Source organism: Kitasatospora sp. NPDC088391, from assembly GCF_044753345.1.
Classification (GTDB): Bacteria; Actinomycetota; Actinomycetes; order Streptomycetales; family Streptomycetaceae; genus Kitasatospora.
Map to the genome: position 1 here is coordinate 1 of NZ_JBIVNB010000011.1, position 111331 is coordinate 111331.

102 protein-coding genes, 1 pseudogene and 1 riboswitch are annotated in these 111331 nt (G+C 74.0%); of the genes and pseudogenes, 46 read left to right on the forward strand and 57 right to left on the reverse strand.

Annotated elements, in window-relative coordinates:
* Positions 1-407 precede the first annotated feature (407 nt).
* Positions 408-1673, reverse strand: a complete 1266-nt coding sequence (gene tyrS, locus ACIQBJ_RS27775; protein ID WP_400715855.1) for a tyrosine--tRNA ligase — start codon at positions 1671-1673, stop codon at positions 408-410.
* 217 nt (positions 1674-1890) lie between these two features.
* Between tyrS and ACIQBJ_RS27780 the strand changes: the two genes are divergently transcribed.
* Positions 1891-2400, forward strand: coding sequence for an HNH endonuclease (locus ACIQBJ_RS27780; RefSeq protein ID WP_400715857.1), 510 nt, complete (start codon positions 1891-1893; stop codon positions 2398-2400).
* Between the two features lie 54 nt (positions 2401-2454).
* Here ACIQBJ_RS27780 and ACIQBJ_RS27785 read toward each other — a convergent pair whose 3' ends face one another.
* The 6 genes from ACIQBJ_RS27785 to ACIQBJ_RS27810 form a co-directional block, all read right to left on the reverse strand.
* Positions 2455-4503, reverse strand: coding sequence for a PQQ-binding-like beta-propeller repeat protein (locus tag ACIQBJ_RS27785; RefSeq protein WP_400715859.1), 2049 nt, complete (start codon positions 4501-4503; stop codon positions 2455-2457).
* Positions 4504-4602: 99 nt separating this feature from the next.
* Entirely contained in the window at positions 4603-4899 is a 297-nt protein-coding gene (locus ACIQBJ_RS27790; protein ID WP_400715861.1) for a 4a-hydroxytetrahydrobiopterin dehydratase, read from the reverse strand.
* Positions 4900-4988: 89 nt separating this feature from the next.
* Entirely contained in the window at positions 4989-5756 is a 768-nt protein-coding gene (locus tag ACIQBJ_RS27795; RefSeq protein ID WP_400715863.1) for a sulfite exporter TauE/SafE family protein, read from the reverse strand.
* Between the two features lie 165 nt (positions 5757-5921).
* Entirely contained in the window at positions 5922-6950 is a 1029-nt protein-coding gene (locus ACIQBJ_RS27800; RefSeq protein ID WP_400715865.1) for an SPFH domain-containing protein, read from the reverse strand.
* Between the two features lie 10 nt (positions 6951-6960).
* Positions 6961-7395 (reverse strand): NfeD family protein, encoded by a 435-nt coding sequence (locus tag ACIQBJ_RS27805; RefSeq protein ID WP_400715867.1) that lies wholly within the window; start codon positions 7393-7395, stop codon positions 6961-6963.
* Positions 7396-7493: 98 nt separating this feature from the next.
* A complete protein-coding gene (locus ACIQBJ_RS27810) occupies positions 7494-8288 on the reverse strand; it encodes an ABC transporter ATP-binding protein (protein WP_400715869.1) in 795 nt (264 codons plus the stop codon).
* Positions 8289-8421: 133 nt separating this feature from the next.
* On the opposite strand from ACIQBJ_RS27810, the gene ACIQBJ_RS27815 reads away from it, so the two are divergent.
* Positions 8422-9219, forward strand: a complete 798-nt coding sequence (locus ACIQBJ_RS27815) for a hypothetical protein (protein WP_400715871.1) — start codon at positions 8422-8424, stop codon at positions 9217-9219.
* A gap of 16 nt (positions 9220-9235) precedes the next feature.
* Here the strand turns inward: ACIQBJ_RS27815 and ACIQBJ_RS27820 are convergent, their stop codons facing one another.
* From ACIQBJ_RS27820 to ACIQBJ_RS27830, 3 genes are all read right to left on the reverse strand, one after another.
* Positions 9236-9880: a response regulator gene (locus tag ACIQBJ_RS27820; protein WP_400715873.1), complete on the reverse strand. Its 645-nt coding sequence runs from the start codon at positions 9878-9880 to the stop codon at positions 9236-9238.
* A complete protein-coding gene (locus ACIQBJ_RS27825; protein ID WP_400715875.1) occupies positions 9873-11015 on the reverse strand; it encodes a GAF domain-containing sensor histidine kinase in 1143 nt (380 codons plus the stop codon). The genes ACIQBJ_RS27820 and ACIQBJ_RS27825 overlap by 8 nt, the downstream gene beginning before the upstream one ends.
* A gap of 117 nt (positions 11016-11132) precedes the next feature.
* Positions 11133-13859: an FHA domain-containing protein gene (locus ACIQBJ_RS27830; protein ID WP_400715877.1), complete on the reverse strand. Its 2727-nt coding sequence runs from the start codon at positions 13857-13859 to the stop codon at positions 11133-11135.
* A gap of 167 nt (positions 13860-14026) precedes the next feature.
* On the opposite strand from ACIQBJ_RS27830, the gene serB reads away from it, so the two are divergent.
* Positions 14027-15289 carry a phosphoserine phosphatase SerB gene (gene serB / locus ACIQBJ_RS27835; RefSeq protein WP_400715879.1) on the forward strand — a complete coding sequence of 421 codons (1263 nt, stop codon included), beginning with the start codon at positions 14027-14029 and terminating at the stop codon, positions 15287-15289.
* Positions 15290-15373: 84 nt separating this feature from the next.
* Here serB and ACIQBJ_RS27840 read toward each other — a convergent pair whose 3' ends face one another.
* From ACIQBJ_RS27840 to ACIQBJ_RS27850, 3 genes are all read right to left on the reverse strand, one after another.
* The gene (locus ACIQBJ_RS27840; protein ID WP_400715881.1) at positions 15374-15901 is read right to left on the reverse strand and encodes a SixA phosphatase family protein; all 528 of its coding nucleotides are present in this window, start codon (positions 15899-15901) and stop codon (positions 15374-15376) included.
* A gap of 103 nt (positions 15902-16004) precedes the next feature.
* Positions 16005-16127 (reverse strand): SGM_5486 family transporter-associated protein, encoded by a 123-nt coding sequence (locus tag ACIQBJ_RS27845; RefSeq protein ID WP_400715883.1) that lies wholly within the window; start codon positions 16125-16127, stop codon positions 16005-16007.
* A gap of 10 nt (positions 16128-16137) precedes the next feature.
* Complete coding sequence (locus ACIQBJ_RS27850) at positions 16138-17439, reverse strand: CynX/NimT family MFS transporter (protein ID WP_400715885.1); 1302 nt, start codon at positions 17437-17439, stop codon at positions 16138-16140.
* 77 nt (positions 17440-17516) lie between these two features.
* Here ACIQBJ_RS27850 and ACIQBJ_RS27855 point away from each other — a divergent pair, with 77 nt between their 5' ends.
* A complete protein-coding gene (locus ACIQBJ_RS27855; protein WP_400715887.1) occupies positions 17517-18191 on the forward strand; it encodes a FadR/GntR family transcriptional regulator in 675 nt (224 codons plus the stop codon).
* A 70-nt stretch (positions 18192-18261) separates the two neighbouring features.
* Here ACIQBJ_RS27855 and fabI read toward each other — a convergent pair whose 3' ends face one another.
* Together fabI and fabG are read right to left on the reverse strand one after the other, a co-directional pair.
* Positions 18262-19029 (reverse strand): enoyl-ACP reductase FabI, encoded by a 768-nt coding sequence (fabI, locus tag ACIQBJ_RS27860; protein WP_400715889.1) that lies wholly within the window; start codon positions 19027-19029, stop codon positions 18262-18264.
* 2 nt (positions 19030-19031) lie between these two features.
* The gene (gene fabG / locus ACIQBJ_RS27865) at positions 19032-19751 is read right to left on the reverse strand and encodes a 3-oxoacyl-[acyl-carrier-protein] reductase (RefSeq protein WP_400715891.1); all 720 of its coding nucleotides are present in this window, start codon (positions 19749-19751) and stop codon (positions 19032-19034) included.
* Positions 19752-20017: 266 nt separating this feature from the next.
* On the opposite strand from fabG, the gene ACIQBJ_RS27870 reads away from it, so the two are divergent.
* The 6 genes from ACIQBJ_RS27870 to ACIQBJ_RS27895 all read left to right on the forward strand — a co-directional run bounded on the left by ACIQBJ_RS27870 (position 20018) and on the right by ACIQBJ_RS27895 (position 25736).
* Positions 20018-21148 (forward strand): MBL fold metallo-hydrolase, encoded by a 1131-nt coding sequence (locus ACIQBJ_RS27870; protein WP_400715893.1) that lies wholly within the window; start codon positions 20018-20020, stop codon positions 21146-21148.
* Positions 21149-21308: 160 nt separating this feature from the next.
* Complete coding sequence (locus ACIQBJ_RS27875; RefSeq protein WP_400715895.1) at positions 21309-22835, forward strand: TldD/PmbA family protein; 1527 nt, start codon at positions 21309-21311, stop codon at positions 22833-22835.
* Positions 22835-24229, forward strand: coding sequence for a metallopeptidase TldD-related protein (locus ACIQBJ_RS27880; RefSeq protein WP_400715897.1), 1395 nt, complete (start codon positions 22835-22837; stop codon positions 24227-24229). Before ACIQBJ_RS27875 ends, ACIQBJ_RS27880 begins: the two co-directional genes overlap by 1 nt.
* A 29-nt stretch (positions 24230-24258) precedes the next feature.
* Positions 24259-24807: an RNA 2'-phosphotransferase gene (locus ACIQBJ_RS27885; protein ID WP_400715899.1), complete on the forward strand. Its 549-nt coding sequence runs from the start codon at positions 24259-24261 to the stop codon at positions 24805-24807.
* Positions 24808-24901: 94 nt separating this feature from the next.
* Entirely contained in the window at positions 24902-25249 is a 348-nt protein-coding gene (locus tag ACIQBJ_RS27890) for a DUF3099 domain-containing protein (protein WP_400715901.1), read from the forward strand.
* Positions 25250-25472: 223 nt separating this feature from the next.
* Positions 25473-25736 carry a hypothetical protein gene (locus ACIQBJ_RS27895; protein WP_400715903.1) on the forward strand — a complete coding sequence of 88 codons (264 nt, stop codon included), beginning with the start codon at positions 25473-25475 and terminating at the stop codon, positions 25734-25736.
* Between the two features lie 7 nt (positions 25737-25743).
* On the opposite strand, the gene moaA is transcribed toward ACIQBJ_RS27895, so the two are convergent.
* From moaA to ACIQBJ_RS27915, 4 genes are all read right to left on the reverse strand, one after another.
* On the reverse strand, positions 25744-26733 hold the full coding sequence (gene moaA, locus ACIQBJ_RS27900) for a GTP 3',8-cyclase MoaA (RefSeq protein WP_400715905.1): 990 nt from the start codon (positions 26731-26733) through the stop codon (positions 25744-25746).
* A 95-nt stretch (positions 26734-26828) separates the two neighbouring features.
* Complete coding sequence (locus ACIQBJ_RS27905) at positions 26829-28445, reverse strand: cation acetate symporter (protein ID WP_400715907.1); 1617 nt, start codon at positions 28443-28445, stop codon at positions 26829-26831.
* Positions 28442-28819, reverse strand: coding sequence for a DUF485 domain-containing protein (locus ACIQBJ_RS27910; RefSeq protein ID WP_400715909.1), 378 nt, complete (start codon positions 28817-28819; stop codon positions 28442-28444). Before ACIQBJ_RS27910 ends, ACIQBJ_RS27905 begins: the two co-directional genes overlap by 4 nt.
* A 211-nt stretch (positions 28820-29030) precedes the next feature.
* Positions 29031-30074 (reverse strand): zinc-dependent alcohol dehydrogenase family protein, encoded by a 1044-nt coding sequence (locus ACIQBJ_RS27915; RefSeq protein ID WP_400715911.1) that lies wholly within the window; start codon positions 30072-30074, stop codon positions 29031-29033.
* 123 nt (positions 30075-30197) lie between these two features.
* On the opposite strand from ACIQBJ_RS27915, the gene ACIQBJ_RS27920 reads away from it, so the two are divergent.
* Positions 30198-31196, forward strand: a complete 999-nt coding sequence (locus tag ACIQBJ_RS27920) for a DEDDh family exonuclease (protein ID WP_400715913.1) — start codon at positions 30198-30200, stop codon at positions 31194-31196.
* Positions 31197-31227: 31 nt separating this feature from the next.
* Complete coding sequence (locus ACIQBJ_RS27925; protein WP_400715915.1) at positions 31228-32037, forward strand: SURF1 family protein; 810 nt, start codon at positions 31228-31230, stop codon at positions 32035-32037.
* 25 nt (positions 32038-32062) lie between these two features.
* On the opposite strand, the gene ACIQBJ_RS27930 is transcribed toward ACIQBJ_RS27925, so the two are convergent.
* Positions 32063-34354 carry a SpoIIE family protein phosphatase gene (locus ACIQBJ_RS27930; protein ID WP_400715917.1) on the reverse strand — a complete coding sequence of 764 codons (2292 nt, stop codon included), beginning with the start codon at positions 34352-34354 and terminating at the stop codon, positions 32063-32065.
* Positions 34355-34548: 194 nt separating this feature from the next.
* On the opposite strand from ACIQBJ_RS27930, the pseudogene ACIQBJ_RS27935 reads away from it, so the two are divergent.
* The 3 genes and pseudogenes from ACIQBJ_RS27935 to ACIQBJ_RS27945 form a co-directional block, all read left to right on the forward strand.
* Positions 34549-35022, forward strand: a pseudogene (locus ACIQBJ_RS27935) (carbohydrate binding domain-containing protein); the annotation flags it as partial.
* 48 nt (positions 35023-35070) lie between these two features.
* Complete coding sequence (locus ACIQBJ_RS27940) at positions 35071-36066, forward strand: right-handed parallel beta-helix repeat-containing protein (protein WP_400716314.1); 996 nt, start codon at positions 35071-35073, stop codon at positions 36064-36066.
* 48 nt (positions 36067-36114) lie between these two features.
* The gene (locus tag ACIQBJ_RS27945; RefSeq protein WP_400715919.1) at positions 36115-36870 is read left to right on the forward strand and encodes an SDR family oxidoreductase; all 756 of its coding nucleotides are present in this window, start codon (positions 36115-36117) and stop codon (positions 36868-36870) included.
* Positions 36871-36898: 28 nt separating this feature from the next.
* Here the strand turns inward: ACIQBJ_RS27945 and ACIQBJ_RS27950 are convergent, their stop codons facing one another.
* The 9 genes from ACIQBJ_RS27950 to ACIQBJ_RS27990 form a co-directional block, all read right to left on the reverse strand.
* Positions 36899-37537, reverse strand: coding sequence for an alkaline shock response membrane anchor protein AmaP (locus ACIQBJ_RS27950; protein ID WP_400715921.1), 639 nt, complete (start codon positions 37535-37537; stop codon positions 36899-36901).
* Positions 37534-38190: a DUF6286 domain-containing protein gene (locus ACIQBJ_RS27955; protein ID WP_400715923.1), complete on the reverse strand. Its 657-nt coding sequence runs from the start codon at positions 38188-38190 to the stop codon at positions 37534-37536. Before ACIQBJ_RS27955 ends, ACIQBJ_RS27950 begins: the two co-directional genes overlap by 4 nt.
* On the reverse strand, positions 38187-38543 hold the full coding sequence (locus tag ACIQBJ_RS27960) for a hypothetical protein (protein ID WP_400715925.1): 357 nt from the start codon (positions 38541-38543) through the stop codon (positions 38187-38189). The genes ACIQBJ_RS27955 and ACIQBJ_RS27960 overlap by 4 nt, the downstream gene beginning before the upstream one ends.
* Positions 38543-38734: a hypothetical protein gene (locus ACIQBJ_RS27965; RefSeq protein ID WP_400715927.1), complete on the reverse strand. Its 192-nt coding sequence runs from the start codon at positions 38732-38734 to the stop codon at positions 38543-38545. Before ACIQBJ_RS27965 ends, ACIQBJ_RS27960 begins: the two co-directional genes overlap by 1 nt.
* Positions 38735-38788: 54 nt before the next feature.
* Complete coding sequence (locus ACIQBJ_RS27970) at positions 38789-39271, reverse strand: Asp23/Gls24 family envelope stress response protein (protein WP_400715929.1); 483 nt, start codon at positions 39269-39271, stop codon at positions 38789-38791.
* Positions 39272-39408: 137 nt separating this feature from the next.
* Complete coding sequence (locus ACIQBJ_RS27975) at positions 39409-40209, reverse strand: enoyl-CoA hydratase/isomerase family protein (RefSeq protein ID WP_400715931.1); 801 nt, start codon at positions 40207-40209, stop codon at positions 39409-39411.
* Positions 40210-40462: 253 nt separating this feature from the next.
* Positions 40463-40696, reverse strand: coding sequence for a helix-turn-helix domain-containing protein (locus tag ACIQBJ_RS27980; RefSeq protein WP_400716316.1), 234 nt, complete (start codon positions 40694-40696; stop codon positions 40463-40465).
* A gap of 330 nt (positions 40697-41026) precedes the next feature.
* Positions 41027-42625 (reverse strand): ABC-F family ATP-binding cassette domain-containing protein, encoded by a 1599-nt coding sequence (locus ACIQBJ_RS27985; protein WP_400715933.1) that lies wholly within the window; start codon positions 42623-42625, stop codon positions 41027-41029.
* Positions 42626-42733: 108 nt separating this feature from the next.
* A complete protein-coding gene (locus tag ACIQBJ_RS27990) occupies positions 42734-43645 on the reverse strand; it encodes a hypothetical protein (protein ID WP_400715935.1) in 912 nt (303 codons plus the stop codon).
* 198 nt (positions 43646-43843) lie between these two features.
* Here ACIQBJ_RS27990 and ACIQBJ_RS27995 point away from each other — a divergent pair, with 198 nt between their 5' ends.
* Positions 43844-44731 carry a neutral zinc metallopeptidase gene (locus tag ACIQBJ_RS27995; RefSeq protein WP_400715937.1) on the forward strand — a complete coding sequence of 296 codons (888 nt, stop codon included), beginning with the start codon at positions 43844-43846 and terminating at the stop codon, positions 44729-44731.
* 105 nt (positions 44732-44836) lie between these two features.
* Complete coding sequence (locus ACIQBJ_RS28000) at positions 44837-46045, forward strand: glycoside hydrolase family 26 protein (RefSeq protein ID WP_400715939.1); 1209 nt, start codon at positions 44837-44839, stop codon at positions 46043-46045.
* On the opposite strand, the gene ACIQBJ_RS28005 is transcribed toward ACIQBJ_RS28000, so the two are convergent.
* From ACIQBJ_RS28005 to ACIQBJ_RS28045, 9 genes are all read right to left on the reverse strand, one after another.
* Entirely contained in the window at positions 46022-47203 is a 1182-nt protein-coding gene (locus ACIQBJ_RS28005) for a GNAT family N-acetyltransferase (RefSeq protein ID WP_400715941.1), read from the reverse strand. The two genes, ACIQBJ_RS28000 and ACIQBJ_RS28005, sit on opposite strands and share 24 nt — an antisense overlap.
* Positions 47200-48057 carry a hypothetical protein gene (locus ACIQBJ_RS28010; RefSeq protein WP_400715943.1) on the reverse strand — a complete coding sequence of 286 codons (858 nt, stop codon included), beginning with the start codon at positions 48055-48057 and terminating at the stop codon, positions 47200-47202. Before ACIQBJ_RS28010 ends, ACIQBJ_RS28005 begins: the two co-directional genes overlap by 4 nt.
* Before the next feature lie 34 nt (positions 48058-48091).
* Positions 48092-49240, reverse strand: a complete 1149-nt coding sequence (locus ACIQBJ_RS28015) for a glycosyltransferase (protein WP_400715945.1) — start codon at positions 49238-49240, stop codon at positions 48092-48094.
* The gene (locus ACIQBJ_RS28020) at positions 49237-50025 is read right to left on the reverse strand and encodes a polysaccharide deacetylase family protein (protein WP_400715947.1); all 789 of its coding nucleotides are present in this window, start codon (positions 50023-50025) and stop codon (positions 49237-49239) included. Before ACIQBJ_RS28020 ends, ACIQBJ_RS28015 begins: the two co-directional genes overlap by 4 nt.
* The gene (locus ACIQBJ_RS28025) at positions 50015-51724 is read right to left on the reverse strand and encodes a lipid II flippase MurJ (RefSeq protein ID WP_400715949.1); all 1710 of its coding nucleotides are present in this window, start codon (positions 51722-51724) and stop codon (positions 50015-50017) included. Before ACIQBJ_RS28025 ends, ACIQBJ_RS28020 begins: the two co-directional genes overlap by 11 nt.
* Positions 51721-53043, reverse strand: coding sequence for an O-antigen ligase family protein (locus tag ACIQBJ_RS28030; protein ID WP_400715951.1), 1323 nt, complete (start codon positions 53041-53043; stop codon positions 51721-51723). Before ACIQBJ_RS28030 ends, ACIQBJ_RS28025 begins: the two co-directional genes overlap by 4 nt.
* 7 nt (positions 53044-53050) lie before the next feature.
* Positions 53051-54490, reverse strand: a complete 1440-nt coding sequence (locus ACIQBJ_RS28035) for a sugar transferase (protein ID WP_400715953.1) — start codon at positions 54488-54490, stop codon at positions 53051-53053.
* A gap of 376 nt (positions 54491-54866) precedes the next feature.
* Entirely contained in the window at positions 54867-56030 is a 1164-nt protein-coding gene (locus ACIQBJ_RS28040) for a glycosyltransferase (protein ID WP_400715955.1), read from the reverse strand.
* 150 nt (positions 56031-56180) lie between these two features.
* A complete protein-coding gene (locus ACIQBJ_RS28045; protein ID WP_400715957.1) occupies positions 56181-56621 on the reverse strand; it encodes an SRPBCC family protein in 441 nt (146 codons plus the stop codon).
* A 103-nt stretch (positions 56622-56724) separates the two neighbouring features.
* On the opposite strand from ACIQBJ_RS28045, the gene ACIQBJ_RS28050 reads away from it, so the two are divergent.
* On the forward strand, positions 56725-57624 hold the full coding sequence (locus tag ACIQBJ_RS28050; protein ID WP_400715959.1) for a HipA family kinase: 900 nt from the start codon (positions 56725-56727) through the stop codon (positions 57622-57624).
* Between the two features lie 57 nt (positions 57625-57681).
* Here ACIQBJ_RS28050 and ACIQBJ_RS28055 read toward each other — a convergent pair whose 3' ends face one another.
* Together ACIQBJ_RS28055 and ACIQBJ_RS28060 are read right to left on the reverse strand one after the other, a co-directional pair.
* The gene (locus ACIQBJ_RS28055; protein WP_400715961.1) at positions 57682-59166 is read right to left on the reverse strand and encodes a S8 family peptidase; all 1485 of its coding nucleotides are present in this window, start codon (positions 59164-59166) and stop codon (positions 57682-57684) included.
* Between the two features lie 182 nt (positions 59167-59348).
* Complete coding sequence (locus tag ACIQBJ_RS28060; protein WP_400715963.1) at positions 59349-62258, reverse strand: glycoside hydrolase family 48 protein; 2910 nt, start codon at positions 62256-62258, stop codon at positions 59349-59351.
* Between the two features lie 290 nt (positions 62259-62548).
* On the opposite strand from ACIQBJ_RS28060, the gene ACIQBJ_RS28065 reads away from it, so the two are divergent.
* A complete protein-coding gene (locus ACIQBJ_RS28065; RefSeq protein WP_400715965.1) occupies positions 62549-64126 on the forward strand; it encodes a cellulase family glycosylhydrolase in 1578 nt (525 codons plus the stop codon).
* On the opposite strand, the gene ACIQBJ_RS28070 is transcribed toward ACIQBJ_RS28065, so the two are convergent.
* Positions 64119-64613 carry a hypothetical protein gene (locus tag ACIQBJ_RS28070; protein ID WP_400715967.1) on the reverse strand — a complete coding sequence of 165 codons (495 nt, stop codon included), beginning with the start codon at positions 64611-64613 and terminating at the stop codon, positions 64119-64121. The genes ACIQBJ_RS28065 and ACIQBJ_RS28070 overlap by 8 nt on opposite strands.
* 219 nt (positions 64614-64832) lie before the next feature.
* On the opposite strand from ACIQBJ_RS28070, the gene ACIQBJ_RS28075 reads away from it, so the two are divergent.
* Positions 64833-65102: a type II toxin-antitoxin system Phd/YefM family antitoxin gene (locus tag ACIQBJ_RS28075; RefSeq protein WP_400716318.1), complete on the forward strand. Its 270-nt coding sequence runs from the start codon at positions 64833-64835 to the stop codon at positions 65100-65102.
* A 6-nt stretch (positions 65103-65108) separates the two neighbouring features.
* Positions 65109-65390, forward strand: a complete 282-nt coding sequence (locus tag ACIQBJ_RS28080; RefSeq protein WP_400715969.1) for a type II toxin-antitoxin system RelE/ParE family toxin — start codon at positions 65109-65111, stop codon at positions 65388-65390.
* Positions 65391-65541: 151 nt separating this feature from the next.
* On the opposite strand, the gene ACIQBJ_RS28085 is transcribed toward ACIQBJ_RS28080, so the two are convergent.
* From ACIQBJ_RS28085 to ACIQBJ_RS28095, 3 genes are all read right to left on the reverse strand, one after another.
* Positions 65542-66789, reverse strand: coding sequence for a peptidase S8 (locus ACIQBJ_RS28085; RefSeq protein WP_400715971.1), 1248 nt, complete (start codon positions 66787-66789; stop codon positions 65542-65544).
* Between the two features lie 317 nt (positions 66790-67106).
* Positions 67107-67418 (reverse strand): DUF2568 domain-containing protein, encoded by a 312-nt coding sequence (locus ACIQBJ_RS28090; RefSeq protein WP_400716320.1) that lies wholly within the window; start codon positions 67416-67418, stop codon positions 67107-67109.
* A gap of 5 nt (positions 67419-67423) precedes the next feature.
* Positions 67424-67792: a hypothetical protein gene (locus ACIQBJ_RS28095; protein ID WP_400715973.1), complete on the reverse strand. Its 369-nt coding sequence runs from the start codon at positions 67790-67792 to the stop codon at positions 67424-67426.
* A 59-nt stretch (positions 67793-67851) separates the two neighbouring features.
* Between ACIQBJ_RS28095 and ACIQBJ_RS28100 the strand changes: the two genes are divergently transcribed.
* On the forward strand, positions 67852-68319 hold the full coding sequence (locus ACIQBJ_RS28100) for a MarR family winged helix-turn-helix transcriptional regulator (protein ID WP_400715975.1): 468 nt from the start codon (positions 67852-67854) through the stop codon (positions 68317-68319).
* Between the two features lie 233 nt (positions 68320-68552).
* Complete coding sequence (locus tag ACIQBJ_RS28105; RefSeq protein WP_400715977.1) at positions 68553-69617, forward strand: cobalamin-independent methionine synthase II family protein; 1065 nt, start codon at positions 68553-68555, stop codon at positions 69615-69617.
* Between the two features lie 63 nt (positions 69618-69680).
* Here the strand turns inward: ACIQBJ_RS28105 and ACIQBJ_RS28110 are convergent, their stop codons facing one another.
* Positions 69681-70439, reverse strand: coding sequence for a DeoR/GlpR family DNA-binding transcription regulator (locus ACIQBJ_RS28110; RefSeq protein WP_400715979.1), 759 nt, complete (start codon positions 70437-70439; stop codon positions 69681-69683).
* Between the two features lie 50 nt (positions 70440-70489).
* Here ACIQBJ_RS28110 and ACIQBJ_RS28115 point away from each other — a divergent pair, with 50 nt between their 5' ends.
* Positions 70490-71188, forward strand: coding sequence for an NUDIX domain-containing protein (locus tag ACIQBJ_RS28115; protein ID WP_400715981.1), 699 nt, complete (start codon positions 70490-70492; stop codon positions 71186-71188).
* Between the two features lie 79 nt (positions 71189-71267).
* Here the strand turns inward: ACIQBJ_RS28115 and ACIQBJ_RS28120 are convergent, their stop codons facing one another.
* Complete coding sequence (locus ACIQBJ_RS28120; RefSeq protein ID WP_400715983.1) at positions 71268-71828, reverse strand: GNAT family N-acetyltransferase; 561 nt, start codon at positions 71826-71828, stop codon at positions 71268-71270.
* A 103-nt stretch (positions 71829-71931) separates the two neighbouring features.
* Entirely contained in the window at positions 71932-72654 is a 723-nt protein-coding gene (locus ACIQBJ_RS28125) for a LamG domain-containing protein (protein ID WP_400715985.1), read from the reverse strand.
* A gap of 326 nt (positions 72655-72980) precedes the next feature.
* Here ACIQBJ_RS28125 and ACIQBJ_RS28130 point away from each other — a divergent pair, with 326 nt between their 5' ends.
* Both ACIQBJ_RS28130 and ACIQBJ_RS28135 read left to right on the forward strand, forming a co-directional pair.
* Positions 72981-73520, forward strand: a complete 540-nt coding sequence (locus ACIQBJ_RS28130) for a polymorphic toxin-type HINT domain-containing protein (RefSeq protein WP_400715987.1) — start codon at positions 72981-72983, stop codon at positions 73518-73520.
* A gap of 104 nt (positions 73521-73624) precedes the next feature.
* On the forward strand, positions 73625-74110 hold the full coding sequence (locus tag ACIQBJ_RS28135; protein ID WP_400715989.1) for a hypothetical protein: 486 nt from the start codon (positions 73625-73627) through the stop codon (positions 74108-74110).
* Positions 74111-74903: 793 nt separating this feature from the next.
* Here the strand turns inward: ACIQBJ_RS28135 and ACIQBJ_RS28140 are convergent.
* Positions 74904-76232: a glutamine synthetase gene (locus tag ACIQBJ_RS28140; protein ID WP_400715991.1), complete on the reverse strand. Its 1329-nt coding sequence runs from the start codon at positions 76230-76232 to the stop codon at positions 74904-74906.
* Positions 76233-76491: 259 nt separating this feature from the next.
* Here ACIQBJ_RS28140 and ACIQBJ_RS28145 point away from each other — a divergent pair, with 259 nt between their 5' ends.
* Together ACIQBJ_RS28145 and ACIQBJ_RS28150 are read left to right on the forward strand one after the other, a co-directional pair.
* Positions 76492-77130: a TetR/AcrR family transcriptional regulator gene (locus ACIQBJ_RS28145; protein WP_400716322.1), complete on the forward strand. Its 639-nt coding sequence runs from the start codon at positions 76492-76494 to the stop codon at positions 77128-77130.
* A 132-nt stretch (positions 77131-77262) separates the two neighbouring features.
* Positions 77263-78750: an MFS transporter gene (locus tag ACIQBJ_RS28150; protein WP_400715993.1), complete on the forward strand. Its 1488-nt coding sequence runs from the start codon at positions 77263-77265 to the stop codon at positions 78748-78750.
* Between the two features lie 59 nt (positions 78751-78809).
* Here ACIQBJ_RS28150 and ACIQBJ_RS28155 read toward each other — a convergent pair whose 3' ends face one another.
* A complete protein-coding gene (locus ACIQBJ_RS28155; protein ID WP_400715995.1) occupies positions 78810-79376 on the reverse strand; it encodes a Uma2 family endonuclease in 567 nt (188 codons plus the stop codon).
* Positions 79377-79751: 375 nt separating this feature from the next.
* Here ACIQBJ_RS28155 and ACIQBJ_RS28160 point away from each other — a divergent pair, with 375 nt between their 5' ends.
* From ACIQBJ_RS28160 to ACIQBJ_RS28200, 9 genes are all read left to right on the forward strand, one after another.
* Entirely contained in the window at positions 79752-81527 is a 1776-nt protein-coding gene (locus tag ACIQBJ_RS28160) for a 3-hydroxyacyl-CoA dehydrogenase family protein (RefSeq protein ID WP_400715997.1), read from the forward strand.
* A gap of 194 nt (positions 81528-81721) precedes the next feature.
* Positions 81722-82633, forward strand: coding sequence for a TetR family transcriptional regulator (locus ACIQBJ_RS28165; RefSeq protein ID WP_400715999.1), 912 nt, complete (start codon positions 81722-81724; stop codon positions 82631-82633).
* A gap of 376 nt (positions 82634-83009) precedes the next feature.
* Positions 83010-84347, forward strand: coding sequence for a crotonyl-CoA carboxylase/reductase (gene ccrA, locus ACIQBJ_RS28170; RefSeq protein WP_400716001.1), 1338 nt, complete (start codon positions 83010-83012; stop codon positions 84345-84347).
* A complete protein-coding gene (locus ACIQBJ_RS28175; protein ID WP_400716003.1) occupies positions 84347-86371 on the forward strand; it encodes a protein meaA in 2025 nt (674 codons plus the stop codon). Before ccrA ends, ACIQBJ_RS28175 begins: the two co-directional genes overlap by 1 nt.
* Before the next feature lie 23 nt (positions 86372-86394).
* A complete protein-coding gene (locus ACIQBJ_RS28180; protein ID WP_400716005.1) occupies positions 86395-87354 on the forward strand; it encodes an HpcH/HpaI aldolase/citrate lyase family protein in 960 nt (319 codons plus the stop codon).
* A 4-nt stretch (positions 87355-87358) separates the two neighbouring features.
* Positions 87359-87856 (forward strand): MaoC family dehydratase, encoded by a 498-nt coding sequence (locus tag ACIQBJ_RS28185; protein WP_400716007.1) that lies wholly within the window; start codon positions 87359-87361, stop codon positions 87854-87856.
* A gap of 140 nt (positions 87857-87996) precedes the next feature.
* A complete protein-coding gene (locus tag ACIQBJ_RS28190) occupies positions 87997-89199 on the forward strand; it encodes an acyl-CoA dehydrogenase family protein (protein WP_400716009.1) in 1203 nt (400 codons plus the stop codon).
* 446 nt (positions 89200-89645) lie between these two features.
* Positions 89646-90323: a phosphatidylserine decarboxylase gene (locus ACIQBJ_RS28195; protein ID WP_400716011.1), complete on the forward strand. Its 678-nt coding sequence runs from the start codon at positions 89646-89648 to the stop codon at positions 90321-90323.
* Entirely contained in the window at positions 90310-91188 is an 879-nt protein-coding gene (locus tag ACIQBJ_RS28200; protein WP_400716013.1) for a CDP-alcohol phosphatidyltransferase family protein, read from the forward strand. The genes ACIQBJ_RS28195 and ACIQBJ_RS28200 overlap by 14 nt, the downstream gene beginning before the upstream one ends.
* Positions 91189-91309: 121 nt before the next feature.
* On the opposite strand, the gene ACIQBJ_RS28205 is transcribed toward ACIQBJ_RS28200, so the two are convergent.
* Both ACIQBJ_RS28205 and ACIQBJ_RS28210 read right to left on the reverse strand, forming a co-directional pair.
* Positions 91310-92647 (reverse strand): hypothetical protein, encoded by a 1338-nt coding sequence (locus tag ACIQBJ_RS28205; RefSeq protein WP_400716015.1) that lies wholly within the window; start codon positions 92645-92647, stop codon positions 91310-91312.
* A 462-nt stretch (positions 92648-93109) separates the two neighbouring features.
* Positions 93110-94228, reverse strand: coding sequence for an alpha/beta hydrolase family protein (locus ACIQBJ_RS28210; RefSeq protein WP_400716017.1), 1119 nt, complete (start codon positions 94226-94228; stop codon positions 93110-93112).
* Between the two features lie 243 nt (positions 94229-94471).
* Positions 94472-94553: riboswitch (cobalamin riboswitch) on the forward strand.
* 53 nt (positions 94554-94606) lie between these two features.
* On the opposite strand from ACIQBJ_RS28210, the gene ACIQBJ_RS28215 reads away from it, so the two are divergent.
* From ACIQBJ_RS28215 to ACIQBJ_RS28235, 5 genes are all read left to right on the forward strand, one after another.
* Complete coding sequence (locus ACIQBJ_RS28215; RefSeq protein ID WP_400716019.1) at positions 94607-95548, forward strand: cobalamin biosynthesis protein; 942 nt, start codon at positions 94607-94609, stop codon at positions 95546-95548.
* 82 nt (positions 95549-95630) lie between these two features.
* The gene (locus ACIQBJ_RS28220) at positions 95631-97178 is read left to right on the forward strand and encodes a cobyric acid synthase (protein ID WP_400716021.1); all 1548 of its coding nucleotides are present in this window, start codon (positions 95631-95633) and stop codon (positions 97176-97178) included.
* A gap of 35 nt (positions 97179-97213) precedes the next feature.
* The gene (locus tag ACIQBJ_RS28225) at positions 97214-99241 is read left to right on the forward strand and encodes a putative cobaltochelatase (RefSeq protein WP_400716324.1); all 2028 of its coding nucleotides are present in this window, start codon (positions 97214-97216) and stop codon (positions 99239-99241) included.
* A gap of 5 nt (positions 99242-99246) precedes the next feature.
* Positions 99247-99843 carry a cob(I)yrinic acid a,c-diamide adenosyltransferase gene (gene cobO / locus ACIQBJ_RS28230; protein WP_400716023.1) on the forward strand — a complete coding sequence of 199 codons (597 nt, stop codon included), beginning with the start codon at positions 99247-99249 and terminating at the stop codon, positions 99841-99843.
* Positions 99844-99847: 4 nt separating this feature from the next.
* Complete coding sequence (locus ACIQBJ_RS28235) at positions 99848-101227, forward strand: cobyrinate a,c-diamide synthase (RefSeq protein WP_400716025.1); 1380 nt, start codon at positions 99848-99850, stop codon at positions 101225-101227.
* Positions 101228-101243: 16 nt separating this feature from the next.
* On the opposite strand, the gene ACIQBJ_RS28240 is transcribed toward ACIQBJ_RS28235, so the two are convergent.
* Together ACIQBJ_RS28240 and ACIQBJ_RS28245 are read right to left on the reverse strand one after the other, a co-directional pair.
* Positions 101244-101672, reverse strand: a complete 429-nt coding sequence (locus ACIQBJ_RS28240; RefSeq protein WP_400716027.1) for a DUF4190 domain-containing protein — start codon at positions 101670-101672, stop codon at positions 101244-101246.
* A gap of 100 nt (positions 101673-101772) precedes the next feature.
* Positions 101773-103446 carry a DUF4190 domain-containing protein gene (locus ACIQBJ_RS28245; RefSeq protein WP_400716030.1) on the reverse strand — a complete coding sequence of 558 codons (1674 nt, stop codon included), beginning with the start codon at positions 103444-103446 and terminating at the stop codon, positions 101773-101775.
* Between the two features lie 151 nt (positions 103447-103597).
* On the opposite strand from ACIQBJ_RS28245, the gene ACIQBJ_RS28250 reads away from it, so the two are divergent.
* The 3 genes from ACIQBJ_RS28250 to ACIQBJ_RS28260 all read left to right on the forward strand — a co-directional run bounded on the left by ACIQBJ_RS28250 (position 103598) and on the right by ACIQBJ_RS28260 (position 106401).
* Entirely contained in the window at positions 103598-104254 is a 657-nt protein-coding gene (locus ACIQBJ_RS28250; RefSeq protein ID WP_400716032.1) for a GntR family transcriptional regulator, read from the forward strand.
* Between the two features lie 50 nt (positions 104255-104304).
* Positions 104305-104781 carry an OsmC family protein gene (locus ACIQBJ_RS28255; RefSeq protein ID WP_400716034.1) on the forward strand — a complete coding sequence of 159 codons (477 nt, stop codon included), beginning with the start codon at positions 104305-104307 and terminating at the stop codon, positions 104779-104781.
* A gap of 132 nt (positions 104782-104913) precedes the next feature.
* Complete coding sequence (locus tag ACIQBJ_RS28260) at positions 104914-106401, forward strand: alpha/beta hydrolase (protein WP_400716036.1); 1488 nt, start codon at positions 104914-104916, stop codon at positions 106399-106401.
* Positions 106402-106434: 33 nt separating this feature from the next.
* Here ACIQBJ_RS28260 and ACIQBJ_RS28265 read toward each other — a convergent pair whose 3' ends face one another.
* Positions 106435-108075: an ABC transporter permease gene (locus tag ACIQBJ_RS28265; RefSeq protein WP_400716038.1), complete on the reverse strand. Its 1641-nt coding sequence runs from the start codon at positions 108073-108075 to the stop codon at positions 106435-106437.
* Positions 108072-108992, reverse strand: coding sequence for an ATP-binding cassette domain-containing protein (locus tag ACIQBJ_RS28270; protein ID WP_400716040.1), 921 nt, complete (start codon positions 108990-108992; stop codon positions 108072-108074). Before ACIQBJ_RS28270 ends, ACIQBJ_RS28265 begins: the two co-directional genes overlap by 4 nt.
* Before the next feature lie 113 nt (positions 108993-109105).
* Here ACIQBJ_RS28270 and ACIQBJ_RS28275 point away from each other — a divergent pair, with 113 nt between their 5' ends.
* On the forward strand, positions 109106-109585 hold the full coding sequence (locus ACIQBJ_RS28275) for a GbsR/MarR family transcriptional regulator (protein ID WP_400716042.1): 480 nt from the start codon (positions 109106-109108) through the stop codon (positions 109583-109585).
* A gap of 7 nt (positions 109586-109592) precedes the next feature.
* Here the strand turns inward: ACIQBJ_RS28275 and ACIQBJ_RS28280 are convergent, their stop codons facing one another.
* A complete protein-coding gene (locus tag ACIQBJ_RS28280; RefSeq protein ID WP_400716045.1) occupies positions 109593-110054 on the reverse strand; it encodes a GNAT family N-acetyltransferase in 462 nt (153 codons plus the stop codon).
* A gap of 50 nt (positions 110055-110104) precedes the next feature.
* Entirely contained in the window at positions 110105-111196 is a 1092-nt protein-coding gene (locus ACIQBJ_RS28285; RefSeq protein ID WP_400716047.1) for a TolB-like translocation protein, read from the reverse strand.
* Positions 111197-111331 lie beyond the last annotated feature (135 nt).

Genomic DNA, 111331 nt, shown 5'->3' on the forward strand with positions numbered 1-111331 from the left:
TGACTTTTGGCACGCTGTTGAGTTCTCAAGGAACGGACGCTTCCTTCGGACCGCATTCCTGCGGACCCTCCGGGCGCTTCGTTCTTTCGTGTTTCAAGCTTATCAGATCCGAGCTCGTGCTCTTTCCTGACTTGCTTTCCACTGCTTTTGCCTTTCGGCGCTCCCGAACTCTAGCAGAGTTATTCGGTCCGCTTTTCCACTCTGAATTCGAATGGACGCGCGACGGATCGCTCATCAGGGTTTGGGGGGTTCCGCTTCCCGGCCTCAGCCGGTTCAGCGACTCGGACTACGTTAGGTCACCTTGGCGGGCGAGTCAAACACCGAGGGGCCGGATCTGGCTGGTTCCGGCCCCTCGGTGTGCGGATCGCAGGTCAAGTGCGGTCTGTTTCAGGCCACCTGGCGAGGCGTCAGGAAGCGGTGAGCTCGACGGCGGCGAGGTTCCGCTTTCCGCGGCGCAGGACGAGCCAGCGGCCGTGCAGGAGGTCGTCGGGGGTGGCGACGGCTTCCTCGTCGGTGACCTTGGTGTTGTTGAGGTAGGCGCCGCCCTCCTTGATGGTGCGGCGGGCGCCGGAGCGGCTGGGGGCCAGGCCGGATTCGACCAACAGGTCGACCAGCTGGCCGAGTTCGGTGACGGCGGCCTTCGGGACCTCGGCGAGGGCGGAGGCCAGGACCACGTCGTCGAGGTCGGCGAGGTCGCCCTGGCCGAAGAGTGCCTTGGAGGCGGCGACGGCGCGCTCGTACTGGTCGGCGCCGTGGACGAGGGTGGTGAGTTCCTCGGCGAGGGCGCGCTGGGCGAGGCGGGCGGCGGGGCGTTCGGCGGTGTCGGCCTCCAGCTGCTCGATCTCCTCGCGGCTGCGGAAGGAGAAGATCCGCAGGAACTTGGCGACGTCGCGGTCGTCGGCGTTCAGCCAGAACTGGTAGAAGGCGTAGGGGGTGGTGAGTTCGGGGTCGAGCCAGACGGTGCCGGACTCGGTCTTGCCGAACTTGGTGCCGTCGGCCTTGGTGATCAGCGGGGTGGCGAGGGCGTGCACGGACTTGCCCTCGGCCTTGCGAATCAGGTCGGTGCCGGCGGTGAGGTTGCCCCACTGGTCGCTGCCGCCGGTCTGCAGGGTGCAGCCGTAGCGGCGGTTCAGCTCCAGGTAGTCCATGCCCTGGAGGATCTGGTAGCTGAACTCGGTGTAGCTGATGCCGGCGTCCGAGTTGAGGCGGCGGGCGACCGCCTCCTTGGCGATCATGTTGTTGACCCGGAAGTACTTGCCGACGTCGCGCAGCAGGGTGATGGCCGACATGCCGGACGTCCAGTCCAGGTTGTTGACCATGCGGGCGGCGTGCTCACCCTCGAAGTCGAGGAAGCGCGCGATCTGGCCGCGCAGGCGCTCGACCCAGGCGGCGACCGTCTCGGGGGCGTTGAGGACGCGCTCGGCGGTGGGCTTGGGGTCGCCGATCAGGCCGGTGGCGCCGCCGACCAGGCCGAGCGGGAGGTGGCCGGCCTGCTGGATGCGGCGCATGGTCAGGATCTGGACCAGGTTGCCGAGGTGCAGGCTGGGCGCGGTCGGGTCGAAGCCGCAATAGAACGTGACCGGGCCGTCCGCGAACGCCTTGCGCAGTGCGTCCTCGTCAGTGGACAGGGCGATCAGCCCGCGCCACTGCAGCTCGTCGACGATGTCGGTCACGATCCCGCGTCTCCTTCGGTCGGGGGTCCGGCGGGTCGGGGCCCGGCGGGCCCCGCGGCCGGACGGTTCCAGCGGGGTAGAGCCTACGCGCTCGGGGCCCGGAGGTTTCGGCGCAGGTCGGCGGGCGGTGGCGGAAATTCCGTTGTTCGGCGGGGTGCGGGCGTTCACAGTGGTGCCACCGCCGTGCGGCGGGGGCGAGCACTGGAGGTGGCCCGTTATGCGCAACACCCTTGTCCTGAACGCGAGCTACGAACCGTTGAGCACGGTGCCGCTGCGCCGTGCCGTGGTGCTGGTCCTGCAGGACAAGGCGGTGGTCGAGCAGGCGCACCCCATGCGGGTGGTGCGCGGTTCGGGCGTCCAGGTGCCGCTGCCCCGGGTGATCAGGCTGACCCGGTACGTCCGGGTGCCGTTCCGACAACGGGCTCCGTGGTCGCGGCGCGGTGTGCTGGCGCGGGACCAGTTCGTCTGCGCGTACTGCGCGCGGCGGGGTGTCACGGTGGACCACCTGGTGCCCAGGTCCCGCGGTGGCGCGGACAGTTGGATGAACACCGTGGCGGCCTGCGGGGAGTGCAACCAGCGCAAGGCCGACCGGACGCCGGAACAGGCGGGGATGCGGCTGCTGCGGCGGCCGTTCGAACCCACGCCGGAGGCGACGTTGATGCTTGCGCTCGGGCTGCGGGCGGGCGAGCTCGGGGAGCTGGCCGCCTGGCTGCCGGCGAGCGCGTGAGAACGCGGAGGGCCCGACCTGCTCAGGGGACAGGTCGGGCCCTCCGTCACGTGGTCAGCCCTTGCTGGTGAAGCCGGTGGCGATGCCGAAGTTGGAGGCGTGCTCGGGCACGGCCACCAGGTGGCCGGAGGCGGTGAGCACCCGACCGGCCGAGAGCAGCGAGCCGGTGCCGGCGGGGAAGGCGCCGCCCTGGGTCTCCTGGCCGCCCGCGAGGGCGAAGCGGCTGAGGTGGGCGGGCTGGTCGGGGCGCTCGTCGACGGCGAGCAGCAGGCCGCCGGCGTCGGCGCCGGCCGTCCGGGTCTTGGCCTTCTCGGCGATGGGGGTGCGCCACTGCGACTTGCCGGTGCCGAGGTCGTAGGCGGCGACCGAGATCGGGCTGCCGCCGCTGTCGGGGACGACCGCGGCGAGCATCGTGCTGCCCTGGAACCAGACGCCGGGGACGGCGGAGAAGGTGCCGCGGGCCGCGTCCAGGCGGCCGCCGCCCTCGACCGCGACCGGGATCTCCACCGCGGGGTCGCCCTCGGCGCCCCAGGCGAAGATCCGGTCGTCGGCGGGCTGGTTGCCGGTGGTGAGGACCACGGCGGGTTCGGCGGAGAGCACCGTGACGGTCTTGGGCTGGTTGTTCAGGCCGCGCCAGTACTTGACCTTGCCGTCGGCCGCGTTGAGCAGCACGGCCTGGTCGCCGGGGGTGCTGTCGGCGCAGTTGCTGTGCACCAGGACCACGCCGCCGCTGCCGCCGCCGGAGAGGCTGCAGAACTTGCCCTGGCCGGTGTACTGCCAGGACTCGGCGCCGTCGGCGGCGGTCCAGGCGGCGGCCTTGTCGTCGCCGACGGCGATCACCCGGTCGTCGGTGACCGAGACGTGGGTGGCGTACTTCTCCTTGGCGTCGGACAGCGTCTTGGACCAGGTGGCCTTCCCCGCCTTGGTGTCGACGGCGACGGCGGTGCTGCACGGGCTGTTCGGGTCGGCGGCGGGGCGGTAGACCACCGCGCCGATGCCGGCGCCGTTGACGGTCGGGGAGATGCCGCAGGGGACGGCGCCGTCGGCGGGCGGGGCGAGCGTCCAGGTGGGCTTGCCGTCGGCGAGGCCGTAGGCGCGGACGCCGGTCGCGTCGGCGCGGACCACGGCGTCGGCGAGCAGCCAACTGCCGACCAGGGTGTCGTCGGCGCCCTGGGCCGCGGCGGCGGCCGGGTCGACGGCGGCGGTCCAGGCCTTGGTGTGGGCGACGGAGATGTTCTGGGCGCCGGCGGCGGCCTTGTCGGCGGGCTTCTCGTCGTCGCCGGAGGTGGCGAGCACGCCGGCGGTGACCAGGACGGCGAGCGCGGCGACGCCGGCGCCGATCCGGATCGCCAGGCCGCGGCGGGTGGGCGCGCCCTGGCCACCGAGGACGGCGCTGCGGGCGCGGGCGGCGAGCGCGCCGAGGCCGCCGGCCGGGGCGGCGGCGGCGTCCTCGGCGAAGGCGACCGCGGCGGGGGCGGGAACTGACGTGTCGTCGGTTCCGGTGCCCTCCTCGGGCGCCTCGACGGAGCCGAGGGGCTGCGGTTCGAAGGGCTGCTGCTCGAACGACGGCTGCTGCTCGAACGAGGTCCGGGGCGCGAACTGCTGCGTCTCGAACGGCTGCCGCTCGTAGGAGGGCTGCGGTTCGACGGGGGCCTGCTGGTAGCCGACCGGCTCGAACTGCTGCGTCTCGAACGGCTGCTGCTCGTAGGACTGCTGGTGGCCGAACGAGGGCTGCGACGGGAACGGGTCGGTCTGCTGCGGGTGGCCGTAGACCTGCGGGTCGCCGTAGAACTGCTGCTCGGCGTACGCCTGCTGGGGCTGCTGCGGGTAGCCGTACACCGACTGCTCGCCGTAACCCTGCTGCTGCTGCGGGAACGGCTGGTCGGTGTAGGACTGCTGGACGCCCTGGGTGCCGAACGGGTCGGCCTGCTGCGGGTAGCCGTAGACCTGCGGGTCGCTGTAACCCTGCTGCTGCTGCGGGAACGGCTGCTGCTCGTACGTCTGCTGCCCGCCGTACTGCTCACCGTGGACCGGCTGCTGCGGCTGGGGGTACCAGGGCTGCTGCTGGTCGTACCCGGGGGTTGTGGGAGGTTCCTGGGCCATGCGTTCCGTCCGTCCCGACTGCGTCTGGCGAGCAGCCAGCATCTCATGGCGGCGGGACGGACTTTGCCGGGCCTTTACCCGGGGGGCGGGGGGCCGGGGTCAGGCGGCGGCGTCGAGGGCCTGGTCGATCAGGTGGGCGAGGGTGATGTCGAGGCTGGTCAGGCCGCCTTCGCTGTGGGTGGTGAGGAGGAAGGTGAGGGTGCGCCAGCGGATGTCGATGTCGGGGTGGTGGTCGAGGGCCTCGGCCTGTTCGGCGACGGCGCCGACGACCTTGATCGCGGTGGGGAAGCTCGCGGTCTCGGCGGTGCGGGTGAGGGCGTCACCGGTGCGGGTCCAGTCGGGGAGGTCGACCAGGGCGGCGGTGATCTGGTCCTCGCTGAGGCGGGTGCGGCTCATGGCGGTCTCCGTCCGGGGGGGGTGCGGCGGTTGTCGGGGCCGAGCCTACGTCGGTCCGGCCGCCGGGGGCGGGCCCCGGCGGCGGAAGGTCAGAAGAACAGCAGCTTGGTGACGGCGGCCAGGCCGACCAGGACGATCAGGGTGCGCAGCGCGACCGGCGGGAGGCGGCGGCCGACCTTGGCGCCGAGGATGCCGCCGACGGTGGCGCCGACGGCGATCAGGGCGGCGGCGGTCCAGTCGATGCTGGAGGCGAAGAGGAAGAAGATCGCGGCGACGCCGTTGACGATCACCGCGAGGACGTTCTTGATGCCGTTGACCGTCTGCAGGTCGTCGGGGAGCAGCATGCCCATCAGGGCGAGCAGCAGGACGCCCTGGGCGGCGCCGAAGTAGCCGCCGTAGACGCCGGTGAGGCCGATGCAGGCGAGCAGCAGCGGGCCGCCGTCGGTGGCGGGGGGCAGGGTGCCGGCGGCGCGGCGGGCGGCCATCGCGCGGGCGACCCGGGGCTGGATCACCACCAGGACGAGGGCGGTGAGGATGAGGACGGGGACGACGGCCTCGAAGGCGCTGCCGGGGAGGGTGACCAGCAGGGCGGCGCCGGTGAGTCCGCCGAGCAGCGAGGCGGTGCCGTAGCGGAGCAGGCGGTGGCGCTGGCCGGCGAGTTCGGCGCGGTAGCCGATGGCTCCGGCCAGTGAGCCGGGGACCAGGCCGAGCGAGTTGGAGACGTTGGCGGTGACGGGGGGCAGGCCGACGGCGAGCAGGACGGGGAAGGTGATCAGGGTGCCGGAGCCGACGATGGTGTTGATGGTGCCGGCCGCGACGCCGGCCAGCAGGACGGCGAGCGCCTCCCACAGTGTCATCTGCTTCCCCCTCGTTGGCTGCTGTCGCTCCGGCCGATCATGCCGGAGCGGCGCGGCGCCCGGCCAGGGGGGTCCGCCATCCGGAACGGGCGCGGGGCGCGGCCGGAACGCGCGCGGGCCCCGCCCGACGCGTGGTCGGACGGGGCCCGCGCGCGGACGTGCGGGTTACTCGTCGATCTTGGGGTACTCGCGGACCGGCTCGACCCGGGGGCGGGCGCTCTTGTTCTCGGTGTCGACCGGGCGGGGGGCGGTGCCCGGGTCGACCGGGACGCGGGACGCGGGCGGGGCGACGGGGGCGGCCGGGGCCGCGCCGCTGCCGCCGCCGGTGACGCCCTGGAAGGCGCCGCCGAGGCCCTTGAGGGCGTCGCCGACCTCGCTGGGGATGATCCAGAGCTTGTTGGCGTCGCCCTTGGCGAGCTCGGGCAGCGTCTGCAGGTACTGGTAGGCGAGCAGCTTCTGGTCGGCGTCGCCCTCGTGGATCGCCTCGAAGACGGTGCGGATCGCGGCGGCCTCGCCGTCGGCCTTCAGGACGGCGGCCTGCGCCTCGCCCTCGGCCTGGAGGACGGCGGCCTGCTTCTCGCCCTCGGCGCGCAGGATCTGGGCCTGCCGGGCGCCCTCGGCGGTGAGGATCGCGGCGCGCTTGTCGCGGTCGGCGCGCATCTGCTTCTCCATCGAGTCCTGGATGGAGGTCGGCGGCTCGATCGCCTTCAGCTCGACCCGGTTGACCCGGATGCCCCAGCGGCCGGTGGCCTCGTCGAGGACGCCGCGCAGGCCGGCGTTGATGACCTCGCGGGAGGTCAGGGTGGACTCGAGGTCCATCGAGCCGATGATGTTGCGCAGGGTGGTGACGGTGAGCTGCTCGATGGCCTGGATGTAGCTGGCCACCTCGTAGGTCGCGGCCCGCGGGTCGGTCACCTGGTAGTAGATGACGGTGTCGATGTTGACCACCAGGTTGTCCGAGGTGATCACCGGCTGCGGCGGGAACGGGACGACCTGTTCGCGCAGGTCGATCCGGTTGCGGATGGTGTCGATGAACGGCACCACGATGTTCAGGCCGGCGCTGAGGGTGCGGGTGTAGCGGCCGAACCGCTCCACGATCGCCGCGCTGGCCTGCGGGATCACCTGGATCGTCTTGATCAGGGCGATGAAGGCCACCACGACCAGGACGATCAGGACGATGAGGACGGGTTCCAACGCTTCTCCCCTAGACGACCAGGGCGGTCGCGCCCTGGATTTCGACGACGTCGACCTGTCGGCCGGGCTCGAAGACCGAGCCCGGGTGGAGCGCGCGGGCCGACCAGATCTCGCCGTTCAGCTTGATCCGGCCGCCGTCCCCCCCGTCGACGGTTTCCTGTACCACTGCGGTGGCGCCGGTCAGCGCCTCCACGCCCGTGCGGTAGCCCGGGCCCTTCTTGAGCTGGCGGTAGGCGATCGGGCGCACGAACACCAGCAGTGCCGCGGACACCCCGACGAACACCAGGAACTGCGGGACCGTACCGCCGCCCAGCCCGGCCGTCAGCGCGGCGGCGCCGGCGCCGATCGCGAACATGGCGAATTCGGGCATCGCGGTGACCACCAGCGGGATGCCCAGGCCGACGGCGAGCAGCAACCACCAGATCCAGCTGTCCACGGGCTCCATCCTAGGGAAGTGCGAGGTCTCCCCGTGTGGCTTCCCGCAGGTGGACGGGCGGAAACCGGCCGTGTGTACGACCGGCTCCCGTCAGTGGCCGGACCTGCTCAGCGGCCGAGCGGCAGACCGGCGGCGATCCAGCGGTCGCCGCGCTGCTCCAGGGTCAGCGGCAGGCCGAAGCAGTGCGAGAGGTTGCGGGCGGTGAGGGTCTCGGCGATCGGGCCGGCCGTCATGACCTTGCCCTGACGGATCATCAGCACGTGGGTCATCCCGGGGACGATCTCCTCCACGTGGTGGGTGACCATCACCATGGAGGGCGCGAACTCGTCCCCGGCGAGCGCGGCCAGTCGGCGGATCAGGTCCTCGCGGCCGCCCAGGTCGAGGCCGGCGGCGGGCTCGTCGAGCAGCAGCAGCTCGGGGTCGGTCATCAGGGCGCGGGCGATCAGGGTGCGCTTGCGCTCGCCCTCGGAGAGGCTGCCGAACTTCCGGCCGGTGAAGCCGCCCATGCCGAGCCGGTCGAGCAGCAGCAGGGCGCGCTGCTCGTCGGACGGCTCGTAGGTCTCCTTGCCGTGCACGGTCTGGCCGTAGGCGGCGGTCAGCACCGTCTCCAGCACGGTCTGGCCGACCGGCAGCTTGTCGTACATGGCGGCGCTGGCGAGGCCGATCCGGGCCCGCTGCTCGAACACGTCGACCTGGTCGAGCTTCTCGCCGAGCACCACGGCCTCGCCGGAGCTCGGGAACAGGTAGGCGCCGGCGATCTGCAGCAGGGTGGTCTTGCCGGCGCCGTTCGGACCCAGCACCACCCAGCGCTCGCCCTCCTTGACCGACCAGGACACGTGATCGACGAGTGCGCGCCCCTCCCGGACCACGGAAACGTCCACCAGTTCCAGCACGTCGCTCATGCCTACGCCTTCCCCAAATGCGAGAATCCGGCCGTCCGCGGGACCTGGGCGTGAGGTCCTCGGGGCACGGTCCACCTACTGTCAGGCCAAACCTACGCCACCCGCCCCGGCCGCTTGTCCGTAGGCTGGTCCGATGCTCGCCACTCCTGCCGACAATCCGTACCAAGAGCCCCGATCGGGGCGGCTCACCGCCTGGGGCAACGCGCTGCTGGCCGGGGCCGCCTCGCCGGACGACGCCGCCGCGGCCGTCCAGGGCAGCGACGACGCGCACCGGGTGACCGGCCTGCCCGGCGAGGAGCCGGAGTCGCTGCACGGCCTCACCTGGGCGCTGGGCCGCCTGCGCGCGCTGGGGGCGAAGGGCCTGCGGCTGGCCCTCCCGGTGGCCGGCCACCCGCTGGGCCTGTGCGGCCCGCCCGCCTTCAACGCGCTCGCGCTGGGCGCGGGCGAGGCCGTCCTGGCGGTCGGCGTGCCGTACGGGCTGGTGCCCGAGGTGGAGGTGTACGGGCCGGCCGGCGACCAGGGCGTCCGGGTGCTCTGGCAGTGCCTGCCGGTGAACGAGGCGCTGCCCGCCGACGTGCCCTCGCTGGACGAGGCCGAGCGGGAGCTGGCCGACGGGCTGCGGGAGGCCACCGTGCTGCTGACCCGGCTGGACGTGGCCGGGGCCGGGCCGGAGACGCTGCGGGCGCTGGAGTCCTTCCGCCGCCGGGGCCACCGCGAGCTGCTGGCCCCGGGCTACCCGCAGCGCGCCGTCCGGGTGCTGGAGTCGGCCCGGCAGGTGTCGGCGCTGCTGGCGATCGCCGCGGGCGGGCACGGGGCGGCGGTGTCGGCCGCCGAGATGGCGGCCCGCCGCGAGGTGCTGGCCCCGCTGGACCGGACCGCCCGCCGGGCCCAGGTCGCCGCGCACAACGCGATCGTCGACGAGCCCCGCTGATCCGGGGGACCGGCTCTCAGCCCTGGTTGCGGACCGCCCAGAGCGCGGCCTGGGTGCGGTCGGCGACGTCCAGCTTCATCAGGATGTTCGACACGTGCGTCTTGACGGTCTTCTCCGACAGGTGCAGGGTGCGGGCGATCTCCCGGTTGGAGCGGCCGTCGGCGAGGTGCGACAGCACCTCGCGCTCCCGGTCGGTGAGGCTGCCGCCGCGGCCCTGCGGCGCGGCGGGGACGTCCTCGGCGAGCAGCGCCGCCGCGAGTTCGGGCTGCAGCAGCACGTGTCCGGCGTGCACCGAGCGGATCGCGCCCGCCAGGGCCTCCGGGTCGACGTCCTTGTACACGTAGCCGGCCGCGCCCGCGCGCAGCGCCGGGACGACGGTGCGCTGCTCGGTGAAGCTGGTGACGATCAGCACCTTGGCGGCGCTGCCCCGTTCGCGCAGCAGGCGGAGCGCCTCGATGCCGTCGACCCGGGGCATCTTGAGGTCCATCAGGACCACGTCGGGGGCGAGGTCGGCGGCCCGGTCGACGGCCTCGGCGCCGTCGGCGGCCTCGCCGACCACCTCGATGTCGTCCTGCACCTCCAGGAAGGTGCGCAGGCCGCGCCGGACCACCTGGTGGTCGTCCACCAGCAGGACGCGGATCGGTGACGCCGTGTCAGGCACCGGGGACCTCCAGTTCGATCAGGGTGCCCCGACCCGGGGCGGACTCCAGGGCGAGCCGGCCGCCGACCGCGGCGGCCCGGTCGCGCATCGACACCAGGCCGAGGTGGCGGCCGGCCCGGCGGACCGACTCGGGGTCGAAGCCGCGGCCGTCGTCGGCGACGGTGAGCAGCGCGCCCCGGCCGGGGGTGCCGGCCAGGGTGACGGTGACGTGGGCGGCCCGGGAGTGCCGCAGCGCGTTGTGCAGGGCCTCCTGGGCGACCCGCAGCACGGCGGACTCCTGTCCGGCGGGCAGCGCCCGGACACCGGTGGCGGTGAACCGGACCTCGGCGCTGTGCGCCCGGTCGAGGACCTGGACCTGGGAGGCGAGGGTGGCGACCAGGCCGTCCTCCTCCAGTGCGGCGGGCCGCAGTTCGACGACCACGGCGCGCAGTTCGTCGGCGGCCTCGGCGGCGAGCCGGGCGACCTCGGCGAGTTCGCGGCGGGCCCGGGCCGGGTCGCGGTCGACCAGGGTGGCGGCGGCCCGGGCGGTCAGCCGGAGCGAGAACAGCTTCTGCGAGACGGCGTCGTGCAGGTCGTGGGCGATCCGGGCGCGTTCGCCGGCCAGGGTGAGTTCCCGGCTGCGCTCGTAGAGGCGGGCGTTGCCGAGGGCGAGGGCGGCGTGCGCGACCAGGATGCGCAGCAGTTCCTCGTCGTGGTCGGTGAAGCCGCCGGGCTTGTTGGCGAGGAACAGGGCGCCGGCGATCTCGCCCTCGTCGAGGATCGGCATGCCGAGGAAGTCGGTCATGTCGGGGTGGGCGTCGGGCCAGCCGCCGAACGCGGGAGCGGTGCGGACGTCCTTCAGCCGGGTGGGTTCGCGGTCGTGCAGCATCGAGGCGAGGACGCCGTGCTGGCGGGGCAGCGGGCCGATCGCCCGCCACTGCTCGTCGCTGACGCCGTCGACCACGAACTGGGCGAAGCCGCCGTGGTCGTCGGGCAGGCCGAGGGCGGCGTACTCGGCGCCGAGCAGGGCGCGGGCGGAGGCGGTGATCCGCCGCAGCACCTCGCGGACCTCCAGCGGCCGGGACATCGCCAGCACCGCCGCGCTGACCGCCTCGATCGCCTGCAGGGACGGGTCGCACCCGGGGCTGTCCTCCATGGCGGTCACGCTACCGCCGGGCCCTCCCCCGCCGCCTCGGGCGCGGGACCTAGGGACAACGGCCCATGCGAAGGGGCCCGGGGAAGGTTCCCCGGACCCCTCGTGCACGCGTCCCTGTCAGCCCTTCTGCATGACCTCGGGCTCGTGGCGCTTCTGGAAGCGCTGGACGGCGAACGCGATGCCGACCGAGATGGCGATCATCACGATCCAGTTGAGGACCATGTAGCCGGCCGAGTGGTCCCACAGCGGGTCGACCGGGGGCGTCTCGGGGGGCTTGACCACGACCACCGGGGAGATGTGGGCGAGGTCCAGGGTGTTGCCGCTGGCGGCGAGGCCCCAGCGGGCGGGCATCAGCCAGGCGAACTGCTCCAGGCCGGGCTTGTCGAACAGCTGGAAGATGGCGCCGGTGAAGACCATCTGGACGATGGCGAACATCACCAGCAGCGGCATGGTCTTCTCGGCGGTCTTGACCAGCGAGGAGATGGCCAGGCCGACCATCATCGAGGTGAAGCTGAGCAGGATCACGCCCACCGCCATCTCGGCGGCCGGCATGTGCGTGAACAGCAGGCCCTCGGCGGGCAGCGTGCGGACCTTGAAGGCGATCGCGGAGATGATGCCGCCCTGCAGGAAGCTGATCGCGCCGAGCACGATGATCTTCGAGACCAGGTACGCCGACCGGGACAGGCCGGTGGCGCGTTCCCGTTCGTAGATCGCGCGTTCCTTGATGAGTTCGCGGACCGAGTTCGCCGAGCCGGACAGGCAGGCGGAGAACGCGACGACCATCAGGATCAGCCGGGCGACGTCGTTGCGGCCGTTGCCGCAGGGCGCCAGGCCGCACTTGTCGGGGATCACCGCGGAGACCGCGCCGAGCACCAGTGGCAGCAGCACCGACAGCGCGATGAAGCCCTTGTCGGAGGCGATCACCGACAGGTAGCGGCGGATCAGCGTCCACAGCTGGGAGCCCCAGCTCTGCGGCTTCGGCGGGCGCAGCTGGGCGACCGCGTTCGGCTGGGCCTGGACGACGGCGGCGTCCACGTTGGCCGAGTACTGCTGGTGGTGCACCGAGTTGCGGTAGCGGCCGGCCCAGTCGTGGTCCGGGTAGTTCTCGAAGGCCTGGAAGACGTCGGCCCAGGTCTCGTAGCCGAAGAAGTGCAGGGCCTCGGCGGGCGGGCCGAAGTAGGCCACCGAGCCGCCCGGCGCCATCACCAGGAGCCGGTCGCAGAGCGCGAGTTCGGCCACCGAGTGGGTGACGACCAGGACGGTGCGGCCGTCGTCGGCGAGGCCGCGCAGGGTCTGCATGACCTCGCGGTCCATGCCCGGGTCGAGGCCCGAGGTGGGCTCGTCCAGGAAGATCAGCGAGGGCTTGGTGAGCAGCTCCAGGGCGACCGAGACGCGCTTCTGCTGGCCGCCGGAGAGGGCGGTGATCCGGTTGTCGGCGCGCTTGTCGAGGCGCAGCTCGTACAGCACCTCGTCGATCCGGCGGTCGCGCTCGGCGGCCTCGGTGTCGCCGGGGAAGCGCAGCCGGGCCGCGTACTTGAGGGCGGTGCGGACGGTGAGTTCCTTGTGCAGGATCTCGGACTGCGGGACCAGGCCGATCCGGGAGCGCAGTTCGGCGAACTGGCGGTACAGGTTGCGGCCGTCGTAGAGGACGTCGCCGCGGTCGGCGGGCCGGTAGCCGGTGAGGGCGCGCAGCAGGGTGGACTTGCCGGAGCCGGACGGGCCGATCACGGCGACCAGGGACTTCTCCGGGACGGCGAAGCTGACGTCGTTGAGCAGGACCTTCTTGCCGCCCTTGAAGTCGACCTCGACGGTCAGGTGGTGGGCGGAGAAGGTGACGGCGCCGTTGTCGACGAACTCCTGGAGCTGGTCGCCGACCAGCACGAAGGAGGAGTGGCCGACGGTGAGCCGGTCCTGCGGGCCCATCAGCTGGCGGCGGGTGGGCTGGCCGTTGAGGAATATCCCGTTGTGGCTGCCGAGGTCGACGATCTCCCAGCGGCCGTCGGGGAGCTGGCGCAGCTCGGCGTGGTGGCGGGAGACCTGGAGGTCGGAGACCACGATGTCGTTGTCGAGGGCGCGGCCGATCCGGATGGTCCGGCCGCCGACCAGGCTGCGGATCATCGTCGGGTTGCCGAGGCCGCCGACCGCGCCGGGCTGCCCGCCCTGCTGCGGCGGCGGCTGGTGCGGCTGCTGCTGGTGCGCGGGCGGGGCCTGCTGGAAGGCGGGCTGCGGCGCGGACTGCTGGAACGGCGGCTGCGGCTGCTGGGCCGGGGGCTGCTGGACGGGCGGGGCCTGGAAGCCCTGCTGCTGCGGGAAGCCGGGCCGCGGGGTGGGGGCGTCCCAGCCCTGCGGGATCGGCTGCTCGACCGGCGGCGGACGGTGGCCCTGCTGCGGCGCGGGCTGCTGGAACGGCGGCTGCGGCTGCGGCTGGAACGGCGCCTGGCCCTGCTGCGGGCCGGGGGCCCGGCTGGTGGCGGCCTCGTGGATGTCGGCGGGGCGCGCGGCGGCGCCGGCCGGCGCGGTGAACGCCAGCCGGGGCCCGTTCTGGCCGTTGCCGAGGTGCACCACGGTGCCCGGGTGGACGGCGGTCTGCGCGACCCGGGCCCCGGCCACGAAGGTGCCGTTGGTGGACCCGTGGTCGGCGAGCTGCCAGGCAGCGCCGTCGAAGGTCACGCTGGCGTGCCGCCAGGAGACCCGGGCGTCGTCGAACGGGAAGTCCGACGCCGGGTCGCGCCCGATGGTGTAGGACCGGCCGGGTTCCAATACCCGCTGCCGGCCGTCGATTTCAAGTACGAGTTGCGGCAACTCTCCGCCCGCCCCGCTCTCCGGTCCCCCAGGATGTTGCATCTGACGGGGGAATCATTCCAGCCCGGCGGGCGTACCCGGAAGTCGGGCCGCCCGACTGTGACCCCTCGGCAACAAGGTCACAGCGGGTGCGCGGGCCGGTACCGGCGTCCCACGACCCGGACGGGTGCGGTCGGGGCGCGGGTGCTCCGGGTAGCGTGGGGGCCACCATGAACGCAACAGATCCGGCCCCCCGGGCCCTCTCCGCCGCGCCGTCCGCGAGCCCGGACGCCGAGCGCACGCTGCTGGTCAAGGTGTTCGGCAAGGACCGTCCCGGCATCACCGCGGGCCTGTTCGAGCGGCTGGCCGAGTTCGGCGTCGAGGTGATCGACATCGAGCAGGTGGTCACCCGTGGCCGGATAACGCTGTGCGCGCTGGTCACCCCGCCGGGCGCGGCGGGGGCCGAGGGCGGGCTGCGGGTGACGGTGCACCGCTGGGCCGAGGAGCACCGGCTCCAGGCCGAGATCATCTCCGGCACCGGCGACAACCGGGCCCGCGGCGAGGGCCGTTCGCACGTGACGGTGCTCGGGCACCCGCTGACGGCGGCCGCGGTGGCGGCACTGACCGGCCGGGTCTCGGCGGCCGGCGGCAACATCGACCGGGTCTTCCGCCTCGCCAAGTACCCGGTGACGGCGGTGGAGTTGACGATCTCCGGGGTGCCCACCGAGGAGTTGCGCGCGGTGCTGGCGGCGGAGGCCGCCGCGCAGCGGGTGGACATCGCGGTGGTCCGCTCGGGCCTGCACCGGCGGGCCAAGCGGCTGATCGTGATGGACGTGGACTCGACGCTGATCCAGGACGAGGTGATCGAGCTGTTCGCGGCCCACGCGGGCTGCGAGGAGCAGGTCGCCGCGGTGACCGAGCAGGCGATGCGCGGCGAGCTGGACTTCGCCGAGTCGCTGCGGGCCCGGGTGGCGCTGCTGGCCGGGCTGGACGCGGCGGTCACCGAGAAGGTCCGGGCCGAGGTCCGGATGACGCCGGGCGCCCGCACCCTGATCCGCACCCTGAAGCGGCTCGGCTACCAGGTGGCGATCGTCTCCGGCGGCTTCACCCAGGTCACCGACCACCTGGTGGAGCGGCTCGGTCTGGACTTCGCGGCGGCCAACACCCTGGAGGTGGTGGACGGGCGGTTCACCGGCCGGGTGACCGGCGAGATCGTCGACCGGGCGGGCAAGGCCCGCTGGCTGGCCCGGTTCGCCGAGCGGGCCGGGGTGCCGCTGGAGCAGACGGTGGCGATCGGCGACGGCGCCAACGACCTGGACATGCTGAACGCGGCGGGCCTGGGGGTGGCGTTCAACGCCAAGCCGGTGGTCCGCGAGCAGGCCGACACGGCCGTGAACGTGCCGTTCCTGGACACCGTGCTGTACCTGCTGGGCGTCACCCGCGAGGAGGTCGAGGCGGCCGACGAGCTGGACGGCGCGCCGACCGGCGACTGAGCGCGACCGGCGTGGGGGGGGGGGGGGGGGGGGGGGGGGGGGGCCCCCCCCCCCCCCCCCCCCCCCCCACGCACCGGGCGTCCGTCAGTCCTGCGGCATGAAGTACGAGTCGAGCCGGGCGCTGCCGGGCTCGACCAGCTTCCACGGGCCGTCCAGGCTGAGCACCGCCACGGCGGCGGGCGGGAAGCCGTTCAGCCGGAGCCGGTTGAGCGCCTCGACGTCGCCCTCGTCGCCGGCCAGCACCTGGGTCAGGCCGAGCACGCCGGGGTTGTGGCCGACCAGCAGCAGGTCGCGGTGGTCGTCGGGGGTCTCCTGGATGACCTCGATCAGGCGGCCGGGCTGGGCCTCGTACACCCGGTCCTCGTAGGCCGTCCGCCGGGCCCGCTTGGGCAGCTCGTGGGCGACCAGCTTCCAGGTCTCCCTGGTCCGCAGCGCGGTGGAGCACAGCACGTGGTCGGGGTTGACCCCGGAGTCCGCCAGCCAGCGGCCGGCCTCGGACGCCTGGCCGCGGCCGCGGTCGGCGAGCGGGCGGTCGTGGTCGTCGACCTGGTCGGGCCAGTCGGCCCGGGCGTGGCGGAGGACGATGATCCTACGAGGGGTGTCGGCGCTCATACCCCTAGAGCTTCGCAGAAAAGCGCCGCCCGGGCGCGAGGTCCGGCAAGCTGCCACCCGCAGGGGTGGCGGCCGTCCGGAAACCGCCCGGGCGGGCCGCGGATCAGCCCATCTTGCTGGCGACCGTCGCGAGGACGGCGATCACCACCACGATCGCGGCGATCAGGCCGAGCATCCGCAGCAGCTTCTGCTGGCCGTCGGGGGGATTCGGGTCGAGTACCGGCATGGCGCCGAGCCTAGACCACGGCCTCGTCCTCGATGTGCCGGGCCCGGGCCGCCCGCAGGCCGACCAGGATCTGCGGCACCAGCAGCAGCGCCAGCAGGCCGAGCGGCAGGTACCACTGCCCGGTGCCCTGGTAGAGCGCGCCCATCAGGATCGGGCCCGGGATGGAGATCAGGTAGCCGAGGCTCTGCGCGAAGGCCGACAGCTGGGTGACCCCGCCGGGGGTGCGGGCGCGCAGGCCGAGCATGGTCAGCGCCAGCGGGAAGGCGCACATCGACAGGCCGACCAGGATCGCCCACAGCCACGGCACCGTCCCGGCGGCGAGCATCAGGCCGAGGAAGCCGGCGATCCCGCACAGGCCCAGCACCACCACGTACAGCCGCTGGTCGCCGCGCCGGGCGGCGAGGTTCGGCAGCAGGAAGGACACCGGCACGCTGACCACCATCACCAGGGCCAGCAGCACGCCGGCCGCCGACTCGGAGACGCCCGCGTCGTGGTAGATCTTCGGCAGCCAGCCCATCGCGCTGTACGCGCTGGTGGACTGCAGGCCGAAGAACGCGGCCAGCGCCCAGGCGGTGCGGCTGCGCAGGATCGGCAGCTTCGCCGGCCCGGCGGCCCCGGCGGCGGCCGGGCTCCTGCGCTCGCCCCGGCGCAGGAACAGCACGGTCAGCCAGAGCACCAGGGCGACGGCCGCGAGCAGGCCCCAGATCCCGAGGCCGATCCGCCAGTTGCCGCCGAGCGCGTGCGTCAGCGGCACCGCCGTGGCGGCGGCCAGCGAGGTGCCCACCGACAGCGCCATCGAGTAGAGGCCGATCATCGGGGCGACCCGGTCCGGGAAGTACCGCTTGATCACCACCGGGATCAGCACGTTGGCCAGCGCCACGCCGGCCAGCGCGACCGCGGTGAGCAGCAGGAACACCGCGGCGGAGCCGGTGAGCACCCGGGCCAGCACGCCGGCCGTGATCGCGCCCATGGCGGCGGTCACCACCGCGATCGGCCCGAACCGGCGGGCCAGGGCGGGCGCGCAGATGCCCAGCAGGGCGAAGCAGAGCGGCGGCACCGCGGCGAGCAGGCCGGCCGTGGTGGCGCTCATCCCGAGGCCCTCGCGGACCGGGTCGAGCAGCGCGCCGAGGCTGGTGACCACCGGGCGCAGGTTCACCGCGGCGGCGGCGACCGCGACGGCGAGCAGCACGGCGGCGCCGTTGCGGACGGCGGAGGAGGCCGGGGCGGCGGCAGGGGTGGCGGGAGCAGGGGTCGGGGCGCCCGGTCGGCGGTCCCCGGTGACGGTGGCGGAGCGCTCCGCTGCGGTAGGCATGGCGCAATCATAGAATCATGGGATGACTTATCGCACCCCGGTATCCTGATGACGTAGACCACAGAAGGAGCCCGACCTTGGCGCTGTCGACCACTCGCCGCACCCCGCTCTCCGACCAGGTGATCGCCCAGCTGCGGGCCCAGATCACCTCCGGCGAGTGGCCGGTGGGATCACGCATCCCCACCGAAGCGGAGCTCGTCGACCTGCTCGGCGTGGCCCGCAACACCGTCCGCGAGGCCGTCCGGGCGCTGGCCCACAACGGGCTGCTCGACATCCGGCAGGGCTCCGGCACCTACGTGCTGGCCACCAGCGAGCTGGCCGGGGTGATGCACCGCCGGTTCGCGGACGCCGACCAGGACCAGGTCGCCGAGCTGCGCGCCACCCTGGAGGCCGCCGCGGCGGGCTTCGCGGCCGCCCGCCGCACCCCCCGGGACCTCGAACTGCTCGACGCCGCGCTGGCCCGCCGGGACGCCGCCTGGCACGCGGGCGTCCCCGAGGACTTCATCCAGGCCGACGCCGCCTTCCACCAGGCGGTGGTCGCCGCCGCCCACAACGACGTGCTCGCCGCCGTCTACGCCGACCTCGGCGAGGTGCTCCGCGCCCACCTGCGGCACGACGTCGGCCCCGACCTGCTGCCGCACCGCTGGGTTCCGCACGCCGCCATCCTGGACGCGATCCGCTCCGGCGACGCCGACCGCGCCGCCGACGAGGCCGGGCGGGCCGTCGGCTTCTGCAAGGCCAACGACCTGTAGCGGGGCCGGAACGGCCGCGGGGCCGCCGCGCCGGGGAACCGGTGCGGCGGCCCCGCGGGGCGGCGACGGGTCAGGCGCCGATGGCGTGCAGGCCGCCGTCGACGTGGACGATCTCGCCGGTGGTCTTCGGGAACCAGTCGCTGAGCAGCGCGACGACGCCGCGGCCGGCCGGCTCCGGGTCGGAGAGGTCCCACTTCAGCGGGGAGCGGGTCTCCCAGGTGGCGGCGAGGTCCGAGAAGCCGGGGATCGACTTCGCGGCCATCGAGCCGATCGGGCCCGCGGAGATCAGGTTGCAGCGGATGTCGCGCTCGCCGAGGTAGCGGGCGAGGTACCGGTTGGTGGCCTCCAGCGCGGCCTTGGCCGGGCCCATCCAGTCGTACTGCGGCCAGGCGAACTGCGCGTCGAAGGTCAGGCCGACCACCGAGCCGCCGTCCTGCATGAGCGGGAGCAGCGCGGTGGTGAGCGACTTCAGCGAGTACGCGGAGACCTGCATGGCGGTGGCCACGGACTCCCACGGGGTGTCCAGGAAGTTGCCGCCGAGCGCGTCCTGCGGGGCGAAGCCGATGGAGTGGACGATGCCGTCCAGGGTCGGCAGGTGCTCCCGGACCTGGTCGGCGATGCCGGCCAGCTGCTCCTCGCTGGAGACGTCGAGCTCCAGGACCTTGACCGGCTTCGGCAGCTTCTTGGCGATCCGCTCGGTCAGGCTGGGGCGGGGGAAGGCGGTGAGGATGATCTCGGCGCCCTGCTCCTGGGCCAGCTTCGCGGTGTGGAAGGCGATGGAGGACTCCATCAGCACACCGGTGATCAGGATGCGCTTGCCTTCGAGAATTCCAGTCATGGTCAGTTCCCCATGCCCAATCCGCCGTCCACGGGAATGACGGCTCCGGTGATGTACGCGGCCTCGGGGGAGGCCAGGAACCGCACGGCCGAGGCGATCTCGGCGGGGGCGGCGTAACGGCCCAGCGGCACGTCGGCGACGATCTCCTTGCGGCGCTCCTCGCTGAGCACCGCGGTCATGTCGGTGTCGACGAAGCCGGGCGCCACCACGTTGACGGTGATGTTGCGCGGGCCGAACTCGCGGGCGAGGGAGCGGGCGAGACCGACCAGGCCGGCCTTGGAGGCGGCGTAGTTGGCCTGGCCGGCCGAGCCGCTGAGGCCGACGACGGAGGAGATCAGCACGATGCTGCCCTTGCGGGCGCGCAGCAGCTTCGCGGCGGCCCGCTTGACCACCCGGAAGGTGCCGGTGAGGTTGGTGTCCAGGACGGAGGTGAAGTCGTCCTCGGACATCCGCAGCATCAGGGTGTCCTTGGTGATGCCGGCGTTGGCGACCAGCACCTCGACCGGGCCGTGCGCGGCCTCGATCTCGGTGAAGGCGGCGTCGACCTGCGCGGCGTCGGTGATGTCGGCGCGGACGGCGAGCACGTCGTACTTGGCGAGTTCGGCCGGGACCTCGCCGTTGCGGCTGGTGATCGCGACCTTGTCGCCCGCCTCCGCGAAGCTCTGGGCGATCGCCAGGCCGATGCCCCGGTTACCTCCGGTGACCAGTACCGAGCGGCTCAAGGGTCCACCTCTCTCTCGATTCGCGTGCGCGACTGCGGCGCGTTCGCAAGCGCAGTTCACCAGCGACGCTATCGGTAGGGTGCGAGGTCGGGCGAAGCGGCCTCCGACAGGCGCGCCCGGTGAGAACTGTCGTATCCCGACAACGATCCCGACGGCGGGAGGGCGGCGGTGCGGCGGGGAACGCCGGGCCGGTGGCGGGCGTTGCCCCGGGGGTGTTCCGGAGCGTCCGGGGCGCCTGTCGATGCGAGCCGATCGGAGCGGACGCGATGAGTGGTGCAGATCCTGGCCGGACCGGCCGCCGGGCACTGACGGCGGTGGCGGCGCTGGCGGTGGCGGGCGCGGCGGCGTGGGCGCTGCGCGAACTGCCGGCCCAGTTCGGCCGCCGGCCGGACCCGCTGGACCCCCGGGTGCGGGTGTCCCCGCAGTTCCGCGACGGGGTGTTCCACAACGCGCCGTCCGCGCTGGCCCCCGCCGCCCCGGGCGTGCCGGACGCGGGGACGCTGCGCCGGATGCTGCTGGACAAGGACGGGCGGCTGCCCGCCGGGACGGTCCCGCTGGCCCGCCCGGAGGTCCCGGCCACCGCGGCCGAGGGCGTGGCGGTGACCTGGTTCGGGCACGCCTCGGCGCTGCTGGAGCTGGACGGCTGCCGGGTGCTGGTCGACCCGGTCTGGTCGGACCGCTGCTCGCCCTCGCACCTGGCGGGCCCGAAGCGGCTGCACCCGGTGCCGGTGGAGCTGGCGGCGCTGCCGCAGGTCGACGCGGTGCTGATCTCGCACGACCACTACGACCACCTGGACATGGCGACGGTGCGGCGGCTGATCACCCTGCAGTCGGCGCCGTTCGCGGTGCCGCTGGGCATCGGCGGGCACCTGCGCCGCTGGGGCGTGCCGGAGCACCGGATCATCGAACTGGACTGGGACGAGACCTGCACGCTCGGCGAGCTGTCGCTGACCCTGACGGCGGCGCACCACTTCTCCGGCCGCGGCCTGACCCGGAACACCACGCTGTGGGGCTCCTGGGTGGTGGCCGGACCGGAGCGGCGGGTGTTCTTCACCGGCGACTCGGGCTACTTCGAGGGCTTCGCCCGGATCGGCGAGCAGCACGGCCCGTTCGACGCGGCGCTGATGGCGATCGGCGCGTACGACGCGGCCTGGGCGGACATCCACCTGAACCCGGAGGAGGCGGTCCGGGCGCACCTGGAGCTGCGCGGCGGCCTGCTGCTGCCGATCCACTGGTGCACCTTCAACCTGGCGCCGCACCGCTGGGCGGAGCCGGTGGAGCGGCTGCTGGCGGAGGCGAAGCAGCAGGGGGTGCCGCTGGCGGTGCCGCGGCCGGGGCAGCGGGTCGAGGTGGCGAACCCGCCGGAGCTGGACGGCTGGTGGGAGGCGCTGGCCTGAGCCCCCTCCGGCGGCGGACCGGCCGACGGACCGACTGACGGTCCGTCAGGGCGCGCGGTGATATTTGCTGGCCGTACGCCCTGCGGAGCGGGATGATGCGGGCGGGTGCGTCCTCGGCCGGGGGCGGCCCGTCGCTCCGACCCTCGATCCAGGGAGCCCGATGCCCCCCTCCGCGCTGGACCCTCAGTTCCTCTCCCTCCCGTTGCGCCCGCTGGCGGACGCCGCGCTGTCGCGGGCACGCCTGCTGGGCGTCTCGCACGCCGACTTCCGCCTGGAGCGGGTCCGTTCGGCGTCCTGGCGGCTGCGGGACGCCCGCCCGTCCGGCTCCTCGGACACGGTGCAGCTGGGCTTCGCCGTCCGGGTGCTGCTGGACGGCGCGTGGGGCTTCGCCGCGGGGGTGGACCTGACGCCGCGGGCCGCGGAGGCGGTCGCCGAGCAGGCGGTGGCGGTGGCCCGGCTGTCGGGCGGGATCAGCCGCGCGGCGGGCTCGACGGAGCGGGTCGAGCTGGCCCCTGAGCCCGCCTACCCGGACGCCGAGTGGGTCTCCGCGTACGAGGTGAACCCGTTCGAGGTGCCGGACGCGGAGAAGACCGGCCTGCTGGCCGACTGGTCGGCCCGGCTGCTGGCGGCGGACGGCGTCTCGCACGTGTCGGCGGCGGTGCTGACGGTGCAGGAGAACAAGTTCTACGCGGACACCGCGGGCACCGTCACCACCCAGCAGCGGGTGCGCCTGCACCCGTGGCTGGAGGCCACCAGCGTGGACGGGCGGACGGGCGCGTTCGACTCGATGCGCACCATCGCCCCGCCCGCGGGCCGGGGCTGGGAGTACCTGCGCGGGGTCGGCTGGGACTGGGACGCCGAACTGGCCGGGCTGCCCGGGCTGCTGGCGGAGAAGATGCGGGCGCCGGGCGTCGAGCCGGGCCGCTACGACCTGGTGATCGACCCGTCCAACCTGTGGCTGACCATCCACGAGTCGATCGGCCACGCCACCGAGCTGGACCGCGCGCTCGGCTACGAGGCCGCCTACGCGGGCACCTCCTTCGCCACCTTCGACCGGCTGGGCACGCTGAAGTACGGCTCGGAGCTGATGCACGTCACCGGCGACCGGACGGCCGAGCACGGCCTGGCCACCATCGGGTACGACGACGAGGGCGTGGCCACCCAGTCCTGGGACCTGATCCGCGACGGCGTCCTGGTCGGGTACCAACTCGACCGCCCGATGGCGCAGTTGAAGGGCTTCGGCCGTTCCAACGGCTGCGCCTACGCGGACTCCCCCGCGCACGTGCCGGTGCAGCGGATGGCCAACGTCTCGCTCCGGCCGGCCGTCGACGGGCCGGACACCGCGGGCCTGGTCTCGCAGGTGGAGGACGGGCTGTACATCGTCGGCGACCGCTCCTGGTCGATCGACATGCAGCGCTACAACTTCCAGTTCACCGGCCAGCGCGCCTACGCCATCCGGAACGGCGAACTCGCGGGCCAGGTCAAGGACTTCGCCTACCAGGCCACCACCACCGACTTCTGGGGCTCGATGAGCGCCGTCGGCGGCCCGCAGACGTACGTGCTCGGCGGGGCCTTCAACTGCGGCAAGGCCCAGCCGGGCCAGGTCGCCGCGGTCAGCCACGGCTGCCCGTCCGCGCTGTTCCGCCAGGTCAACGTGCTCAACACCCAGCAGGAGGCGGGTCACTGATGTCCCTCACGCACCCCCACGAGCTGGTGGAACGCGCCCTGGAGCTGTCCCGCGCCGACGGCTGCGTGGTGATCGCCGACGAGGAGTCCACCGCCAACCTGCGCTGGGCCGGCAACGCCCTGACCACCAACGGCGTCACCCGCGGCCGCCGCCTCACCGTGATCGCCACGGTGGACGGCGCCGAGGGCACCGCCACCGGCGTGGTCGCCCAGGAGGCCGTCACGCTCGACGACGTCGAGCGGCTGGTGCGCGCCGCCGAGGCCGCCGCCCGGACCGCCGGACCCGCCGAGGACGCCCGGCCGCTGATCGCCGACCGCCCCGCCGACCCGCGCTTCACCGAGGCCCCGGCCACCACCGACATCGGCGTCTTCGGCACCCTCGCGCCCGCCCTCGGCGAGGCCTTCGCCCGGGCCCGGGCCGGCGGCGAGCTGCTGTACGGCTTCGCCCGGCACGAGCACACCTCCAGCTACCTGGGCAGCTCGACGGGCCTGCGGCTGCGCCACGACCAGCCCACCGGCAGCTTCGAGCTGAACGCCAAGACCGCCGACCTGACGGGCTCGGCCTGGGCGGGCGCCGCCACCCGGGACTTCACCGACGTGGACGTCGCCGCCCTGCACGCCGACCTGACCCGCCGGCTCGGCTGGGGCCGCACGAAGGTCGAGCTGCCGGCCGGACGCTACGAGGCGATCCTGCCGCCCTCGGCGGTCGCCGACCTGATGGTCTACCTGTCCTGGTCGGCCGGCGCGCGGGACGCCGCCGAGGGCCGCTCGGTGTTCTCGAAGGCCGGCGGGGGGACCCGGGTCGGCGAGCGGATCGGCACGCTGCCGCTGACCCTGCGCTCCGACCCGGCCGAACCCGGCCTGGAGGCCGCCCCGTTCGTGCTCACGCACTCCTCCGGCGAGAACGACTCGGTGTTCGACAACGGCGCGCCGCTGGCCGCCACCGACTGGCTGCGCGAGGGCCGCCTCGCCCACCTGCTGACCACCCGGCACTCCGCCGGTCTGGCCGGACTGCCGGTCACCCCGCCGATCAACAACCTGGTGCTGGAGACCTCCGCGCCGGACGCGCCGACGCTGGCCGAGATGATCGCCCGCACCGAGCGCGGCCTGCTGCTCACCTGCCTCTGGTACATCCGCGAGGTCGACCCGGCCACCCTGCTGCTCACCGGCCTGACCAGGGACGGCGTCTACCTGGTGGAGAACGGCGAGGTGGTGGGCGCGGTCAACAACTTCCGCTTCAACGAGTCCCCGGTGGACCTGCTCGGCCGGATCACCGAAGTGGGCCGCACCGAACGCTGCCTGCCCCGCGAGTGGGGCGACTGGTTCACCCGGACGGCGATGCCGCCGGTCCGGGTGCCCGACTTCCACATGAGCTCGGTCAGTCAGGCCTCCTGACCGGCCGCCGTACCCCGAGGGGGACCCCGATGGACGAGAAACGCACGGTCAAGACGTCGAAGACGCTCTCCCGCATCCTGCGGCACGACCCGGGCGCGGTCGGGGTCGCCCTCGACCCGGCGGGCTGGGTCGCGGTCGACACCCTGCTCGCCGCCCTGGCCCGGCACGGCCGCCCGCTGACCAGGGCCGAGCTGGACCACGTGGTGGAGACCAACAACAAGCGCCGCTTCGCCTACTCCGAGGACGGCCGCTCGATCCGGGCCAGCCAGGGCCACACCGTCGAGGTCGACCTCGGCCTGCCCGCCGTCACCCCGCCCGAGGTGCTGTTCCACGGCACCGCCGAACGCACCCTGCGGTACATCCTGGCCGAGGGCCTGCGCCCGATGAGCCGGCAGGACGTCCACCTCTCCGCCGACACGGAGACGGCCGTCAAGGTCGGCTCCCGGCACGGCCGCCCGGTCGTGCTGGCGGTGGACGCGGCGGCGATGGCCGCCGCCGGGCACGAGTTCCGGGTCTCCGCGAACGGCGTCTGGCTGACCGACGCGGTGCCCGTGCAGTACCTGCGCCGCACGCCCTGACCGCCGCGCCGGACCCTCGTGGGTCCGGCGGGCGTCAGCGGGGTTACGGTGGTCGGGCGTCAGACGCCGGAACCGACCGAGGATGGATGGCAACATGCCCAAGAGCGCGGACGACGGCCAGGTCTTCCGGATCACCGGGGCCCGCAGCAGCCTGACCGAGGACGTCCGGGGGCGGCAGCGCCGCTACGTCGTGTCGATGCTGATCCGCACCGCCTGCGTGCTGCTCGGCGTGATCCTCTGGGACGTGCAGCGCTGGCTCGCCTACGGCGCGCTGGCCGGCGGCCTGCTGCTGCCCTACTTCGCCGTCCTGATCGCCAACGCCGGCCGCGAGCGGGCGCCCGGCCTGCCCTCGACCTTCGCCTTCTCCCCGGACACCCCGCTGATGCTGGGCCCGGGCGGCACAGGTGGCGGCGGGGCGACGGAGAAGCGTCCGCAGGATTGAGCTTCCCTCAAGCCCCTTGCCCGGCTTGTCCGTTCCTGTGGCGGTATGACCGGCCGAAAGCTCAGACCATCCTCAAATTAATCATCGGACAGTAACGCCCCCCGTCCCCGGGCGTGCCATACTTCCTTAGCGCTCCGCATCCCCCGTCGGAGCGACGGACCGACGCCGGGCAGCTCCCCCCGTGGCTGCCCGGCGTCGTCATGCCCGGGCATAGGATCGCCCCATGGACACCCCCGCGCACCCCCTCTTCGGCACCTCCGCCGCCGCCCCCGCCACCCCGGACGGCCCCCCGAAGTGCTCCGCCAAGGGCTGCCGCGACCGCGCCACCTGGTCCCTGCTGTGGAACAACCCCAAGCTCCACACCCCCGACCGCCGCAAGACCTGGCTCGCCTGCGACGAGCACCGCGAGTCCCTCGGCCGGTTCCTCGCCGTCCGCGGCTTCCTCAAGGACACCGAGCCCTTCCCGGGCGACCCCGACCGGTCCTGACGGACCGTCAGCCGCCGATCGCGGACATCGGGCGCTCGGGCTGGTGGAAGCCGGGGCCGTCGATGCCCGCGCCGGCCTTCTTGCCCCACATCGCCGCCCGCCAGAGCGCGGCCAGTTCGGCGTCGTCCGCACCGGAGCGCAGCGCGCCGCGCAGGTCGGTCTCGCCGGTGGCGAACAGGCAGTTGCGGACCTGACCGTCGGCGGTCAGCCGGGTGCGGTCGCAGGCCCGGCAGAACGGCCGGGTGACCGAGGCGATCACGCCGACGGTGGCGGGGCCGCCGTCGACCAGCCAGCGTTCGGCGGGGGCGGCGCCGCGGTCGGCGGAGGGCTCGGGGGTGAGGGTGAAGCGGGCCCGCAGCAGGTCGAGGATCTCCTCCGCGGTGACCATCCGGGTGCGGTCCCAGCCGTGCTGGGCGTCCAGCGGCATCTGCTCGATGAAGCGCAGCTGGTAGCCGTGCTCCAGGGCCCAGCCGAGCAGGTCGGCGGCCTCGTGCTCGTTGACGCCGCGCATCAGGACGGCGTTCAGCTTGACCGGGCGCAGTCCGGCGGCCCCGGCGGCGGCCAGCCCGTCGAGCACGTCCCGGTGGCGCTTGCGCCGGGTGAGCCGCTCGAAGGTGTCCGGGTCGAGGGTGTCGAGCGAGACGTTGACCCGGTCGACGCCGGCGTCCCGCAGCGCGGAGGCGGTCCGGGCCAGGCCGATGCCGTTGGTGGTGAGCGAGATCTCGGGGCGCGGCTCCAGCGCGGCGCAGGCGGCGACGATCGGCACCAGGCCGGGGCGGAGCAGCGGTTCGCCGCCGGTGAAGCGGACCTCGCGGACGCCGAGGTCGCGGACCGCGATCCGGACCAGCCGGACGATCTCCTCGTCCGTGAGCAGCTCGGGCTTGCCGAGCCAGCTCAGGCCCTCCTCGGGCATGCAGTAGGTGCAGCGCAGGTTGCACCGGTCGGTGAGTGAGACCCGCAGGTCGACGGCCTGCCGGCCGTGGGTGTCGAGGAGCATCCCGGCCCGCCCTTCCCTGGTGAGCCTGCCGGCCCGGCCGCTGGGGTGCGGCCGGGCCAGCTTAGCGGGGCTCCCGGGCGGGGCGGGGCGGTCGGTCAGTGGGCGCCGAGGCCGGTGAGCGAACGGACCTCCAGTTCGGCGTACTTCGCCGGGTCGGCCTTCTCCCGGGACAGGTAGGTGCCGACCACGCCGGCCAGGAAGCCGACCGGGATGGAGACCAGGCCGGGGTTCTCCAGCGGGAACCAGGAGAAGTCGCTGTGCGGGAAGAGCGAGGTCTTCGGGTTGCCGGAGACCACCGGGGAGAAGATCACCAGGGTGACGGCGGTGACCAGGCCCGCGTAGGTGGAGGCGACCGCGCCGGTGGTGTTGAACCGCTTCCAGAACAGCGAGTAGAGCAGGGTGGGCAGGTTGGCGGAGGCGGCGACCGCGAAGGCGAGCGCGACCAGCGCGGCGGCGTTCAGCTTGTCCGCGAAGATCGACAGCGCGATGGCGATCGCGCCGATCGCGACGGCGGCGAGCTTGGCGCTGGCCACCTCCTCCTTCTCGGTGGCCTTGCCGCGGCGGATCACGTTGGCCCAGAGGTCGTGGGCGAAGGAGGACGAGGAGGCCAGGGTGAGCCCGGCGACCACGGCCAGGATGGTGGCGAAGGCGACCGCGGAGATCACCGCGAGCAGCACCGCGCCGCCGGTGGTGCCGGCGCCGCCGCCGAGGTGCTCGGCGAGCAGCGGGGCGGCGGTGTTGCCGGACTTGTCGGCGGCCAGCGCCTTGCGGCCGACCAGCGCGGCGGCGCCGAAGCCGAGGGCGAGGGTCATCAGGTAGAAGACGCCGATGATGCCGATCGACCAGAGCACGGACTTCCGGGCGGTGCGCGCGGTGGGCACGGTGTAGAAGCGCACCAGGATGTGCGGCAGCGCGGCGGTGCCGAGCACCAGGGCGATGCCGAGGCTGAGGAAGTTGAGCTTGGTGGTGCCGGTGGCCCCGTACTTGAGGCCGGGCTGGAGGAACTTGTCGCCGCTGCCGCTGGCCTTGGCGGCGGCGCCGAGCAGCTCGGACAGGTTGAAGTGGAACTTGGCCAGCACCAGCAGGGTCATCAGTCCGGCGCCGGCGATCAGCAGCACGGCCTTGATGATCTGCACCCAGGTGGTGCCCTTCATGCCGCCGATGGTCACGTACAGCACCATCAGGGTGCCGACCGCGACGATGGTCCAGCGCTTGGCGGCGTCGCTCTCGGCGCCGAGCAGCAGCGAGACCAGCGAGCCGGCGCCGACCATCTGGGCCAGCAGGTAGAAGATCGACACCACGATGGTGGACAGGCCGGCGGCGGTCCGCACCGGGCGCTGGCGCATCCGGAAGGCCAGCACGTCGGCCATGGTGTAGCGGCCGGAGTTGCGCAGCGGTTCGGCGACCAGCAGCAGCGCGACCAGCCAGGCGACCAGGAAGCCGATGGAGTACAGGAAGCCGTCGTAGCCGGAGAGCGCGATCGCGCCGGTGATGCCGAGGAAGGAGGCGGCCGACATGTAGTCGCCGGAGATCGCCAGGCCGTTCTGGAAGCCGGTGAAGCTGCGGCCGCCGGCGTAGAAGTCGGAGGCGTCGCGGTTGTTGCGACCGGCCCAGAGCGTGATGCCGAGGGTGGCCAGGACGAACAGCCCGAACAGGGACATGATCAGGGTGCGGTGCTCGCCCGCCGGGCCGGCGGCCAGGTGCGTCATCATTCGGCTGCCTCCTCGGGCACGGCGGAGCGGTCGACGGGCTGGGCGGGCAGCGCGGCCTCGGCGCGGCCGCGGATGACGGCGGCGCGCGGGTCGAGCCGGCGGTCGGCGAACCGGGCGTACCAGGCGGCGATCGCGAAGGTGCTGGCGAACTGCAGGAGGCCGAGCACCAGGGCGAGGTTGATGTTGCCGACGACCTTGGTGCTCATGAAGCCGGGGGCGTAGCAGCTGAGCAGGACGTACAGCAGGTACCAGAGGACGAATCCGGCCGTCACCGGGAATGCGAAGTTCCGGAAGGAGCTGCGCAGTTGGCGGAACTCGGCGGTCTCCTCGATACGTTGGAACGATTCGGGGACTGAATCGGGCGGGGGTGCCACGCGGGTCTCCTGACGTCTTCGGGTCTTCGGACGATCAGATGGACGTGAGGGACGTCACATTGAGTGCGCTGCATGCTAGATCGAGGACCCGGTGCCGAGAAGCTTCCCCACGCGACATGGCCGAAAACTGACCAGAACACGCCACCGGGGCGACCGTTTTACGGCCGCCCCGGTGTGATGATCTGTCAAATATGCCTGCTCAGCAGGGAGTTCAGAAGGCGATCCGGACCTTCAGCGCCGTCCGCTCGTCCATCGCCCGGTAGCCCTCCGGCACCCCGTCCAGGCCCACCGTGCGGTCGAACACCTTCCCCGGGTCGATCGCGCCGGAGAGCACGTCGGGCAGCAGCTCGGGGATGTACGCCCGGGCCGGGGCCACCCCGCCGCGCAGCTGCACGTTCCGGTTGAACATCTGGCCGATGTCGACGCCCGCGCTGCCGCCGTGCGGCACGCCCACGTAGCCGACCGCGCCGCCGTCCCGGGCGATCGAGATCGCCGTCCGCATCGACTGCTCGGTGCCGACCGCCTCCAGCACGGCGTGCGCGCCCAGGCCGCCGGTCAGCTCGCGGACCGCCTCGACCGCGGCGTCGCCGCGCTCGGCGACCACGTCGGTGGCGCCGAAGGAGCGGGCGATCGCCGTCCGGCCCTCGTGCCGGCCGAGCGCGATGATCCGGCCCGCGCCGAGCCGGTGCGCGGCCAGCACGCCGCACAGGCCGACCGCGCCGTCGCCGACCACCGCGACCGTCGCGCCGGGCCGCACGCCCGCCGAGACCGCGGCGTGGTGGCCGGTCGCCATCACGTCGGAGAGCGCCAGCAGGCCGGGCAGCAGCTTCTCGTCCCCGGCCGCCTCCTTCGGCAGCTTCACCAGGGTGCCGTCCGCGAACGGCACCCGGACCGCCTCGCCCTGCCCGCCGTCCGAGCCCGGGGTGCCCCAGAACCCGCCGTGCGGGCAGGAGGTCTGCAGGCCCTCGCGGCAGAACTCGCAGACGCCGTCCGACCACATGAACGGGGCCACCACCAGGTCACCGGCCGCCAGGTCGCGCACCTCGGCGCCGACCTCCTCGACGAAGCCCAGGAACTCGTGCCCGATCCGCTGCCCGGCCTCCCGCTTCGCCACCCCCCGGTACGCCCACAGGTCGCTGCCGCAGACGCAGGCGTTCAGCACCCGCACCACCGCGTCGGTGGGGCGCTCGATCCGCGGGTCGGGCACCTCCTCGATCCGGATGTCCTGGGGGCCGTGGATCACGGTGGCGCGCATGAGGGGTGTCCTTCGGTGCAGAGGCGGGTGCAGGGTTTCGCACCCTCGTTCCACTGTAAGCACGGCCACGCTCCGGGCATTCCGGCCGGAGCCGTCCGCCGTCCCCCGTTACAGTGGTGCGTTATGCACTCGTCCTTCACCCCGTCGCCGTTCCCGGCCCAGCGCACCGGCCCCGACGGGGCCGGGGCCCGCGGCTTCGCCGTGGTCGACGTCGAGACCACCGGTCTCGGCCGCACCGACCGGGTGATCTCGGCGGGCGTCTACCAGCTGGACGCGGACGGCGAGGTCACCGACCACTGGTACACCCTGGTCAACCCGGAGCGCGACCCCGGCCCGGTCTGGATCCACGGCCTGACCAGCGAGGCGCTGGAGGGCGCGCCGACCTTCCCGGAGGTCGCCGCCGAGTTCGCCGAGCGGCTGCGCGGCCGGGTGATGGTGGCGCACAACGCCCTGTTCGACTGGAACATGATCTCCCGCGAGTTCTCCCGGGCCGGCCTGGCCGCCCCGGTCGAGCAGCGGCTGTGCACCATGGTGCTGGCCCGGGACCTGCGGCTGCCGCTGCCCAACGGCAAGCTCTCCTCGCTGGCCGCCCACTTCGGCGTCAGCCAGCGCCGGGCGCACCACGCGCTGGACGACGCCCGGGTGCTGGCCGAGGTGTTCCGGCCCTCGCTGCGGCTGGCCCGGGACGGCGGCGTCCCGCTGCCGCTGACCGCCTGCGTGGCCGTCACCGACCTCGGCGAGGGCACCGCCCCCGCCGCCGCCCCGGCGGGCGGCCCGGCCCGGGGCTCCTGGGTCAGCTCCTACCGGCCCGCCCGCAAGCGCCCGGCCTGCCCGTACCCGAACCCGGGCCGCTGGGCGGACGGCTCCCCGCTGACGCAGGGCATGCGGGTGGCGATCAGCGGCGACACCGCCACCGAGCGCGAGCTGCTGGAGGACCGGGCGACCGAGGCCGGCCTGCACATCGCCTCCTCGGTGAGCCGGCTCACCAGCCTGCTGGTCACCAACGAGCCCGGCTCGTGGAGCGGCAAGGCCCGCAAGGCCCGCGAGTACGGCACCCCCGTGGTCGGCGAGGACGCCTTCCTGCAGCTGCTGCGGGAGGTCGCGCCGCACCCCGGTGCGTGACGCGGCGGTAAGGAGGATTAGCGTGCCGGGTGTGTACCGATTCCTGCTGTCCGCGCGCTGGGCGGCCGTCCTGCTGGTGGCCCTGGTGCTGATCCCCACCATGGTCCGGCTGGGCTTCTGGCAGTACCACCGGCACGAGGCCCGGGTCGCCCGCAACGACCTGGTGGCGCGCAACCTGGGCAGTCCGCCGGTCGCCTTCGACGGCCTCTCCTCCCCCGGCTGGTCCGTCCCCGGCGACCAGGTCTGGCGCACCGTCACCGCGCAGGGCCGCTACGACACCGCGCACGAGGTGGTGATCCGCGGCCGCACCGAGCCCGGCGGCAGCTCGATCGGCTACTTCGTGGTCACCCCGCTGGTGCTGGCCGACGGCCGGGGCTCGGTGCTGGTCAACCGCGGCTGGGTGGAGTCCGGCGCGGACGCCGCCAGCCTGCCCGCCGTCCCCGCCCCGCCGTCCGGCGAGGTCACCGTCACCGGGCGGCTGCGCGCCGACGAGACGTACGCCTCGCTGGGCGTGAAGAACCGCGGCGGCCTGCCCGAGCGGATGTACAAGGTGATCAACAGCGCCGAGCAGGCGAAGTACGCGGGCGCCACCGTGCTGGGCGGCTACCTGGAGCTGGCCTCCTCGCAGCCCGCGGCCGGCAACCCGCCGGAGCCGCTGGCCGAGCCCGGCCACTCCGACATCGGCCCGCACATGGCGTACGCCGTGCAGTGGTGGCTGTTCACCGCGCTGGTCCCGGTCGGCGTCGTGGTGATGGCCCGCCGCGAGGCCGGGCAGCGCGCCGCCGAGCGGGCCGCGGCCGCGGCGGCCGCCGCGGCGGAGCCGGTCGCCGCCGCGAACTGAGGCGCTTCACGGGGCCGGACGGCGGTCACGGGGCGGGCGGCGGCTCGATCGGCTGCTCGGCCCAGATGGTCTTGCCGTTGCGGGTGTACCGGCTGCCCCAGCGCTCGGTGAGCTGCGCGACCAGGTAGAGGCCGCGGCCGCCCTCGTCGGTGAGCCGGGCCCGGCGCATCCGCGGCTGGGTGGCGCTCGGGTCGGAGACCTCGCAGGTCAGCACCGAGGAGCGGATCAGCCGGACCAGCACCGGTCCGCCCGCGTACCGGATCGCGTTGGTGACCAGCTCGCTCAGCACCAGCTCGGTGGTGAATCCCAGCTCGCCGAGCCCCCACTCCTCCAGCTGCCGGGTGGCGGCCTCGCGCACCCCGGCGACGGCGGCCGGGTCGGCGTCGATGCTCCAGGCCGCGGTGGCCTCCGGCGGCACCGGGTGCAGCCGGGCCAGCAGCAGCGTCACGTCGTCGCCCTGCCCGGCGGTGGACATCTCGGCGACGATGGCCCGCCCGGCGGCGGCCAGGTCGCCGCCGAGCCCGGTCCGGCCGAGCCGGACGGCCAGCTGCGCCATCCCCTCGTCCAGGTCGCGGCTGCCGCCCTCGATCAGGCCGTCGGTGTAGAGCGCCAGCACGCTCCCGGCCGGCGGCACGCACTCGACGGTCTCGAACGGCAGCCCGCCGACGCCGAGCGGCGGCCCGGGGTTGACCGGCAGGTACTCGACCCGCCCGTCCGGGTGCACCAGCGCGGGCGGCGGGTGCCCGGCGCTGGCGGCCTGGCAGATCCCGGAGACCGGGTCGTAGACGGCGTACACGCAGGTCGCCCCGGACGGGTCGGCGACGCCGCGCTCGCGCTCCTCCTCGCTGCCCTCGACGACCAGTTGGGAGACCAGGTCGTCGAGGTGCACCAGCAGCTCGTCCGGCTCCAGGTCGAGGTCGGCCAGGGTCCGCACGGCGGTGCGCAGCCGCCCCATGGTGGCGCTGGCCTGCAGGCCGTGGCCGACCACGTCGCCGGCCACCAGGGCGACCCGGGCCGAGGAGAGCGGGATGACGTCGAACCAGTCGCCGCCGACGCCGGTCGCGGTGTCGGTGGGCCGGTAGACGCTGGCGGTGGTGGCGGCGGGCACCGTGGTCTCGGCGGGCGGCAGCAGCGAGCGCTGCAGGCCGACGGCGGCCCGGTGCTCGCGGGTGTAGCGGCGGGCGTTGTCGACGGCGAGCGCGGCCCGGGCGGCGATCTCCCGCAGCACCTCCAGGTCCTCGCGGGCGTACGGGCCCTCGGCGGGCGGGCGGTGCACGGTGATCCGGCCGAGCGGGCCGCCCCGGGTGTTCAGCGGGGCGCTCATGGTGGGCGGGTCGGCGGTGGCCGCGGCGGGCCGGCCCAGTTCGGCCCGGCCGATCGGGCCGAGCGGGCGGTCGTCGGGGCCGGGCGGCCCGGCGGTGGCGGTGCGGCGGACGGCGAGCGCGCCGTCCGCGCCGGGCTGCGGTTCGTCGCCGGTGAAGACGGCCTCGGCGATGTCCACCTCGGCGCGCCGCCCGAGGCCGGGCACCAGCACCCCGGCCAGGTCCTCGGCGGTGCCGACCACGGAGAGCGAGGCGCCGACGGCGGCGGTGGCCCGGTGCAGCACGTCGGCCCGCCGCCGGTACCGGTGCAGCTCGGTGACGTCGCCGAACAGCGCGGTCACCCCGATCAGCGAGCCGTCGGGGGCCTGCAGCCGGAACGCCTGGATCTCCATCACCGCCCCGGGGCCGGGGTCGTCCAGGGTGCGGATCGGCAGCTCGGCCCGGACCATCGGCTCCCCGGTGTCGATCACGTGCCGGAGGATCGCCTCGGCCGCCTCGGCGTCCCCGGGCTGCAGGAAGTCGCCCAGCCGGTGCCCGGCCAGGTTCTCCGGCAGGCCGGTGTAGGGCAGCAGCTGGGTGTTGGTGCGCAGCAGCCGCAGGTCGGAGTCGAAGACGGCGAGGCCGAGCCGGTCCTGGAGGAACAGTTCGCGGGTGAACGCCTCGTCCTGCCGCCGCCGGGCGACGGTGGCGGCGGGGGTGGCCAGCACCAGGGCGCGGACCTCGCCGCGCTCCCCGGCCAGCGGCAGCACCTGGTAGGAGACCTCGACCGGGGGGCCGTCGCCGCTGCGCAGCCGGACCTCGCCGGCCCGTTTGCCGAGCGCGTCGGCGTCGGCCTCGCCGTCGGCCAGCAGCTCCCGGGCGGGGCGGCCGGTGACCTGGGCGGCGTCCAGGGCGAGCAACTGCTCGGCGGCGGCGGTCCAGCCCACCACGCGTCCCGCGCCGTCGACCAGGGCGGCCGCGACACCGTCGATGTACGGCAACCGCCGACTGTCCATGCGCTGCACCTCGGGTGGGTGGTCCGGTCCCCCCATCTTCGACCGGTTCCGGGCCGCGCGCCATCGACGCCCGGTCCGCCGCCCGGCGGGCCACCCGGTCGGCCCGCACCCATTGACGTCCCGCAATGGTCTAGTCCAGATTGACGGTGCACCGTCCGGAACCCGCTCTTTCCCCCACCTCGGAGCGCACCTTCATGACGTACCGCACCCCGCACCGCACCCCGCACCGCACACCGCGCCACAGCCCGCGCCGCACGGCGCGCGGCCTGGCCGCCGCCACCGTCCTCGGCCTGGGCTCCGCCGCCCTCGCCCTGCTGCCCGCCCCCGCCGGGGCCACCACCGAACTGCTCGCCAACGGCGGCTTCGAGAGCGGCGCGCTCAGCCCCTGGGCCTGCTCCGGCACCGCCGCCGTCACGGCTGCCGCCCCGCACTCGGGCGGCTCCGCGCTGACCGCCTCCCCCGGCCCGGCCGACCTGGCGCCGTGCACGCAGACCGTCGCCGTCCGGCCGAACACCGACTACACGCTGACCGCCTGGGTGCGGGGCCCGTACGTCACCCTCGCCGCGACCGGCACCGGCGTGTCCAGCTCCACCTGGACCAATGCCGCCGACTGGACCCGGCTCACCCGGGCCTTCACCACCGGCCCCGCCACCGAGCAGCTCACCGTCACGCTGAGCGGCTGGTACGGCAGCGACTACCGGGCCGACGACGTCTCGCTGACCGCGGGCGGCGGCACCCCGTCCGCCCCGCCGCCGACCTCTCCGTCGGCAACGCCGTCGCCGACCGCGTCCCCGAGCGCGTCCCCGACCCCGTCGTCGTCGGGCGGGAGCACCGTCCGGGTCTCCACCGCCAAGGAGCTGCAGGCCGCGCTGAGCGCCGCCGTGCCGGGCCGGACCATCCAGCTCGCCGACGGGACCTACACCGGCAACTTCAAGATCACCGCGGCGGGCACGGCCGCCGCCCCGATCACCCTGACCGGCTCGCCGAACGCCGTCCTGACCACCGCCACCGGCGGCGGCTACGGCCTCTCGCTGTCCGGCGCCCCCTACTGGACCGTCCGGGGCGTCACCGTCACCAACGCGCAGAAGGGCATCATGGTCGACGCCTCCGACCACGTGCTGCTCGACGGTGTGACGGTGCACCACACCACCATGGAGGGCGTGCACTTCCGCAACTCCTCCAGCTACGGGGTGCTGCGGAACTCCACCGTGCACGACACCGGGACGGCGCACGACGGCAAGGGCGAGGGCGTGTACGTGGGCACCGCCAACACGCTCACCGACCGGAGCGACCACGTGCAGATCGTCGGCAACACCATCGGCCCGAACATCGGCGGCGAGAACGTCGACCTGAAGGAGGGCACCACCGGCGGCCTGGTCTCCGGCAACCGGTTCGACGGCAACGGGCTGACGAACGTCAACTACGACGACTCCTGGGTCGACGTGAAGGGCAACGACTACCTGATCGAGAACAACACCGGCACTCGCACCATGAACGACGGCTTCCAGACCCACACCCAGGTGGCCGGCTGGGGCTGCGGCACCGTGTTCCGCGGCAACCGCTCCGACCTGACGGGTGCCACCGGCGGCAACGCCGCCAAGTACGCGATCGACGTCACCAACTACTCCGCCGCCTGCCCGGTCACCGTCACCGCCGACAACACCGTGACCGGCGGCACCGCGCTCACCAACCCCGGCGTGCCGGTGGGCTGACGCCGCGTCGGGAGCCGGGACCCGGGCCGACCGGCGAGAATGGTCGGCATGGATCTCGGACTCAAGGACAGGGTGTACGTGGTCACCGGGGCGACCCGGGGCCTCGGCCACGCCACCGCGCGGCAGTTGGTCGCCGAGGGCGCCAAGGTGGTCGTCACCGGCCGGACGGCGGAGTCGGCCGGGGCGGCCGCCCGCGCGCTCGGCCCGGACGCGCACGGGGTGGCCGCCGACAACGCCGACCCGGCGACCCCGCAGCGGCTGGTCGACGCGGCGCGCGAACGCTTCGGCGGCTTCGACGGCATCCTGATCAGCGTCGGCGGCCCGGCGGCCGGCCCGGTCGCCACCGCCCCCGACGAAGCCTGGCGGGACGCCTTCGACTCGGTCTTCCTGGGCGCGCTGCGGCTGGCCCGCACCGCGGCCGGGGAGCTCGGCGCGGGCGGGGTGATCGGCTTCGTGCTCTCCACCTCGGTCCGCCAGCCGATCCCGGGCCTGGGCATCTCCAACGGCCTGCGGCCCGGCCTGGCGATGGCCGCCAAGACCCTCGCCGACGAGCTGGGCCCGCGCGGCGTCCGGGCGCTGGGCCTGCTGCCCGGCCGGATCGACACCGACCGGGTCCGCGAGCTCGACGGCCTGAACCCGGACCCGGCCGCCGCCCGCGAGGCCGCCGCGGCGGGCATCCCGCTGCGCCGCTACGGCACCCCCGAGGAGTTCGGCCGCACCGCCGCCTTCCTGCTCTCCCCCGCCGCCTCCTACCTGACCGGCCTGATGGTCCCGGTCGACGGCGGCGCGACCCGCGTGCTGTGACGGCCGGGGCCCGGGGCCCGACGGGGCGTCAGCGCACCCGCGGGCCCCGGGACTTCGCCGCCCGCTCCTTGCGGGGCCGGGACATCCGCAGCCGGAGCCGGGCGGGGAGGGCGGGCAGGCCCAGCGAGGTGCGGGCGTGCTCGACCGGGCCGGACCGGTAGGCCGCGACCAGGGCCCCGGTGTCCGCGCCGGGGGCGAGCCGCAGCACGGCCCGCACCTCGGGGTGGCGGGCCGCGCCGGTGACCCGGACGGTCGCCCGGTCGACGTCCGGCAGCGCCACCGCCTCGGCCTCGATCGCCTCCTCGACGGCCCGGCTGCGCACGTGCAGCGCGAAGTGCGGCTCGCCGGGCGCGGCGGGCGAGGGCAGGTCGACCCCGGCCGGGCCGCCGCGCCGCAGCTGGGAGAAGAGCCACCACAGGCAGCCGAGCACCACCAGCGCGGGCAGCGCGACCGCGACCGGCCACCACCAGGAGCGCGCCGACCACTTCGCCCGGCTCGCGGCGCTCAGCACCGGCTGGTCCGGCGAGCCGAGCGGCCACCAGTGCGGCGGGGTGACGTCGAGCCGCCCGTACGCGTCGAGGCCGCCGAGCAGGACCAGCGCCCCGCCGAGCAGCAGCCCGAGCCCGACGACCGCCAGGATCGTCCGGTTGACGGTGCGTCGGCTCATCGGGGCGGCTCCAGCTCGGCGAGTTCACGGCGGTGGTGGCGCTCTTTCCGGACCTGGCTGCGGACGTCCAGCCGGTACGGGACGGCCAGCGGGACGCGGGCCAGCTCGGCCCGCAGGTCGCGTTCCGCGCCCGCCGGGTCGGCGGTGCCGGTGAGGGTGACCCGGACCCGCCGCCGGCCGGCCCTGACCTGCCAGGAGTGCACGTCCGCGCGCCGCCGGGCCCGGTCGGCGATCAGCGCGCCGATCGCGTCGCGGTGGATCGCGGAGCCCTCCGGCTCCAGCGGCAGCCAGCCGTGCCGGCCGTGGGCGAGGGCCAGCCACAGCAGCACCAGCCCGAGCGCGGCCGCGCCGCCCGCGCAGCCCAGCACCCACGGGTCGTCCAGGTGGCGGGTGGCGAGCTCGCGGGCCAGGTCCTGCCGCCAGGGCCGGGCCTGCCCGCCGGCCCGGACGGCGATCACGTCGTACAGCAGCGTCCCGGCGGCGACCAGCGCGACCACGACCACCAGCGCCGTCGGCGCGGTCCGGGCCGAGCGCAGCCAGCGGTCGGCCCCGCGCGGGCGCGGCGCCGGGGCGGCGGGCGGGGCGGCATCAGGTGCGGTGTCCGGCCGCGCGGCCGGGGCGGCGGGCGGCGGGCCGGGCTCCGGGCCGGTCACCGGGCGCCCGCCGGGTGCAGGCGGTCCACCACGACGTCGGCGGCGGCCACGGGGGTGCCGGTGAGTTCGGTGACCCGGGCGCAGGCGGCCTCGCGGGCGGCCCGGGACCAGTGCGCGACGTCCGAGGGGAAGGGGAGTTCGAGGTGCAGGGTCAGCCGGACCCGGCCGTGCGTGAGCAGGGCCGCGACCTTCGGGCGGGGGGTCGGGTCCGGCGGGTCCGGGAGGGCCTGCCAGGCCGGGGCGAGGGCGTCGGCGGCCGCGCGGGCGGCGATCCGGCGGTAGACGCGGTCGGCGACGTGGTCCTCGCCGCGCCGCTGGGCGGGCGGGCCGGCGACCGCCCCGGGGTGCGCCATCAGCGCCGCCGGTCCCGGCCGCGCAGCAGCTCGCCGAGGTCACCGAGCTCGATGTCGCCCTCGACCAGCCGGCCCACCACGAACCCCACCGCCCCGAGCACCGCGACCAGCAGGAACGCCGCGAACCCCCCGAAGTAGCCGGCGAAGCCGAGGGCCATGCCGACGAGCAGGCCCACCAACGCCAGATTCATCCGCTGCTCCTTAGCGTCCTGCGCGGCCAGGGCCGCTCGGTCGGTTCGGCGTGCTCACTGCACGCGGGGGCGCTTGCCGGAGGAGGACGCGGGTTCCTCCTCCTCGGTGTCGTCCGGGTCGTCGGGCAGGTGGACGTCGTTGACGGAGATGTTCACCTCGACCACCTCCAGACCGGTCATCCGCTCGACCGCCCCGATGATGTTCGTCCGGACCTCGGCGGCGAGCCGGGGGATGATCACGCCGTACTCGACCACCAGCGCGATGTCGATGGCGGCCTGCTTCTCGCCGACCTCGGCCTTGATGCCGCGGCCGACGCTGGACTTGGAGCCGGGCACCCGGTCCCGCATCGCGCCGAACGTCCGGGAGAAGCCCGAGCCCAGCGCGTGGATGCCGGACACCTCCCGGGCCGCCATGCCGGCGATCTTCTCGACCACGCCGACGGCGAGCGCGGTGCGGCCGCGCTCGCCGTCCTCGGGCTGGGCCTCCGGCGTGTTCTTCTGCAGGTCGGCGGGAGTGGGGGTGTGGGGCTGCGCCATCTCGGATCTCCTGACGTTCGAGTCCAGCTATACCGCAATTCACCCCAACTCTGGCATTGCGCCACACCTGACGCACCGCCAGGAACCCGGACGGGTGGGCCGGTCGGCGGTGCGCCGGGCACCCGGCCGGCGCCGGGTCAGCGGCCGGCCAGGTCCCGGATGCGGCGCGCCTGGGCCTCGCGCTCGGCGGCCCGCTGGGCCTCGAAGTCGCGGCCGGCGGCGCCGCGCAGCAGCGCCTTGGTCTCGGTGACGGCGGCCCGCGGGGCGGCCAGCAGCGCGGCGGCCAGGTCCTTGGCCGCGGCGGCCAGGTCCTCCGCCGGGACGGCCAGGTTGGCCAGGCCGATCGCCACCGCCTCGTCCGCGCCGACCCGGCGGCCGGTCGCGCAGATCTCCAGCGCCCGGGCGTAGCCGACCAGTTCGGTGAGCGGCTTGGTGCCGGCCAGGTCGGGGACCAGGCCGAGCGAGGTCTCCTTCATGGCGAACTGGACGTCCTCGGCGACCACCCGCAGGTCGCAGGCGAGGGCGAGCTGGAAGCCGGCGCCGACCGCGTGGCCCTGGACGGCGGCGATCGTCACCAGGTCGTTGCGGCGCCACCAGGTGAAGGCCTCCTGGTAGGAGGCGATCGCGGCGTCGAGGTCGGCGTCGCTCGCGGCGGCGAGCTGGAGGAAGCCGGTCTCGCCGGGGATGCCCTCGGGGGTGAACATGGCGCGGTCCAGGCCGGCCGAGAAGGAGGAGCCCTCGGCCTGCAGCAGGGCGACCCGGACGGTGCCGGGCAGCGCGCGGCCGACGGCGGCGAGGGCGCGCCACATGGCGGGGGTCTGGGCGTTGCGGCGGGCGGGGTCGCAGAGCGTGACGACGGCGAGTTCGCCGTCCAGGTCGAGGCGGACCCCGGCCTGCTCCCACCCGGTGCGGTCGGCGTCGGGGATGCGGTCGGTCATGGCGGGGTTACCTCCAGCGGCAGGGCGGGGACGCCCGCCGACCCCGACGGGCTACTGGAGAGTAACAAAGCGCCCGATCCGCGTACAGGAACAGCGGCACCCGCCGCTGCGACCGGGCCCGGGAACGGCGGACGGCGGCCCGGGAGAACCCGGCCGCCGATCCGTGTGGAGCGTGGTGCGCGGCGTGCGGTGCGCCGGCGTGCCGTGGGCGGCCGGTGTCGGCCGACCGCCGCCCGCCGGGGCTGACGAACCGTCAGGACTCGCCTGCGGCAGCGCCCTTGCCCTTGCCGCGGGTGGCGCCGCCGCGACCCCGGAGGTTGACCCCGGACTCGCTGAGCATGCGGTGCACGAAGCCGTAGGACCGGCCCGTGGCCTCCGCGAGGGCGCGGATGCTCTCGCCCGAGTCGTACTTCTTCTTGAGATCGGCCGCGAGCTTCTCACGCGCGGCACCTGTTACCCGGCTGCCCTTTTTCAGAGTCTCGGCCACCCGTGCCTCCTCGTAGAGGTGATCGGTAAGGAATCCCATGATCACCCATTGCAAGGCTCCTGGCCACCCATTCGACAAGGTCGGTCGTGGGAAACCGGGCACGTGTGGTGGTGTTCGCTACGCACCAGGGCGCTCACGGAGGGTGTGCGCGCCCCCGGGCGGCTCGCTCCGACGAGCGAATCCGCTGATCAGCCAGGACCGTCAGCGGGCAAACCGCACCCCTCGACTCGGAAAACGGAGCGGCCCGTCCCGGTGTTCCCGGAATCGGCGGCGTACCGGTTCTTCTCGTACCGGTGCGGTAGCCGCCGTCCACTCCGCGGCCCCGTCGGTTCAGGCGAGCGACACCAGGTCGTGGTAGGCGGGGCTCCACAGGTCCTCGACGCCGTCCGGCAGCAGGATGATCCGCTCCGGCTGGAGCGCCTCCACCGCGCCCTCGTCGTGGGTGACCAGCACGACCGCGCCGGTGAAGGTGCGCAGCGCGCCGAGGATCTCCTCGCGGCTGGCCGGGTCGAGGTTGTTGGTGGGCTCGTCGAGCAGCAGCACGTTGGCGCTGGAGACCACCAGCGAGGCCAGCGCGAGCCGGGTCTTCTCGCCGCCGGAGAGCACGCCGGCCGGCTTGTCGACGTCGTCGCCGGAGAACAGGAAGGAGCCGAGGATCTTGCGGATCTGCACCAGGTCGGTGTCCGGCGCGGAGGACCGCATGTTCTCCAGCACGCTGCGCTCGGGGTCGAGCGTCTCGTGCTCCTGCGCGTAGTAGCCGATCTTCAGGCCGTGGCCGGGGATCACCTCGCCGGTGTCCGGCTGCTCGACGCCCGCGAGCATCCGCAGCAGGGTGGTCTTGCCCGCGCCGTTGAGGCCGAGGATGACGACCCGGGAGCCGCGGTCGATCGCCAGGCCCACGTCGGTGAAGATCTCCAGCGAGCCGTAGGACTTCGACAGGCCCTCGGCCGTCAGCGGCGTCTTGCCGCACGGGGCCGGGTCCGGGAAGCGCAGCTTGGCGACCTTGTCGGAGACCCGGACCTGCTCCAGGCCGGAGAGCAGCTTCTCGGCGCGGCGGGCCATGTTCTGCGCGGCGACCGTCTTGGTGGCCTTGGCGCGCATCTTGTCGGCCTGCGAGTTCAGCGTCGCGGCCTTCTTCTCGGCGTTGGCGCGCTCGCGCTTGCGGCGCTTCTCGTCGTCCTCGCGCTGCTGCTGGTACTGCCTCCAGCCCATGTTGTAGATGTCGATCGCGGCGCGGTTGGCGTCCAGGTAGAAGACCTTGTTGACGACCGTCTCGACCAGGTCGACGTCGTGCGAGATGACGATGAAGCCGCCCTTGTAGGTCTTCAGGAAGTCCCGCAGCCAGGCGATCGAGTCCGCGTCGAGGTGGTTGGTGGGCTCGTCGAGCAGCAGGATGTCGGCGTCCGAGAACAGGATCCGGGCCAGCTCGACCCGGCGGCGCTGGCCGCCGGAGAGGGTGTGCAGCTCCTGGCCGAGGATGCGGTCCGGCAGGCCGAGCGCGGCGGCGATGGTGGCGGCCTCGGCCTCGGCGGCGTAGCCGCCCTTGGTGAGGAACTCGGTCTCCAGCCGGGCGTACTTCTTCATCGCGTTGTCGCGGGTGGCGCCCTTGCCGTTGGCCATCCGCTCCTCGTTCTCGCGCATCTTCTTCAGCACGGTGTCGAGGCCGCGGGCGGAGAGGATGCGGTCCCGGGCGAGCACGTCGAGGTCGCCGGTGCGCGGGTCCTGCGGGAGGTAGCCGACCTGGCCGGAGGAGGTGATCGTGCCGCCCGCCGGGAGGCCCTCGCCGGCCAGCACCTTCGTCAGCGTGGTCTTGCCCGCGCCGTTGCGGCCGACCAGGCCGATCCGGTCGCCCGGGGCGATCCGGAAGCTGGCGGACTCGATCAGGACGCGGGCACCGGCGCGGAGCTCCAGGGAGTTCGCGGAAATCATGGCTCGGGGTCACTCCTAGACGTGGGGATGGCGCTCAGCCATGACCCCACCAAGTCTACGGGAGCGCGCGAACCGGTTTCCGGGCCCGCCCGGCGCCGCGGCCAGCGGTCACTTCTCGCAGGTCGCGGAGGTGACGGCGAACGGGACGGCGGACGCGCCGCAGGCGGTCTCCCGGACACCGAGCGCGGTGTCGTAGACCCAGCCGCCGATCACCGGGCCGTCCTCGATCCGGACCCGGTGCCCGTCCAGCGGGCGCATCACCACGTCGGGGCCGGTGTTGAGGAAGTTGCCGCGGTCGGTGAGCGAGAACACCATGACGCCGCCCGGCAGTTGGCGGGTGGCGCCGGGCGTCGGCGTGCAGACCCGGGGCACCAGCGAGGCGTCGTCGGTCTGCGCGGCCCGCTCCGGGTCGAAGACGCAGCCCGTCGGGGGGCGGGAGTTGAAGCGCAGGTCGCCGTCGCGCTCGCGGAAGCCCATCAGCAGGCCGGGGGTCACCACCGTCACGAAGGCGTCGTTCACCCGGTCCGCGGACGGGTGCAGGGCCATCGCGGCGCGCTGCGCCATGACCGCGCGGCGCTGCTCCTCGGTGCGGGTGTCCGCGCCGGGCTCGCCGGCCGCGGTCAGCCAGTCGGTCAGGCCGGGGACGCCGCGGTGCCAGCGCACCGAGCGGTCGGCGGTGTTGACGGCGGTCACCATGCCGTCGTTCCAGACCACCACCGCGTCGTCGCCGACCGGCGTCAGGTACAGCGCGGTCGCGCCCTCCCGGCGGTAGGACCAGAGCAGCTCGCCGGTGGCGGTGGAGTACGCCTCCATGCCGGGGCCGACCCGCAGGTCCAGCCCGCCCGAGGAGGCCGACTGCGCGCCGACCGGGCTGACGTCGGAGGCCCCGGGCAGCACCTGGTCGCCGAACGGCTCGGGCCGGTTGGCGTGCGCGGCGGCACCGGCCGCGAGGACCAGCAGGACGGCGGCGGCGGGCAGGACCGATCGGGGCGAGAGACTTCGCAGCGGGTTGAAGGACACGGCCGGAGCGTACCCTCCGGGCCCGTCCGGGACGGGTCGATTACCGCCCGGCCACGCGGATTGTGTCGCTGGTCACGGCCTTTACGCCGGTCTCACGCCACCCGTTCCGACCTGCGTCGAAGCAGACCCCCGGCATGGCCTCCGGACGCTAGGGTACGAGCTCGGACGGCCAACGGACTGTTACAGAGGTGAGACGGAATGCAGTTTGACGACGACGCCGAGCTGGACACCTCCCAGGTGCAGGACCGCCGGGGCATCCCGGGCGGCGGCCTGACCATCGGTGGCGGCGCGATCGGCATCCTCGGCCTGATCGCGGCCCTGCTCTTCGGGGTCGACCCGGGCCTGTTCGGGGCCGCCGACACCGCCGCCGCGCCGCCGGTCGGCCAGGCCACCAGCTCGGCCCAGCTGGCCTCCGCCTGCAAGACCGGCAAGGACGCCAACCAGCGGCAGGACTGCCGCGTCCTCGCGGTGGTCAACAGCGTGCAGACCTACTGGGAGGGCGATTTCAAGGCCCGCGGCCGGCAGTACTCCCCCGCCGCCACCGTGCTGTTCACCGACCGGGTCGCCACCGCCTGCGGCACCGCGACCTCCGCGGTCGGCCCGTTCTACTGCCCCGGCGACCGCAAGGCCTACTTCGACCTGGGCTTCTTCAACGACATGACCCGGCAGCTCGGCGCCAAGGGCGGCCCGTTCGCCGAGGCGTACGTGGTGGCCCACGAGTACGGGCACCACGTGCAGAACCTGCTCGGCACCATGGGCAAGGTCGGCAGCGACCGGCAGGGCGCGGACAGCGCCTCGGTCAAGCTGGAGCTGCAGGCCGACTGCTACGCCGGGGTGTGGACGCACCACGCCACCACCACCCCGCAGCCCTCCACCGGGCGGCCGCTGATCACCAGCCTGACCGACCAGGACATCGCGCTGGCCCTGGACGCCGCCGAGTCGGTCGGCGACGACCGCATCCAGCAGCGGGCCACCGGCCGCAGCAATCCGGAGACCTGGACGCACGGCTCCTCGGCGCAGCGCACCCAGTGGTTCACCACCGGCTACCGGACCGGGGACATGACGAAGTGCAACACCTTCGGCTGACCCGTCCGGGCGACTGACCCGTTGGGGTGACATGGGGCATTTCTGACGGTCTGTCAGGCTACGCTCCAGGGACCGGTGTTGTCCCTGGACCTGTTCGGAGAGCCCATGCGTCTCGGCCGTCTGACCCTGGCCGCCGCCGCTCTGCTGCTGGTGACGACCGCGAGCGTGCCCTCGGGCACGCCGCTCAGCCAGACCGAGCGGCACGCGGCCCTGCTCTCGGAGGCGATCCAGCCCCGTGGCGCGGCGCCCCGCCCGGTGGTGCAGCGGGCGGTGCACGAAGTCCCGTTCGGGGCGTTCGTCGGCTCCTGGGACACCTACATCCCGAACGTGGCCCGGATGGCGTCCTGGCTGAACAACGCCAACATGCAGGTCGGGCACACCTACCTGGCGGGCAACAGCTGGCAGGACATCGAGGGCGAGACCGCGGTGCTCGGGCTGTGGTCGCAGTGGCGTCAGTCCGACCAGACCAGGCGGCTGGTGCTGGGCGTGCCGATGCTGGTCCCCAACGAGGGCAACGTGCCGGACGCCGAGGTCGCCCGGCTGCTGGCCCGCGGCAACCAGGGCGAGTTCGACCAGCACTTCCTGCGGCTGGCCCGGAAGCTGGTGGCGATGGGCGGGGCCGACACCGTCCTCACCCTGGGCTGGGAGATGAACGGCGTCACCTACACCTCGCGCTGCAAGCCGGACCCGGCCGCCTGGAAGGCGTACTGGCGGCGGATCGTCGGCGTGATGCGCTCGGTGCCCGGCCAGCACTTCTCCTTCGACTTCACCCCCACCCGCGGGCTGGACGCGATCCCGTGGACGCGCTGCTACCCCGGCGACGACGTGGTCGACATCATCGGGATGGACAGCTACGACCAGCCGGCCGGCGGCACCTTCGACGAGTACGTCTCCGAGCCGTACGGGCTGCAGGACCAGGTCGAGTTCGCCGCCAAGCGCGGCAAGCCGGTGTCGTACCCGGAGTGGGGGCTGTTCCGCAACGGCGACAACCCGGAGTTCGTGCGCCGGATGGTCGAGTGGATGCGGACGCACGACACCGCCTACCAGACCCTCACCGACTACTGCCCGCACGGCTTCTGGCAGTGCCGGGACAACCCGAGGTCGGCGGCGGTGTACCGGCAGCTGATGTCGGGCTCCTCCGGCGCGACCGGGCCGCTGAAGGCCGGCCCGCAGGCCACCCCGCAGACGGTGCCGCAGGCCGCTCCGGAGGAGCCCGCGGCCTCGCCCTCGCCGGCCGCCCCGTCCCCCTCGCCGACCCCTTCGGGCTCGCCCTCGCCCTCGCCCTCGGCCTCAGCGGAGGCGGCGGCGCGCTAGCGCCTCCTTGAGCCTCGGCAGCCGGGTGCGCAGCAGGTGCACGGCGGCGGTCCTGGCCCGCACCCGCAGGGCCCGGGCGGCCGCCCAGGGGGCCAGCCGGCCCGGGCCGAGCACCAGCCGCTGGTTGGCCAGCCGGTCCGGACGCCAGCGCTGCTTGTAGGGCTCCTGGCCGCGCAGCAGGCTCAGCTGCGGGATGTCCGCCGCGCGCACCTCGTCGAGGGCCGCGCCGAACAGCATCCCGGCGATGTCGAGCTTCTCCCGCAGGTCGGGGTGCGCCCCGTACATGTAGAGGCCGCCGAACGGGGCGCAGAGGATCACCAGGTTCACCGCCACCACCTCGCCGTCCAGCTCGAACCGGTGTATCGCGGCCCGCCGGGTGGCGACCAGCGCGGTGGTGGAGTCGGTCAGGTGCCGGGCGAAGCGCTCGGTGCGGTGCTCCGGGGTGACCCCGCGGTCCTGCCACTGCAGGAAGTGCAGCCGCAGCAACTCCTGGACGGTCCACGGGACTTCCTCGGGGGTGGCGGAGTGCACCACCACCCCCGACCGGGCGATCCGGCGGAGCTTGACCCGGCTGCGCTGGGCGGTCTTGCCGGGCAGCCGCTTCAGCAGCTCGTCCATCGGGAGGGCCGGCAGGTACTGGCAGAGCGAGTCGGCGAACCGGTGCCGGCGGCCCCGCCAGTGCGCCCAGACCCGCTGCACGGCGGCCTCCGGGTGCACCTCGCGCAGCTCCAGGCTGTGCCAGGGGCGGCGCAGCGGCAGCGCGGCGGCGAGTTCGGCGGCGGCCCGGTCGGCGCAGCCGTCGTCGAGCAGCACGTCGGTGAAGTCGACCAGGCCCGCGCCGAGGTTGGTCAGGCCGCCGAACGGGCCGCGGCGGCGCAGCGCGGCGGCGGCGACCAGTCGGCCGTCCCGGCGGACCAGCACCAGCACCAGGGCGCCGGGGCGGCCGTACTGCCGCCACCAGGAGGCCAGCCAGGGCGCGGCCTGGAAGGCGGTGGCGGTGGCGCAGCGCCGGTGCAGGTCGTCCCACTCGGCGGTGACCCGCTCCAGGGCGTCGTCGGCGCGCAGCACCTCGGCCGTCCACTGCTCGCGGTCGGCGGCCGAGCGGGCGGGCTGCTCGGGCACCCGGGGGCCGGTGCCGAGCCGCTGACGGAGTCTCACCGGGCACCCCCCGAACCGGCCTTCGCGGGCGCGGACTTGGCGGGGGTGGCGGCCTTCGGGGCCGGGGTGGCCGCCTTCGGGGCGGCGGCGCCGACCGGGGCGGTCGCGGCGGCGGGCACGGTGGCGGCGGCCGGGGTCGCGGCGGCGGGCACGGTCGCGGCGGCGGGGGCGGCGGCCGGGGTCGCCGCGGCGGGGACGGTCGCGGCGGCGGGGGCGGCGGCCGGGGTCGCCGCGGCGGGGACGGTCGCGGCCGGGACGGGCTGGGCGGCGGCCGGGGCGGCCGCCTCGGCGGCGGGCTGCTCCTTGCGGCGGGTGAGCATCACCAGGGCGCCGACCAGCACGCCGGCCGCCGCGCCGACCGCGGTGTCCAGGGCGGCGGACGGCGAGGCGGGGGCGTCCGGCTCGGCGGCGGCGGCGAGCGGGACCAGCTTGACGCCGGTCTCCTTGCTGCTGGTGTTGCCGAACGCGATCAGCGAGCGGGCGACCGCGTCGGCGTTGCGGACCGCCTCCTGGGCGCGCGCGCCGGTGCCGGTGATCTCGATCATCGGGGCGTCCGGCGAGGTGGTGCCGCGGACCAGCCCGGCCAGCGTGGTCACCGAGTGGCCGCTGGCCGCGGCGGCGCCGATCAGCACCTGCGGCTGCCCGGCGAGCCGGCCGTACGCCTGGGCGAAGTTGACGGCGGTGGAGTTCTCGCCCGGGGTGTTCGGGACCACCACCACGTAGGAGCTGGCCGCGTACGAGGGGTGCGAGACGGCGGCGTAGCCGGCGCCGGCCGCCGCGCCGAGCGGCACGGCGACCGCCAGCGGCCACCAGCGGCGGGCCAGTGCGCGGGCACTGCGGCGGGGTTCGGGCATCGGTGTCTCCAGGAACGGTAGAGGGGTGAAGGTGTCAGTGCGCGCCGGCGCGGCGGCGCGCGGCGTGCCGGGGCCCGGGCAGGCCGCCGGCCGACTCCCGGTAGAGCGCGGCCAGTTCGGCCGCGATCCGGGCGATGTCGTAGTGCGCGACGGCGGGCGGGACCGGCACCGGACCGGTGCGGGCCACCGCCAGCAGCGCCAACTCGCGGGCGTAGGGCTCGGGTTCGGAGGGCAGCAGGCGGGCGTGCGGGGCCGCGTCCGGGGGCAGTTCGGCGAGCGCCGGGCAGGCGGAGTGCAGCACCGGCAGCCCGGCGGCCAGGCCCTCCAGCGCGGCCAGGCCGAAGGTCTCCTCGCGGGAGGGCGAGACCAGCACGTCCATCGCGGTGAGCAGTTCGGGCACGTCGTCGCGCTCGCCGGTGAGCACCAGCCGGTCGCGGACGCCCAGGCGTTCGGCGAGCGCGCCGAGGGCGTCCCGCTCGGGGCCCTCGCCGACCAGCAGCAGCCGGGCGTCGGGCAGCCGGACCAGGGCCTCCAGCGGCACCTGGAAGCGCTTTCCGGGCACCAGCCGGCCGACCGCGCCGGCCACGAACGCGTGGGTGGGCAGGCCGAGCCGGCCGCGCAGCCGGGCCCGGTGGGCGGCCCGCCGGGCCGCGCCGAAGCGGTACCGGGCGGCGTCCACGCCGTTCGGCAGCACCCGGACCCGGCCGGCCGGCACGCCCCAGTCGTCGAGCACCGCGGCGACCTGGCCGGAGACCGCGAGGGTGGTGCTGCCGAGCCGTTCCGCGCCCAGGTAGAGCGCCTTGACGCCGCGCGAGGTGGGGCGGCCCTCGATCACCCCGGCCTGCAGCGAGTGCTCGGTGGCCAGCACGGTGCGCACCCCGGCCAGCCGGGCGGCCAGCCGGCCGTACAGCATCGCCCGGTACAGGTGGGTGTGCACCAGGTCGTAGCGGCCGGAGCGGACCAGCCGGACCAGCCGGGGCAGCACGCCGAGGTCGCGGTTGCCGCGCATGTCGAGGTGGTGGACGGTGAAGCCGTCGGCGCGCAGTTCGCGGGCGACCGTGCCGGGGTTGGTCAGGGTGGCCACCTCGTGCCGCTGGTCCTTCGGCAGGTTCCGCAGCAGCAGGGCGAGTTGGCGTTCGGCGCCGCCCGCGTGCAGGCCGGTGACCACGTGCAGGACCTTCATCGCCGCTCCCCCGCGGCGGCCCGCGGCGGAGCCCAGCGCAGTCCGGTCACGGCGTCCCGCCAGCGGTGCCGGCCGTGCTTGGCGCGCAGCCGCCAGGCGCCGTCGCGGTCGCCGACGTAGCAGCGGGGCATTGCCCAGCGGCCGGTCAGCGAGGAGTGGTCGATGGCGCAGGCGTAGTCGTACCCGGCCTCCCGGACCGCCCGGGTGGCGGGCAGGTCGACGGCGCCGTACGGGTAGCAGAAGCCGGTCACCGGGCCGCCCACCAGTTCCTCCAGGGCGGCCCTGCTGTCCCGGGTCTGGCGCTCCAGCGCGGCGGCGGACAGGCCGGGCAGGGCCTGGTGGCCGAGGCCGTGCGAGCCGATCTCCCAGCCGGCGCCCGCGAGTTCGACGACCTGGTCGATGGTCAGCAGCTTCTTCCGCGGGCCCTCGACGTCCCAGTGGTTGTCCGCGCCGAGCAGGTCGGGCACCACGTACGCGGTGGCGGTGAAGCCGTGCTCGCGGAGCACCGGGACGGCGTGCCGGGCGAAGTCGGCGTAGCCGTCGTCGAAGGTCAGGCCGACCAGCCGGGACTCCCGGCCGCGGGACTGGGCGGCCAGCAGCTCGCGGACGCTGACGCCGCGCCGGCCGGTGCGGTGCAGCCAGTCCATCTGCTCGGCGAAGCGCTCGGGCCCGACGGTCAGCAGGTACGGGTCGTCGTCCTCCTCGGCGACCGAGTGGTACATCAGGACCCAGGGCGCGAGCCTGGGGGCGAGGGCCTGGGCCGGCAGGCGGGGGTCAGCGTCCATGCGGCTTCCCTTCGGCGGGGGGTGACGGTGGGTGCGGTCCCCGGGCCCGGGCGGCCAGTGCCAGCACCGGGCCGCGCACCTCGGCGGCGCCGAACAGCGCGCCGAGGGCGGCGAAGACCAGCAGGACGGTGGTGCCGCCGAGCAGGGCGGCGGACAGCGGGTCGGCGGCGGCCCGGGCGGCCAGCGCGCCGAGCAGCGCGGCGGCGACGGCGGCGGCCAGCAGCCGGGCCTGGCCGCCGAGGACCAGGCGCAGCCGCAGCGCGATGCCGCGCAGCACCAGGCCGCGCATCAGCAGCGCGGCGGTGGTGGTGATCCCGGCGGCGTTGCCGGCGGCCAGGCCGAGCGCCCCGAAGCGCGGGGTGGCGGTGACGCCGACGGCGCAGGTGACGGCCAGGCCGAGGGCCATCGCGCCGACCGGGTACCAGTCCAGCCAGGTGGTCCGGTCGCCCTCGGCGCGCGGGGCGTCGGCGCGGCGCACCACCGGGCGGACGCAGAAGTACGGCCGGACCATCACGCCGATCATCGCCTGCGCGGGCAGTCCGAAGGAGTAGACCCGGATCACGGCGGCGGTGGCGGCGGTGTCGGCGGCGCCGAACGCGCCGCGCTGGAACAGCAGCGCGACCACGGCGGGCGCGCAGGCCATCAGGAAGGCGGTGCCGAGCAGCACCAGCGCGGCGGCCTGGCCGAGGTCCTTCTCGACCCGGTCGCGGGCGGCGTCGAGGTCGCCGGCGGCCAGCGCCCGGGCCACCACCGGGAAGGTCACGGTGACGATCAGGATGGCCGAGGTCATCGCCAACTGGCTGACCTTCGCCGCGTAGTTGAGGTGCGAGATGGTGCCGGGCGGCAGGCCGGAGCCGAGGTAGCGCTCGATGAACACCTGGGCCTGCCGGGTCAGCGTGAACGCGGCCACCGGCAGCAGCGCCAGCGGGATCAGCACCAGGCCGCGGGGCCCGCCCCGGCCGAGGCCCCGCCGGCGGCCGTCGCGCAGCCGGCGGGCGAACGGCAGCACCAGCACCCCGGCCATCAGCACGCTGCCCACGGCCACGCCGATCGCGGCGGAGCGGACCCCGAGCAGCCGGTGGCCGCCCAGCAGCAGGGCCAGGATGCCGAGGTTGTACATCACGTAGATGACGGCGGGCGCGGTGAAGGAGTGCAGGGCGCGCAGCGCGGACGCCAGGTAGCCGGCCACGCCGAACGGCAGCACGGTGCAGGCGGTGATCCGGGTGCAGGTGACGGCGAGCTGCGGGTCGGCCAGGCCGGGGGCGAGCAGGGCGACCAGTTCGGGGGCGCCGAGCGCGACCGTGCCGGACAGCGCGCACAGCGCGAGCAGCAGCCAGGGCAGCGTGGCGCGGGTCAACTGCCGTACCGGGTCCGGCCCGTGCGGGCGTTCCTCGCGCAGCACCAGGGCCAGGCTGAAGGCCGGGACCATCAGGAACGCCATCGCGTCCTCGATCAGCAGCGGCGCGGCGGTCTCCGGCACCGTCCAGGCGACCAGGAAGGCGTCGGTGCCCTGGTTGGCGCCGAAGTAGCGGGCCAGCAGCAGGTCGCGGAGCAGCCCGAGGCCGGAGCCGGCCGCGCTGAGCAGCGCGGTCACGCCGAAGGCCTTGGCCAGGAAACCGCGCCGGGTCGCCTCCGGGCCGGCCGCGCGCGGGGCGGGGACGGTCGGGGCGAGTTCGGCCACCGGCTGTTCGGTCGTCATGCGCCCTTCGTTCCAACGGAGTCGGGACCGGGGAGTGCGGTGCGGGCGGCCAGGCCGAGCACCACGGAGGTGAGCACGGTGGTGGTGCCGCCGATGTCGGCGTAGAGGAAGTCCCAGAGCACCCAGCAGAGCAGGGCGAGCGCGGCCAGGCCGGGGCCGGTGGCACGGCGCAGGCAGCCGAGCAGCAGGGCGAGGAACAGCGCCAGGTAGGCGACCACGCCGAGCAGGCCCTGCTCGCTGAGGACCAGGAAGTACATGTTGTGCGGGGAGAGCAGCGGTTCGCGCTGGAAGCCGATGGTGGCGTCGGCGGCGTCGCTGCCGGAGGAGAGCCGCAGCGGGGCGTGGCCGTCCCGGAGCTGCTGGAACGCCTTGGGACCGGCGCCGGTGGCGGGGTGGTCCTGCCAGATCCGGCCGGCCGTGGCCCACAGGTCGTAGCGGTCGGAGACGGACTGGTCGGGGGCGGCGGACACCGAGCCGATCGAGCCGAGCCGCTCGGTGACGCCGGAGGCGCCGAGGCCGAGGCCGCCGACCAGCACCACGGCGGCGGCCGCGCCGACCAGTACGCCCTTGACGGCGAGCCGGGCGTCGGCGCGCAGCAGCAGCACGGTCGCGGCGACGGCGGTGGCGATCCAGCTGCCGCGGCTGAAGGAGACCGCGAGCGGGAAGGCCAGGAACGCGGCGGACGCCCACATCGCGCGGCGCAGCGCCGGGCTGCCGCCGGGGCGGCGCTCGGCCAGGGCGAGGGCGAGGGCGGCGAGCAGGCCGTAGGAGACCACGGTGGACATCGCCATGACGTCCAGCGCCCCGAAGGTGCCGACGGCGCGGACGGGCTGCCCGGCGTAGGAGGCGCCGGTGCGGGTGAGGTACTGGTGCGCGCCGACCGCGCCCTCGATCAGCGCGGCCAGCACGAAGGAGCCGAGCACCAGGCGCTGGTCGCGGGTGTCGTGGACGGCGAGCAGCACGGCGGCCGGGACCAGCACGAAGATCTGGGTGAGCCGGACGAAGCCGGTGGCGCTGGCCGCCGGGTCGATGGAGTGCAGGGTGGCGACGGCGGCGGCCAGCACCACCCCGCCGAACAGGGCGCAGGCGGCCCGGTCCAGGCGGGGCAGCCGGCCGCGCAGCAGGTCGACCGCGACCAGGCCGACCAGGGCCAGTGAGGCCAGGTCGGCCGGGGTGACGTGGACGGACGCGGTGACGTCCTTCTCCCCCGTCGGCACGCACACCAGCAGGACCACGGCGGCCGCCAGCCAGCTCGGCCGGGGTGCCGCCGCGCGGGTCGTCCGCAGTGCGGGGTGCGGCAGTCGGAGGGTCAGGGACATCGGTCGTTCAGCTCCCGTCCGGGCGGACCACCAGGGCGGCGGTGCGCAGCAGGATCTTGGTGTCCTCCCACAGGCCCCAGCCCTCGATGTAGCGGTTGTCGAAGCGGGCCCGGTCCTCGATCGAGGTGTCCCCGCGCAGGCCGTTGACCTGGGCGAGCCCGGTGAGCCCGACCGGGACCCGGTGCCGGTCGGCGTACTCGGGGTACGCCTGGCCGAACCGCATGACGAAGTACGGGCGTTCGGGGCGCGGGCCGACCAGGCTCATGTCGCCGCGGAGCACGTTCCACAGCTGCGGCAGCTCGTCCAGCGAGGTCTTCCGGAGGAACTTGCCGGTCGCGCCCATCCGCCGGTCGTGCGAGATGTTCCAGCGGGTGGCCGACTCGTGCTCGTCGGAGGGGCGCAGGGTGCGGAACTTGAGCACGGTGAACACCCGGCCGTCGAGGCCGGTGCGCTGCTGGCGGAACAGCACGCCGGGGCCGGTGTCCCAGCGCACCGCGAGGGCGCAGACGGCCAGCACCGGGGAGATCAGCAGCAGGCCGAGGCCGGCCGCGGCGATGTCGAAGGAGCGCTTGACGATCCAGCCGCCGCGCCGCATCGCCGGGGCGCCCAGGCGCAGGCAGGGGAAGCCCCACAGGTGGTCGCCGGCGCCCTGCACGGAGTCGAACTCGCGCAGGCCGGGCACCAGCCAGACCTGGCAGCCGAGCCGGGCGGCCTGCCGGAGCGCGGCCCGGGTGTCGGCCTCGTCGGCGGCGCCGGCGGTGGCCAGCACGTGGTGGATGCGGTAGCGGCGGAGCACCCGGCCGAGCGCCTCGTGGCCGCCGAGCACCGGGAGCGGGCTGCCGGAGGGCAGCAGGACCGGGTCGGCGTCGAGGTAGCCGACCGGGCGCAGGCCGTACTCGGGGTGGTCGGCGAGCACGCCGGCGATCCGCTGGCCGAGGTCGCCGGCGCCGAGGATCAGCACCGGGCTGGGCCGGCGGCGGCGGGAGCGGCGGGTCAGGTGGTGGACCAGGGCCCGGCCGAGGGCGGCCAGCGGGAGCATCAGCAGCAGCAGGCCGATCAGCCGCAGCGGGCTGATCGGGCCGAGGTCGGCCCAGCGGCCGGCCAGGCAGGCGTCGGCGGTGATGGCGAAGGCGGTGGCGACGGCGGCGCGGGCCGCCAGCGCGGGGAACTCGTCGAGGGCGGACAGGCTGAGCCGGCTGCGGTACAGGCCGCCGGCCAGGTTGAGCGGGAGGAGGGCGGGCAGCAGTAGCGCCGCGGTGGCGATCGGCCGGGTTCCGGCCGGTGTGGTGGCGGCCGCGGCCAGGCCGGCCGCCAGTGCGTCGGTGCCGGCCAGGGCCAGTGGCAGGGCGATCCGGGACCGGAGCCGGGACCGGTTCCGGCCGGCGCCTGGGGACGTCCGGGGGGCGGCTGCTCGCGACCTCGGCCTGGTCTTCGGCCGATCGAGCACACCCGCCCGACTGCTGCGGCGGTCCGGGCCCGTCATGGTTCTGCCCGGCCGAGGCACGCTCTCGTGGTCAATGGTCATCAGCGCACGAACTCCCCTGCTGTGTATCCGCCGTGACCGGGCAGCCGGACCGGGCGGACCCCGGCGCGACGCCCCGGCCCGGTGGACGCGGTCCAGGTAAGAACCTGCTGCCGTGGAAGGCGGTCGACCATTTCTGTGGAGAAAATGGGGACGTAGCAGGTGGAATCAGACGCTACCGAACACCCGGCCGGGGCACCGGGAGGCCGATCTGCCATTTCATCCCACCTGCCCAATAATCAGATTTTCTCGGAAACAGGGCCGCACCCGCACCGGCGGACTCCCCTGGTCTGACAAACGATCAGAATCGCTGCGGGACACGGCCCGTACGGCCCACCGGCACGGCCTGTGCTCGAACGATCGTCCGATAGACGACGGCCATTTGCTGGACCACTCCCCCGATATCGTGATGATCTGCCACATGGGCACGCGCGGAAACTCCGCGCCGTTCGCATTCGATCCGATCTCCGAGGAATTCGACCAGCCGTTCGGCCAGCAAACCCGGGTTCTCCACCGGCACCACCGCGCGCGCCCGCTCGGCGGGCGGCAGGCACTCCCGCGCGCCCGGCACGTCGGTCAGCAGCACCGGGCGGCCGCAGGCCATCGCCTCCAGCGGCGCCAGCGCCATCCCCTCCCAGCGCGAGGGCAGCACCGCCAGGTCGGCCGCCGCCAGCCAGAGCCGCGGGTCCGCCACGTCGCCCACCATCCGCACCCGGGACGGCTCCGGCAGGCCGCGCACCTGCTCGGCCAGCGCCTCCGCGTCCGGCCCGCCGCCGACCAGCACCAGTCGGGCGGCCGGCCGCGCGCCCTGCACCTTCGCCCAGGCGTCCAGCAGCACGTCCTGGCCCTTCTGCCGGCACAGCCGCCCCACGCACACCGCCAGCGGGTCGGACTGGTCCAGGCCCAGCGTCATCCTGGCCGCCCGCCGGGACGCCGGGTCGGCGGGCGCGAAGTGCTCCAGGTCCACCCCGTTCGGCACCACCCGCCAGTCCGCGACCAGCCCCGCCGCCTCGCCGTCCGCCCGCTCCCGCTCGCTGACGCACAGCACCGTGCGGGCCCAGCGGGTGGCGTGCCGCTCCCAGCGCAGGCTGGCCCCGGCCATCGCCCCCTCCACCGCCGCGAACGACCAGGCGTGCGGCTGGAACACCGTCGGCGGGGTGCCGCGGGCCGCCAGCCGGCCGGCCAGCCCGGCCTTCGCGCTGTGCAGGTGCAGCACGTCCGGCTCGGCCCGGCGGACGATCCGGCGCAGCCGCCAGACCTCCCCGGCGGTGCTCGGGCCGGGCGAGCGCTCGGCGGGCCAGTCCAGCACCCGGGCCCCGGCCGCGGCCGCCTCGCGGGCGAGCCGGCCGCCGGGCGGGCAGGCCACCAGGACCCGGCAGCCGGCCGCGCGCTGACCGCGGACCAGGTCCACCACCACCCGGGCCACCCCGCCGTCGACCGGCTGGGACACATGAAGGATCGTCATCTGCACGGGCCGGAGCCTAGGTTGGCGACGGGGGCCGACCGGGCCCGCTTCACCCGTCCCGGGGAAGCAGAACACCCGTACGGCTGACGCGCCGTACGGGTGTCCGAATGTTCTGCCGGGTTCTGCCGGGCGCGGCCGGGCGCGGCCGGATCAGCCGAGCGCGGCCGCCAGGTTGGCCAGCACCTGGTCGTGGATGCGGTTCAGGCCCTTCGGCGCGAAGGTCCGCTCGAAGAACCCGCCGATGCCGGTGGCCCCCGTCCAGGACGCCTCCACGGTGACCCGGCTGCCGCCGCCGGGCGCGGCCGCGACCGTCCAGGTGATCACCATCGAGGAGTTGGCGTCGGTCTCCACCAGCTGCTCCGGGCCCGGCGCCGAGACGGTGAACAGGCAGTCCCGCACCCGCTTCTCGGTCGCCTGCAGCTTCCAGTGCACCTGGGTGCCGGCACCGGTCCCGCCGGCCCGCACCTCGTACTCGCTGTACTGGGCGGGCAGCAGCTTCGGCCGGGTCACCGCGTAGTCCGCCAACGCCTCGTACACCTTCGCCGGGTCGGCCCCGTACGTCCGCTCGGTGGTGGCGTGCACCTTGCCCATCGCTTCACTTCTCCTCGGTCGGCTGCTCGACGGTCGGCCCCACCCAATCATCGCCCCGGACGGCCGCCCAACCCGGGGAGGCCCTTCGCGTTAGGGTGGGCGGATGCTCGAAGAGGTGACCGCGCTCCGGTACGTCGACCCGCTGCGGGCGGGCGGTTCGGTGCCGGGCGTGGTGGAGACCGACGACCTGGGCACCTACGTGGTGAAGTTCACGGGCGCGGCGCAGGGCGTGAAGGCGCTGGTCGCCGAGGTGATCGTGGGCGAGCTGGCCCGGCGGCTGGGGCTGCGGGTGCCGCCGCTGGTGCTGGTCGACTTCGACCCGGCGGTGGCGGCGGACGAGCCGGACCGGGAGATCCAGGACCTGCTGCGGGCCAGCGCCGGGCGCAACCTCGGGATGGACCTGCTGCCGGGCGCCCGGGACTTCCGGCCGGGGATGATCGAGGTCTCCCCCGCCGAGGCGGGCCGGGTGGTCTGGCTGGACGCGCTGACCGGCAACGTGGACCGCAGCGTGCACAATCCGAACCTGATGGTCTGGCACGGCCGGCTCTGGCTGATCGACAACGGCGCGGGCCTGGTCTTCCACCACCGCTGGGCCTCCGCGGCCGCCGCGGTGCACCGGCGCTACGACCTGAGCGGCCACGCGCTGGGCGGCTCGGCCCCGGACGTGGCGGCCGCGGACGCCGCGCTGGCGCCGCTGGTGACGCCCGAACTGCTGCGCGAGGTGGTCGCGTTGGTGCCGGACGAGTGGCTGTCCGACGAGCCGGGCTTCGACTCGCCGGACGCGGTGCGGGCCGCCTACGCGGCGCACCTGGCGGAGCGGGTCGCGGACTCGGCGGCCTGGCTGCCGGAGGGCTTCGCCACCCCGGAGCAGATCCGGGCCGCCGAGGAGCGGGCGGCCGCCGCCCGGCTGGCGGCGCGCCCGTCCTGGTTGAAGCAGGTGCCGAACCGGGCCGGTCTGGCCCCGGTGGAGCCGGACTGGTCCCGGCACGTCGGCGGCGAGTGAGCCGCCGACGGCCCGTCGGTCGGCTTTTCCAGTGAGTCGGTCGGACCTTCCGGTCCGTCAGTTGCGCCACCGGTCGGCGGCCTTGGCGGCGGAGACCACGCCCGCGCCGTAGAAGCCGTTGCGCGCGTCGGAGCCCTCGCAGGTGGCGGTGTACGCCCCGGTGCCGCCGGGGTTGTAGACGCCGGGCGGGCAGCTGTGCGCGTCGGCCTCCTTCACCAGCAGGGCGCGCAGCTGGTCCGGCCCGGCCCACGGGTGGGTGGAGGCGAGCAGCGCGAGGACGCCGACCACGTGCGGGGCGGCCATCGAGGTGCCCTGCATGTAGGCGTACTTGTTGCCGCGGACGGTGGACAGGATGCGGCCGTTGCGGTCGGGGGTGTCGGGCAGCTGGTAGCGGGAGTCGCCGCCGGGGGCGGCCACCGTGACCTTGTTCAGGCCGTAGCTGGAGTAGTACGACTTGTCGCCCTTGACGCCGACCGAGGAGACGGTGACCACGCCGGGGAGTTCGGCGGGCAGGTTGAGGCAGCTCGCGTCGATCGGCCGGTCGACGGGGGTGGTGTCGTCGGGGCTGCTCGGGTCGGTGGTCTTGTGCGCCAGGTCGATGTTCTCGTTGCCGGCCGCGGCCACGTTCAGCACGCCGCCGCGCCGGGAGTAGTCGACGGCCCGGCGGACGCCCTCGGTGATGGCGGCCTGGTCGGGGTCGTTCGCGCAGTTGAACATCCACGGGTCGACGAAGTAGCTGTTGTTGGTGACCTGGAAGTGGTGTTCCCCGGCCCAGACGAAGCCGCAGATCGCGTACTCGGGGTAGATGAACCCGCCGTCGTCGACCACCTTGACGGCGGCCAGCCGGACGCCGGGGGCGATGCCCTCGATGCCCTTGCCGTTCTTGGCGGCGGCGATGGTGCCGGCCACGTGGGTGCCGTGGTCGCTGGTGGTGGGCTGCCAGGACTGCCAGCTGGTGTCGGGCTTGCCGCTGAGGCAGGAGGCGGAGAGCGCCGGGTCGACGTTGGCGGCCAGGTCCTCGTGGGTGGCGTCGATGCCGGAGTCGAGCACGCCGACCACCACGGAGCGGCTGCCGAGCGTGCTGCGGTGGGCCTGGTCGACGCCGATCTGCTTCATGTCCCACTGGTTGGCCCAGAGCGGTTCGACGCCGTCCGCGGGGGCGGCGGTCGGGACGGCGGCGTCCTGGACCGCGTCGTCGGCGTTCGCGGTGATGCCGGCGGTGCGGCTGGCGCCGACCGAGTCGATGGTCCTGGACTGCCGGAGCCGGGCGGCGAACCCGGGGTCGGTCGAGCGGGCGATCAGGACGCCGATCTGCTCGTAGGAGGCCACCACGCTGCCACCGGCCGCCCGGATCTCGCGCTCGGCCTTCTGGGTCTGGCCGTGGTTGGCCCGGGTGTTGACCACGTAGCTGAGCAGCGGCCCGTCGGCGGCGGCCGACGGGGCGGCCGCGGCGCTGGTGACGGGCAGGGCCAGAGCTCCCGCCGTGGCGAGCGCGAGGCTGGCCGCGGCGAGTGAACGACGGCGGATCGGGGGAACGCTCATAGGGGTTGACCCTCCCGAGTGTGGCGGACGCGATCGTGGGTGATCGAAGGCGCACGAATGGGCGGGAGACTATTCAGCGCATAAGGTAAATATCAAGATGTATGACAACAATCTCCTCATAAAGAGCGAGTGCCCGGTCCGCTGTCGGTCGGACCGGGCACCCGCGTTCGAGTGACTGTCCGTCAGCCGCCGAACAGTTGGCCGTAGGTGGCCATCGCGGTGGCGATGTCGGCCTGCGCCCAGAACCGGTGGTACGTGAAGGTCGGCGCGGCGCCGCCGTTCAGGTACGTCTGGACCTTGGCGAAGGACGGGTCGTTCCGGTACCAGGACCGGATCGACAGGAAGGTCGAACTCCCGTTGACCGGATCGCCGTTGGGCATGGTGCCGGTCCAGCCGCTCGGCACCGACACCGGGTCGGCGAACCGCTTGTAGTCGGTCCGGGTCTCCGGCACCGAGATGCCCAGCGCGTCCTGGCTGTTGCCCCACATGCCGTCGAGCAGCTTCTGCGCCGCGGTCTTCGCCGCCGCGTTGCCGGACTTGGCCGCGTAGTAGGACAGCAGCTTGGCGTACGAGCCGGCCACGCCGACGTCGTTGGTGTAGTCGACCACGCTCACGTGCAGGCCGGTGTTGGCGCCCGGGGCGGCCGCGTTCCAGGTGTCCGGCTTGCCGCTCCAGCCCAGTGTGGACGGGAACTTGTAGCTGCCATCGGCGTTGAAGGTGGTCTGCGAGAGCGCCCAGGTCACCCACTTGTCCAGGATCGCCTTGGCCTTGGCGTCACCGCTGGAGTAGTAGTACTCGGCCATCCGCTCCAGGCCCCAGGCCTGGAAGCCGAACCACTGGTTGGACGGCGGGTCGTGGTAGACCGGCGCCTCGTCGTAGAACATCCCGTAGAAGGTCGGGGTGCCCGCCGGCGGGGTTCCGTAGTCGCCCTCCCAACTGTTCGTCGCGCCGCCCGCGATCGCGCCCTCGCTGGACTGCAGCCACTGGGTGAACTCGACCTGACGGCCCATCGAGGTGGTCCAGTCGGACTTGCCGGTGGCCGACTTCGGGGCCATCGCCGGGTCGTTGACCAGTGCGTAGGCGGCCATCGGGTTCTGGTAGCCGCCGTGCGCCGCACTGTCGCCGATCCGCCAGGCCCAGCCCGCCGAGGTGTCGCTGGCCCCGCCCCAGGCGTAGTACCAGGACAGCAGGTAGTGCTCGGAGTCCTTGCCGCTGCCGGCCGCGCAGGCGCTCGCGCCGACGCAGTTGCCGACCTTCTTGAAGTACTTGTCGAAGAACGAGTACCGCAGGTAGTCGCCCATCTTGCCGGCCTTGGCCACCGTGGTCGCCACCTGCCCGCCGTTGCCCTGCGCCTTGGCCCAGGTGTCGGCCCAGTAGGCGGCCTGGATGGCCCGGGCGTCGGCGTCCGGCGCGTCGGTGTACTTCCACTGCTTGGCGTACGAGTTGTCCTTGACGAACAGGTCCAGGTACCCGTTCTTGCCGCCGTACTTGAAGTTGTCGCAGGTCGGCTGCGGGACGGTCTCCCACACCGACTCCTGCGCGCCGCGCTGGTAGGTGTTGATGAACGACGGGCCGGTGTCGGACGGCCCGGCCTCGCACTTGCCGGGCGCGTTGCCGTAGCCGTAGACGTTGTCGACGTCCTGCAGCCAGTGCATGCCGTAGATGTCGTCGGTGCCGTACGCGCTCTTCAGCTCCCCGGCGATCGGGTCGCTGCCCGCGGTGACCGAGGTGTCCAGCTGCGCCGGGTAGTCGCTGGGCAGCGGGCGCTCGGGCGCGTAGGTGGCCGGCTTCGAGGCGTTGTAGAACGCGTTGGTGGGCTGGTCGGCGTGGCCCGGGATCATGTACGTCTCCATGAGCGTCCACGCCGCGTTGAACTTCGACCAGTCCTGGGTGATCCGCCCGTACTGGGCCTCCAGCCAGATCAGGTACGAGTACGCCTCCGAGGTGGTCTCGTGCCCCTGGTCGGGGGCCTCGACCAGCAGCGTCTCCACCGAGTGGTACGGGATGCCCTCGGGCGAGAAGTAGCCGTTCGCCGGGTCCTTGATCTTGTTGTACAGCTGCAGGAACCGGTCGTTGTACACGCCCGAGGCCGCGGTCAGCTCGGTCACCGTGACCGCCGAGGAGGTGTACCCGGTGGCGGTCGAGGTGAAGGTCGCCGCGCCGGTGGACGAGGCGTCGGCGGTGAGCGTGACGGTCTGCGCCGTCGACCAGTTGGCCGGCGTGAAGGTCAGCGTCGCCCCGGAGCCGATCGACAGTCCGGTGTTGCCCGAGCTGCGGGCGGTGGTGACGGTGACGTTGGCGCTCGGCTGGCTGCTCAGCTTCAGCGCGAAGCTGCCGGTCCTGCCCTGGTTGACCGACAGGGTCAGCGGCGTGGCGGTGATCGACGGCCCGGCCGCGACGGTGACGCCCGCCGGGGTCGACTCGCTGCTCGCGCCCAGGCTGTCGTACGCCTTGGCGTAGATCGAGTGGCTGCCGCTCGCCGCGCCCGTCCAACTGTAGGTGTACGGGGCGGTGGTGGCGGTCCCGAGCAGCGTGGTGTTGTCGTAGAACTCCACCTTGCCGATCGTCGCGCCGTCGCTCGCGGTGGCCGTGGCGGAGAGCGGAATCGCCGCCCCCGCCTGGTAGGTGGCGCCCGGGGCCGGGCTGGTCAGGGTGGTGACCGGGGCCGCGTGCGCACCCGTGCAACCGGTGCCGTTGACCGCGAAGGCGGTGGGCGCGGCGTTGGCGCCGCTGTACGAGAAGTTGGCGCCCGCGGTGGCCGAGCCGCCCGCCGCGATGCTGGTCGCCCAGGCCGGGGCGGCGACGGTGACGTTCTTGCCCGACTGACTCCAGGTGCCGTTCCAGCCACTGCCCGAGAGCGTCTGGTTGCCGGCGTAGGAGTAGGTCAGCGTCCAGCCGTTGAGCGCGGCGGTGCCCTTGTTGTTGATCGCCACGTTGGCGGTGAAGCCGCTGCCCCAGTCGTTCGTCGTGTAATCGACGGAGCACTGGACGACGGCGGCGGACGCCGGGACGGCGACCGCGGTCGACAGCCCGGCGGCGAGCAGCGTGAGGGCGGCGGTGAGCGCCTGGACCCGGTTGCGCGGTGGTGACATGACGGCTCCTCGGAGGGGGTGGGTGGGGGAGTCCGAAGACGTGCGCACGGCGTTCGCGGGGACCGCGGACGGCCGGGCGGGGGCGGGGTCCGCAGGAGGGGTTCGGGGCCCTCCCGGAGTGGACCTTGCCGGGGCCGTTCTGTGGGAGCGCTCCCAAATATCGGGAGGGGCGTGCGCACTGTCAAGGGAGTCCGCAGCCCCACGTGTTGGCAACTGCCGTACCCCTGGCTATGGTTCGGGGCGGGCCTGTGGGAGCGCGCCCATTTCCCCACTCCTCCGAGGAGCCGGACATGTCCGTCCGCACCACCGCCCTGGCGCTGGTCTCCGCCCTGGCGGCGACCGCCGCCGCCACCCTCGCACTCACCGGAGCGGGCCCCGCGGCCGCCGCCGGGGTCCAGTGCTCCGTCGACTGGACGACGAACGACTGGGGCAGCGGCTTCACCGCCAACCTGAAACTTACGAACACCGGCAGCACCGCGATCAACGGCTGGAACATCGGCTACGCCTACACCGGCAACCAGACCCTCTCCGGCTCCGGCTGGAACGGCACCTGGAGCCAGTCCGGCAAGAACGTCACCGTCACCGCCCCCGCCTGGGCCGCCACCGTCGCGGCCGGCGCCTCCGTCACCGCGGGCGCCAACTTCTCCTACAGCGGCGCCAACGCGGCCCCGACCTCCTTCACCGTCAACGGGGCCGCCTGCGGCGGGGCGACGCCTTCGCCGTCCCCCTCGCCGTCCGTCTCGGCGTCACCCTCCCCCTCCCCGTCCCCGTCCGCTTCGGTGTCGGCCTCGCCCTCCGCCTCCGCCTCGCCCTCCCCCTCGCCCTCCGCCTCCTCCACCGGGGGGAGCGGGAGCGGGAAGGCCCCGGCGCTGCACGTCTCCGGCAACAAGCTGGTGGACGCGGCGGGCGGCCAGGTGGTCCTGCGGGGCGTGAACCGCTCCGGCATGGAGTTCATGTGCGTGCAGGGCTACGGCTTCAGCGACGGGCCGGTGGACGCCGCCTCGATCGCCGCGATCAAGAGCTGGAAGGCCAACGCCGTCCGGGTGCCCGTCAACGAGGACTGCTGGAACGGCTACGCGAACGTCAAGCCCGAGTACGCGGGCGAGAACTACCGCGCGGCGGTGCGGAACTACGTCTACGCGCTGCGGGACGCCGGGCTCACCCCGATCATCGACCTGCACTGGACCCAGGGGCTCTACACCGGCAACTCCTCGGGCTGCTCGGACACCAACTCGACCTGCCAGAAGCCGATGCCGGGCACCGGCGCGGCGACCTTCTGGTCCTCCGTCGCCAGCACCTTCAAGAACGACCCCGCGGTCGTCTTCGACCTGTTCAACGAGCCCTACCCGGACCGCGCCGTCTCCGGCCTCGACCAGGCCTGGAACTGCTGGCGGGACGGCGGCAGCGCCTGCCCCGGCATCAACTACACCGTCAGCGGCATGCAGACGCTGGTCAACGGCGTCCGAGCGGCCGGCGCGAACAACGTGCTCCTGCTCGGCGGCCTCGCCTACTCCAACGACCTCGGCCAGTGGCTCGCCCACAAGCCCGCCGACCCGGCGGGCAACCTGGCCGCGGCCTGGCACGTCTACAACTTCAACACCTGCTCCAGCCAGTCCTGCTGGAACTCCACGGTGGCCCCGCTGGCCGCGCAGGTCCCCGTGGTGGTCGGCGAGATCGGCGAGAACGACTGCGCCCACTCCTTCATCGACCAGGTGATGTCCTGGGCCGACGCCGCCAAGGTCTCCTACCTCGGCTGGACCTGGAACACCTGGGACTGCTCCTCCGGCCCGTCGCTGATCTCCAACTTCGACGGCACCCCGACCGCGTTCGGCCAGGGCCTCAAGACCCACCTGCAGGCCGTCAACTGACGCCCCCGGTGCGGTCGCCCGGAACCCGACTCCGGGCGGCCGCCCCCGTCAACTCCCCTGCTCCCGCCGCCGGACGCCCGCGCCCGGCGAGCACCCGGGCCAGCCCGCCCCGCAGCCGCGCCGAGGCACCCGCCAACTCCCCCAGCGCACGCGCCCGTTCCACCGGGAACCCCGGCCGGGCGGCCAGCACCAGCACAGCCGCGTACGGCCGCTCCCCCGCCCCCAACGCCTCCGCGACGGCCTCCCCCACCGCCGCCAGCACCACCCCGTCCGCGGCCGGGTGCCCGGCGAGCAGGAACAGCACCCGGTTCCTGTTCCACCCGCCCCACCGCGCCCCCGCCAACGCCACCAGCACATCCACCGGCGTGTCCGGATTCTCCGCGAGCGCCTCGTCCACGAACGGGTACCCCGTCCCCACCAGCCCCCGCAGCACAGCGGCCTCCCCCGAACCCCGGGCCTCGGCAAGACGATCAGCGGGCGTGGGCACGACACGGACTCCTCGACGGACGGGACGGGAGGAACCAGTGTCCCGGAAAGCCACCCGCCCGGAGACACCCGGGGCCGGGCAGCCGACCCCCGGCACCGTTCAACGCCGAACGGCCGAGGCATGTCGGACCTTCCACAACCGCCCGTGCCGATGCTTCGGATACGGGTGATCCAAAGGTCTCAGATGTACATCTGTTACATTCATTGCATGAGTGAGCCGATGATCGAATCCATGGCCGAGGTCCGCAGCCACCTTGCCGACGTCATCGACCGGGCACGCCGCGAGGAGATCCCGACGATCATCACCCGACGCGGCAAGCAGGAGGCCGTGGTGATCGACATCGAGGAGTACCAGCGTCTACGCCGGATAGCGGAGGCCGCCGAGGAGTCTTGGCTCAACAAGCTGGCCGACGAATCGGAAGCGGAGGGCCTGCAGGGATCCGTCTCCCTGGAAGAGATGGCAGCGCTCCTCCGCAGCCACGAGGGCTGATGCCCGATGGGTCATGTCACGCGCTTCACTCCCCGGGCACAACGGGACCTGCTGAAGATCGAGCGCCCCGACGCCCTGCGCATCCTGCGTCGGCTCGCCGAGTTCCAGAAGGCGATGGACATCGGCGACACGACAGCGTTCGACGTCAAGGCACTCCAAGGGCACGCGGCCCGATGGCGCCTCCGGGTCGGTGACCATCGAGTCGTCTGCACCGTCGAGAACGGGGAGCTGATCGTCTGGGTCCTGGCCGTGGGCCACCGCGGCGAGGTCTACCGTCAGATCCCCTGACCGACCGCCCACAGCACCGACTCCGAACGGCGCCTCGCAGACCCGAGGGCCCGATGGGGTGCACTCCCGGTGCGATTTTCGGGGGCGACGTGGCGAGGCCGCCGCCCCTGGGGGAATGGGCGGCGGCCTCGGTCGGGATGGGGAGGGGGTGTCAGCTGTGGAAGGCGGTGGTGCCGTTGGGGGTGCCGAGGCCGGTGGGGCCGTCGTAGCCGGTGGTGGCGGTGCAGAGGTAGGAGGGGGAGCAGCTGCCGTTGTTGCCGGTGGTGACGTCGAAGAGGGCGGTGGTGTGGGCGTAGGGGAAGGAGGCCGGGCTGGTGCCGGTGGCGGGGGCGCCGGCCAGGGCGTAGACGCCCGCGATGATGGGGGCGGCCGCGCTGGTGCCGCCGTAGACGGCCCAGCCGCTGCCGCCGTAGGTCTGGTAGACGGCGACGCCGGTCGCGGGGTCGGCGACGGCCGAGACGTCCGCGATGGTGCGCTTGGTGCAGCCGGTGTCCTTCTGCCAGGTGGGCTTGGCGTCGTACTTGGAGCAGCCGGAGCCGGTGCCCTCGGTGGAGTTGGTGAGCCAGACGCTCTCGGTCCAGCCGCGGGTGTTGGACGCCTTCTTGAGCGCGGTGCCGCCGACCGCCGTCACGTACTTGGAGGCGGCCGGGTACTGGGCGCCGTACGCGGAGTCGCCGGAGGAGACGGTGATGGCGACGCCCGGGTGGTTGAAGTACGAGGAGTCGTAGGAGGTGTCGGCGGAGGACTCGCCGCCGCCGTAGCTGTTGGAGACGAACTTCGCGCCGAGCGAGACCGCGGTGTTGACCGAGGTGCCGAGGTTGCCCATGGTCGCGCTGCTGGCCTCGACCAGGATGATGTGCGCGTTGGGGGCGATCGCGGAGACCATGTCGAGGTCGAGCGAGATCTCGCCGGCCCAGCCGGAGTTGTTGGCGGGGAGGCTGGAGCCGCCGGTCTGGTTGACCTGCTTGAAGCAGCCGCTGGCCTTCGTGCAGGCGGGGAGCCCGTACTGGGAGCGGTAGACGGCCATGTCGGACTCGGCGTTGGGGTCGTTGTAGGCGTCGACGATGGCGATGGTCATGCCGGCGCCGCCGTTCGCGGGCAGCTTGTACGCGCTCAGCAGGTCGGCGGGCCCGTAACCGGACGGGGTGGCGTTCGGGGTGACGCCGAACGCCCGGACGGCCTCGGTGGTGCTGGTCACGCGCAGGGCGTGGCAGGCCATGGTGTCGCCCTTGGCGAGGGTGTCGCAGGCCCGGACCCAGGACGTGCCGTCCTTGGAGTGCACCTGCGGGCCGGTGGCCGCGCCGGCCGGGGCGGTGCCGGCCAGGGCGGAGAGGGTGAGGGCGGCGATGCCGGCGGCGGCGAGGGCCGTCCGGCGGGCTGCTGCGGGGAGAGTGCGCATGGGGGAATGCCTCCTGTGGCTGGGGTGACCGGAAGCGGTGCGCGCCCGCGCCGCGGGCCCGGAGTGGGTGGCCGGGTCCGTGGCGGAGCAAGGCCCGTCGCGGGTTCTGGAACCGTCGACGGGCCGGTGTGTCCCTGGAGCCTTGCGGCTGGCGTCCGACGCTAGCCGGGCGTGCTCATGCCCAACAAGGACGGCGACATGATCTCAACTCTCCCTTTACTCAAGGCAGTTGCCTCTTGGCCGAGCCCCGCCCAAGGGACTGGGGAGGGTTTGCCTCCGCTTCCGCCGCAGTCCTCCGCCACGCCCCGCGACCCACCTCACCCGCCGCCCTGCGCCCCGCGCCGCGCATCCCGCGCCCGGACGGCCGCCAGGGCGCCCGCGCCGAACCAGCAGAGCTCGAACACCGCCCGGGCGGCCCCGTGCAGCGGGTGGTTGGCGGTCGGGGCGGCGAACCACCCCCACGGGAGGGCGAGTCCGAGCACGGCGGCCACGGCGGCGGACAGTCGCCACGCGCGCCGCCCCGGCCGGGCCCAGCCCCACCACCCGGCGGCCGCGTAGACGGCCAGTTCGACGGCGAAGGCCGCCACGCCGAGGAGCGTCAGGCCGCCCGCCGAGCCGCCCGCCGCCATGCCCGTCACGCCCACCACCCCGCCCATCGGGCCGACCACCAGGCCGTGGCCAGGTGCAGGACGGCGAGGGCCCCCGCGCCGCACCCCATGCCGAGGTTGCGCTGCCGGAAGCCGATCGCCGAGTCCCCCACCTGCGCGGCGCCGGACACCAGCAGCAGCGCCCGGGCCGTCGCGGGGTCGCCCGCCAGGACCGCCGCCGCCGTGGCCAGCCCCAGCGGGACGGCCCGCACCGCGTACGCCCGGACGTACACCCGGACCCCGGCCGTGACCGGTGCGCCCGCGGGCAGTCCGAGCCCGGGCCGGGCCACCCCCAGCACGCTCGACGCCGCGCCGAGCAGCGCGCCGAGCGCGTTGGCCGTCGACAGGACATCCATTCCATCTCCCCCTGAATCATTCGAGCTATGAACGATATGACCGCAGTATTGTTCGGGGCATGAGCGATGTCAAGGGAGCAGCCACCCCGGGAGCGGCCGCACTGCGGGCCACCCTGGTCTTCAATCTGGGGACGCTCGGCGCCCTGGCCACCGACCGCTTCGCCGCCCGGGTCGAGGCCCTCGGACTGAAGCCCAAGCACGCGGGGCTGCTGGCCGCCCTGGACGCCGAATCCGCCGCCTCGCAGCAGGAGTTGGCGACCAGACTGGGGGTGGTGCCGAGCCTGATCGTCTCGCTGGCCGACCAGCTCCAGGCGCTCGGCGCGGTCGAACGCGTCCGCGACCCCGAGGACCGCCGCCGCCAGGTCCTCACCCTGACCGCCGAGGGCCGCCGCCTGCTGGCCCGCTGCGCCGAGGCCGCCGAGGCCGCCGACGCCGAGCTGGCCGCCGGCCTCACCGCCGCGCAGCGCACCGCGCTCGGCCGCGAGTTGCGCGCCCTGCGGGCCGCCCAGACCCCGGACGGACGGTAGCCCCCGGACGGACGGCAGCCCTCGAACGAACGGGAGAGCCCGGACGGACGGGAGAGCCCGAACGGACGGCAGGCTCCGGAGGCGGCGGCGAGGGGTTCCCCCTCCCGCCGTCCGCAATCTCATCCGTTCCGGTGAAACAGCGTCATATTCTTTTCCCACCAGCGCACTTGGGACGCCCGTGCGCCTCGCGCGCCCCTTGTGGCGACCCGCGCGGGGTTTCTAGGGTCGGCGGCATGACCATTCCCACCGAGGCGATCGGCTCCCTGCCGCGCCCGCGCACCCTGCTGACCGCTCTCGCCGACCACGCGGCCGGCCGGATCGACGACGCCGAACTGGCCAAGCACCAGGAGGCCGCCACGGCCGAAACCCTGTCCCGGCTCGCCGAGTTGGGCAGCCCCGTGCTGGTCGACGGCGAGCAGGCCAAGCCGAGCTTCCTCACCTACCCGGTGGCGGGCCTGGCCTCGCTGGCGCCCGACGGCGCGATCGTCCCGTTCGCGGACGGCCACACCCGGCAGCTGCCGGTGCTGACCGCCGGACCGTTCCGCTACCAGGTCCGGGCCGCCCAGTACCTGCGCGACGCCCGGCGGCACACCGAACTGCCGGTGAAGCAGGCGGTGATCGCCCCGTCCGCGCTCAGCCTGCTCTACCCGGCGGACGGGATCGCCGGGTACGCCCGCGAGGACTTCCTGCGGGACCTCGCCGACGAGGCCGAGGCCGACATCCGCGGCTGCCTGGAGGGTGGCGCGCACGCCGTCCAGCTCGACTTCACCGAGGCCAGGCTGTCGCTCAAGCTGGACCCGAGCGGCGGCCTGCTGAACGACTTCGTCGCCCTGAACAACCAGGTCCTGGACCGCTTCACCGAGGCCGAGCGGGCCCGGATCGGCGTGCACACCTGCCCGGGCGGCGACCAGGACTCCACCCACAGCCTGGACGTGGACTACGCCGACCTGCTGCCCGCCCTCTTCCGGTTGAACGTCGGCAACTTCTACGTCCAGCTGGCGAGCGAGACCGACCCGGAACGGGTGCTGGCCGTCATCGCCGACCAACTGCGGCCGGGCGTACGGGTCTTCGTCGGCGTGACCGACCCGGTCGACCCCCGGGTGGAGACCCCGGAGGAGGTCCGCGACCGGGTGCTGGCCGCCGCCCGCCACATCCCCGTGGACCAGCTCGGGACGTGCGACGACTGCGGCTTCTCCCCGTTCGCCGACGACACCTCCACCTCCCGGGAGACCGCCTTCGCCAAGATCGCCGCCCGGGTCAAGGGCACCGCGCTGGCCGCCGAGGCCCTCGGCCTGTAGGACCGCGGGACCGGCTCGTCCGAGGGTGGCCTGCCCGCCCCCGGACGAGCGGCCGGACCGCCGTCAGGGGGCGGGCAGGATCTCGACGCCCGCGGCGGCGAGCCGTTCCAGGGCGGGGTGCGCCGGGTCGGCGTCGGTGACCAGGCCGGCGATCCGCTCCCACGGGAGGACCCGGAACGGGGAGGCCGCGCCGATCTTCTCGGCCGAGGCCAGGACCCAGGTCTCGGCCGCCCGGCCCGCCAGCGCCCGCTTCATCGCGGCCTCGTCGGCATCGCCCGTGGTCAGGCCGGCGTCCGGGTGCACGCCGGTGACGCCGAGCAGGCAGAGGTCGGCCGAGACGTTCTGCGCGGCCTCGACGGCGGCGGCCCCGCAGGCCACCGCCGAGTGCTTGAACACCCGGCCGCCGAGCAGGAAGAGCTCGGCCCGCGGGTGCTCCAGCAGGGCCGCCACCACCGTCGGACTGTGCGTGATCACCGTGCAGTCCAGGTCCGGCGGCAGCTGCTCGGCCACCGCCAGCGCCGTGGTGCCGCCGTCCAGGATCAGCGTGCCGCCCGGACGGACCAGCCCGAGGGCCGCCGCCGCGACCCGGCGCTTGCCGCCCGGCGTCACCGCGCGGCGGGCCGCGTAGCCCGCCTCGGCGGGCGAGGCGGGCAGCGCCCCGCCGTAGACCCGCTGGCAGAGCCCTTCGGCGGCCAGGTCGCGCAGGTCGCGCCGGACGCTGTCCTCGGAGATGCCCAGGTCGGCGGCGACGTCCTTGGCCACCACCTTCCCCTCCCGGGCCAGCAGGTCGAGCAGGTGGTCACGCCGTTCGGCAGCCAGCATCTCTTGTTCCATCCCGTTGTTGCACGTTTCTGCGTGTATCGTAGCCGTCCATGACCGCCGACCACCTCCCCGCCACCCCCCGCCGCGGGCAGCCGGGCATCGACCTCCCGGACTACCGCGGGCGGACCGGCCTCGACCGGGCCGGACGCGGGCTGCACCGCAACCCGGACGTCCGGGTCCGCGAGGTGGAACTCACCTCGCAGGGCTGGCACGTGCTGCGCCGCACCACCTTCGACTATCGCCGCCGCGACGGGAGTTGGACCACCCAGCAGCGCGAGACCTACGACCGGGGCAACGGCGCCGCCGTCCTCCCGTACGACGCGGGGCGCGGCCTGGTCCTGCTCACCCGGCAGTTCCGCTACCCCGCGTACGTCAACGGCCACCCGGACGGCATGCTGATCGAGGCCGCCGCCGGACTGCTGGACGCGGACGACCCGGAGACCGCGGTCCGGCGGGAGAGCGCCGAGGAGCTGGGCGTCGAACTCGGGCCGCTCACCCTGGTGTCGGACGCCTTCATGAGTCCGGGATCGGTCACCGAACGCGTGTACTGCTACGCCGCCCCGTACCGGGCCACTGACCGGACCGGCCCCGGCGGGGGGCTGGCCTCGGACGGCGAGGACATCGAGGTGCTCGAACTCCCCTTCACCGAGGCCCTCCTGATGACCCGGGACGGCCGGATCGCCGACGGCAAGACCGTCCTGCTGCTCCAGTGGGCCGCGCTCTTCGGCCCGTTCGCGGCACTCCCCTGAGCCCGGGCCGCCGGGGGCGGGGCCGCGCCCCCGGCGGTCCGCCCCCGGCCAACAACATGCAGAAACGTGCAGGGCCTGCTCAGAACTCGCCCGGCTCGCCGTACTTCGCGTAGAACTCCTCGGCGAACAGCGCGAACAGCACCACGTCGACGTGGCGGCCCCGGACGAAGACGTGCCGCCCGAGCCGGCCCTCCTCGGTGAAGCCGATGGCCCCCTGCAGCGCGAGGGACGGCGTGTTGTGGCCGAACACCCGGGCGGTGGCCTTGTGGCAGCGCCGCTCCTCGAACTGGTGCCGCAGCACCAGCCGGACGGCCTCCCCGGCGTAGCCCTTGCGGCGGTGCTCCTCCGCGACGGTGATCCCGTACTCGAACCAGCCGCTGCGCGGGTCGGCCCGGTACACGCCGATCGCCCCGACCGCCGCCCCGTCGGCCACCGACTCGATCACCAGCTGATAGCTGTCCTCGCTCGGGTCCGCCCCGGCCTTCTCCCGCGCGAACGCCTGCCAACCCTCGGCCGACTTCGGCGGGTTGAGCAGATCACCGAGCCGCTCCTCCTCCGCGGTGAGCCGCGCGAACAGCCCCCCGTCCTCCGGCTCGACCGCCCGCAGGCGGACCCGTTCACCCGTCCAGTAACTAGTCATTCGATCTTCGTACCACGCGTACGCACACCCCGTCCCCCGGTTTTCCGGGACCGCGATGGCCCCGACCGCTGGGGGCGGTCGGGGCCATCGCGGTCCCGGATTGTCAGCTGAGCTGGGTCAGCACGGGCTGGGGGGAGTTGAGCGCGGTGACACCGGCGGGAGGCAGCGCGGTCTTCCAGAGTTGGACGTCGCCGATCCGGCCCGGGAAGTAGTCGCCGGTCTTCGCGGAACCGATGGTCAGAGGGCCGGTGGAGGCCCACGGGGACGAGTTGGTCGCGGTGGCGGCGGCCTTGCCGTCCACATAGAGGGTCATGGCCCCGGTGGTGGCGTCGAAGGTCGCCACCAGATGGGTCCAGGTGTTGAGCGCCGGCGGGGTCTTGGCGTAGGCCGCGCTCCAGGTGTTCGGGCTTGCCGCGTCATTGCTCGGCATGACAAACGTCCAGGCGTTGTACTGCTTGTTGTACTGCAGATAGAACGCGCTGGTGTTGGTGCCCGACTGCCCGACGACGGTCGAGTACCCATTGGTGTTGGCCAGGTAGGCCCAGGCCGACACCGTGTAGCTTCCGGACGTGTCCACGCTCTGTCCAGCGGTGCTGACCAGGGCGTCGGAAGTCCCAGGCAGGGAAAGGACCTTCGAGTTCCGGGTCGCATCGGAGACGAACGATACCGAGGCCGAAGCGGTCAGGTTGTTACCCCTCGTGTCGTTCACGGTGTCGGACAGCCGCCACCGGTCGACGGGCTTGTGCACGGCGCCAGGCAGGCCCAGACCACCACGGCCAACAACTCGGCGGGTCGCCTGATCGCCTCCACGTTCTACGACTCGCACGGCTGGCAGGTCTCCTCGATCTCCCCCTACGCCGACACCACCACGGCGCCGGGCACCACGCTGTTCGTCGAGAACAACCAGACCGGCCCGTCCGTCACCAGGACCGCCTACGACGACATGGGCCGACCGGTCACCACCACCCTGGTGTCAGGCGCGGGCGCGCTCCGGTCGTCCAGCGTCGACTACAAGGGCGCGGACCGGACCGATGTGACGCCGTCGATCGGGTCCGTGGACATCGGGGACAAGGTCGAGTCGGCCGATCCTGGGACGGCCCGGGAGCAAGGCGGCGCGAAGTCACAGCCACGTGGGTCAATCACGATCTCGACTTGGTCGACCTCACCGTCCAGACCCAGGAAGGCAATACGGAGACAGTCCACACGACCTCCAAGCACACGTTCTGGGACGACACCACCCGCACCTGGGTCCCCGCTGGGGAACTGACCCCCGGGCATGATCTCGTCACCGCAGGCGGCAGTCATGTCCGCGTCGTCGAACACCGGTCCGTCGCCGGTGAAGCCGACATGTACAACCTCACCGTTGCCCAACTCCACACCTACTATGTGTTGGCGGGCTCAACTCCAGTCCTGGTGCACAACTGCGGCGGCAGTGTCACCACTCCCCGACCTCATTCAAAAAAGTGTGACTGCGCGAATGGCGCGAATCCCAGGATCCCCCCGAATCCTTACGGATCCCGAGGAAAGCCATCCACCGTTGCCCAGCTTGCAGAACTGCGAGACGAAATTCTTGATGCCAATCCCGATTGGATTCACGCCCATGGCGGCGTCGACCGGACTACCGGCCTGGACCTGCCGGAGGAGCGGATATACAATCCGAACAATAAATCAGAGTGGTGGCAGACGGAGTGACGCCGGACTTGAGGGAGACCGTCGCCGCCTGGTTTATCGGGAGATATGGAAATGGGCCAATTGTCATGTATCCGAAAAAGTAACCCGAATAGGCATATCGGAAAATGAAGCGCGTAGCTGAAATATTCCTGACAGGAAATGACGAAGAGCTGCTCATTGCTGCCATCAGGTCAAGGTTCCAGTCGGTGGGCATCATCGATTCGATCCCATGGGAGAGTGGCTACACTCCCCCGGTGAGGGAAAGTATTTCGGACTGCAGCAAGCTGGTTTCCATCTGGAATCCGGAAACGCACCCTTCCCTGCCATCAGAAATTCGAACGAACGGGAAGATTTATGGCCCTCAGATCGGCCCGGTTGTACAGTGGGTCCGCAGCATCGAAGGCCCCCCGGGAGTTCTTCAGGTCGGCCGGTGGGCGGCATCGGTCGATCAGTCGGACTCGGCCATGAAGGAATTTGTCAAAGAACTGTGGAGAATACTCGCTCTCCGCACATCCAAAGAAAAAGGATTCTTCGTGGGGGACGGCGCTCTCGGCCTTGCCAATTCGGGAATGCTAAACCTCCGCGCCGGCTACCTTCAGGTGCTGCCCTGAGGAGCGCCCTCGGAATTGGCAGATCCGAAACCCTGACGCGAAGCTCTCCTCGTCGATCAACGCAATCATGACTGCGGCCCCGCCGGGCTCCCTCGGCGGGGCCGCGGCGCCCACGGAAGCGATCTCTTTTCGGAAGGCCTGAACTATGGGTTTCCTGGAATCCGGGAGGATGAACTGAAATTCAGAGGTACATCGACGCCTGACGTCAGAGATGCTTGGATTGGCAAATATTCCAGAGCTCCAACGACTTCTGCCAGAAGATCTCGGACCGCCCTCGAAGCGAGCGCAGAGCACCTCGATTTCGAAGATATGGGCAGAAGGCGCCACAACATTCGAGCCTTGGGTGGGCGTCGCGACGCATTCATCAGGACTGCGGTGGATACGGTCCAGGAGAATTGGTGCGGGGTTTCTCCAGTTCAAGGACGCCACCAAATTCCATAACGCCACCGTCTCCCAACTCCACACGTACTATGTTGTGACAGGCCAGGCAGCGATCATGGTTCATGACACGAATGGACTAGGCGATCCATACAAGGTCCCCGGCCACGATCAGCCTTGAGCGGACAATGAGAAGGATACAGTCGGCTCTGGCGCTGGATACAGGACGTCAGGTCGGCTCCGTGCCGATGTTCTCGGAACGGCTGGAGGGTTCGACTTCTACACCGCAGACGCCCGCGCAGATATGACGCCCGCCCAACATGGAGACCTCACGGATCTCGTGAGCACAGAATTCGGATTCCGAATTCCGCAGCGACTCGTGACACGGAGTGGGAAAGGGAGCGCGGTTCCCGCGTCAGTACCGGTAGCGGACGGCGTCGACCAGCTCGGCGGCCGTCCGCCCGGCGAAGCGGGCGGCCTCGGCCTCGCGGACGGCGAGCACGGAGCGCAGCAGCTGCTCGCCCAGCGCCGCGCCGAGCACCGCGGAGCCGCGCAGGGCGGCGGTGGCCGCGCCGAGCGAGGCCGGGAGGCGTTCGGCGGCGCCGTCCGGGTCGCCGGTGGTCTCGGGGGGCAGTCGCAGGCCCCGGTCGAGGCCGGCCAGGCCGGCGGCGAGGACGCCGCCGACCGCGAGGTAGGGGTTGGCGGCGGCGTCGAAGCACTTGACCTCGGCGTTGGCCTGCTCGGGCGCGGAGCCGGTGATCAGCCGCAGCGCGGCCTCCCGGTTCTCCCGCCCCCAGCAGCGGTACGGTCCGGACCAGCGGCCGGGGGCGAGCCGCAGGTAGCTGGCGACGGACGGGGCGCCGAGGGCGAGCAGCGCGGGCAGTTCGGCCAGGACACCGGCCAGGAAGCCCTCCGCCTCGCAGGTCAGGCCGTGCGGCCCGTCGCCGCCGTGGCCGAGGTTGCGGCCGTCCCGCCAGAGGCTGAGGTGCAGGTGGCCGCCGTTGCCGACGCCCTCGGGGTCGGTGACGGGGGCGAAGGAGGCCCGCAGGCCGTGCCGGTGCGAGACGGCCTGGACGGTGTGGCGGACCAGCAGGGCGGTGTCGGCGGCCTCGACCGGGCCGGTGGGGGCCACCGAGAGCTCGAACTGCCCCTCGGTGTACTCGGGGTGGAGCTGGAGCACCGTCAGGTCCTGCTCGCGCAGGGCGCGCAGCAGGTCGCGCAGGTAGTCGCCGTGGCCGATCAGCCGGCGCATGCCGTACGCGGGGCCGTCCTCGAAGGCCGCCCCGTCCCCGCCGCCCTCGACGATCCACTCGACCTCGATGCCGGCCAGCACGGCGAGCCCGCGCGCGGTGAGGGCGTCGGCGGCGCGGCGGGCGAACAGCCGCTGGCAGCCGGGGTGGGGCGTGCCGTCCTGGGCGTAGCGGTCGCCGGGGGCCCAGGCCCAGCCGGGCTGGGCGGCGAGGCGGTGCAGTCCGGCCAGGTCGGGGACCAGGCGGAGGTCGCCGACCGGGCCGCCGCCCGGTGCGAGCGAGTCGTCGACCAGGAAGGCGTCGAAGCAGGGGGCGGCGCCGACGCCCCAGCGGGCGGCGGACTCCAGGCCCTGCACGGGGACGGTCTTGACCCGGGTGACGCCGGCGTTGTCGACCCAGCCGACGATCACGCCGTCGACGCCCTCGGCCGCCAGCCGGGTGGCCACCAGCCGGGCCGCGGCCGCCCGTTCGCCGCGGGGTTCGGCAGTGCTCATGGCCCCATCCTGGCGGGCCCGGCCGCGCCCGCCGGGCGACCGGGCCGGGACTTCACCCGTCCGTGGCGCCACAGATGTGACGCAGGTCACATCGAATGATGAAATTTCCGGGGACCTACTCCCCGTTTGGACATCTGTCGGCAACAAACGGGGAGTGGCTCCCCGGTCCGGAGTCGACACCGGTCACCACCGCACCATCCGTACCACCCGCACCGTCAGCACCACCCGCACCGCGACCGCCGCTCGAAGGGAGCGCACCATGACCACCGTCGCCGCCGCCCCCCGCCTGCGCGCGGACGCCAGCCGCAACCGGGCCCGCATCGTGGCCGCCGCCCGGGAAGCCTTCGTCGAGTACGGGGCGATGGCCCCGCTGGACGAGATCGCCCGCCGGGCCGGGGTCGGCAACGCCACGCTGTACCGCAACTTCGCCGACCGCCGGACGCTGATCCACCAGGTCTCGCTCGCCGTGATGGAGCGGATCGTGGCGCACGCGCACGCGGCCGCCACCGAGGAGCCCGACTCGTTCGCGGCGTTCAGCCGCTTCGTGCTCGCCGCCGCCGACGAGCGGATCGGCGCGCTCTGCCCCCTGCTGTCCGACTCGATCGACCCCAACGACCCCGAACTCGTCGAGGCGCGGGCGGAGATGAAGCAGGTCACCGAGGACCTGATCACCCGCGCCCAGGCCGACGGCCTGCTCCGCACCGACATCGGCGCGGGCGACGTGGTGGTCGCCATGGCCCAGCTCACCCGACCGCTTCCCGGCTTCAACTGCCTCGACCTGGACCCACGGGTCCGGCGCCACCTGCTCCTGCTGCTGGACGGCCTGCGGGCCGCGCCGGCCCGGTCCGTCCTGCCCGGCGGCCCCGTCACCCTGGAGGACCTGCCGCCCCGCGCCTGACCTCCCGGGCCCGACCGCCGTCCCAAGACCTCTCCGCAAGACCTCTCCGCAGCGCCCCGCTCCGGGCGCCCGCTGCGGCCCCGCACACTCCGAACGTCTCGTACGCTCTCGCACACAAGTGGGTACCCCTCCATGTCTGACACCCTCCAGCCGGACCCGCGCCGGTGGAAGGCGCTGGTCTTCATCGCGCTCGCCCAGCTGATGGTCGTGCTCGACGCGACCGTCGTGAACATCGCGCTCCCGAGCGCCCAGATCGACCTCGGCTTCGCCGACAGCACCCGCCAGTGGGTGATCACCGCCTACGCGCTGGCCTTCGGCGGTCTGCTGCTCTTCGGCGGCCGCGTCGCGGACCTGTGGGGCCGCCGCCGGACCTTCACGGTCGGCCTGATCGGCTTCGCCGCGGCCTCCGCGATCGGCGGCGCCGCCGCCAACACCGCCATGCTGCTGGGCGCCCGCGCCCTGCAGGGCGTCTTCGGCGCGCTGCTCGCGCCCGCCGCGCTGTCGCTGCTCGCGGTGATGTTCACCGACGGCAAGGAGCGCGCCAAGGCGTTCGGCATCTACGGCGCGGTCGCCGGCGGTGGCGGCGCGATCGGCCTGATCCTGGGCGGCGTCCTCACCGAGTACCTGAACTGGCGCTGGACCTTCTACGTCAACATCCCGTTCGCGGCGATCGCGATCGCCGGTGCGGTCCTGGTCATCCGGGAGCCCGCCGGCGGCCTGAACCGCAACCGCCTGGACATCCCGGGCGTGCTGCTGGTCACCACCGGCCTGGTCTCGCTGGTCTACGGCTTCACCCGCGCCGAGAGCGACGGCTGGACCGACCCCACCACCATCGGGCTGTTCGTCGCCGCCGCGGTGCTGCTGGCCGCGTTCGTGTTCGTCGAGAGCCGGGTCAAGGCCCCGCTGCTGCCGCTGCGCGTGCTCACCGACCGCAACCGCGGCGGCGTCTACCTCTCGCTCGGCATGGCCGTGATCGGCATGTTCGGCCTGTTCCTCTTCCTCACCTTCTACATGCAGCAGGTGCTGGGCTACAGCCCGGTGAAGAACGGTCTGGCCTTCCTCCCGATGGTGGCCGGCATGATCACCGGCTCCACCCAGATCGGCGCCCGCCTGATGACCCGGGTCCCGGCCCGCTTCCTGATGGCCCCGGGCTTCGTGGTCGCCTCGCTGGGCATGCTGATCCTCACCCGGATCGACGTCGGCACCTCGTACTGGCAGATCCTGCCGGGCCTGGTCCTGATGGGCCTCGGCATGGGCACCGCGTTCATGCCCGCCATGAGCCTGGCCACCTACGGCGTGCAGCCCCGCGACGCCGGTGTCGCCTCCGCGATGGTCAACACCTCCCAGCAGGTCGGCGGCGCGATCGGCACCGCCCTGCTGAGCACCGTCGCCAACAGCGCCGCCACCGCGTACGCCAAGTCGCACGCCGCGGCCGCCACCAACCCGGACCTCTTCAAGCTCCAGGTCCAGGTGCACTCCTACTCCACCGCCATCTGGTGGGCCTTCGGCATCCTGCTGCTGGCGGGCGTCACCGCCTTCACCCTGATCAACGCCGGCAAGCCCGCCCCCCACGCGGCGAACGCCGACGCCGAGGACGCCGTCCCGGTCATGGCGCACTGACCCACCCCGCACATCCGAACGGCCCGCCCGGAACCCTCCGGGCGGGCCGTTCCGCGTTCTCAGCGGGCGAACTCCTTGAGCTCCTCGGTGTCGAGCGTGACGTTCACCGGCCCCGGCAGCTCCACCACGTGCCCGTAGGCCAGCGTCACGACGCTCAGGTAGCGCCCGCCCTCCGGCTCGCTGTGCACCGAGACCGCACCGGCGTCCCGGTCCACCAGGAGGAACACCGGGATACCGGCCTCCGCGTAGGCGACCGGCTTCTCCACCCGGTCACGCCGGTTGGCGTCGGCGTCGTACGAGGTCACCTCCACCACCATCAAGGCGTCCTCGGGCTCGGCCCAGCGGCCCCGGCCCGCGAAGGCGCGTCGCCGGGCCAGCAGACCGTCGGGCTTGGCGACGCCCCCTCGGCCGGTGCGGAGACGGGACGTCGGGTACAGCCTCAGATCCGGCCGCTGAGTGAGGCAGCACTCCAGAAGCCACATCACCGTCTCGCCGTGGTTGCCGTCGGGCAGCGGTTTGACGCCCAACCGCCCGGCGGTGAACTCGAGCGCGACGTCCTGTCTCTCCGCAGCCCCGTCGATCGCCTCGAACTGTTCGGGACTCATCTGCGGACGTGAAGCAGTCATGGGGACACGGTAGGGACGAACAGCAGTAGGAACGTCGCCTTCCCCTCTTCCTACCCGTGAGTAGCTGGGCTACAGTGTCCGCACGCACCAGCGCCGGGCTTCGGGAGCCGCACCGGCGGGTGGCGTTTCTTTCCTTGTGTGCGCGTCGGCGTCGCTTCTCGATCCCTTCGGAGCGGCCGGGCACCACGGTGTTTCCCTCGACGGAACCGGAGCGGACCGGTCCGTACGGCGGGTCGCCGCGTTCTTCCTTCCGTTCCCGTTTCTCCCGTGCCGCCGGCACACCCTCCCCCGTCACACCCTCCGTCCGGGGTCGCGTCGTCGCGGCCGGACGGTGGCGGGGGCCGGGGCACGGGGCCCATGACAAGGAGTCTGGACATGGAGCGTCCCTTCCCCACTGTTGCCGTGGTCGGCCTGGGCACCATGGGTGCCGGGGTGGCCGTGGCGGTCGCGCGCAGCGGCCGGCGGGTGATCGGCGTGGAGGCCGGTCCGAGCGAGGCGGTGCGGGCGCTGGCCCGGATCGAGGCGGCCACCGCGCGGGCGGTGGAGCGTGAGCGGCTGACCGCCGAGGAGCGCGCGGCGCTGCTGGCGCTGATCGAGGTCGGCGCCGATCTGACGGCGGCGGCCGCAGCGGACCTGGTGGTCGAGGAGGTCCCGGAGGACCTGGAGCTGAAGCGCGCCCTGTTCGCCGAGCTGGACCGGATCTGCCCGCCGGAGACGGTGCTGGCGACCGGCACCACCGCGCTGAGCGTGACCCGGATCGCGGCGGCCACCGCCCGCCCGGAGCGGGTGCTGGGCGTGCACTTCTTCAACCCGGTGCACACCATGAAGCTGGTCGAGGTGGTCCGCACCGTGCTGACCTCCCCCCAGGCGGCGGACCAGGTCGCCGAGTTGGCCCGCGACCTGGGCAAGGAGCCGGTGTCGGCGGGCGACCGGGCGGGCTTCATCGCCAACGGCCTGCTGTTCGCGTACCTGAACCAGGCGGCGGCGATGTTCGAGTCCCGGTACGCGACCCGGGAGGACATCGACGCGGCGATGCGGCTGGGCTGCGGCCTGCCGATGGGCCCGCTGGCGCTGCTGGACCTGATCGGGATCGACACCGCCCGGACCGTGCTGGAGGCGATGTACGAGCAGTCCCGGGACCGGCTGCACGCCCCGGCGCCGATCCTCGGGCAGCTGGTCGCGGCGGGCCTGCTGGGCCGCAAGTCGGGCCGCGGCTTCTACACCTACGAGGCCCCCGGCTCGTCCAAGGCGGTCGCCGGGGACGGGGCGGCGGCGGAGCCGCGGGCGGCCGGCCGCGAGGTGCGCAGCGTCGGCGTGTGCGGCAGCGGGACGATGGCGACCGGCATCGTGGAGGTGTTCGCGAAGGCGGGCTTCCCGGTGCTGCTGGCGGCCCGCAGCCAGGAGAAGGCGGAGCGGGCGAAGGCGCAGCTGGCGAAGTCGCTGGAGCGCTCGGTGGCCAAGGGCCGGCTGACCGGGGAGGCCCGGGACGCGGCGCTGGCGCTGGTCACCCCGACCGGCTCGTACCAGGACCTGGCCGAGGTCGACCTGGTGATGGAGGCGGTGGCGGAGGACCTGGCGGTCAAGCGCGAGCTGTTCGGCACCCTGGACAAGATCGTCAAGCCGGGCGCGGTGCTCGCCACCACGACGTCGAGCCTGCCGGTGATCTCCTGCGCGACGGCGACCTCCCGGCCGCAGGACGTGATCGGGATGCACTTCTTCAACCCGGCGCCGGCCATGAAGCTGGTCGAGGTGGTCTCCACGGTGCTGACCGCCGAGGACGTCACCTCGACGGTGCTGGAGCTGTGCGCGAAGGTGCGCAAGCACCCGGTGGAGTGCGGCGACCGGGCCGGGTTCATCGTGAACGCGCTGCTGTTCCCGTACCTGAACGACGCGGTGCGGATGCTGCAGGAGCACTACGCGACGGTGGACGACATCGACACCGCGATGAAGCTGGGCTGCGGCTACCCGATGGGCCCCTTCGAACTGCTGGACGTGGTGGGCCTGGACGTGTCGCTGACCATCGAGCAGGTGCTGCACCAGGAGTTCCGGGAGCCGGGCCTGGCGGCGGCGCCGCTGCTGGAGCACCTGGTGGCGGCGGGCTGCCTGGGCCGCAAGACGGGGCGTGGTTTCCGTGACCACGCACGGCGGTGACGGGCCGTCCGGTCCCCGCGCCGGGGGGTGGTCCGTCCCCCGGCGCCGGGGGCGGTCCGGCGGCGGCGCGACCGCCCTGGGGGACGGGGACGGTGTCCTCGCGGTGGCCGCGGCCGACCGTGGTGCCGCCCGCGGCGCCGGTGCGGCGGGCCGGGCCGGCGGGCGCCGGGCCGGGGGCGTGTAGCGTTCCGGGCATGGATCGCCAGACCTCTCCGCCCCAGCAGCAGCCGCCGGCCGCCGGGCCGGACACCTCGCGCCCGGGGGCGGAGTCCGGGGCGGGCGGCCGCCGGGCCGCCGCGCAGCGGCTGCAGATGCGCCAGGACCTCACGGCGGCGGCGATGGAGCTGTTCGCCACCCAGGGGTACGAGGAGACGACGGTCGATCAGATCGCCGCCGCGGCCGGGGTCGCCCGGCGCACCTTCTTCCGGTACTTCCGGTCGAAGGAGGAGGCGATCTTCCCGGACCACGACGACACCCTGGTGCGGGTGGCGGACCTGCTGGCCAGTGCCGACGCCGAGGAGCACCCGCTGGACGTGGTGTGCCGCGGCATCAAGGAGGTGCTGCGGATGTACGCCTCCACACCGGAGATGTCGGTGGCCCGCTACCAGCTGATCCGGCAGGTGCCGGCGCTGCGCGAGCGGGAGATCGCGGTGGTGTCCCGGTACGAGCGGCTGTTCACCCGCTACCTGCTGGGCCGGTTCGACGCGGCCGAGCAGACCCCGCCGGGCTGGCTGCGCGGCGGGGACGACGACTCGATGCTGGCCGAGGTGTCGGCGGCGGCGGTGGTCGCGGCGCACAACCACGTGCTGCGGCGCTGGCTGCGGGCGGGCGGCCACGGGGACGTGGAGGCACAGCTCGACCACTCCTTCGAACTGATCCGGGGGACGTTCTGGCCGACCCCGCCGAGCGGGGCGCGCCGCCGCGGCACCACGCTGGCACCCGGTGCCAATGGTGACGGAGCGCACTCGACGGACCCGCGGGCCGTGAGCGCACTGAGTGCCAGTCCGGGGGGTGAGGTGCTGATCACAGTCGCCCGGACGGACGCACCGCTGGAGGTGGTGGTGGATGCCATCCGCACGGCCCTGGCGGGCGCAAACCCCGGGTAATCCAGGAAGTTTCCGCAGGTGACAAGCAGAATCGAAGGCCCGTTCCCGGTTTCGGGAACGGGCCTTCGGGCGTTCCCGGTGGTGGCCGGCACCGCGTGTCCTGGCTCACGCCACGACTTGGCACCGCGTGTCTTTACGAGTGGCACAGGGTGCCACTACCTTGTTCCCACCGGCTGCGGCGCCGCGGCTCCCCACCTCGGCGCGCCGCCTTCCGGCGTCCCCTACCGAGGGGACGAGACCAGCAGTAACCCGACGCGACGACCCACCCTTCCGTCGCACCGCAGCACCCCACCAGACCCTCAGCGAAGCCGGTGTCCGCTCCCGGCTCCCCCAGACGCCCTGTGTCCCTCGCACAGGTACGCCTTCGGAGGCAGCCATGCAGGAAATTCTCGACGCGATCCTCAGCGGTGACGCCACGTCCGCGGACTACGCCGCCCTCGCGCTGCCCGAGTCCTACCGGGCCGTGACGCTCCACAAGGACGAGGAGCAGATGTTCGCGGGCCTCGCCAGCCGCGACAAGGACCCGCGCAAGTCGCTCCACCTGGACGACGTGCCGCTGCCCGAACTCGGCCCGGGCGAGGCCCTGGTGGCCGTGATGGCCAGCTCGGTCAACTACAACACCGTGTGGAGCTCGATCTTCGAGCCGGTCTCCACCTTCGGCTTCCTGGAGCGCTACGGGCGCCTGTCGCCGCTGACGAACCGTCACGACCTGCCGTACCACGTGCTCGGCTCCGACCTGGCGGGCGTGGTGCTGCGCACCGGCGCCGGGGTCAACGCCTGGAAGCCCGGCGACGAGGTCGTCGCGCACTGCCTGTCGGTCGAGCTGGAGTCCCCGGACGGCCACAACGACACGATGATGGACCCGGAGCAGCGGATCTGGGGCTTCGAGACCAACTTCGGCGGCCTGGCCCAGATCGCCCTGGTGAAGACCAACCAGCTGCTGCCCAAGCCCAAGCACCTGACCTGGGAGGAGGCCGCCTCCCCGGGCCTGGTCAACTCCACCGCCTACCGGCAGCTGGTCTCCCGCAACGGCGCCGGCATGAAGCAGGGCGACAACGTGCTGATCTGGGGCGCCAGCGGCGGCCTCGGCTCGTACGCCACCCAGTACGCGCTGGCCGGCGGCGCCACCCCGATCTGCGTGGTCTCCAGCCCGCAGAAGGCGGACATCTGCCGGGCGATGGGCGCCGAGGCGATCATCGACCGCTCCGCCGAGGGCTACAGGTTCTGGAAGGACGAGAACAACCAGGACCCGCGCGAGTGGAAGCGCCTGGGCGCGAAGATCCGCGAGTTCACCGGCGGCGAGGACGTGGACATCGTCTTCGAGCACCCGGGCCGGGAGACCTTCGGCGCGTCCGTCTACGTCACCCGCAAGGGCGGCACCATCGTCACCTGCGCCTCCACCTCGGGCTACATGCACCAGTACGACAACCGCTACCTGTGGATGTCGCTGAAGCGCATCGTCGGCTCGCACTTCGCCAACTACCGCGAGGCGTTCGAGGCCAACCGGCTGGTCGCCAAGGGCAAGATCCACCCGACCCTGTCGAAGGTCTACTCGCTGGAGGAGACCGGCCAGGCCGCCCTGGACGTGCACCACAACAAGCACCAGGGCAAGGTCGGCGTGCTCTGCCTCGCCCCGCAGGAGGGCCTGGGCGTGCGCGACCACGAGCTGCGCGAGCAGCACCTCACCAAGATCAACGCCTTCCGGGACATCTGATGGGCGCTCAGGAACGCGACCGCCCCTGGCTGATGCGCACCTACGCCGGGCACTCCACCGCGAGCGACTCCAACGCGCTCTACCGGCGGAACCTGGCGAAGGGCCAGACCGGCCTGTCGGTGGCGTTCGACCTGCCGACCCAGACCGGCTACGACTCCGACCACGTCCTCGCCCGCGGCGAGGTCGGCCGGGTCGGCGTGCCGGTCGGGCACCTGGGCGACATGCGGACCCTGTTCGACGGCATCCCGCTGGAGCGCACCAACACCTCGATGACCATCAACGCCACCGCCATGTGGCTACTGGCGCTGTACCAGGTGGTCGCCGAGGAGCAGGGCGCGGACATCGCGAAGCTCACCGGCACCACCCAGAACGACATCGTCAAGGAGTACCTGTCGCGCGGGACGCACGTCTTCCCGCCCGGCCCCTCGGTGCGGCTGATCACCGACATGATCGCCTACACCGTCGCGCACATCCCGAAGTGGAACCCGATCAACATCTGCAGCTACCACCTGCAGGAGGCCGGGGCGACGCCCGTCCAGGAGATCGCCTACTCGATGTGCACCGCGATCGCCGTCCTCGACGCCGTCCGCGACTCCGGGCAGGTCCCGGCGGAGCGGATGGGCGAGGTGGTCGGCCGGATCTCCTTCTTCGTCAACGCGGGCGTCCGCTTCGTCGAGGAGATGTGCAAGATGCGGGCCTTCAACCGGCTGTGGGAGAAGGTCACCCGGGAGCGCTACGGCATCGAGGACGCCAAGCAGCGTCGGTTCCGCTACGGCGTGCAGGTCAACTCGCTCGGCCTGACCGAGGCCCAGCCGGAGAACAACGTCCAGCGCATCGTGCTGGAGATGCTGGCCGTCACGCTGTCCAAGGACGCCCGCGCGCGGGCCGTCCAACTCCCGGCCTGGAACGAGGCGTTGGGCCTGCCCCGGCCCTGGGACCAGCAGTGGTCGCTGCGCATCCAGCAGGTGCTGGCGTACGAGTCGGACCTGCTGGAGTACGGCGACCTGTTCAACGGCTCGCACGTGGTCGAGGCCAAGACGGCGGAGCTGCTGGCCGGCGCCGAGGCGGAGATCGCCAAGGTGCTCGGGATGGGCGGGGTGATCCCGGCCGTCGAGTCCGGCTACCTGAAGTCCAACCTGGTCGCCTCGCACGCCGAGCGGCGGGCCCGGATCGAGGCCGGCGAGGACCGGATCATCGGCGTCAACTGCTTCGACACCACCGAGGAGAACCCGCTCACCGCGGACCTGGACGCCGCCATCATGGTGGTCGACCCGGCCTCCGAGCGCTCGGTGCTGGCCCACCTGGAGTCCTGGCGCTCCGCCCGGGACGAGGCCGCCGTGCAGGTCGCGCTGACCCGCCTGAAGGAGGTGGCCGCCACCGAGCAGAACCTGATGGAGGCCACCCTGGCCTGCGCCCGGGCCGGCGCCACCACCGGCGAGTGGTCGTTCGCGCTGCGCGAGGTGTTCGGCGAGTACCGGGCCCCCACCGGCGTGGGCGGCGCCCCGGTCGCGGTCGCGGCCGAGCCGGGCGGCGAACTCGCCGCCGTCCGGGAGGCCGTCGCCGCCACCGCCGCCGAACTCGGCGCCGGCAAGCTCCGCCTGCTGGTCGGCAAGCCCGGCCTGGACGGGCACTCCAACGGGGCCGAGCAGATCGCCGTCCGGGCCCGCGACGCCGGCTTCGAGGTGGTCTACCAGGGCATCCGGCTGACGCCCGAGCAGATCGTCTCCGCGGCCGTCGCCGAGGACGTGCACTGCGTCGGCCTGTCCATCCTCTCCGGGGCGCACCCGGAACTTGTGCCCGACGTCATACAGCGTCTGCGCCGGGCGGGGGTGGAGGATGTGCCAGTGATCGTCGGAGGCATCATCCCCGCCGCGGACGCCGAGGTGCTCAGGGCCGGCGGAGTCGCCGCCGTGTTCACCCCCAAGGACTTCGGCATCACGACCATCATCGGCCGGATCGTGGACGAGATCCGGCTGGCCAACAGGCTCCAGCCGTGGGCCGCGACCACCGCCGCGACCAGCTGACCCCGGAAGGAACACCCCACCTCATGACCGTGAACCGCCTCCGTCCGCGCCGTTCCTGCCTGGCCGTGCCCGGCAGCAACCCGCGCTTCCTGGAGAAGGCCCAGGGCCTGCCCGCCGACCAGGTCTTCCTCGACCTGGAGGACGCCTGCGCCCCGCTGGTCAAGGAGAGCGCCCGCCACCACATCGTGGACGCCCTCAACAACGGCGACTGGGGCGGCAAGACCCGGGTGGTCCGGGTCAACGACTGGACCACCCACTGGACCTACCGCGACGTCATCACCGTCGTCGAGGGCGCCGGCCAGAACCTGGACTGCATCATGCTGCCCAAGGTCCAGGACGCCCAGCAGGTGATCGCGCTCGACCTGCTGCTCACCCAGATCGAGAAGACCGTCGGCCTGGAGGTCGGCAAGATCGGCATCGAGGCGCAGATCGAGAACGCCAAGGGCCTGATCAACGTCGACGCGATCGCCGCCGCCTCGCCCCGGCTGGAGACCATCATCTTCGGCCCGGCCGACTTCATGGCCTCCATCAACATGAAGTCCCTGGTGGTCGGCGAGCAGCCGCCCGGCTACGGCGCCGACGCCTACCACTACATCCTGATGCGCATCCTGATGGCCGCCCGCGCCAACGACCTGCAGGCCATCGACGGCCCCTACCTGCAGATCCGCAACCAGGAGGGCTACCGCGAGGTGGCCCGCCGCTCCGCCGCCCTCGGCTTCGACGGCAAGTGGGTGCTGCACCCGGACCAGGTCGGCGCGGCGAACGAGATCTACTCGCCCTCGCAGGAGGACTACGACCACGCCGAGCTGATCCTGGACGCCTACGACTGGTGCACCTCGGAGGCCGGCGGCGCCAAGGGCTCGGCGATGCTCGGCGACGAGATGATCGACGAGGCCAGCCGCAAGATGGCCCTGGTCATCGCGGGCAAGGGCCGGGCCGCCGGCCTGGAGCGCACCACCAAGTTCGAGATCCCGGGGGCGTGACGCGATGCAGTTCGGACGCACCTACGAGGAGTTCGAGGTCGGCGCGGTCTACAAGCACTGGCCCGGGAAGACCGTCACCGAGTACGACGACCACCTGTTCTGCCTGCTCACCATGAACCACCACCCGTTGCACCTGGACGCCAACTACGCGACCACCACCGTGCAGGGCCGGAACGTCGTGGTCGGCAACTACGTCTACTCGCTGCTGCTGGGCATGAGCGTCGAGGACGTCTCCGGCAAGGCGCTCGCCAACCTGGAGATCGAGTCGCTGCGCCACATCGCGCCGACCTTCCACGGCGACACCCTCTACGGCGAGACCACGGTCCTCGACAAGAACATGACCTCGAAGCCGGACCGCGGCATCGTGTACGTCGAGACCAAGGGCTACAAGCAGGACGGCACCGTGGTCTGCGTCTTCCGCCGCAAGGTGATGGTGCCGACCGAGCAGTACCTGAAGGAGCGCGGCGGCGACCAGCCCGGCCGCCCCGAGCCGCTGGCCTGACCCCTCCCCCAGACCCCGGACGGGCGGGCCGCCGTCATCGGCCCAGCCCCTACCCGGTTCCCGGGGGCTCCGCGGCAGCCACGCGCCGCGGAGCCCCCCAACCCTCACCCCTTCTTCTCCCCCAGTTACGGAGCCGCACGATGGGACGCCTCGCACAGACCGACGGCCTCACCGAGATCCAGCGGGACATCCTCGCCACCGTGCGGGAGTTCGTCGACAAGGAGATCATCCCGGTCGCCACCGAGCTGGAGCACCGGGACGAGTACCCGACCGCCATCGTCGAGGGCATGAAGCAGCTCGGCCTGTTCGGCCTGACCATCCCCGAGGAGTTCGGCGGCCTCGGCGAGTCGCTGCTCACCTACGCCCTGGTGGTGGAGGAGATCGCCCGCGGCTGGATGTCGGTCTCCGGCATCGTCAACACCCACTTCATCGTGGCGCACATGATCAACGCGCACGGCACCCAGGAGCAGAAGGACTACTTCCTGCCGAAGATGGCGGCCGGCGAGCTGCGCGGCGCCTTCTCGATGTCCGAGCCGGGCCTCGGCTCCGATGTGTCGGCGATCTCCACCAAGGGCGTCAAGGACGGGGAGTTCTACGTCCTGAACGGCCAGAAGATGTGGCTGACCAACGGCGGCACCTCCAGCGTCGTCGCGGTGCTCTGCAAGACCGACGAGGGCGGCAGCACCCCGTACAAGAACATGACCACCTTCCTGATCGAGAAGACCCCGGGCTTCGGGCCGAACGAGACCGTTCCCGGCCTCACCGTGCCCGGCAAGATCGAGAAGATGGGCTACAAGGGCGTCGACACCACCGAGCTGGTGCTGCAGGACGTCCGCGTCCCGGCGGACCGGATCCTCGGCGGCGTCCCCGGCAAGGGCTTCTACCAGATGATGGACGGCGTCGAGGTCGGCCGGGTCAACGTCGCCGCCCGCGGCTGCGGCGTCGCCCGCCGCGCCTTCGAGCTGGGCATCGCCTACGCCCAGCAGCGGGTCACCTTCGGCAAGAAGATCTCCGAGCACCAGGCGATCCAGTTCAAGCTGGCCGAGATGGCCACCAAGGTCGAGGCCGCGCACCAGATGATGGTGATGGCCGCCCGCAAGAAGGACAGCGGGCAGCGCAACGACCTGGAGGCCGGCATGGCCAAGTACCTGGCCTCCGAGTACTGCAAGGAGGTCGTCGAGGACTCCTTCCGGATCCACGGCGGCTACGGCTTCTCCAAGGAGTACGAGATCGAGCGGCTGTACCGGGAGGCCCCGATGCTGCTGATCGGTGAAGGTACGGCGGAGATTCAGAAGATGATCGTGGGCCGCCGGCTGCTGGAGGAGTACAAGCTCGCCGACTGAGGCCCTCAGGACGTTCCCTCCCCAGGCCGGACCGCGGGCGTGCGGTCCCGTGTCCGGCCGCCCCGCCGCGCCCGTCCCCGGCTTGGTCGGCCGACCCTCGGCGGACGCGGCGCACGAGGCGGCCGACCAGCGCGTTTCCCCGGACGCGCGCCGGTCGGTCGCCTCCGTGCACCCGCCGTGACTGGCGTGTCGCTGAGACGTGAATCACCCGTGACCCGGGAGTCCTTGGGGAACCGACCCCCCTCCGGTTACGGTCGTACACATAGCAGGTGTACGACTCGGCAGGCAGGCGTAGTTCGACTAGCAGGCGGCTTGCCCAGATACCGGCAGGTCCCGATAGCATCCACCGGGACAGCAGCCGTCCCAGACAACTCGATCCCCGCGGTGGCCCCCGTCCAGGGGCCATTCAGTGTCCCCGCGCGGGGCCCGCGACCAAAAGGTCTTCGATGCCCATCAGCCCGTCCCCTCTCACCTCCGCCCAGGGTCCCGGACCCGAAGGGAGGCGTCCTCGCGTCACGATCGCGCGCGGCGCCACCCCGTGGTTCGTGCCCACGCTGGCCACCGCCGCCGTGACGACCGCCCTCACCCGGCGTTCCGGCAAGTGGGCCTTGGCTGCCGTACCGGCCTGCGCGCTCAGCGCGGGCATGCTGTGGTTCTTCCGCGACCCCGAGCGTGAGATCGGCCCCGGCCGGGTCATCTCCCCCGCCGACGGCGTGGTCCAGTCCATCGACGAGTGGCCGGACGGCCGGACTCGCGTCGCCGTGTTCATGAGCCCGCTCAACGTCCACGTCAACCGCGCGCCGCTGGCCGGCACGGTGACGTCCGTGGAGCACATCGCCGGTGGGTACGTCCCGGCGTTCAACAAGGACAGCGACCGCAACGAGCGTGTCGTGTGGCACTTCGACACCGAGCTCGGCGACATCGAGATGGTGCAGATCGCGGGTGCTGTGGCCCGCCGCATCGTCCCCTACATGGACGCCGGCACCAAGGTCGAGCAGGGCGAGCGGGTCGGCCTGATCCGCTTCGGCTCCCGCGTCGACACCTACCTGCCGGCGGGCGTCGAGGTCGGCGTCACGGTCGGCCAGAAGACCACCGCCGGGGTGACTCGCCTTGACCGTGACTGATCCTGAGACCCTCGTCTCCCTCGGCGACGAGGAGGAGACCGACCTCCGCCGCCGCCGCTGGGCGCGGGACCGCGAACTGCGGGCCCCCCGCTCCCCCCAGCACCTGTCCACCGCCGACTTCCTGACCCTCGGCAACGCCGTCTGCGGCTTCCTGGCGATCTACTCGATCACCACCGGAATCCTGATGCCGCACCTGACCGGCGAGTCCAGCGCCCCGGTCAAGCACAGCGCCGCCACCGCGGTGACGCTGCTGCTGATCGGCGCGATGTGCGACCTCTTCGACGGCCTGGTGGCGCGCAAGCTGCGCTCCTCCGCGCTCGGCGCCGAGCTCGACAACCTCGCCGACCTGATCAGCTTCGGCATCGCGCCGGCCTACTTCGTCGCGGTCTGGGGCATCGTCTCCCCCGGCTCCGACCAGCGGCTGTCCGCGCTGATCGCGCTGACCGTGCTGCTCGCGGTGGTGCTGCGGCTGGCCCGCTTCTCCGCCGTGAAGATGCGGCCGGGGATCTTCCAGGGCATGCCCTGCCCGATGGGCGCGATGACGGTGATCGCCATCGTGCTGCTCGACCCGCCGTTCGTCCCGGGCCTGCTGATGATCTTCGGCGTGGCCTACCTGATGGTCAGCCGGATCGAGTACCCGAAGCCGCAGGGCCTGCTGGCCACCGCCACCCTGGCCTGGATCGTCGTCTCCATCGGCTGCCTGGCCTCCTGGGCCGCGGGCCTGCCCGGCGGCGACACCCTGATGCACGTCGGCGCGGTCGCCCAGATCGCGCTGGCCGCGATGGCGCCGCTGCTGGTGATCCGCCGCAAGGTCGGCGAGAAGGTGGGCGTGGTCCGCGCCCGCCGCGCCGAGAACCGGGGCTGAGCCCCGGACCCGCACAGCAGGAAGCCGCCCGCCCGGAGATTCTCCGGGCGGGCGGCTTCCTGCTGTGCGGTTCTTCCGTCTCGCTTCCGTCTCCCGCAGTTCCCCGCGCCCGTGACGGGGCTTACGCGCCGCCGGTGTGGACGGAGAAGGCGCTGCGGCGGGCGGCGCGGGCGACGGCCGGGTCCGGGTGGACCGAGGCCACGGCGGTCAGCACGCTGGCGGCGCGCGGGTGGCCGGACTGGCGGGCCCGGTTGAACAGGCGGACGGGCTCGCCCGCGGACGCGCCCTCGACGTGGCCGACCAGCAGGTTGGTCTCGCCGTGGTCGAGGACGGCGGCGGCGGTGTCGACCCAGAGCCAGGCGGCGTCCTCCGCCCCCAGCACGTCGGCCGGGGACGCGCCCCCCTCGTCCAGCTGTTCGGCCAGCCAGAGCAGCGCGTAGGGCCGCAGGACGGCCTCCTCGACGGCGGCTCGGACGCCCTGCTCGGCGGTGGAGCCGGCCACCACCCGGAGCGCCTCGAAGGCGAGGCCGCGGACCAGGGCGTCCTCGCCGCGGGCGGCTTCGAGGAGTTCGGCCACCGCGCGGTCGGCGGGGCGGGCGGCGACCCAGGCCCGGAACTCGGCGCGGGCCGGTCCGGGGCTGTAGTCGGCGCAGGCGCCGAGCAGTTCGACGGCGCTCTGCTCGATGTGGCCGGCGGCGGTCTGCGCGACGGTGCAGATCTCCTCCAGCTTGGCCCGGACCGCCCAGTGGCCGAGCGGCGAGAGCTCGGCGGCCTCGTCCCGGCGGGCGAGCGCGCCGACGGCGGCCAGGCCGTCGAGCATCCAGTCCAGGACGGCGGCGACGTCGGCGGGCGAGTGCGGGGTGTCGATCTGCGGTTCGCGGCAGGTGCCGCGGACCGCGGAGACCGCGGAGGCGGCGTGCGGCACCGGGGAGAGCGGAATCGTTCCGCTGCTCGGGCCGAGCCGGCGCTCGTCGAGGCCGCGGCGGAGCAGTTCGAGCAGTTCGCTGTCGGCGACCGGCCCGTCCACCAGGTGCAGGAAGGACAGCAGCTGGGGCGCCTGGTCGACGGCCTGGCCGGCCAGCTGGGCGAAGACGCCGCGCAGCGCGGCGGGCGGGACGGGGGCGAGCAGCGTCCAGGCGTCGAACAGCGCGGACCAGCCGCGGACCACGGCCTCGTCGTCGCGCTCCCAGGCGTGCAGGCGCCAGCCGGGGCCGGCGCCGCCGTCGCGGAGCTCGACCAGGCCGACCAGCAGGGCCTGGCCCCAGGCGTTGGCGGCGGCCCCGACGGTCATCGCGAGGGCCCGGCCGGCGGCGCGGGCGTCCTCGGGGAGGAGTTCGCCGCGCTTGTCGACCTCGGTCAGCTCGCCGGCCCAGCGGGCGACCCGGACGGCGTCGGCGAGCATCCGGCGGGCGGCCGGGGCCAGCTCGGCGGGTGCCGGGAAGCCGTCCGGCACGGGCACGCGGCCGCGTCCCGGCTTGGCGGGGACCCGGCGGCGGGCAGCGGGGGGCGGGGGAGCCTCGGCACGGCCGACGGCCGTACCGGGCAGACGGGTCACCGTCGCACCGGTGCGGTGGGGCGGCGGGTGCGGGGCATCACGGTCGCGCGGGTTCCGAGACGTCACGCCGTGCAGTCTTCCCCTTGTACGGGCCTTCTGTCACATCGACCGGCGGCCTGTCTCGGCCCGTCGGCCGAACCGTTCGAACAGCGTAGGAGCAATCCCGGACGAACCGGGGCAAATCATTCCACTTTACGTCATGTTCATGGCGGGATTCGGCGGCGGCCCCCGCCCGATCGCTCGGGGACGGAGACGCGGCAGTCCGGATTCCGGTTCCCGCGTCTCCGCCATCCGTCGTCCGTCGTCCGTCGTCCGTCGTCCGTCGTGGGCCGTCCGCCGCCCGCCGCCCGTCCCGGAGCGGGGTGCTCAGAGCAGCGGGGTCAGGAAACGGCGCAGCGCCTCGTCGTACCCCGCCGGGTCGGCGTTCCGGAGGGCGGCGTGCTCGGCCTGTGGCACCGGGTGCAGGCTCACCAGGTCGTCGCGCTCCTCGGCGAGGCGCCGGGCGGCCGCCCACGGGGCGACCGGGTCGTCGGGGCTGTGCAGCAGCAGGGCGGGCGAGGACAGGTCGGCGCCGGAGGCGATCCGGGCGAAGTCGGCCAGGTCGACGCCGGTGCGGCCCTGCGCGGCCAGCGCGCCCAGTTCGCCGAGGGCCGGGGAGGACCAGGCCCGGGTGGTCTCCCGGCGGACGGTGCCGTTCCAGTCGAGCACCGGGGAGTCCAGCACCAGCCCGGCGATCCGCTCCCGCCAGGTGGAGCGGGCCGCGGTGTGCAGGGCGATGGTCGCGCCGACCGACCAGCCGTACAGCACGACCTTGCCGGCGCCCTGGGCGAGCGCGTACCGGACGGCGGCGTCGACGTCGTGCCACTCGGTCTCGCCGAAGTGGCCGAGGCCGTCCGCGGAGGGGGCGGTGTCCCGGTCGCCGCGGTAGCTGACGGTCAGGGTGGGCAGCCGCAGCGCGTGCAGCAGCGGCAGCACCGGCAGGGCCTGCTCGCGGTCGGCGCCGGGGCCGTGGACCAGCACCACCCAGGTGCCGCGGACACCGGCGGTGCGCCAGGCCGGGAGGTTGCCCAGGTCGCCGGCCACCGCGATCTCGGTGTGGTCGAGGCCGAGCGCGGTGCGCGGGTCGCCGCGCAGGACCCGGGGCGTGACCCGGACCTCGGTGCCGACGGCGAGGGTTCCCTGCTCGGCCCGCTCCAGCCGCCGGGTGACCAGGCCGCCGCGCTCCTCCAGCACCTCGCCGACCACGGCGTGGCCGTCCCCGTCCCACTCCAGCGCGTACTGGCCGCGCCGCACCGTGTCCGGCGTCGCGGTCAGCACCACCCGGCCCGGCCCCAGGGCCCGCACCACGGCGGGCGGCGGCACGAACGCGGCGCCGCCGCCCGACCTGACCACCTGCTCCGACACTCTCCGGCCGAGCGCCAGGAAGGCCGCCACCCCGGTTCCTGCGGCGGCGGCTGCGACGACGGCGGCGGTTCCCCAACGCATGGCGGTCTCCCGGGTGCTGACGGTCTGTCCCCCTCCAGTGCACCCGCCCCGGCCCCGGACGGCGAATCGGGACGGCGCGGCGGGTGACCCGAACGCCTGCGGCGGGGCCGGCGGCGGGGCGTGGTCGGGGCACCCGGGCTGAGCTGGGGGCTTGGGGGGTGGTGTGTGACCAAACGCTCTGTGGGGTCGGTTGACTGGTCGGAAGGGGGCGTGGTGGGATCTTCGGGCCAAACGGAGGCAAGCAGAGGAAGCCGGTGCGAGTCCGGCGCGGTCCCGCCACTGTGACCGTTCGCCCCATGCGGGGTGAGGGGAAGTCAGGAGACTCTGGCCGCCGTTCCGTCGATCCAGGGCGCGGACCCTGAGTGAGGACACGACGCCATGCGGGCTGCCCCGTACCTGGTGGGCGCGATCGCGGGTCATCTCGCGGACGCCCGGTTCGGCGATCCCCGGCGCGGGCATCCCGTCGCGCTGTTCGGCGCCGCGGCGTCCCGGTTGGAGCGCCGGATGTGGCGCGACGACCGCGGGGCCGGGGCGGCGTACACGGCGCTGGCGGTGGGGGCGGTCGCGGGCGGGGCGGCGCTGGCCGCGCGCGCGGTGCGGCGTTCGCCGGCGGCGAGCGCCGGGCTGACGGCGGCGGCCGTGTTCACCGTCCTCGGCGGGACGTCCCTGACCCGGGAGGCCCGCACCATCGGGCGCTCGCTCGCGGACGGGGACCTGACGGCCGCCCGGGAGCGGCTGCCGCACCTGTGCGGGCGCGACCCGTCCGGGCTGGACGAGCAGCAGGTCGCCCGGGCGGTGGTGGAGTCGGTGGCCGAGAACACCGCCGACGCGGTGGTGAACGCCCTGGTGTGGGGCGCGCTGGCGGGCGCGCCGGGCCTGCTGGCGTTCCGCGCGGTGAACACCCTGGACGCGATGGTGGGGCACCGGTCGGCCCGGTACCGCCGGTTCGGCTGGGCCTCGGCCCGGCTGGACGACGTCGCGGGCTGGCCGGGGGCCCGGCTGACGGCGCTGCTGACGGTGGCCGCCGCGGACTCCCCCGCCCGGGCGTGGCGGGTCTGGCGGCGGGACGGCTCCGCGCACCCGAGCCCGAACGCGGGCCAGGCCGAGTCGGCGTTCGCGGGCGCGCTGGGCGTGCGGCTGGGCGGGACGCTGCGCTACGGCGAGCGGGTCGAGCACCGGCCGGTGCTGGGCGCGGAGCTCCCGCCGGTGGCCGTCCCCGACATCGAACGCGCCTGCCGGCTCTCCCGCCGGGTCGGCGTCCTCGCCCTGGCGGCGACGCTCGCCGGGCGGGCGGTCCTGGCCGGACGGCGGCGCGGGTGAGCGCGGCCGCCGCGCGGTCCGTCCCCCGTCCTCTTCCTCCCCTGCTCCCCGAATTTCCCCTGCTCCCCGAAGGAGTCCCGCTGTGAGCGGCGCGTTGCTGGTGGCCGGTACGACCTCGGACGCCGGGAAGAGTGTGGTGACGGCGGGGATCTGCCGCTGGCTGCTGCGGCAGGGGGTGCGGGTGGCCCCGTTCAAGGCGCAGAACATGTCGCTGAACTCGTTCGTGACGGCCGACGGGGCCGAGATCGGGCGGGCGCAGGCGATGCAGGCGCAGGCGGCGGGGGTGGAGCCGGAGGCGGCGATGAACCCGGTGCTGCTGAAGCCGGGCGCGGACGGGCGCAGCCAGGTGGTGCTGCTGGGCCGGGCGGTCGCCGAAGTCGGGGCGCTGGACTACCGGGAGCGCAAACCGGTGCTGCTGGAGCGGTCGTTGGAGTGCCTGGCGGACCTGCGGTCGCGGTACGACGTGGTGGTGTGCGAGGGCGCGGGCTCCCCGGCGGAGATCAACCTGCGGGACCGGGACATCGCCAACATGGGCCTGGCGTCGGCGGCCCGGCTGCCGGTGGTGGTGGTCGGCGACATCGACCGGGGCGGCGTGTTCGCCTCGATGTTCGGGACGCTGGCGCTGCTGTCGCCGGACGACCAGTCGCTGATCGCCGGGTGGTTCGTCAACAAGTTCCGCGGCGACGCCCGGCTGCTGGCGCCGGGCCTGGAGATGCTGCGGCAGCTGACGGGGCGTCCGGTGCTGGGGACGTTCCCGATGCTGCAGGGCCTGTGGCTGGACGCGGAGGACTCGCTCGACCTGGCCTCGGTGGCGGCGCGCCCGGCGGCGGGCGGGCCGGTGGGGGCGGAAGTGCTGCGGGTCGCGGTGGTGCGCTTCCCCCGGCTGTCGAACTTCACGGACGTGGACGCGCTGGCGCAGGAGCCGGGCGTGCTGGTGCGCTGGGCGACCCGGCCGGAGGAGCTGGCGGACGCCGACCTGGTGGTGCTGCCGGGCACCAGGGCCACCGTCGCGGACCTGGCCTGGCTGCGCGCGCAGGGCCTGGCGGAGCCGCTGGCGGCGCGGGTCGCGGCGGGGCTGCCGGTGCTGGGGGTGTGCGGCGGCTACCAGATGCTGGGCCGGGAGATCGTCGACGAGGTGGAGTCGAGGGCGGGCGCGGTGGACGGCCTGGGGCTGCTGCCGACCCGGGTGGTGTTCGGCGCGGAGAAGGTGCTGGCCCGGCCGACGGGCACCGCGCTGGGCGAGCCGGTGGCCGGGTACGAGATCCACCACGGCGTGGTGGCGGTCGAGGGCGGCGAGGTGTTCGTCGCGGACACCGACGGGCGGGCGCTGGACGGCTGCCGGGTCGGCCCGGTGTGGGGCACCACCTGGCACGGCGTGCTGGAGAACGACGCGTTCCGCCGCCGGTTCCTGGCCGAGGCGGCCCGGGCGGCGGGGCGGGCCTTCGTCCCGGCCCTGGACACCTCGTTCGCCGCGGCCCGCGAGCAGCGCCTGGACGCACTGGGCGACCTGGTCGCGGAGCACGCCGACACGGACGCGCTGTGGAAGCTGATCGAGAACGGGGCACCGGCGGGCCTGCCGTTCGTGCCGCCCGGGGCCCCGGCCCCGCTGGAGATGGGGAGTAGCAAGTGACCGAGGCCCGTTATCCGTTCACGGCGATCGTGGGCATGGAGGACCTGCGGCTGGGGCTGCTGCTGAACGCGGTCTCGCCGGCCGTGGGCGGGGTGCTGGTGCGCGGGGAGAAGGGGACCGCGAAGTCGACGATGGTGCGGGCGCTGGCCGGGCTGCTGCCGTCGATCGCGGCGGTGGCGGGCTGCCGGTTCGCCTGCGACCCGGCGGCGCCGGACGGGCAGTGCCCGGACGGGCCGCACGCGGGGGCGGCGGCGGACGAACGCCCGGCGTTCCTGGTGGAGTTGCCGGTCGGCGTGTCCGAGGACCGGGTGGTCGGCTCGCTGGACCTGGAGCGGGCGCTCGCCGAGGGCGTGAAGGCGTACGAGCCGGGCCTGCTGGCGAAGGCGCACCGCGGCGTGCTGTACATCGACGAGGTGAACCTGCTGCAGGACCACCTGGTGGACCTGCTGCTGGACGCGGCGGCGATGGGGCGCTCGTACGTGGAGCGCGAGGGCGTGTCGGTGCGGCACGCGGCCCGGTTCCTGCTGGTCGGGACGATGAACCCGGAGGAGGGCGAGCTGCGGCCGCAGCTGCTGGACCGGTTCGGCCTGACAGTGGAGATCGCGGCGACCCGGGACGCGGACGAGCGCGCCGAGGTGGTGCGCCGCCGCCTGGCGTACGACGCCGACCCGGCCGGGTTCGCGGCGCGCTGGGACGGGCGGGAGCGGGAGCTGGCCGAACGGATCACCGCCGCCCGGGAGTTGCTGCCGGAGGTCGAGCTGTCGGACCTGGCACTGCGGCAGATCACCGCGGTCTGCGCGGCGTTCGAGGTGGACGGCCTGCGCGCGGACATCGTGATGGCCCGGACCGCGGTGGCGCTGGCCGCCTGGGCGGGGCGCATCGAGGTGCTGGAGGAGGACGTCCGCACGGCCGCCCGACTGGCGCTGCCGCACCGGCGCCGCCGCAACCCGTTCGACGCGCCGGGCCTGGACGAGGAGCAGCTGGACCGGACGCTGGCCGAGCACGCCCCGGAGGACGGGGACGACCCGGAGGGCGGGCCGGAGGGCGACGGCCCGGGCGACGGCGGCGGTGGCCCGGACGGCGGCGGCGCGCCGGAGCCGACCGACCCGTCCGGCCCGAACGGGCAGGCCGCGCCCGAGGATTCGGACACACCCGCCGACGCACCGGCCGACGCGCCGGCCGCGCCGCCGCAGCAACGGCCGGGCGGCGGGCGGGAGTCGGCCCCCGTGGCGTCCGAAAAGCCCTACCGGACACGGCTGTTCAAGGTGGACGGGACGGGCCGGGGCGCGCAGGGCCGCCGCTCCCCCGCCGAGACGGACGCCGGACACACCATCCGGGCGCGCCGTCCGCAGGGCCGGCTGGCCCGGCTGCACCTGAGCGCGACGCTGCGCGCGGCGGCCCCGCACCAGGTGGCGCGCGGCCGGGACGGGCGGGCGCTGGTGCTGACCCGGGACGACCTGCGGGAGCAGGTGCGCCGGGGCCGGGAGTCGAACCTGGTGCTGTTCGTGGTGGACGCCTCGGGCTCGATGGCGGCCCGGCAGCGGATGACGGCGGTCAAGGGCGCGGTGCTGTCGCTGCTGATGGACGCCTACCAGCGCCGCGACAAGATCGGCATGGTGACCTTCCGGGGCGCGGGCGCCGAGCTGGCGCTGCCGCCGACCTCCTCGGTGGAGGTGGGCGCGGCCCGGCTGGAGCAGTTGCCGACCGGCGGGCGGACCCCGCTGGAGGCGGGCCTGCTGCGGGCGCACGAGGTGCTGCGGGTGGAGCGGCTGCGCGACCCGGACCGGCGTCCGCTGCTGGTGGTGGTGACCGACGGCCGGGCCACCGGCGGCAAGGACGCGCTGGCCCGGTCGCGCCGGGCGGCCGGGCTGCTGGCCGCGCAGGGGGTGGCCGCGGTGGTGCTGGACTGCGAGTCCGGTCCCGTCCGACTGGGTCTGGCAAGGGAGTTGGCGGCGCACCTGAACGGCGACGCGGTGAGCCTGGACGAGCTGCGGGCCGAGGGTGTGGCCTCGCTGGTGCGCGAAACGCGCACCGGCATGACGACGACGCGAAAGGCGGCGTGAGCGGTATGCCCAAGGGAGTGGCGGAGAACGTCCCGGACGACGGCCTGACGACGCGTCAGCGCCGGACGCAGCCGATCACGGCGGTGCACACCGGGCCGGGCAAGGGGAAGTCGACGGCGGCGTTCGGGATGGCGCTGCGGGCCTGGAACCAGGGCTGGCCGATCGGGGTGTTCCAGTTCGTCAAGTCGGCGAAGTGGAAGGTCGGCGAGGAGAACGCGCTGCGGGTGCTCGGCGAGTCCGGGCAGGGCGGCACGGTGGCCTGGCACAAGATGGGTTCGGGCTGGTCCTGGGTGCAGCGCGACATCGAGTCCTCGGAGGAGGCGGCCCGGGAGGGCTGGGAGCAGGTCAAGCGCGACCTCGCCGCCGAGACGTACCGGTTCTACGTGCTGGACGAGTTCACCTACCCGCTGCACTGGGGGTGGATCGACGTGGCGGAGGTGGTCGAGGTGCTGCGGGACCGCCCGGGCAGCCAGCACGTGGTGGTGACGGGCCGGTACGCGCCCGAGCCGTTGACCGAACTGGCCGACCTGGTCACCGAGATGACCAAGGTGAAGCATCCGATGGACGCGGGCCGCAAGGGCCAGCGCGGTATCGAGTGGTAGCGAGTTGAGCACAGTGATTCCCCGCCTGGTGGTGGCCGCGCCGTCCTCCGGGGCGGGCAAGACCACGGTGGCCACCGGCCTGATCGCGGCGCTGGCCGCGCGCGGGCTGAAGGTCTCCCCGCACAAGGTCGGCCCCGACTACATCGACCCCGGCTACCACGCGCTGGCCGCCGGGCGGCCGGGCCGCAACCTGGACGCCTGGATGAGCGGCCCCGAGCGGATCGCCCCGCTGTTCGCGCACGGCGCGGCCGGGGCGGACGTCGCGGTGGTCGAGGGCGTGATGGGCCTGTACGACGGGGCCGCCGGGCGGGGCGAGTTGGCGTCCACGGCGCAGGTGGCGAAGCTGCTGCGGGCGCCGGTGGTGCTGGTGGTCGACGCCTCCTCGCAGTCCCGGTCGGTGGCGGCGCTGGTGCACGGCTTCGCGTCCTGGGACCCGGAGGTCCGGCTGGCCGGGGTGATCCTGAACAAGGTCGCCTCGGACCGGCACGAGACGCTGCTCCGGGAGGCCCTGGAGGAGGGCTCGGGCGTGCCGGTGCTGGGCGCGGTGCGCCGGGCCGGGGCGGTCGACACGCCGTCCCGGCACCTGGGCCTGGTCCCGGCCGTGGAGCGCTCCGCCGAGGCGGTGCGGGCGGTGCGCGAGATGGGCGAACTGGTCGCCGCCTCCGTGGACCTGGACGCGGTGCTGGCGCTGGCCCGGACCGCGCCGCCGCTGACGGCGGACGCCTGGGACGCGACGGCGGAGGTCGAGCCACTCGACGGGCCCCGGCCCCGGGTCGCGCTGGCGGGCGGCGCGGCGTTCTCCTTCTCGTACGCGGAGAACGCCGAACTGCTGGCCGCCGCCGGGGCCGAGGTGGTGCCCTTCGACCCGCTGCACGACGAGCGACTGCCCGAGCGGACGGCGGCGTTGGTGATCGGCGGCGGCTTCCCCGAGGTGTACGTCTCCGAGCTGAGCGCCAACGCGGCGCTGCGGACGGCGGTCGCCGAGCTGGCCGCGAGCGGGGCGCCGGTGGTCGGCGAGTGCGCCGGACTGCTGTATCTGGGGCGGGAGTTGGACGGCCTGCCGATGTGCGGCGTGCTGGACACCGCGGCCCGGATGACGCCCCGGCTGACCCTCGGCTACCGGGAGGCGGTGGCGCTCGCCGACTCGCCGCTCGCCGCGGCCGGCTCCCGGGTGCGCGGCCACGAGTTCCACCGCACCGCCACCGACCCGGCGGCCGGGCCCTCCCCCGCCTGGGGCTGGCGCACCCCCGCCGGGCCGCACACCGAGGGCCACCTGCACGGCTCGGTGCACGCCTCGTACCTGCACCTGCACTGGACGGGCGCGCCCGCACTGCCCGCCCGGCTGGTCCGGCACGCCGCGCGGTGGGCGGCCGGGCGCGACTGACCCCTCCCGGGGGCGGTCACGGGTGACGGACCGCCACGGGGGCCGGGCCGGTCGGGGCCGGCACTGCCTGGGACGGGCCGGTCGGGGCCGGGCCGGTCGGGCGCGGTGGCGGGTCGTCGACCGGTGAGAGCAGCGCGCCGGCCACCACCGCCACCGACCAGAGGGTGCCGGCCACGATGCCGGTGATCGCCATGCCCTTGCCGCGCCGCCCCGTGCGGGCGATCCGCGCCAGCGCGACGGTGCCCAGGACGATGCCGACCGGGCCGAGGCAGCAGAGCAGGCCCAGCACCATCGCGGCGACGGCCGGCCCGTCGGTCTCCGCCGACGCCGACCGGGGCGGCCCGAGGAGGGCCGGGCCCTCGTCGCCGGGCGCGGGCGAGGGCCGCGGGTAGGCCGGCAGGGCGGATTCGGTGTCCGCGGGGTGCTGCGGCTGGTCGGACGTCATGGTTCCCGCCCCGGTGGAGGAGTGCTTCGTCGGCTGCACGACCATAACCGGGGCGGTCCGTACGAGGACGAACCGCCCCCGGTGGTCGGCGGCCGGCCGGTCAGACCGTCCGGCCCGCCGCGTGCTTGCCGGGCTCCTCGTCCAGGGTGGCCAGGCCGGCGCCGCGCCGGAGTTCGACGATCTGGTCCATGCCGACGTGGTCGTAGGCCGCCTCCAGCTCGCGGGCGAGCGTCTTGTCGTCGATGGCGGAGGCCGCGGTCCGGAAGTGCCCGCGGGCGGTGCCGAGCTCGGCCACCAGCTTGTCCACGGCGGGCTGCTGGGCCGGGGTCCAGGTCCGGCTCTTCAGCCGGTCCACCAGCTCGGTCGAGGCGGTGTCCATGGTGCGGGCCCAGGCCCGGAACGCCGCCGGGTCGTCCTCGACCTCGACGTCCTCGTCCGGGGCCTCGTTCAGCGCGCGGTCGAACGGGTTGACGGCGTCGAGGACCTGCCGCTGATCGGCTGTCAGCTTCCCCAGGTCGGTGCGGAAGGTGCGGGCGAGGGGGGTCTTGTCCGCGTTGGCGAGGAAGCAGACCACGCGGCGGCCGCCGGGCCGCTTCCAGGCCACCGGGTCCGGGTAGTAGTACCGGTACTGGACGTTGTCCGGGATCGACCAGGTGTCCAGCACGTAGCCGTCCAGGTGCTCCATGCAGAGCTTCTCGGTCTCCGTCCGCATCCGGGAGCTGCCCGGGTACTCGCCCTGGGTGGTAATGCTGGCCCCGGCCCAGAAGACCTCGCCGCGGTGCGGGCCGGAGCAGGCCACCACCTTCGGCACCTGCGGGGCGCTCTCGTCGAAGCACTGACCGGTGGTCAGCAGGAACGGGGAGTTCAGCGGCTCGCTGCCCGCGGACTTCGAGGAGCTGTGCGGGGTGCTCGTGGTCGTCCCGCCGCTCTCCCACGGGTCGTCGTCCCCGCCGGGGTCGCCGAAGGCGAGGACCAGCGCGCCGACCACCAGCCAGGCGCAGCCCGCCACGATGCCGGTGATCGCCAGGCCCTTGCCGCGCTCGCCGGTCCGCTTGATCTGGTTCAGCGCGCCGATGCCCAGGCCGATCGCGATGAAGCCGACGCAGCAGATCAGCCCCGTCACCAGGGAGGCGATCGCCAGCCCGTTGGTGTACAGCGACCGCGACCCGCCCGGCTGCCCCGGGTACCCGGCCCCACCGGGCTGCCCGGGCCCGGCGGGCCCGCCGGGGAAGCCCGGGCCGACGGGCGGCGGGAGCGTGTGGCCGCCCCACGACTGCCGGGCGTCCGGCACCGCCCACGGGTTCGCGGCGGGCGCCGCCCCGGCCCCGCCCGACGGCGGCGGCCCGGCAACGGCCCACGGGTTGGCGGCGGGCGCGGGCCCGGCCCCGACCGGCGGCGGCCCGGCGGGCGCCCACGGGTTGGGCGGGGCCTGCGGCGGCGCGGCGGCGGCGACCTCGGGGGCAGGGGCCCCGGGGGCAGGGGCCCCGGGGGCGGCGACGGGCACGGGCTCGACGGCCGCGACGGCTATGGGCTCGGCGGGCTCGGGTGCCTCGGCGGCGGGCTTGGTGAAGGACACCGGCGCTTCCCAGGCCGCGGGAGCTGCGGGCTCGGCAGGCGCGTCGGCCCCGGCAGGCGAATCGGCCCTGGCAGGTTCGGGGGCCCCGGCGGGCTCGGCGGCCGTCGGCTTGGTGAAGGAGACCGGCGCGGGGGCGGCAGGCTGCTCCGGGGTGGTGGCCGGGTCGTGCTCCCCGGAAGGTTCCTGCTCGAACGGCATTGGGTGGTTCCCCCTGGGAGTGGTGCGGGTTCGGCGGTCGCGCGAATATAGCGGACCCGGCCGTCACGCTCCCAACGAGTTCCCGACGCCTAGGTGCGCGGCGTCCGCGCGCCCGTTGCATGCAATGCATGCAGCGTTCTAGGCTGGCCCCGTGCAGACCGAGAGCACCCGCCACCGCCTGCGGGAACTGATCCTGGACGGCCGTTACCCGCCGGGGGCCCGGCTGGGCGAGGTGGAGGTCGCGGAGGCGCTCGGGGTGAGCCGCACCCCGGTGCGCGAGGCGTTCCGGGCCCTGACGGCGGACGGGCTGCTGTCCGCCGCCGGGCGGGGCGTCCGGGTGGTGCGGCTGGCGGACGAGGAGCTCGGGCACGTCTACCGGGTGCGGGCCGCGCTGGAGGCGCTGACCGCCGAGTCGGCGGCCGAGCGGCAGCGGGCCGGACGGCTGGCCCCGGCCGAGCTGGTGGACCTCGCGGAGCTGGCGGACCGCACCCACCGGGCGACCGCGGACGGGGAGTTGACGGAGGCGGTGCGGCTGAACCGGCGCTTCCACCGCCGGATCGCCGAGCTGGCCGCCAACCCGGTGGCGCTGCACGCCCTGGACCGGCTGTGGGACCAGATCCAGGTCTCCACCCGGCGTTCCCTGCACGCCCCCGACCGCACCGACCTGGTGGACGCCCAGCACCGCGAGCTGCTGGCCGCGATCGTGGCGGGCGACCCGGCGGCCGCGGCGGCCGCGGCCCGCCGCCACGTGCTGGACACCTGCGCCGCCGACCGGCCGTCCGAGCAGTGGCCGCACGAACAGCGGTGACACGAACAGCGCCGAGCAACGAGCGACGAGCGAGCGAAGGAGTGACCCCCATGCACTTCGACCACCACTACGCGGTCCGGGTCGACTGGACCGGCAACCTCGGCACCGGGACGGACCACTACCGGTCCTACTCGCGGGCCCACGAGATCTCCGCCGAGGGCCTGCCGAGCATCCTCGGCAGCTCCGACCCGACCTTCCGGGGCGACCGTTCCCGGTGGAACCCGGAGCAGTTGCTGCTCGCCGCGCTCACCCAGTGCCACATGCTGGCGTACCTGCACCACTGCGCGGTGAACGGCGTCGTGGTGCTCTCCTACACGGACGAGTCCGCGGGCGCGATGCGGACGGCGGGCAACGGCGGGCGGTTCACCGAGGCGGTGCTCCGGCCCCGGGTGGAGGTCGCCGCCGAGTCGATGCGCGAGCAGGCCCTCGCCCTGCACGGGCCGGCCGGGCGGGACTGCTTCATCGCCTCCTCGGTGAACTTCCCGGTCCGGCACGAGCCGGTGGTGACGGTGCGGGCGGCGGAGTGAGCGACTGCCGCTGACGGCCCGTCAACCCGCTTGGTGGGGCTGGCCGCAGGACGGGGGCTGGAGCGGGCCGGAGGGAGAAGACGGAGGCTGGCGGGATCGTGCCGGGGAGCTTCGCGGCGAAGACTTGTCGGCATGCGAATCCTCCAGCGCGGCGCCGCGCTCGCCGCCGCCACCACCGTTCTCCTCGGCCCCGCCGTGCCCTCGGCCCTGGCCGCGCCCGCCCCGTCCCGGCCCACCTGGGGCGCGTGCGCGGGCGGCGCGCCCGATGCCCGGCAGCAGTGCGCCGAGATCGACGTCCCCGTCGACCACGCGCGGCCCGACGGGCCCTCGCTGCGGCTCGCGGTCTCCCGGATCGCCACCGCCCGGCCCGAACTGCGGCGCGGGGTGCTGGTGCTGATACCGGGCGGTCCGGGCGGCGGCGGGCTGGACGGGCCGAGCAGCGCCGCGAAACGGCTCCCGCAGTCGGTGCTGGACAGGTACGACCTGATCGGCTTCGACCCGCGCGGGGTGGGGCGGTCCACCCCGCTCGACTGCGGTTTCGACCACGCCGACCTGGCCCGCAGCCACACCCTGCCCTGGCCCGCCCCCGACGGCGGGATCGACGCCAACCTCGCCACCGCCCGGCGGATGGCGGAGCGCTGCGCCACCGCGGGCGGGCCGCTGGCCCGCAGCGTCAGCACCCGGACGGAGGCGCGCGACATCGACCGGGTCCGGCAGGCCCTCGGCGAGCGCCGGATCTCGGTCTGGGGCGTCTCCTACGGCACCTACGCGGGCGCGGTGTACGCCCAGATGTTCCCGGGCCGCACCGACCGGGTCGTGCTGGACAGCAACGACGACCCGGACCCGGGCCGGGTGGAGCGCGGCTGGCTGGCCGCCTTCGCCACCGGCGCCGAGGACCGCTTCCCGGATTTCGCGGCCTGGGCGTCCTCCCCCGCCGCCGGCGAGTACCGGCTCGGCGGGACGCCCGAGCAGGTCCGGGCCACCTACCTGGCGGCGGCCGGGCAGCTCGACGCCGCCCCGCTGCCCTGGCCCGGCGCCAACCCCGAGCAGTTGGACGGGAACGTGCTGCGCTCCACCATGCTGGAGAGCCTGTACGCGGACGCGAAGTTCCCCAGGCTCGCCGCCCTGGTCCAGGCCGCGGAGGGCCGCCGCCCGCTGCCCGCCCCCGGCACCCCGCCGGACGCCGCGCTGCAGGCCGGGACGGCGGTCCCGCTGACCACCCTCTGCAACGACGTCTCCTGGCCGCGCGACCCGGGCTCCTACGCCCGGGCGGTGGCCGCCGACCGGGCCGCCCACCCGCTGACGGCGGGCATGCCGGTCAACGTCACGCCGTGCGCGTTCTGGCCCTGGCAGCCCGCCGAGCCGCCGACCCGGATCACCTCCGCCGGGCCGTCGAACGTCCTGCTGGTGCAGAACCTCCGCGACCCGGCCACCCCGTACGCGGGTGCCCTGAAGCTGCGCGCCGCCTTCGGCGACCGGGCCCGGATGGTGACGGTCGACTCCGGCGGCCACGACGCCTACCTGGCCAACGGGAACGCCTGCGGCGACGCCCTGGTGACGGAGTTCCTGGTCACCGGCCACCGCCCGGCCCGGGACGCGTTCTGCCCGAAGGCCGGGTGAGCGCGGTGCCGGACGGGACGGGGTGACGCGCCGTCAGCCGAAGTCGCGGCGGCGCAGGGCGGTCAGGCCGACCGCGGTGGCGAGCGCGGCCAGGGCGGTGGTCCACAGCAGCGGGGCGGCTTCGAACGGGCCGCCGGGGAGGTGGGGCAGGTGGGTGAACGGGGACAGGTCGAGGAACCACTGCGGGAGTTGCAGGATCGGGCCGAGCCAGGCGACCAGCACGAACACCGCGAAGCCGGCCCAGCCCGCGGTCGCCAGCCGCGGGAGCAGGCCGTAGACGGCCAGCGCCACCGCCGCGGTCAGCCAGACCGCGGGGAGCTGGGCGAGCGTCGCGCCGAGCATCCGGCCCACCGCCGGGCCGGTGCCGCCGCTCCCCGTCCCGGTGCCGTCGAGCACGGCGCCCTCGGCGAGCCCGGCCGCCACCCCGGCCGCGGCCAGCGGGACGGCGCTGCCCAGCAACGGGAAGAGCAGGTGCCCGGCTGCCCAGCCGAGCCGGGAGACCGCCCCGGCGAGCACCGGTTCGGCCCGGCCGCCGACCTCCTCCGCGCGCAGCCGCAGCACCGACTGCACCGCGTACACGGCGGCGGTCATCCCGAAGATCGAGGCCACGGTGGAGAGGTAGGCGTCCAGCACGCCCTGCTGCCCGCCCAGCCGGGCCATCAGGTCGGCCATCTGCCGGTTGTCGCCGACCAGGTCGACCACGCCCTTGGCCACCCCGCCGAAGACGAAGCCCCCGGCGGCGAAGGCCAGCGACCAGCCGATCAGCGGGCCGCGCTGCAGCCGCCGGGCCAGCGCGCCGGCGCCCGTCAGCGCGGGGGCGGCCGCGGCCGGGCCGGGGCGCTGCGGGAGCAGTCCGGCGCCCAGGTCGCGGTGTTCGACCAGGGCCCGGGCCAGCGTGGTGAGCAGGGCGGCCCCGGCCAGCGGCAGGAGCAGCACCCACCAGCGGTTCCCGGCGAACGCCCGGGTCTGCTCGGCCCAGCCGATCGGGGAGAGCCAGCTCGCCCGGGCCGCGCCGCTGCCGGAGTCGCCGAGCGCCCGCAGCACGAAGGCCGCGCCGATCGCCGCGCCCGCCAGGCCGTTCGCGGCCCGGGCCGTCCCGGCGACCTGCGCGGTGACGGCGGCCAGCGCGGCGAAGAACAGTCCGGTGGCGCCCAGCGCGAGGCCGAACACCAGGGCGCCGCCCGCAGCCTGACCGGCCGCCAGCAGTGCGGCGGCGACCAGTGCGGCCAGGGCCGCGTTCGCGGTGAGGGCGGCGGCGAGCGCGGCCGTCAGCGGGGCGCGGCGGCCGACGGCGCCGGCGCCGACCAGTTCGAGCCGGCCGTCCTCCTCCTCGGCCCGGGTGTGCCGGACGACCAGCAGGGTCGACATCAGCGCGGCCAGCACCGTCCCGAACACGCCCATCCGCCAGGCGGTCAGGCCGCCGATGGTGGTGCCGTCGAAGACCGGGCCGTACAGGGCGCGCAGCGAGCCGTTGCCGTCGATGCCGGCGGCGAAGGTCCGCCGGGCGGCCTCGTCGCCGTACAGCTTGCGGAAGGAGAAGGCGGTGGAGGCGACCATGCCGGTGCCGACGTAGACCCAGACCGGCAGGGCGATCCGGTCCCGGCGCAGGGCCAGCCGGTAGAGCAGGCCGGTGCCCGTCAGGGCCGAGCCGCCCGTCCGGGCCGGGCCGCTCATCGCGGCACCGCCGACGACGCCGGGTCGGCCTCCGGCCCGTCGGCGGCGGTGCCGTAGTGGCGGAGGAACAGCTCCTCCAGGGTGGGCGGGCGACTGGTCAGGCCGCGGACGCCGACGGCGGTCAGTTCGGCGAGCAGGTCGCCGAGCCGGTCGGTGTCGACCTGGCAGCGCAGCCGGTGGCCGTCGACGGCCAGGTCGTGGACGTAGTCGGGGCGCGGCGGCGGGCCGGTCAGTTCGGCGTCGATCGCGGTGCGGGTGAGGTGCCGCAGGTCGGCGAGGGTGCCGGTCTCCACGGTGCGGCCGGCCCGGATGATCGACACCCGGTCGCAGAGCGCCTCCACCTCGGACAGGATGTGGCTGGAGAGCAGCACGGTGGCGCCCCGTCCGCGCGCCTCGGCGACGCACTCGCGGAACACCTCCTCCATCAGCGGGTCCAGCCCGGAGGTGGGTTCGTCGAGGATCAGCAGGTCGGCGTCCGAGGCGAACGCGGCGACCAGGGCGACCTTCTGCCGGTTGCCCTTCGAGTAGCTGCGGCCCTTCTTGGTCGGGTCGAGTTCGAAGCGCTCCAGCAGCGCGGCCCGCCGGGCCGGGTCGGCCCCGCCGCGCAGCCGGCCGAGCAGGTCGATCGCCTCGCCGCCGGAGAGGTTGCGCCACAGCGTCACGTCGCCGGGGACGTAGGCGAGGCGGCGGTGCAGGCGGACGGCGTCCTGCCAGGGGTCGCCGCCGAGGAGTTCGACGCCGCCGGAGTCGGCGCGCAGCAGGCCGAGCAGGACCCGGATGGTGGTGGACTTGCCGGAGCCGTTGGGCCCCAGGAAGCCGTGGACCTCGCCCTGACCGACCGTCAGGTCCAGTCCGTCCAACGCGCGGGTCCGGCCGAAGGTCTTCACCAGACCGGACACCGAGATGGCGGTAGTCATGGCATCGACGCTACTCTTGATTCACAGATTCGTGAAGTTGGTGAAACCTCGAAATACCGCCCGCCCGGACGGAGGCCCCCGGGCGGGCGGTGCGGTGGAAGGCGGGCGTCGGCGTGGGTGACGAGGACGGGACCGGGCGGGACGCCGCGGTGGTGGCGGAGTTCGTCGAGCGGTTCGCCACGGTGCTGGTCGACGCCGGGTTCCCGCGGATGCCGGCCCGGGTGTTCACCGCGCTGCTGACGGCCGACTCGGGGCGGCTGACCGCCGCGGAGCTGGGCGAGCTGCTGCAGGTGTCGCCGGCCGCGGTCTCGGGGGCGGTCCGGTACCTGGCCCAGGTCGAACTGGTCGGCCGGGAACGGGAGCCGGGCTCGCGGCGGGAGCGCTACCGGGTGCACGACCACGTCTGGTACGAGGCCACCGCCAACCGCGACCGGACGCTGGTGCGCTGGGAGTCGAGCCTCGCCGAGGGCGTCCGGGCGCTCGGCCCGGACACCCCGGCCGGTCGGCGGCTCGCCGAGTCGCTGGAGTTCTTCGCCTTCCTGCGGGTCGAGCTCCGGCAGATGATGGAGCGCTGGCGGGCGAGCCGCCCCTGAGCACCCGTCAACCGCGCGGCGCAGCAGGGGCGTCGGCGGTCAGCGGGTGGCGGAGGACCGCGGTGTCCCGGCGGACGAATCCGGCGCGTTCGTAGAGGCGGGTCGCGGCCTCCCGGGACGGCCGGGAGGTGAGGTCGACGGTGCGGGCCCCGGCCTCGGCGGCCAGCGCGAGGGCCCGGTCGACCAGGTGCGCGCCGATGCCGTGGCCGCGCGCCGCACCGTCCACCACCACGTCCTCGACGTGCGCGCGGACGCCGGTCGGCAGCGGGACGACCACCAGCGTCAGGGTGCCCGCGATCACGCCGTCCAGCCGGGCGGCCAGCACCGTCACGGCCTCGGCCGCCAGCACCCGGCCGAGCCCGGCCGCGTCCAGCGGCCCGGCGCTGCCGGAGAGTTGGGGCAGCAGCCGGGCGAACGCGGCGACCACCTCGGCGGTCGGCTCGGTCACGGTCTCGATCAGCACGCTCATGCCGGGCAATCTACCGCCGGGCCCGAGCGGGCCGTCCGGCCGGCGGACCGTCAGCCCAGGTAGGCGGCGGCGACGGCGGAGCGGACCAGCATCGCGGGGCTGCCGGTGCCGTCGGCGGGGACGGTCCACAGGTCGGAGCCGTAGTCGCCGGGCATCGAGTACATCAGGGTGTGCGCGTCGGTCCACAGCGCCTGGTCGTCGATGTCGCGCTGCTCGGCGGTCGCGGTCTCGGTCATGGTGGCCAGGTCCAGCACGTACAGCCGCCAGGGCGCGGCCGGGTCGACGCCCTCGACCCGCTTCTTGTAGGCGATCCGGGTGCCGTCCGGGGAGAGCGAGGGGCACTCGACGTTCTCGTGCAGGGCGGTCAGGGTGCGGGCCGCGAGGTCGCCCCGGACCAGGTAGGTGCGGCCGCCGGTGGCGACCGTCGCGTAGAAGTGCTCGTCGTCGGCGAAGGTGACGCCCCAGACGTTGGTGTCGGACGCCTGCACGGGGCGGCCGTCGCGGATCAACCGGAAGGTCTCCAGGTTGTCGTAGAACTGCCAGGTCCGGGTGTCGACGATCGCGGTCCGGGTGGAGAAGTCGGTGCCCGCGTAGGAGTCGCCGCTGACGAAGACCGTCCAGGCGACCAGGTGCCCGGACGGGGCGACCCGGGCCCGGGTCGGGATGCCGGGGGCGGGGAAGCGCTTCAGCTCGTGCAGCGAGGAGTCCAGCACCGAGGCGTGGTAGGTGTCGTCCAGCGCGCCGTGCTCGGCCTGCAGGCAGATGCCGGTGCCGGCGGCGGCGAAGAAGCGCAGGCACTTGACGCCGGACGCGGTGCGCGGGCCGTCGGGGGCGTCGGCGGGCACCGCGGAGACCTCGTCCCGGTGCGGGCCCCAGGCCAGGTTGCGGACCAGCAGCTGACGACCCGTCGGGGCGAGCGTCACCCGGCCCTCGCGCACCGGCGGCCCGCCCGCCTGCTCCTGGTTGCGCCGGTCCGCCCGGCCGGCGGCGTACCGGACGGCGCCGAGGCCGACCCCGGCGAGCAGCAGCACCGCGACCGCCAGCACCAGCACCTTGCGGCGGACGGACGGCGCCCCGCCGGGCCCGGACTCGGGCACCTCCGAGGAGTCGGGAGCGGGGTCGACGGCGGCGGGAGCGGTCATGCGAGTGCCCTCCGGGCGGGATGCGGGACAACAGGGGACGGAACAGCGGGCAACGGGCGCGGCGCGGCGGGCGGGCGGTGACGGTGGGTCAGCCCGCCTCCGGGGAGGGCGGGGCGCGGGACGACAGTGCTGCGG

Coding starts and splice junctions, on each gene's coding strand:
- ACIQBJ_RS27780 (WP_400715857.1), top strand. CDS start 1,891: ATGCGCAACACCCTTGTCCTGAACGCGAGCTACGAACCGTTGAGCACG.
- ACIQBJ_RS27785 (WP_400715859.1), bottom strand. CDS start 4,503: ATGGCCCAGGAACCTCCCACAACCCCCGGGTACGACCAGCAGCAGCCC.
- ACIQBJ_RS27790 (WP_400715861.1), bottom strand. CDS start 4,899: ATGAGCCGCACCCGCCTCAGCGAGGACCAGATCACCGCCGCCCTGGTC.
- ACIQBJ_RS27795 (WP_400715863.1), bottom strand. CDS start 5,756: ATGACACTGTGGGAGGCGCTCGCCGTCCTGCTGGCCGGCGTCGCGGCC.
- ACIQBJ_RS27805 (WP_400715867.1), bottom strand. CDS start 7,395: ATGGAGCCCGTGGACAGCTGGATCTGGTGGTTGCTGCTCGCCGTCGGC.
- ACIQBJ_RS27810 (WP_400715869.1), bottom strand. CDS start 8,288: ATGAGCGACGTGCTGGAACTGGTGGACGTTTCCGTGGTCCGGGAGGGG.
- ACIQBJ_RS27815 (WP_400715871.1), top strand. CDS start 8,422: ATGCTCGCCACTCCTGCCGACAATCCGTACCAAGAGCCCCGATCGGGG.
- ACIQBJ_RS27825 (WP_400715875.1), bottom strand. CDS start 11,015: ATGGAGGACAGCCCCGGGTGCGACCCGTCCCTGCAGGCGATCGAGGCG.
- ACIQBJ_RS27830 (WP_400715877.1), bottom strand. CDS start 13,859: ATGCAACATCCTGGGGGACCGGAGAGCGGGGCGGGCGGAGAGTTGCCG.
- serB (WP_400715879.1), top strand. CDS start 14,027: ATGAACGCAACAGATCCGGCCCCCCGGGCCCTCTCCGCCGCGCCGTCC.
- ACIQBJ_RS27840 (WP_400715881.1), bottom strand. CDS start 15,901: ATGAGCGCCGACACCCCTCGTAGGATCATCGTCCTCCGCCACGCCCGG.
- ACIQBJ_RS27845 (WP_400715883.1), bottom strand. CDS start 16,127: ATGCCGGTACTCGACCCGAATCCCCCCGACGGCCAGCAGAAGCTGCTG.
- ACIQBJ_RS27850 (WP_400715885.1), bottom strand. CDS start 17,439: ATGCCTACCGCAGCGGAGCGCTCCGCCACCGTCACCGGGGACCGCCGA.
- fabI (WP_400715889.1), bottom strand. CDS start 19,029: ATGACTGGAATTCTCGAAGGCAAGCGCATCCTGATCACCGGTGTGCTG.
- ACIQBJ_RS27870 (WP_400715893.1), top strand. CDS start 20,018: ATGAGTGGTGCAGATCCTGGCCGGACCGGCCGCCGGGCACTGACGGCG.
- ACIQBJ_RS27875 (WP_400715895.1), top strand. CDS start 21,309: ATGCCCCCCTCCGCGCTGGACCCTCAGTTCCTCTCCCTCCCGTTGCGC.
- ACIQBJ_RS27880 (WP_400715897.1), top strand. CDS start 22,835: ATGTCCCTCACGCACCCCCACGAGCTGGTGGAACGCGCCCTGGAGCTG.
- ACIQBJ_RS27885 (WP_400715899.1), top strand. CDS start 24,259: ATGGACGAGAAACGCACGGTCAAGACGTCGAAGACGCTCTCCCGCATC.
- ACIQBJ_RS27890 (WP_400715901.1), top strand. CDS start 24,902: ATGCCCAAGAGCGCGGACGACGGCCAGGTCTTCCGGATCACCGGGGCC.
- ACIQBJ_RS27895 (WP_400715903.1), top strand. CDS start 25,473: ATGGACACCCCCGCGCACCCCCTCTTCGGCACCTCCGCCGCCGCCCCC.
- moaA (WP_400715905.1), bottom strand. CDS start 26,733: ATGCTCCTCGACACCCACGGCCGGCAGGCCGTCGACCTGCGGGTCTCA.
- ACIQBJ_RS27905 (WP_400715907.1), bottom strand. CDS start 28,445: ATGATGACGCACCTGGCCGCCGGCCCGGCGGGCGAGCACCGCACCCTG.
- ACIQBJ_RS27915 (WP_400715911.1), bottom strand. CDS start 30,074: ATGCGCGCCACCGTGATCCACGGCCCCCAGGACATCCGGATCGAGGAG.
- ACIQBJ_RS27920 (WP_400715913.1), top strand. CDS start 30,198: ATGCACTCGTCCTTCACCCCGTCGCCGTTCCCGGCCCAGCGCACCGGC.
- ACIQBJ_RS27930 (WP_400715917.1), bottom strand. CDS start 34,354: ATGGACAGTCGGCGGTTGCCGTACATCGACGGTGTCGCGGCCGCCCTG.
- ACIQBJ_RS27945 (WP_400715919.1), top strand. CDS start 36,115: ATGGATCTCGGACTCAAGGACAGGGTGTACGTGGTCACCGGGGCGACC.
- ACIQBJ_RS27950 (WP_400715921.1), bottom strand. CDS start 37,537: ATGAGCCGACGCACCGTCAACCGGACGATCCTGGCGGTCGTCGGGCTC.
- ACIQBJ_RS27960 (WP_400715925.1), bottom strand. CDS start 38,543: ATGGCGCACCCCGGGGCGGTCGCCGGCCCGCCCGCCCAGCGGCGCGGC.
- ACIQBJ_RS27965 (WP_400715927.1), bottom strand. CDS start 38,734: ATGAATCTGGCGTTGGTGGGCCTGCTCGTCGGCATGGCCCTCGGCTTC.
- ACIQBJ_RS27970 (WP_400715929.1), bottom strand. CDS start 39,271: ATGGCGCAGCCCCACACCCCCACTCCCGCCGACCTGCAGAAGAACACG.
- ACIQBJ_RS27975 (WP_400715931.1), bottom strand. CDS start 40,209: ATGACCGACCGCATCCCCGACGCCGACCGCACCGGGTGGGAGCAGGCC.
- ACIQBJ_RS27985 (WP_400715933.1), bottom strand. CDS start 42,625: ATGATTTCCGCGAACTCCCTGGAGCTCCGCGCCGGTGCCCGCGTCCTG.
- ACIQBJ_RS27995 (WP_400715937.1), top strand. CDS start 43,844: ATGCAGTTTGACGACGACGCCGAGCTGGACACCTCCCAGGTGCAGGAC.
- ACIQBJ_RS28000 (WP_400715939.1), top strand. CDS start 44,837: ATGCGTCTCGGCCGTCTGACCCTGGCCGCCGCCGCTCTGCTGCTGGTG.
- ACIQBJ_RS28010 (WP_400715943.1), bottom strand. CDS start 48,057: ATGCCCGAACCCCGCCGCAGTGCCCGCGCACTGGCCCGCCGCTGGTGG.
- ACIQBJ_RS28015 (WP_400715945.1), bottom strand. CDS start 49,240: ATGAAGGTCCTGCACGTGGTCACCGGCCTGCACGCGGGCGGCGCCGAA.
- ACIQBJ_RS28020 (WP_400715947.1), bottom strand. CDS start 50,025: ATGGACGCTGACCCCCGCCTGCCGGCCCAGGCCCTCGCCCCCAGGCTC.
- ACIQBJ_RS28025 (WP_400715949.1), bottom strand. CDS start 51,724: ATGACGACCGAACAGCCGGTGGCCGAACTCGCCCCGACCGTCCCCGCC.
- ACIQBJ_RS28030 (WP_400715951.1), bottom strand. CDS start 53,043: ATGTCCCTGACCCTCCGACTGCCGCACCCCGCACTGCGGACGACCCGC.
- ACIQBJ_RS28040 (WP_400715955.1), bottom strand. CDS start 56,030: ATGACGATCCTTCATGTGTCCCAGCCGGTCGACGGCGGGGTGGCCCGG.
- ACIQBJ_RS28045 (WP_400715957.1), bottom strand. CDS start 56,621: ATGGGCAAGGTGCACGCCACCACCGAGCGGACGTACGGGGCCGACCCG.
- ACIQBJ_RS28050 (WP_400715959.1), top strand. CDS start 56,725: ATGCTCGAAGAGGTGACCGCGCTCCGGTACGTCGACCCGCTGCGGGCG.
- ACIQBJ_RS28055 (WP_400715961.1), bottom strand. CDS start 59,166: ATGAGCGTTCCCCCGATCCGCCGTCGTTCACTCGCCGCGGCCAGCCTC.
- ACIQBJ_RS28060 (WP_400715963.1), bottom strand. CDS start 62,258: ATGTCACCACCGCGCAACCGGGTCCAGGCGCTCACCGCCGCCCTCACG.
- ACIQBJ_RS28065 (WP_400715965.1), top strand. CDS start 62,549: ATGTCCGTCCGCACCACCGCCCTGGCGCTGGTCTCCGCCCTGGCGGCG.
- ACIQBJ_RS28075 (WP_400716318.1), top strand. CDS start 64,833: ATGATCGAATCCATGGCCGAGGTCCGCAGCCACCTTGCCGACGTCATC.
- ACIQBJ_RS28080 (WP_400715969.1), top strand. CDS start 65,109: ATGGGTCATGTCACGCGCTTCACTCCCCGGGCACAACGGGACCTGCTG.
- ACIQBJ_RS28085 (WP_400715971.1), bottom strand. CDS start 66,789: ATGCGCACTCTCCCCGCAGCAGCCCGCCGGACGGCCCTCGCCGCCGCC.
- ACIQBJ_RS28090 (WP_400716320.1), bottom strand. CDS start 67,418: ATGGCGGCGGGCGGCTCGGCGGGCGGCCTGACGCTCCTCGGCGTGGCG.
- ACIQBJ_RS28095 (WP_400715973.1), bottom strand. CDS start 67,792: ATGGATGTCCTGTCGACGGCCAACGCGCTCGGCGCGCTGCTCGGCGCG.
- ACIQBJ_RS28100 (WP_400715975.1), top strand. CDS start 67,852: ATGAGCGATGTCAAGGGAGCAGCCACCCCGGGAGCGGCCGCACTGCGG.
- ACIQBJ_RS28105 (WP_400715977.1), top strand. CDS start 68,553: ATGACCATTCCCACCGAGGCGATCGGCTCCCTGCCGCGCCCGCGCACC.
- ACIQBJ_RS28110 (WP_400715979.1), bottom strand. CDS start 70,439: ATGCTGGCTGCCGAACGGCGTGACCACCTGCTCGACCTGCTGGCCCGG.
- ACIQBJ_RS28115 (WP_400715981.1), top strand. CDS start 70,490: ATGACCGCCGACCACCTCCCCGCCACCCCCCGCCGCGGGCAGCCGGGC.
- ACIQBJ_RS28120 (WP_400715983.1), bottom strand. CDS start 71,828: ATGACTAGTTACTGGACGGGTGAACGGGTCCGCCTGCGGGCGGTCGAG.
- ACIQBJ_RS28135 (WP_400715989.1), top strand. CDS start 73,625: ATGAAGCGCGTAGCTGAAATATTCCTGACAGGAAATGACGAAGAGCTG.
- ACIQBJ_RS28140 (WP_400715991.1), bottom strand. CDS start 76,232: ATGAGCACTGCCGAACCCCGCGGCGAACGGGCGGCCGCGGCCCGGCTG.
- ACIQBJ_RS28145 (WP_400716322.1), top strand. CDS start 76,492: ATGACCACCGTCGCCGCCGCCCCCCGCCTGCGCGCGGACGCCAGCCGC.
- ACIQBJ_RS28150 (WP_400715993.1), top strand. CDS start 77,263: ATGTCTGACACCCTCCAGCCGGACCCGCGCCGGTGGAAGGCGCTGGTC.
- ACIQBJ_RS28155 (WP_400715995.1), bottom strand. CDS start 79,376: ATGACTGCTTCACGTCCGCAGATGAGTCCCGAACAGTTCGAGGCGATC.
- ACIQBJ_RS28160 (WP_400715997.1), top strand. CDS start 79,752: ATGGAGCGTCCCTTCCCCACTGTTGCCGTGGTCGGCCTGGGCACCATG.
- ACIQBJ_RS28165 (WP_400715999.1), top strand. CDS start 81,722: ATGGATCGCCAGACCTCTCCGCCCCAGCAGCAGCCGCCGGCCGCCGGG.
- ccrA (WP_400716001.1), top strand. CDS start 83,010: ATGCAGGAAATTCTCGACGCGATCCTCAGCGGTGACGCCACGTCCGCG.
- ACIQBJ_RS28175 (WP_400716003.1), top strand. CDS start 84,347: ATGGGCGCTCAGGAACGCGACCGCCCCTGGCTGATGCGCACCTACGCC.
- ACIQBJ_RS28180 (WP_400716005.1), top strand. CDS start 86,395: ATGACCGTGAACCGCCTCCGTCCGCGCCGTTCCTGCCTGGCCGTGCCC.
- ACIQBJ_RS28185 (WP_400716007.1), top strand. CDS start 87,359: ATGCAGTTCGGACGCACCTACGAGGAGTTCGAGGTCGGCGCGGTCTAC.
- ACIQBJ_RS28190 (WP_400716009.1), top strand. CDS start 87,997: ATGGGACGCCTCGCACAGACCGACGGCCTCACCGAGATCCAGCGGGAC.
- ACIQBJ_RS28195 (WP_400716011.1), top strand. CDS start 89,646: ATGCCCATCAGCCCGTCCCCTCTCACCTCCGCCCAGGGTCCCGGACCC.
- ACIQBJ_RS28210 (WP_400716017.1), bottom strand. CDS start 94,228: ATGCGTTGGGGAACCGCCGCCGTCGTCGCAGCCGCCGCCGCAGGAACC.
- ACIQBJ_RS28215 (WP_400716019.1), top strand. CDS start 94,607: ATGCGGGCTGCCCCGTACCTGGTGGGCGCGATCGCGGGTCATCTCGCG.
- ACIQBJ_RS28225 (WP_400716324.1), top strand. CDS start 97,214: ATGGAGGACCTGCGGCTGGGGCTGCTGCTGAACGCGGTCTCGCCGGCC.
- cobO (WP_400716023.1), top strand. CDS start 99,247: ATGCCCAAGGGAGTGGCGGAGAACGTCCCGGACGACGGCCTGACGACG.
- ACIQBJ_RS28240 (WP_400716027.1), bottom strand. CDS start 101,672: ATGACGTCCGACCAGCCGCAGCACCCCGCGGACACCGAATCCGCCCTG.
- ACIQBJ_RS28245 (WP_400716030.1), bottom strand. CDS start 103,446: ATGCCGTTCGAGCAGGAACCTTCCGGGGAGCACGACCCGGCCACCACC.
- ACIQBJ_RS28255 (WP_400716034.1), top strand. CDS start 104,305: ATGCACTTCGACCACCACTACGCGGTCCGGGTCGACTGGACCGGCAAC.
- ACIQBJ_RS28260 (WP_400716036.1), top strand. CDS start 104,914: ATGCGAATCCTCCAGCGCGGCGCCGCGCTCGCCGCCGCCACCACCGTT.
- ACIQBJ_RS28265 (WP_400716038.1), bottom strand. CDS start 108,075: ATGAGCGGCCCGGCCCGGACGGGCGGCTCGGCCCTGACGGGCACCGGC.
- ACIQBJ_RS28270 (WP_400716040.1), bottom strand. CDS start 108,992: ATGACTACCGCCATCTCGGTGTCCGGTCTGGTGAAGACCTTCGGCCGG.
- ACIQBJ_RS28280 (WP_400716045.1), bottom strand. CDS start 110,054: ATGAGCGTGCTGATCGAGACCGTGACCGAGCCGACCGCCGAGGTGGTC.
- ACIQBJ_RS28285 (WP_400716047.1), bottom strand. CDS start 111,196: ATGACCGCTCCCGCCGCCGTCGACCCCGCTCCCGACTCCTCGGAGGTG.